The sequence below is a fragment of the Halapricum hydrolyticum genome, assembly GCF_025517535.1.
GTDB lineage: Archaea > Halobacteriota > Halobacteria > Halobacteriales > Haloarculaceae > Halapricum > Halapricum hydrolyticum.
The window spans coordinates 1-112581 of the sequence record NZ_JAOPKC010000006.1 but is presented as its reverse complement, the minus strand read 5'-3'; the positions used below and the strand labels follow the sequence as shown (position 1 = coordinate 112581).

General features: G+C 61.2%; 110 protein-coding genes, 2 tRNA genes and 1 pseudogene (1 of these 113 only partly in view). 47 read left to right on the top strand and 66 right to left on the bottom strand.

Annotated elements, in window-relative coordinates; all coding sequences use genetic code 11:
• Positions 1-545: the 3' end of a molecular chaperone DnaJ gene (gene dnaJ / locus OB916_RS07905; RefSeq protein WP_315908756.1), read on the top strand. The gene continues 598 nt to the left of window position 1, outside the view; the window shows 545 of its 1143 coding nt (coding positions 599-1143); its start codon lies off the left edge, out of view; its stop codon occupies positions 543-545.
• 5 nt (positions 546-550) lie between these two features.
• Here the strand turns inward: dnaJ and OB916_RS07900 are convergent, their stop codons facing one another.
• From OB916_RS07900 to OB916_RS07885, 4 genes and pseudogenes are all read right to left on the bottom strand, one after another.
• A complete protein-coding gene (locus OB916_RS07900) occupies positions 551-1948 on the bottom strand; it encodes a hypothetical protein (protein WP_315908755.1) in 1398 nt (465 codons plus the stop codon).
• Positions 1949-1953: 5 nt separating this feature from the next.
• Complete coding sequence (locus OB916_RS07895) at positions 1954-2694, bottom strand: ABC transporter ATP-binding protein (protein WP_315908754.1); 741 nt, start codon at positions 2692-2694, stop codon at positions 1954-1956.
• Positions 2695-2809: 115 nt separating this feature from the next.
• Positions 2810-4440: pseudogene (locus OB916_RS07890) on the bottom strand (potassium channel family protein).
• A gap of 56 nt (positions 4441-4496) precedes the next feature.
• Positions 4497-5147 (bottom strand): DUF998 domain-containing protein, encoded by a 651-nt coding sequence (locus tag OB916_RS07885; protein WP_315908753.1) that lies wholly within the window; start codon positions 5145-5147, stop codon positions 4497-4499.
• Positions 5148-5246: 99 nt separating this feature from the next.
• Here OB916_RS07885 and OB916_RS07880 point away from each other — a divergent pair, with 99 nt between their 5' ends.
• Both OB916_RS07880 and OB916_RS07875 read left to right on the top strand, forming a co-directional pair.
• Entirely contained in the window at positions 5247-6005 is a 759-nt protein-coding gene (locus OB916_RS07880; RefSeq protein ID WP_315908752.1) for a hypothetical protein, read from the top strand.
• Between the two features lie 26 nt (positions 6006-6031).
• Positions 6032-6114, top strand: a tRNA-Ser gene (locus tag OB916_RS07875).
• A gap of 352 nt (positions 6115-6466) precedes the next feature.
• On the opposite strand, the gene OB916_RS07870 is transcribed toward OB916_RS07875, so the two are convergent.
• Positions 6467-7831, bottom strand: a complete 1365-nt coding sequence (locus OB916_RS07870) for a sodium-dependent transporter (protein WP_315908751.1) — start codon at positions 7829-7831, stop codon at positions 6467-6469.
• A 144-nt stretch (positions 7832-7975) separates the two neighbouring features.
• Positions 7976-8662, bottom strand: coding sequence for a carbonic anhydrase (locus OB916_RS07865; RefSeq protein ID WP_315908750.1), 687 nt, complete (start codon positions 8660-8662; stop codon positions 7976-7978).
• A gap of 121 nt (positions 8663-8783) precedes the next feature.
• Between OB916_RS07865 and OB916_RS07860 the strand changes: the two genes are divergently transcribed.
• The gene (locus OB916_RS07860; RefSeq protein WP_315908798.1) at positions 8784-8957 is read left to right on the top strand and encodes a DUF5786 family protein; all 174 of its coding nucleotides are present in this window, start codon (positions 8784-8786) and stop codon (positions 8955-8957) included.
• A gap of 99 nt (positions 8958-9056) precedes the next feature.
• Here the strand turns inward: OB916_RS07860 and surE are convergent, their stop codons facing one another.
• The 3 genes from surE to msrB all read right to left on the bottom strand — a co-directional run bounded on the left by surE (position 9057) and on the right by msrB (position 11169).
• The gene (gene surE, locus OB916_RS07855) at positions 9057-9872 is read right to left on the bottom strand and encodes a 5'/3'-nucleotidase SurE (RefSeq protein ID WP_315908749.1); all 816 of its coding nucleotides are present in this window, start codon (positions 9870-9872) and stop codon (positions 9057-9059) included.
• A gap of 75 nt (positions 9873-9947) precedes the next feature.
• Positions 9948-10694, bottom strand: a complete 747-nt coding sequence (locus OB916_RS07850; RefSeq protein WP_315908748.1) for a hypothetical protein — start codon at positions 10692-10694, stop codon at positions 9948-9950.
• A 61-nt stretch (positions 10695-10755) separates the two neighbouring features.
• Positions 10756-11169, bottom strand: coding sequence for a peptide-methionine (R)-S-oxide reductase MsrB (gene msrB, locus OB916_RS07845; RefSeq protein WP_315908747.1), 414 nt, complete (start codon positions 11167-11169; stop codon positions 10756-10758).
• Positions 11170-11388: 219 nt separating this feature from the next.
• Here msrB and OB916_RS07840 point away from each other — a divergent pair, with 219 nt between their 5' ends.
• From OB916_RS07840 to OB916_RS07825, 4 genes are all read left to right on the top strand, one after another.
• Positions 11389-12249 (top strand): IS5 family transposase, encoded by an 861-nt coding sequence (locus tag OB916_RS07840; protein ID WP_315908746.1) that lies wholly within the window; start codon positions 11389-11391, stop codon positions 12247-12249.
• A gap of 65 nt (positions 12250-12314) precedes the next feature.
• Positions 12315-12953, top strand: a complete 639-nt coding sequence (locus OB916_RS07835; RefSeq protein WP_315908745.1) for an IS6 family transposase — start codon at positions 12315-12317, stop codon at positions 12951-12953.
• A gap of 57 nt (positions 12954-13010) precedes the next feature.
• A complete protein-coding gene (locus tag OB916_RS07830) occupies positions 13011-13412 on the top strand; it encodes a hypothetical protein (protein WP_315908744.1) in 402 nt (133 codons plus the stop codon).
• A gap of 641 nt (positions 13413-14053) precedes the next feature.
• Positions 14054-15259, top strand: a complete 1206-nt coding sequence (locus tag OB916_RS07825) for a hypothetical protein (protein WP_315908743.1) — start codon at positions 14054-14056, stop codon at positions 15257-15259.
• Positions 15260-15344: 85 nt separating this feature from the next.
• Here OB916_RS07825 and OB916_RS07820 read toward each other — a convergent pair whose 3' ends face one another.
• On the bottom strand, positions 15345-16517 hold the full coding sequence (locus OB916_RS07820; RefSeq protein WP_315908742.1) for an IS701 family transposase: 1173 nt from the start codon (positions 16515-16517) through the stop codon (positions 15345-15347).
• Positions 16518-16776: 259 nt separating this feature from the next.
• Here OB916_RS07820 and OB916_RS07815 point away from each other — a divergent pair, with 259 nt between their 5' ends.
• From OB916_RS07815 to ilvD, 3 genes are all read left to right on the top strand, one after another.
• Positions 16777-17034: a DUF7385 family protein gene (locus OB916_RS07815; protein ID WP_315908741.1), complete on the top strand. Its 258-nt coding sequence runs from the start codon at positions 16777-16779 to the stop codon at positions 17032-17034.
• Between the two features lie 63 nt (positions 17035-17097).
• Positions 17098-17517, top strand: a complete 420-nt coding sequence (locus OB916_RS07810) for a hypothetical protein (RefSeq protein WP_315908740.1) — start codon at positions 17098-17100, stop codon at positions 17515-17517.
• A gap of 79 nt (positions 17518-17596) precedes the next feature.
• On the top strand, positions 17597-19354 hold the full coding sequence (ilvD, locus tag OB916_RS07805; RefSeq protein WP_315908739.1) for a dihydroxy-acid dehydratase: 1758 nt from the start codon (positions 17597-17599) through the stop codon (positions 19352-19354).
• A gap of 21 nt (positions 19355-19375) precedes the next feature.
• Here ilvD and OB916_RS07800 read toward each other — a convergent pair whose 3' ends face one another.
• Positions 19376-19795, bottom strand: a complete 420-nt coding sequence (locus OB916_RS07800) for an OsmC family protein (protein WP_315908738.1) — start codon at positions 19793-19795, stop codon at positions 19376-19378.
• A gap of 218 nt (positions 19796-20013) precedes the next feature.
• Here OB916_RS07800 and OB916_RS07795 point away from each other — a divergent pair, with 218 nt between their 5' ends.
• A complete protein-coding gene (locus OB916_RS07795) occupies positions 20014-20322 on the top strand; it encodes a DUF7521 family protein (RefSeq protein WP_315908737.1) in 309 nt (102 codons plus the stop codon).
• A 133-nt stretch (positions 20323-20455) separates the two neighbouring features.
• On the opposite strand, the gene mobA is transcribed toward OB916_RS07795, so the two are convergent.
• From mobA to OB916_RS07775, 4 genes are all read right to left on the bottom strand, one after another.
• On the bottom strand, positions 20456-21052 hold the full coding sequence (gene mobA, locus OB916_RS07790; protein ID WP_315908736.1) for a molybdenum cofactor guanylyltransferase: 597 nt from the start codon (positions 21050-21052) through the stop codon (positions 20456-20458).
• A gap of 36 nt (positions 21053-21088) precedes the next feature.
• Positions 21089-21811: a hypothetical protein gene (locus OB916_RS07785; RefSeq protein WP_315908735.1), complete on the bottom strand. Its 723-nt coding sequence runs from the start codon at positions 21809-21811 to the stop codon at positions 21089-21091.
• Positions 21812-21945: 134 nt separating this feature from the next.
• Positions 21946-22986 (bottom strand): helix-turn-helix transcriptional regulator, encoded by a 1041-nt coding sequence (locus OB916_RS07780; protein WP_315908734.1) that lies wholly within the window; start codon positions 22984-22986, stop codon positions 21946-21948.
• 51 nt (positions 22987-23037) lie between these two features.
• Positions 23038-23481, bottom strand: a complete 444-nt coding sequence (locus OB916_RS07775; RefSeq protein WP_315908733.1) for a ferritin-like domain-containing protein — start codon at positions 23479-23481, stop codon at positions 23038-23040.
• 151 nt (positions 23482-23632) lie between these two features.
• On the opposite strand from OB916_RS07775, the gene OB916_RS07770 reads away from it, so the two are divergent.
• Genes OB916_RS07770 through OB916_RS07760 form a run of 3 tightly spaced genes read left to right on the top strand, consistent with a single transcriptional unit; the run spans position 23633 to position 26119 of the window.
• Positions 23633-24466, top strand: a complete 834-nt coding sequence (locus tag OB916_RS07770) for a phosphoenolpyruvate hydrolase family protein (protein WP_315908732.1) — start codon at positions 23633-23635, stop codon at positions 24464-24466.
• A gap of 1 nt (position 24467) precedes the next feature.
• On the top strand, positions 24468-24899 hold the full coding sequence (locus OB916_RS07765; protein WP_315908731.1) for a cupin domain-containing protein: 432 nt from the start codon (positions 24468-24470) through the stop codon (positions 24897-24899).
• Positions 24896-26119 carry a Tm-1-like ATP-binding domain-containing protein gene (locus OB916_RS07760; protein WP_315908730.1) on the top strand — a complete coding sequence of 408 codons (1224 nt, stop codon included), beginning with the start codon at positions 24896-24898 and terminating at the stop codon, positions 26117-26119. The genes OB916_RS07765 and OB916_RS07760 overlap by 4 nt, the downstream gene beginning before the upstream one ends.
• Positions 26120-26275: 156 nt before the next feature.
• On the opposite strand, the gene OB916_RS07755 is transcribed toward OB916_RS07760, so the two are convergent.
• The 3 genes from OB916_RS07755 to OB916_RS07745 all read right to left on the bottom strand — a co-directional run bounded on the left by OB916_RS07755 (position 26276) and on the right by OB916_RS07745 (position 28643).
• Positions 26276-26554: a hypothetical protein gene (locus tag OB916_RS07755; RefSeq protein ID WP_315908729.1), complete on the bottom strand. Its 279-nt coding sequence runs from the start codon at positions 26552-26554 to the stop codon at positions 26276-26278.
• A 259-nt stretch (positions 26555-26813) separates the two neighbouring features.
• Positions 26814-27788 carry an aldo/keto reductase gene (locus tag OB916_RS07750; protein WP_315908728.1) on the bottom strand — a complete coding sequence of 325 codons (975 nt, stop codon included), beginning with the start codon at positions 27786-27788 and terminating at the stop codon, positions 26814-26816.
• Positions 27789-27920: 132 nt separating this feature from the next.
• A complete protein-coding gene (locus OB916_RS07745) occupies positions 27921-28643 on the bottom strand; it encodes a DNA-directed RNA polymerase subunit epsilon (protein ID WP_315908727.1) in 723 nt (240 codons plus the stop codon).
• 118 nt (positions 28644-28761) lie between these two features.
• Here OB916_RS07745 and OB916_RS07740 point away from each other — a divergent pair, with 118 nt between their 5' ends.
• Positions 28762-28962 (top strand): dodecin, encoded by a 201-nt coding sequence (locus OB916_RS07740; RefSeq protein ID WP_315908726.1) that lies wholly within the window; start codon positions 28762-28764, stop codon positions 28960-28962.
• Between the two features lie 17 nt (positions 28963-28979).
• Here the strand turns inward: OB916_RS07740 and hisD are convergent, their stop codons facing one another.
• The 5 genes from hisD to OB916_RS07715 all read right to left on the bottom strand — a co-directional run bounded on the left by hisD (position 28980) and on the right by OB916_RS07715 (position 34083).
• Positions 28980-30251 (bottom strand): histidinol dehydrogenase, encoded by a 1272-nt coding sequence (gene hisD / locus OB916_RS07735; protein ID WP_315908725.1) that lies wholly within the window; start codon positions 30249-30251, stop codon positions 28980-28982.
• Positions 30252-30381: 130 nt separating this feature from the next.
• Complete coding sequence (locus tag OB916_RS07730; RefSeq protein ID WP_315908724.1) at positions 30382-30993, bottom strand: ArsR/SmtB family transcription factor; 612 nt, start codon at positions 30991-30993, stop codon at positions 30382-30384.
• 70 nt (positions 30994-31063) lie between these two features.
• Positions 31064-31762 (bottom strand): DnaJ domain-containing protein, encoded by a 699-nt coding sequence (locus OB916_RS07725; protein WP_315908723.1) that lies wholly within the window; start codon positions 31760-31762, stop codon positions 31064-31066.
• Positions 31763-31963: 201 nt separating this feature from the next.
• Complete coding sequence (locus OB916_RS07720) at positions 31964-33202, bottom strand: mandelate racemase/muconate lactonizing enzyme family protein (RefSeq protein ID WP_315908722.1); 1239 nt, start codon at positions 33200-33202, stop codon at positions 31964-31966.
• A 197-nt stretch (positions 33203-33399) separates the two neighbouring features.
• Positions 33400-34083, bottom strand: a complete 684-nt coding sequence (locus tag OB916_RS07715) for a metallophosphoesterase (protein ID WP_315908721.1) — start codon at positions 34081-34083, stop codon at positions 33400-33402.
• Between the two features lie 239 nt (positions 34084-34322).
• On the opposite strand from OB916_RS07715, the gene OB916_RS07710 reads away from it, so the two are divergent.
• A complete protein-coding gene (locus tag OB916_RS07710) occupies positions 34323-34490 on the top strand; it encodes a hypothetical protein (RefSeq protein WP_315908720.1) in 168 nt (55 codons plus the stop codon).
• Between the two features lie 169 nt (positions 34491-34659).
• Here OB916_RS07710 and OB916_RS07705 read toward each other — a convergent pair whose 3' ends face one another.
• On the bottom strand, positions 34660-36885 hold the full coding sequence (locus OB916_RS07705; protein WP_315908719.1) for a CDC48 family AAA ATPase: 2226 nt from the start codon (positions 36883-36885) through the stop codon (positions 34660-34662).
• Positions 36886-37110: 225 nt separating this feature from the next.
• Positions 37111-38127, bottom strand: a complete 1017-nt coding sequence (locus OB916_RS07700; protein ID WP_315908718.1) for a CapA family protein — start codon at positions 38125-38127, stop codon at positions 37111-37113.
• 231 nt (positions 38128-38358) lie between these two features.
• Here OB916_RS07700 and OB916_RS07695 point away from each other — a divergent pair, with 231 nt between their 5' ends.
• On the top strand, positions 38359-38661 hold the full coding sequence (locus tag OB916_RS07695; RefSeq protein WP_315908717.1) for a hypothetical protein: 303 nt from the start codon (positions 38359-38361) through the stop codon (positions 38659-38661).
• Positions 38662-38721: 60 nt separating this feature from the next.
• On the opposite strand, the gene OB916_RS07690 is transcribed toward OB916_RS07695, so the two are convergent.
• The gene (locus tag OB916_RS07690; protein WP_315908716.1) at positions 38722-40071 is read right to left on the bottom strand and encodes an FAD-dependent oxidoreductase; all 1350 of its coding nucleotides are present in this window, start codon (positions 40069-40071) and stop codon (positions 38722-38724) included.
• A 153-nt stretch (positions 40072-40224) separates the two neighbouring features.
• Here OB916_RS07690 and OB916_RS07685 point away from each other — a divergent pair, with 153 nt between their 5' ends.
• Both OB916_RS07685 and OB916_RS07680 read left to right on the top strand, forming a co-directional pair.
• On the top strand, positions 40225-40518 hold the full coding sequence (locus OB916_RS07685; protein WP_315908715.1) for a glutathione S-transferase N-terminal domain-containing protein: 294 nt from the start codon (positions 40225-40227) through the stop codon (positions 40516-40518).
• Positions 40519-41034, top strand: a complete 516-nt coding sequence (locus OB916_RS07680) for a redoxin domain-containing protein (RefSeq protein WP_315908714.1) — start codon at positions 40519-40521, stop codon at positions 41032-41034.
• A gap of 104 nt (positions 41035-41138) precedes the next feature.
• Here the strand turns inward: OB916_RS07680 and OB916_RS07675 are convergent, their stop codons facing one another.
• Positions 41139-41297: a DUF7559 family protein gene (locus OB916_RS07675; protein ID WP_315908713.1), complete on the bottom strand. Its 159-nt coding sequence runs from the start codon at positions 41295-41297 to the stop codon at positions 41139-41141.
• Between the two features lie 87 nt (positions 41298-41384).
• Here OB916_RS07675 and OB916_RS07670 point away from each other — a divergent pair, with 87 nt between their 5' ends.
• Positions 41385-42002, top strand: a complete 618-nt coding sequence (locus tag OB916_RS07670) for a glycosyltransferase family 2 protein (protein ID WP_315908712.1) — start codon at positions 41385-41387, stop codon at positions 42000-42002.
• A 1-nt stretch (position 42003) separates the two neighbouring features.
• Here OB916_RS07670 and OB916_RS07665 read toward each other — a convergent pair whose 3' ends face one another.
• The 4 genes from OB916_RS07665 to OB916_RS07650 form a co-directional block, all read right to left on the bottom strand.
• Positions 42004-42864: a CheF family chemotaxis protein gene (locus tag OB916_RS07665; protein WP_315908711.1), complete on the bottom strand. Its 861-nt coding sequence runs from the start codon at positions 42862-42864 to the stop codon at positions 42004-42006.
• 165 nt (positions 42865-43029) lie between these two features.
• Entirely contained in the window at positions 43030-43326 is a 297-nt protein-coding gene (locus tag OB916_RS07660; RefSeq protein WP_315908710.1) for a DUF7521 family protein, read from the bottom strand.
• Between the two features lie 179 nt (positions 43327-43505).
• Positions 43506-43799 carry a DUF7521 family protein gene (locus tag OB916_RS07655; RefSeq protein WP_315908709.1) on the bottom strand — a complete coding sequence of 98 codons (294 nt, stop codon included), beginning with the start codon at positions 43797-43799 and terminating at the stop codon, positions 43506-43508.
• Entirely contained in the window at positions 43796-44173 is a 378-nt protein-coding gene (locus tag OB916_RS07650) for a helix-turn-helix domain-containing protein (RefSeq protein ID WP_315908708.1), read from the bottom strand. The genes OB916_RS07655 and OB916_RS07650 overlap by 4 nt, the downstream gene beginning before the upstream one ends.
• A gap of 109 nt (positions 44174-44282) precedes the next feature.
• On the opposite strand from OB916_RS07650, the gene OB916_RS07645 reads away from it, so the two are divergent.
• Entirely contained in the window at positions 44283-44729 is a 447-nt protein-coding gene (locus tag OB916_RS07645) for a type IV pilin (protein WP_315908707.1), read from the top strand.
• Here the strand turns inward: OB916_RS07645 and OB916_RS07640 are convergent.
• From OB916_RS07640 to OB916_RS07625, 4 genes are all read right to left on the bottom strand, one after another.
• The gene (locus OB916_RS07640) at positions 44726-46186 is read right to left on the bottom strand and encodes an RtcB family protein (RefSeq protein WP_315908706.1); all 1461 of its coding nucleotides are present in this window, start codon (positions 46184-46186) and stop codon (positions 44726-44728) included. The genes OB916_RS07645 and OB916_RS07640 overlap by 4 nt on opposite strands.
• A gap of 55 nt (positions 46187-46241) precedes the next feature.
• Positions 46242-47375, bottom strand: a complete 1134-nt coding sequence (locus OB916_RS07635) for a DoxX family protein (RefSeq protein ID WP_315908705.1) — start codon at positions 47373-47375, stop codon at positions 46242-46244.
• Between the two features lie 71 nt (positions 47376-47446).
• Positions 47447-49624, bottom strand: a complete 2178-nt coding sequence (locus OB916_RS07630) for an LUD domain-containing protein (protein ID WP_315908704.1) — start codon at positions 49622-49624, stop codon at positions 47447-47449.
• Positions 49621-50130 carry an LUD domain-containing protein gene (locus tag OB916_RS07625; RefSeq protein WP_315908703.1) on the bottom strand — a complete coding sequence of 170 codons (510 nt, stop codon included), beginning with the start codon at positions 50128-50130 and terminating at the stop codon, positions 49621-49623. The genes OB916_RS07630 and OB916_RS07625 overlap by 4 nt, the downstream gene beginning before the upstream one ends.
• A 120-nt stretch (positions 50131-50250) precedes the next feature.
• On the opposite strand from OB916_RS07625, the gene OB916_RS07620 reads away from it, so the two are divergent.
• Positions 50251-50877 (top strand): class I SAM-dependent methyltransferase, encoded by a 627-nt coding sequence (locus tag OB916_RS07620; RefSeq protein WP_315908702.1) that lies wholly within the window; start codon positions 50251-50253, stop codon positions 50875-50877.
• A gap of 114 nt (positions 50878-50991) precedes the next feature.
• The gene (locus tag OB916_RS07615) at positions 50992-51546 is read left to right on the top strand and encodes a multiprotein bridging factor aMBF1 (RefSeq protein ID WP_315908701.1); all 555 of its coding nucleotides are present in this window, start codon (positions 50992-50994) and stop codon (positions 51544-51546) included.
• Positions 51547-51570: 24 nt separating this feature from the next.
• Here OB916_RS07615 and OB916_RS07610 read toward each other — a convergent pair whose 3' ends face one another.
• A complete protein-coding gene (locus OB916_RS07610; RefSeq protein WP_315908700.1) occupies positions 51571-52125 on the bottom strand; it encodes a response regulator in 555 nt (184 codons plus the stop codon).
• 107 nt (positions 52126-52232) lie between these two features.
• Here OB916_RS07610 and tpiA point away from each other — a divergent pair, with 107 nt between their 5' ends.
• Both tpiA and dinB read left to right on the top strand, forming a co-directional pair.
• Entirely contained in the window at positions 52233-52880 is a 648-nt protein-coding gene (gene tpiA, locus OB916_RS07605; RefSeq protein WP_315908699.1) for a triose-phosphate isomerase, read from the top strand.
• A 255-nt stretch (positions 52881-53135) separates the two neighbouring features.
• Positions 53136-54374 carry a DNA polymerase IV gene (gene dinB / locus OB916_RS07600; protein ID WP_315908698.1) on the top strand — a complete coding sequence of 413 codons (1239 nt, stop codon included), beginning with the start codon at positions 53136-53138 and terminating at the stop codon, positions 54372-54374.
• Here the strand turns inward: dinB and OB916_RS07595 are convergent, their stop codons facing one another.
• The 3 genes from OB916_RS07595 to OB916_RS07585 form a co-directional block, all read right to left on the bottom strand.
• A complete protein-coding gene (locus tag OB916_RS07595) occupies positions 54375-55496 on the bottom strand; it encodes a citrate synthase/methylcitrate synthase (protein WP_315908697.1) in 1122 nt (373 codons plus the stop codon).
• Positions 55497-55581: 85 nt separating this feature from the next.
• The gene (locus tag OB916_RS07590; RefSeq protein WP_315908696.1) at positions 55582-55932 is read right to left on the bottom strand and encodes a hypothetical protein; all 351 of its coding nucleotides are present in this window, start codon (positions 55930-55932) and stop codon (positions 55582-55584) included.
• Between the two features lie 171 nt (positions 55933-56103).
• On the bottom strand, positions 56104-56835 hold the full coding sequence (locus tag OB916_RS07585) for a hypothetical protein (RefSeq protein WP_315908695.1): 732 nt from the start codon (positions 56833-56835) through the stop codon (positions 56104-56106).
• A gap of 103 nt (positions 56836-56938) precedes the next feature.
• Here OB916_RS07585 and OB916_RS07580 point away from each other — a divergent pair, with 103 nt between their 5' ends.
• The gene (locus tag OB916_RS07580; protein ID WP_315908694.1) at positions 56939-57691 is read left to right on the top strand and encodes a DUF429 domain-containing protein; all 753 of its coding nucleotides are present in this window, start codon (positions 56939-56941) and stop codon (positions 57689-57691) included.
• A 130-nt stretch (positions 57692-57821) separates the two neighbouring features.
• Positions 57822-58547, top strand: a complete 726-nt coding sequence (locus tag OB916_RS07575) for a DUF1028 domain-containing protein (RefSeq protein ID WP_315908693.1) — start codon at positions 57822-57824, stop codon at positions 58545-58547.
• On the opposite strand, the gene OB916_RS07570 is transcribed toward OB916_RS07575, so the two are convergent.
• From OB916_RS07570 to OB916_RS07560, 3 genes are all read right to left on the bottom strand, one after another.
• Entirely contained in the window at positions 58548-59399 is an 852-nt protein-coding gene (locus tag OB916_RS07570; protein ID WP_315908692.1) for an inositol monophosphatase family protein, read from the bottom strand. It lies immediately after the preceding gene.
• Between the two features lie 216 nt (positions 59400-59615).
• Positions 59616-60824 (bottom strand): CBS domain-containing protein, encoded by a 1209-nt coding sequence (locus OB916_RS07565; protein ID WP_315908691.1) that lies wholly within the window; start codon positions 60822-60824, stop codon positions 59616-59618.
• 360 nt (positions 60825-61184) lie between these two features.
• Positions 61185-62990, bottom strand: coding sequence for a transposase (locus OB916_RS07560; protein WP_315908690.1), 1806 nt, complete (start codon positions 62988-62990; stop codon positions 61185-61187).
• A 331-nt stretch (positions 62991-63321) separates the two neighbouring features.
• Between OB916_RS07560 and OB916_RS07555 the strand changes: the two genes are divergently transcribed.
• The gene (locus tag OB916_RS07555; RefSeq protein ID WP_315908689.1) at positions 63322-63918 is read left to right on the top strand and encodes a hypothetical protein; all 597 of its coding nucleotides are present in this window, start codon (positions 63322-63324) and stop codon (positions 63916-63918) included.
• Positions 63919-63935: 17 nt separating this feature from the next.
• Here OB916_RS07555 and OB916_RS07550 read toward each other — a convergent pair whose 3' ends face one another.
• The 8 genes from OB916_RS07550 to OB916_RS07515 form a co-directional block, all read right to left on the bottom strand.
• The gene (locus OB916_RS07550; RefSeq protein ID WP_315908688.1) at positions 63936-65063 is read right to left on the bottom strand and encodes a CRISPR-associated protein Cas4; all 1128 of its coding nucleotides are present in this window, start codon (positions 65061-65063) and stop codon (positions 63936-63938) included.
• A gap of 87 nt (positions 65064-65150) precedes the next feature.
• Positions 65151-66155 carry a Cdc6/Cdc18 family protein gene (locus OB916_RS07545; protein ID WP_315908687.1) on the bottom strand — a complete coding sequence of 335 codons (1005 nt, stop codon included), beginning with the start codon at positions 66153-66155 and terminating at the stop codon, positions 65151-65153.
• A gap of 120 nt (positions 66156-66275) precedes the next feature.
• A complete protein-coding gene (locus OB916_RS07540) occupies positions 66276-68525 on the bottom strand; it encodes a DNA cytosine methyltransferase (protein ID WP_315908686.1) in 2250 nt (749 codons plus the stop codon).
• A 323-nt stretch (positions 68526-68848) separates the two neighbouring features.
• The gene (locus tag OB916_RS07535; protein ID WP_315908685.1) at positions 68849-69706 is read right to left on the bottom strand and encodes a phospholipase D-like domain-containing protein; all 858 of its coding nucleotides are present in this window, start codon (positions 69704-69706) and stop codon (positions 68849-68851) included.
• Between the two features lie 7 nt (positions 69707-69713).
• The gene (locus OB916_RS07530) at positions 69714-71531 is read right to left on the bottom strand and encodes a hypothetical protein (protein WP_315908684.1); all 1818 of its coding nucleotides are present in this window, start codon (positions 71529-71531) and stop codon (positions 69714-69716) included.
• Positions 71528-75133 (bottom strand): helicase-related protein, encoded by a 3606-nt coding sequence (locus OB916_RS07525; RefSeq protein ID WP_315908683.1) that lies wholly within the window; start codon positions 75131-75133, stop codon positions 71528-71530. Before OB916_RS07525 ends, OB916_RS07530 begins: the two co-directional genes overlap by 4 nt.
• Positions 75134-75189: 56 nt before the next feature.
• Positions 75190-79173 carry a hypothetical protein gene (locus OB916_RS07520; protein WP_315908682.1) on the bottom strand — a complete coding sequence of 1328 codons (3984 nt, stop codon included), beginning with the start codon at positions 79171-79173 and terminating at the stop codon, positions 75190-75192.
• A gap of 144 nt (positions 79174-79317) precedes the next feature.
• Entirely contained in the window at positions 79318-79683 is a 366-nt protein-coding gene (locus tag OB916_RS07515) for a hypothetical protein (RefSeq protein ID WP_315908681.1), read from the bottom strand.
• A gap of 144 nt (positions 79684-79827) precedes the next feature.
• On the opposite strand from OB916_RS07515, the gene OB916_RS07510 reads away from it, so the two are divergent.
• The 4 genes from OB916_RS07510 (at position 79828) to OB916_RS07495 (ending at position 83085) form a co-directional block, all read left to right on the top strand.
• Positions 79828-79977, top strand: a complete 150-nt coding sequence (locus OB916_RS07510) for a hypothetical protein (protein ID WP_315908680.1) — start codon at positions 79828-79830, stop codon at positions 79975-79977.
• 980 nt (positions 79978-80957) lie between these two features.
• Positions 80958-81119: a hypothetical protein gene (locus OB916_RS07505; RefSeq protein ID WP_315908679.1), complete on the top strand. Its 162-nt coding sequence runs from the start codon at positions 80958-80960 to the stop codon at positions 81117-81119.
• 521 nt (positions 81120-81640) lie between these two features.
• Entirely contained in the window at positions 81641-82051 is a 411-nt protein-coding gene (locus OB916_RS07500) for a DUF5805 domain-containing protein (protein WP_315908678.1), read from the top strand.
• Complete coding sequence (locus OB916_RS07495; protein ID WP_315908677.1) at positions 82048-83085, top strand: tyrosine-type recombinase/integrase; 1038 nt, start codon at positions 82048-82050, stop codon at positions 83083-83085. Before OB916_RS07500 ends, OB916_RS07495 begins: the two co-directional genes overlap by 4 nt.
• Positions 83086-83212: 127 nt before the next feature.
• On the opposite strand, the gene OB916_RS07490 is transcribed toward OB916_RS07495, so the two are convergent.
• Both OB916_RS07490 and OB916_RS07485 read right to left on the bottom strand, forming a co-directional pair.
• Entirely contained in the window at positions 83213-84796 is a 1584-nt protein-coding gene (locus tag OB916_RS07490) for a succinic semialdehyde dehydrogenase (RefSeq protein ID WP_315908676.1), read from the bottom strand.
• A gap of 63 nt (positions 84797-84859) precedes the next feature.
• The gene (locus tag OB916_RS07485; protein ID WP_315908675.1) at positions 84860-85795 is read right to left on the bottom strand and encodes a class 1 fructose-bisphosphatase; all 936 of its coding nucleotides are present in this window, start codon (positions 85793-85795) and stop codon (positions 84860-84862) included.
• Between the two features lie 227 nt (positions 85796-86022).
• On the opposite strand from OB916_RS07485, the gene OB916_RS07480 reads away from it, so the two are divergent.
• A complete protein-coding gene (locus tag OB916_RS07480; protein ID WP_315908674.1) occupies positions 86023-86424 on the top strand; it encodes a universal stress protein in 402 nt (133 codons plus the stop codon).
• Here OB916_RS07480 and OB916_RS07475 read toward each other — a convergent pair.
• From OB916_RS07475 to OB916_RS07465, 3 genes are all read right to left on the bottom strand, one after another.
• On the bottom strand, positions 86408-87349 hold the full coding sequence (locus OB916_RS07475) for a mechanosensitive ion channel family protein (protein WP_315908673.1): 942 nt from the start codon (positions 87347-87349) through the stop codon (positions 86408-86410). The genes OB916_RS07480 and OB916_RS07475 overlap by 17 nt on opposite strands.
• 10 nt (positions 87350-87359) lie before the next feature.
• Complete coding sequence (locus OB916_RS07470; RefSeq protein ID WP_315908672.1) at positions 87360-88214, bottom strand: translation initiation factor eIF-2B; 855 nt, start codon at positions 88212-88214, stop codon at positions 87360-87362.
• A 65-nt stretch (positions 88215-88279) separates the two neighbouring features.
• Positions 88280-88918, bottom strand: a complete 639-nt coding sequence (locus OB916_RS07465) for an MBL fold metallo-hydrolase (RefSeq protein WP_315908671.1) — start codon at positions 88916-88918, stop codon at positions 88280-88282.
• A 73-nt stretch (positions 88919-88991) separates the two neighbouring features.
• Here OB916_RS07465 and OB916_RS07460 point away from each other — a divergent pair, with 73 nt between their 5' ends.
• Positions 88992-90083, top strand: a complete 1092-nt coding sequence (locus tag OB916_RS07460) for an aminopeptidase (protein ID WP_315908670.1) — start codon at positions 88992-88994, stop codon at positions 90081-90083.
• A gap of 19 nt (positions 90084-90102) precedes the next feature.
• On the opposite strand, the gene OB916_RS07455 is transcribed toward OB916_RS07460, so the two are convergent.
• The 3 genes from OB916_RS07455 to OB916_RS07445 are packed head-to-tail and all read right to left on the bottom strand — an operon-like array spanning position 90103 to position 92556.
• Positions 90103-90906: an endonuclease III domain-containing protein gene (locus tag OB916_RS07455; protein ID WP_315908669.1), complete on the bottom strand. Its 804-nt coding sequence runs from the start codon at positions 90904-90906 to the stop codon at positions 90103-90105.
• Between the two features lie 44 nt (positions 90907-90950).
• Positions 90951-91367 carry a DUF371 domain-containing protein gene (locus OB916_RS07450; RefSeq protein ID WP_315908668.1) on the bottom strand — a complete coding sequence of 139 codons (417 nt, stop codon included), beginning with the start codon at positions 91365-91367 and terminating at the stop codon, positions 90951-90953.
• A 40-nt stretch (positions 91368-91407) separates the two neighbouring features.
• Complete coding sequence (locus OB916_RS07445; RefSeq protein ID WP_315908667.1) at positions 91408-92556, bottom strand: DUF373 family protein; 1149 nt, start codon at positions 92554-92556, stop codon at positions 91408-91410.
• A 98-nt stretch (positions 92557-92654) separates the two neighbouring features.
• On the opposite strand from OB916_RS07445, the gene OB916_RS07440 reads away from it, so the two are divergent.
• Positions 92655-93335 carry an HAD family hydrolase gene (locus OB916_RS07440; RefSeq protein ID WP_315908666.1) on the top strand — a complete coding sequence of 227 codons (681 nt, stop codon included), beginning with the start codon at positions 92655-92657 and terminating at the stop codon, positions 93333-93335.
• Between the two features lies 1 nt (position 93336).
• Here OB916_RS07440 and OB916_RS07435 read toward each other — a convergent pair whose 3' ends face one another.
• The 4 genes from OB916_RS07435 to OB916_RS07420 form a co-directional block, all read right to left on the bottom strand.
• Positions 93337-94227 carry a coiled-coil protein gene (locus OB916_RS07435; protein ID WP_315908665.1) on the bottom strand — a complete coding sequence of 297 codons (891 nt, stop codon included), beginning with the start codon at positions 94225-94227 and terminating at the stop codon, positions 93337-93339.
• A 422-nt stretch (positions 94228-94649) separates the two neighbouring features.
• The gene (gene mvaD / locus OB916_RS07430) at positions 94650-95612 is read right to left on the bottom strand and encodes a phosphomevalonate decarboxylase MvaD (RefSeq protein ID WP_315908664.1); all 963 of its coding nucleotides are present in this window, start codon (positions 95610-95612) and stop codon (positions 94650-94652) included.
• A 58-nt stretch (positions 95613-95670) separates the two neighbouring features.
• Positions 95671-96183, bottom strand: coding sequence for a DUF7122 family protein (locus OB916_RS07425; RefSeq protein ID WP_315908663.1), 513 nt, complete (start codon positions 96181-96183; stop codon positions 95671-95673).
• Entirely contained in the window at positions 96180-97088 is a 909-nt protein-coding gene (locus OB916_RS07420) for an RsmB/NOP family class I SAM-dependent RNA methyltransferase (RefSeq protein WP_315908662.1), read from the bottom strand. The genes OB916_RS07425 and OB916_RS07420 overlap by 4 nt, the downstream gene beginning before the upstream one ends.
• Positions 97089-97178: 90 nt before the next feature.
• On the opposite strand from OB916_RS07420, the gene OB916_RS07415 reads away from it, so the two are divergent.
• Together OB916_RS07415 and OB916_RS07410 are read left to right on the top strand one after the other, a co-directional pair.
• A complete protein-coding gene (locus OB916_RS07415; protein WP_315908661.1) occupies positions 97179-97901 on the top strand; it encodes a CPBP family intramembrane glutamic endopeptidase in 723 nt (240 codons plus the stop codon).
• Between the two features lie 88 nt (positions 97902-97989).
• Positions 97990-98727 carry a proteasome assembly chaperone family protein gene (locus OB916_RS07410; protein ID WP_315908660.1) on the top strand — a complete coding sequence of 246 codons (738 nt, stop codon included), beginning with the start codon at positions 97990-97992 and terminating at the stop codon, positions 98725-98727.
• A 41-nt stretch (positions 98728-98768) separates the two neighbouring features.
• Here the strand turns inward: OB916_RS07410 and hcp are convergent, their stop codons facing one another.
• Complete coding sequence (gene hcp, locus OB916_RS07405) at positions 98769-100451, bottom strand: hydroxylamine reductase (protein WP_315908659.1); 1683 nt, start codon at positions 100449-100451, stop codon at positions 98769-98771.
• 254 nt (positions 100452-100705) lie between these two features.
• Here hcp and dhaL point away from each other — a divergent pair, with 254 nt between their 5' ends.
• The 8 genes from dhaL to OB916_RS07365 all read left to right on the top strand — a co-directional run bounded on the left by dhaL (position 100706) and on the right by OB916_RS07365 (position 107847).
• A complete protein-coding gene (gene dhaL / locus OB916_RS07400; protein WP_315908658.1) occupies positions 100706-101425 on the top strand; it encodes a dihydroxyacetone kinase subunit DhaL in 720 nt (239 codons plus the stop codon).
• A gap of 1 nt (position 101426) precedes the next feature.
• Positions 101427-101819, top strand: coding sequence for a dihydroxyacetone kinase phosphoryl donor subunit DhaM (dhaM, locus tag OB916_RS07395; RefSeq protein ID WP_315908657.1), 393 nt, complete (start codon positions 101427-101429; stop codon positions 101817-101819).
• A 126-nt stretch (positions 101820-101945) separates the two neighbouring features.
• Entirely contained in the window at positions 101946-103004 is a 1059-nt protein-coding gene (amrS, locus tag OB916_RS07390) for an AmmeMemoRadiSam system radical SAM enzyme (RefSeq protein ID WP_315908656.1), read from the top strand.
• A gap of 25 nt (positions 103005-103029) precedes the next feature.
• A complete protein-coding gene (gene amrB, locus OB916_RS07385; protein WP_315908655.1) occupies positions 103030-104610 on the top strand; it encodes an AmmeMemoRadiSam system protein B in 1581 nt (526 codons plus the stop codon).
• Positions 104611-104673: 63 nt separating this feature from the next.
• Positions 104674-106113 (top strand): hypothetical protein, encoded by a 1440-nt coding sequence (locus OB916_RS07380; protein ID WP_315908654.1) that lies wholly within the window; start codon positions 104674-104676, stop codon positions 106111-106113.
• Between the two features lie 120 nt (positions 106114-106233).
• Entirely contained in the window at positions 106234-107163 is a 930-nt protein-coding gene (locus OB916_RS07375; RefSeq protein WP_315908653.1) for a class I SAM-dependent methyltransferase, read from the top strand.
• Positions 107164-107256: 93 nt separating this feature from the next.
• Positions 107257-107700, top strand: coding sequence for a PaaI family thioesterase (locus OB916_RS07370; protein WP_315908652.1), 444 nt, complete (start codon positions 107257-107259; stop codon positions 107698-107700).
• A 72-nt stretch (positions 107701-107772) separates the two neighbouring features.
• Positions 107773-107847 (top strand) — tRNA-Val (locus OB916_RS07365).
• Between the two features lie 296 nt (positions 107848-108143).
• On the opposite strand, the gene OB916_RS07360 is transcribed toward OB916_RS07365, so the two are convergent.
• Positions 108144-108614 carry a hypothetical protein gene (locus tag OB916_RS07360; protein ID WP_315908651.1) on the bottom strand — a complete coding sequence of 157 codons (471 nt, stop codon included), beginning with the start codon at positions 108612-108614 and terminating at the stop codon, positions 108144-108146.
• Between the two features lie 773 nt (positions 108615-109387).
• On the opposite strand from OB916_RS07360, the gene OB916_RS07355 reads away from it, so the two are divergent.
• Positions 109388-109804, top strand: coding sequence for a ribonuclease HI family protein (locus OB916_RS07355; RefSeq protein ID WP_315908650.1), 417 nt, complete (start codon positions 109388-109390; stop codon positions 109802-109804).
• Positions 109805-110106: 302 nt separating this feature from the next.
• Here the strand turns inward: OB916_RS07355 and OB916_RS07350 are convergent, their stop codons facing one another.
• Entirely contained in the window at positions 110107-111576 is a 1470-nt protein-coding gene (locus OB916_RS07350; protein ID WP_315908649.1) for a hypothetical protein, read from the bottom strand.
• Complete coding sequence (locus OB916_RS07345; protein ID WP_315908648.1) at positions 111569-112411, bottom strand: hypothetical protein; 843 nt, start codon at positions 112409-112411, stop codon at positions 111569-111571. Before OB916_RS07345 ends, OB916_RS07350 begins: the two co-directional genes overlap by 8 nt.
• Positions 112412-112581 lie beyond the last annotated feature (170 nt).

The window sequence follows — 112581 nt, the reverse complement described above, 5'->3', positions numbered from 1 at the left end:
GTGGCGGCGAGGGGACGCTCTACGAGGAGACCTGTTCGACCTGCGGCGGCGATGGGGTCGTCCGCAACGAGGCAACGCTCACCGTCGAGATCCCCGCCGGCATCCAGGACGGCCAGACGCTCCGGATGGAACGGGAGGGCGCCCCCGGCGAGAACGGCGGGCCGAACGGCGACCTGCTGATCGACGTGTCGATCCGCGACCACCCCGAGTTCGAACGCGACGGCGACGACCTCAACCGGCGAGAGCCGATCTCGTTCCCGCAAGCGGTCTTCGGGGACACGATCGAAGTGCCGACGCTGGACGGGGACATCGAGTTCGAGATTCCGTCCGGTACCCAGAGCGGCGAGACGTTCCGGCTCGAAGGCAAGGGGATGCCACACCTGCGTCGGCGCGGCCACGGCGATCTCTACGTGACCGTGCAGGTGTACACGCCCGAAGAACTGAACAGCGAACAGCGCGAAGCCCTGGAGGCGTTCGCCGAGGCCAGCGACGAGGAAATCAGCGTCGACGAGGGCTTCTTCGAGAAACTGAAGAACTCTATCTGACGGGCCTAGGCACGGAGTCGTTTTTCCCATCGCGGCCCGGCACGGCGAGCGAGGACGATGCCGCCCAGTCCCGAGAGTGTGGCGAGTCCGATACCGACGGCAATAGTGACTGTCGGTGCTGCCGTCGACGCCAGCGCCGCGACCAGCAGCGGTACCGCAACGACGGCCAGTCCCGCGCCGAACGCTGCAAACCGCGGCGTGTCGAACAGCAACTCCGTGGGCGAGAGTCCGGCGACGAACGCGGTCAACCCGAAGACGTAGACCGCGACGCCCGGAAAGACGACGACGGCGACGAGCAACTCCGCGAGCGGGAGCCACAGCGCCGCGACGACGATATACAGCAAGCCAGCCGGAAGGAGCAGCGCCAGGTACGCCCGTCGCTTGCTCGCGAACACCTGGCCGGTCGTCACCGGATAGCGGAGCGTCTCCCGCGGATCCTCGAACTGCGTGAGCCAGGCGTAGGTCGTGAACCCGCCTAGGCCGAGGAAGGTCCCCAGCGCGAGCCCGAAGTGCGGCTCGAGGACGGTCACGCGAGCCAGCTCCGAGAGCAACGCGACCACGACGACGACCAGTACCCCCATCGAGAAGACGACCTTCCAGACTGAGCCGCTCGATCGCGCGACCGACAGCACCGTTCGGCGGGCGATGCCCGTCTCGTCCGGGATCGCCTGCGCATACCTCGACAGGGGGCCGATCCGCTGGCGACCGTCGGTCCGCTCGACGGGTTCGAACAGGGCGACGCCCAGCACGGAGACGACCAGCGTCGGCGCGAACCCGGCCGTGGCCGTGGCGAACGTCGGATCGACGAAAGCCCCGTACGGCGTCAGGGCGACCGGATCGACGCCGATCACAAGCACGGTACCGCTCGCCAGCGCGGCGACCGCCAGCGCGAGTGCGCCGTGATGGCTCGCGAGTCCGACCAGCGTCAGACTCAACCCGACGCCGAGCGCGAAGGTTCCTGCCAGGGTCACCCACAGCGACAGGACTGCCAGAGCTCCCTCCCCCGTCGTCAGCGCCAGCGGTGCGTACGCCAGCGCGATCGGGGCCAGGAACAGTCCCGAGTAGTACAGCACGTCCTTCAGCAGGAAAGCCGCGAGCAACCGTCGCCACGACACCGGGAGCGTCCGGGAACTGAACACCAGAAGCGTCACGTCACCGAGCACGTCGCGCATCGCGTCCCGACCGACGAGCCCGATCGTCCCGACCTGGAGCCCGAAAAAGCCGACCAGAACGTGCAACCCGGCGGCGATCGTCGAGGTTTCCGTTCCGATCGCCGATAGCAGCCAGAACGCCCCGGCTGCGATCGCCGCGATACCCACCGGGAACGCTCCGAATCGACGCCCGCCGAAGAGGTCGACGTGCAGCCGCCACTCTTCGACGATCATGGCGCGCAAGATTCCCACGGCAGTCACCTCCCGATCGTCGGAACCGCCTCTGGTTTGTCACCTTCGACCGTCGAGAGGAAGTATTCGAGCAGCGACTGCTCACTTTCGAGTGTCCGCGGATCGGTCGTCCCCAGTAACTGCCCCGCCCTGAGGATACCGACCTGCGTACAGAGCTCTTCGGCGACGTCGACGAAGTGCGTCGAGAGAAAGAGCGTGTTGCCCGCCTCACAGTAGGCTTGCAGGTGGTCTTTGACTTCCTCCTGCAGGATCGGGTCGAGATTGACCAGCGGTTCGTCGATGAAGACCAGCGACGGCTCGTGGAAAAACGCCTGCGCGAGCATGACGCGCTGGCGTTCGCCCTCCGAGAGGTTGGTCGCCAGCGTGTCGAGTTTGTCCTCGAAGGACAGCTTCGCCGCCCACTCACCGATCCGATCCTGGGCGTCCTCGAGACCGCGGATCTCCGCGGCGAACTCGAGATACTCTCGCGGCGTGAGGAAACTCGGTGGATCCTCTCGCTCGGGGAGAATGCCGATCCGCGATCGCACGTCGAGCGGCCGCTCGACCGGATCGACGCCCAGCACAGTCGCGGACCCGCTCGTCGGTCGCCGCTGGCCGGTCAGGATCTCGATCGTCGTCGTCTTGCCGGAGCCGTTCGGGCCCAGCAACCCGAATAGTTCGCCGTCGTCGACGGTCAGATTCAGGTCTTCCAGCGCCGTCACGTCCCCGAACTCCATCCGGAGGTCGGTGGTGTCGATGGCAGTCATACTTCAGCTCCGAAAGCGCCACACTCCTTGCTGGTCGATACCGATATACTCTGGCCATCGGGTGAGACGCTCTTAGGCGTTCGGTCCACCGGCCGGGTGTCCGCCGCTTCCGGACCTACCGGAACTCTTCGGTGAACCGGTTCGTCCCCTCGTCGGTACCGACGACGATCAGCTCGTCGCCGCTCTGGATCCGGAAATCCGACCCGAGATCAGTGTGGACCTCCCCGTCGCGTTCGACGCCGACGACGGTACAGCCGGTTCGTGACCTGACGTCCGCCTCCTGGAGCGTTTTTCCGACCATCGCCGGGGCCGCCGTCTGAACGACCTCGATCTGGGTGTCGAACGAGATGACGTCTTCGTCTTCGAGGATGGTCGAGGCGATCATCCGACCCGTGACGGTCTCCAGCGCGAGCACGTAGTCGGCCCCGGCGCGGTACATCTTCTGGATGCTCTCGGCCTGTTCGACGCGAGCGATGATCTCCGCCTCGGGGCTGAGATCGCGGACGACGAGCGTCACGAACTCTGACGCGGTGTCGTCAGGGATCGCCAGTAGGACCGTCCTGGCGTCGTGAATCCGGGCGGCCTCGAGCGTCTCGGGATCGGTCGCGTCGCCGACCACGTCGACGCCCTCCCGGTCGATCGGATCCACGGTCGTATACGGGATCCCCTGTCCGTCGAGCAACTCTGCCACCCGCTGGCCCACCTGGCCGTACCCGACGAGCAAGACGCGCCCACCGTCGAAGCGTCGGACGGACGTGAGCGTTCGCTCTCGAAGCCGTGTGAGCTGTTCCGCGCGACCCGTCACCAGCAGGACCGTCCCCCGGTCGATCGTCGTCTCTGGGGACGGCGGACTCTCGAACTCCCCGGAGAACCACGCGCCGATGACGTTGACGCCGGTCACCTCGCGGATGTTGCTCTCGGCGAGCGTCGTCCCTGCCAGCGGACTCTTGGCCCCGACTGGAAGTTCGGCGATCTGTAGATCACGATGGCAACGGCATCGTTCAGGCTCGCCCGGACGCTCGTGGTGACCTTCGAGGCGAGACTCTCACCGAGGATCGGTCGCGGTGACAGTACTGCGTCGGCCCCGGCGAGCTCGTGGTAGCGTCGCTGGTCGGGGTCTTCGACGACGCTGACGATCTGTACGTCTTCGCTGACCTCCTGAGCAGTCAGAACGATGCTCGTATCCACGTCGTCGCTGACGTCGGCGACGATTGCGCGCGCGTCTGCGAGGTTCGCGCTTTGCAGCCCCGCGACGGACGTCGGGTCCTCGTGGATCGTGTTGTACCCGCTCTCGTAGCGGTCGGTGGCCGTCCCTCGGTCGGGTTCAACGAGGACGTGATCGACATCCCAGGAGTCGAGTTCGTCGATCAACACCTCTGCTCGCGGCGTGTCCGCGCAGACGACCACGTGGTCCGCGAGATCGTCTTCGACGCTGGTCGGCACCGTCGTCGAGAACACCTCCTCAAACAGCGGAAAGATCAGCACCGGCAGCGCCAGGAAGACCAATATGACGCCGGTCAGGTCCATTGCGATGACGAGGGCGTTCATGAGATCGGTACTCCAGGGCGCGTCTTCGCCAAAGCCCGTGGTCGTGAACGTCTGGACGACGACTTCCAGTGACTGCAGGAACGACTTGGACTCTCCTTCGAGATAGACCATCCCGTAATGATAGACGACGGCATAGAAGGCGATAATCGACACGAGGACGGCGAGCGAATAGATCGTTCGACGATACCACTTGTTCATCTGTTTCCTGGTTTGCCCCGCTGGGAGTAAACGGTTCCGTCGTCGACTTGCAGGTATCAACCTGGTTGCTGTGACTGTCTATCGGGAGATGGCATCCGGCGAGCGTGGACGAGTACCCATAGCCCGACGAAGATCGCGCCAGCGAGTTCCGGGATGGCCAGCCCCGACCGACGGAGCCCACCCGATCCGATCCACACCATCCAGACGGCGAGGTTTCCGAGCCCTGCCCCGATCGAGACGGCTCCCGATCGACGGCGGCCGACGAGCAGTTGCCCGGCACCGAATACCAGAACGGAAGCGGAAAACAGCATGTAGAATCCCGAAGCGACTGGAAAGTGTAGCGAGTGCCCCTGTGGAAAGACGCCGATCGCGGAGAGAAACGTCGAGGTCACGCCGAACAGGAACGCCCCGAGCCGGGCGAGCAGTCCGTCGACTGAAAGCGCAAGTCCGATAGCAAACACCACTCCGAGTGCCCCGCCGACGATCAGCCCGCCGTTGAATGCCACCGCCGTCGCCGCCGTCCCAGCCGGGTGGGTTCGGTCGCCGAGAGCGGACAGTGCGTTCGCCCCGAGCGCGAACGACGGCGAGAGCGCGATGGCGACCGCGAACGCGCCGAACACGACGGCGACGGCAGCTACGCCGGCCCAGCACCCGAGCCCTCCCAACGGCTGATTCGTGTGTCTTGGCCCCGGCCACGTCGTGTCCATACGTGTTGACACCGGACACAGTTGCAAATGCTTTGGCCTCGCGAGCGGGGACACGGCCGCAAGCGCGACGTTCAAGGCCGGGCCGGTCCGAGAACGGGTATGACCACACTCGTCGTGCTCGCGGACCCGCCGGTCGAGGGCGTCGTCGGCCGCCGAATCGCCGAAACCACGCCGCTCGACGCGGAGGAGGTCGTCTCGCTGTACGAGGCGATGCTGTCGGATATCGTCCAGGCAGCCGAGGCCGCCAGCGGACAGCTGCTCGTCAACTACCGGCCGCGGGAGCACCTCGACGTCGATGCCGACGTGTCTCCGAAGGGCCGACTCGAAACGGTCGTCTCCGAGGCCGTCGAGAAGCCGGACGACGTCCGATACGAGGTCCAGGTCGGGAGTTCCTTCGCGGCCCGGGTCGGCAATACCGTGACGCACTTGCTGGAGACTGAAGAGGAGGGCAGCGTCCACGTCCTCGAGCCGGCAGTCCCGCTGGTGACTCGCCAGGGGATCGACTCGACGTCGATGAAGCTCCGGCGGAGTCCCGTCGTCCTCTCGCCGGGACCGGGCGGCCGCGTCGGGTACGCGGGGTTCGGGGAGTCGATCGACTTCGACGGGGCGTACGATCCGCCCGCAGTGACGTCGCTGGTCGAAGCGGCGCGAGCGGCGGACCTGGATGTGGATTTCGTGCCGTCGCTCCAGCCGGTCGAGACGGCAGCGGATCTCGCGTCCGTCGTGTCGGTCGTCCGGGCGAGGGCACGAGCTGGACGGATCTATCCGACACAGACCTACGAGTGGGCCGAAGCGCACGGGGTGTATGCAGTCGAGGGCGCGGACGGGTTGCGCGTCGAGAAAACCGACAGCCATTAAATGGCCGGCCCGCAAGAGACGCCTGCGGTGGGGTGGCAGAGCGGCCCATTGCGCCTGCCTTGAAAGCAGGTGGCGTTAAGCCTCCTGGGTTCAAATCCCAGCCCCACCGCTTCTACGCGAACGACAGTGAGCGTTGAGCGATGCATCTGGCGATTTGAGCCCTGCCAGTCGCGCGCAACGGAGTGAGCACGTCTGGCTCCGGTTCAAATCCCAGCCCCACCGTGAGTGCGCGGCGCATTGACGCGCCGCGCCGAACAATACGCTGGATTTGAAGCCTGCAAGTCGCAGCCCGCGCAGCGGAGCGAGCAGGAACGTCTTGGTCCGGTTCAAATCCCAGCCCCACCGTTTTGCTCCGAGCAACTCCGCGAGCGACGAATACGTCACGCGGGGACTTGGATCTGAGAAGAGAACGGTCGGAGTCGGATCGAGCGAAACCGGTCACCGTACCGGAGGGGAGAAACCTACAGCGATGCCAGGAAGTCGGTGAACGCGTCGCCTGTGAGGAAGTCGACGAAGGTGTCGATACCCAGGTACAGAGAGACGATCAAGACGACGAGGACGGGGATCCGGACAGTCCACAGCCACACCTGATCGATCCCGGAGAACGATTTAATTCCCTTGCTGAGTTCGTCGATTGCTTCTTCAGGGTGGAGCCAGGAGACCAGGGTCACGAGCAGGATACCACCCAGAACCAGCAGGATTTGAGCCGCGAAGATATCGTACAGATCGACCATGACCGTGTCGATCGTGACAGGGGCACCGAGGAGGAAAATCGCGGACCCAATGAGGATCGTGGCCCGCTCTCGAGCGATCCCGAACTCGTCGATCGCGTAAGAGACGACAACCTCGATCAGACTGATCGCCGAAGAGAGGGCGGCGATGGCGACCGTCGTGAAGAAGAGGACGCCGATAATGCGCCCGAACTGGAGGTTGCCGAGTGCTTCAGCGACACTCAGGAAGATCGCGCCTGCGCCGGAGGTCTCGGGGTCGACGCCGGCCGAGAAGAGGATGGGGAAGACGATCAGACCCGTCAGGATGGAAATCCCCGTGTTGAAGATGACGATCGTCCCGCCGTCGATGCCGAGATTCTCGTCCTCGGAGAGGTAGGAGGCATAGGTGATCATCACACCCATCCCAAGCGAGAGCGTGAAAAAGCCCTGGCCGGCCGCGGCCGGAACGATGCTCTGCCAGTTTGCGAGGAGGTAATCCAGGTCGGGTGAGAGATAGTAGCTGTAGGCCTCGCCCGCACCGGGGAGCGTGAACGCGTAGACAGCGAGGAGCGCAAAGATCGCGATGATCGCCGGGACCATGATCTTCACGCCGAGTTCGATGCCTTGCTTGACTCCGAGTGCGACGATGATGACGACGAGGAGCATGAACACTGCGTGAGCAGCCAACGCGTCGAGGCCCGACGAGATCTGAACGAAGTACTCGCCAGGGCCCTGTGCGATGTATCCACCGGTTGCGCTGCCGAGGATGTATCGAAGTACCCACCCACCGACGACGCTGTAATACGAGAGGATCACGAATCCGATGAACACGAACAGTCCGCCAAGGTACTTCCACGCCCCGCCAGCGAACTCACGAATCCCGCCGACGGCGTTCAGTCCCGTCTGTCGTCCGACGACGAACTCGACCATCATCGCCGGGAAGCCGATCAGTACCACGAAGGCGAGATACATCACGATGAACGCGGCGCCGCCTTCCTGGCCGACCTGGAAGGGGAACCGCCAGATGTTGCCAAGTCCTACGGCACTGCCGACCGCCGCGAGTATGAATCCGATACGTGTCGACCACGTCTCACGCCCTGCGCTTGAATTACTCATATTTCGTCCGCGCTTGACGACGACACTCAATTAAATCATCGATATTTGCCGGAAACTGTCGAAAACCTAAACAAACGATAGATCGAGTGGTTTGTCAGGGCGGAGACGACCCGGACACCCCCGCGCCTGCTGGCAGTCACCGAGCTACGGTTCGTATTCCCAGAGACGGTCGATCCGGTCTTCGATGTCGGGATAGTCTGTCCGGAGCGCTTCGACCGACCGGGTGCCATCGATGTTGACGACGTGGACCTCTCCACGCCGACCCTCGTAGATGTCCTGGAAGTCGTAGACGACGCCGACGATCGTGACCGAGTCGGGGACGTCGTCGCTCTCGCGGAGTACCTCGACCTGCCGGTCGACGTTGTACTCGACGAGTCGATTGATCGCTTCGTCACGATCGAGTCCGTCCGGTAGTGTCTCGACGCCGTCCCGGAGATGTGGGGCGAGCAGTCCGATCGAATGTTCGATCCCCGGCGGTTCCGATAGCCCGTCTATCAAGTGATCGTAGGTCGCGGTGACCGCGCCACAGCCGGTGTGACCGACGACGATCGCGACTTCGGTGCCAGTGTGGGCGATCGGATAGAGCACGTCGCCGGAGACGACCTCGCCATCGGCAGTCTGCTGGATAACCCGGTTGCCGATGTTGGCACACGTAAAGAGTTGTCCCGGCCGCTCGTTGCCCCACATCTGGTCCTGTAGGACCCGCGAGTCCGAACAGCAGACGGTGACCGCATCCGGTCGCTGCCCGTCCTGGACGTCGTCGAAACGCGTGTCGAACGTCTCGGCGTGCTCGCGATTGCGCTCCAGGAGTTCGAAGACTGTCTGATCCATACGGAGATCGAAATGCGGGTAGACATTGAGGTTATCGGCTGTCACATTGAAAGAGATTCTCACTCACGGATACGGTGAAGCCACACTGCTTTTCCGCGTGCCGGCCCCAATGATAGATACGATGGGCTTTGGTAGTTACGACGAATCCGAGCAGGAGAACCAGCAAAGCGACGCCGACTACGACGAAGACGAAGCTATCAACGTCCACGACAACGACCACGACGGGCGCGTCAGCTTCGAATCCGAAGCGGATCAGGACGAGCTGCTGGATAAACTCGAGCAGATGAAAGACTAGACGGCCGCGACGGTGGACGATCGCCATACAGGTTCTGCCAGCGAGTCCGGCGCTTCCGAGGTCACGTCAGCCGGTTCCCACTGGCGGGTGCGTTCGTTTTCACACTGGATACGTTTCCGCTAGCGCGTCCAGCGCTTCGTGATGTTCACTCGTGTGGGGGGCAGTCAGTGGGGAGACGCTGACCTTGCCGTCGACGACGGCCCGTCGGTCAGTTCCGTCCGCGTCGGGCAGATTGCCGTCGGCCATCTGCTCCCAGATCCGATCGTAAAGCTGGACTTCTTTGCCGTCCCGGACGGCGTCCATCTGATACACTTTCGACGGTTCCGTGATCGCAAGCGGTGCGTGCTCGCCGTCGTTGAGCGGGCCGTGTTCTCCGCCAGCCATCGGCGCGTTGACGTTCAGGTAGTCGGCATACTCGAACACGCCCGCGTCGAGGGCGTGTTCCGCAAGATAGGCGGCAGCCCGCGTCGCCTCGCCGTAGGCCTCGTACTCCGCCGTGATCGTCTCGAACGTGACGTCCTCTCGAACCGGAATGTACATCGAGACGGCGATCGCGGGCACGTCGAAAAAGGCAGCCTCGACGGCCGCACTGACGGTTCCAGACCGACCAAGGACGTATGCGCCGAGGTTCGCCCCGTCGTTACAGCCGGAGACCACGAGGTCGACGTCGGGAACCAGCGCTTCCACGCCAGCGACGACGCAGTCCGCCGGCGTCCCGGCGACCGCATACCCGAGTTCGTGCTCGGTGACCGTGACCGACTCCGACAGCGCGCGCCCGACCGCACTCTGGTCGCTGTCGGGTGCGACCGCAACTACCTCTCCGACGTCCGTCAGTGCGTCGTAGAGTGCTCGAAACCCGGTAGTTTCGATCCCATCGTCGTTCGTTAGCAAGATCGTCGGCTCGCCCTCGTCCATACTCTCGTTCCGGCCGGATCCAGCAAAAGCCCACCGCTCGGCAACGTGGGGCACACTGGACGGTCTGGATCGAGGTCACCGATCGAGCAGTGCCCCGATCTGGACGTCGCGATCGCGCCAGAGCCCGATCAGATAGCTCCCGACAAGCCCGCAGAGGAGACTGTAGGCCAGCGCGAACACGACCGTCTGCCCGAGACTCGGGGCAATCAGGATCGCACCGTCCACCAGCTCGAGCCCGGCGAAGAACGTCCCAAGGATCGCCACGCCCGTATACCCGACCGAGAGTCCGATCGCCGGCAGGACGGCTTCGTGTATCGACGCGGTATCGTCGAGCGTGAGAGAAGCGAGAACGGCTCCGGCGACGACGAGCACGACGATCGGGACGAGATAGTACAGCAGTTCCGGCTTGTCCTGAGCGTACTGGAGCGGCTCTCGGAACCGGCCGAGATTGAGCGGAACGACCTGATCGGCGTTGTCACCGAGGATCGTCAGCGGCTGAGTGCTGCCCACGTCGACGATCACCGTCTCCGTTGGCCGGATCTGAGACGAATCGATCGTGAGGCCGCTGTCGATGAACGTGACGTCGTCTTTGATCGTCCGGACTTCGAGCGCTACGTTGTGAGCAGCATAGAATATTCGGCCGAGTTCCGAGAGGACCGTCCCTGGATCCGCACCCTCTGATGGTCCGTCGGGGAGGAGCGCGACGACGCTCATCACGAGATAGCCGACGATGAACGTCCAGACGCCACCGAGCACGCCGGCCAGCCAGTTGTAACTCGTTATCCGCGGGTCGAACAACGGCTCGTCCTCCGAGTCGTCCATAGACACGTCTCAAAACTCCCCGAATAGCACAAAAAGCGTTCCGGTGCTCGGGCCAGGCTCGCTATTCGTCCGGGTCGAAATCCAGCGCCGCCGAGTTGATACAGTAGCGCTTGCCGGTCGGGTCGGGGCCGTCCTCGAAGACGTGACCGAGGTGGCCGCCACAGCTCGCACAGACAACCTCCGTCCGTTGCATCCCGTGGCGCGTGTCGAGTTCTGTTTCGACGTTGCCCTCTTCGACGACGTCGTAGAAACTCGGCCAGCCGTGCCCGGAGTCGAACTTCGAATCCGCGTCGAAGAGCGGTTCGCCACAGCCAGCACACCGGAACACGCCGTCGTCGTCGACGTCGAGCAGGTCGCCGCTGAACTTCGGCTCCGTACCGCGCTCGCGCAGGATGTGATACTCTTCTTCGGTCAGCAGCTCACGCCACTCCTCGTCGGTGCCCGGCAGGTCATCGATCGAATCGGAATCGGACATGCCTGGTTGTAACACTCCGAGGCGTATATGTCCCCGGACCTCGGCAGCCCCGGCCCGATCGAGCGAGATACCGATGCGGAAGCGAGTGATAGCGACTGCGGCGCGCCTGTGCTGGATCAATCGCCCACCATCGGGCGACCGAGCCGGCGAGCCGATACAGCAGTCATCGGCCGTGTTTAGACGCTAGTAAGAGCGGCTAAATGTCTAACTTACTAGGGAGTGAAGCGGGAAGAGGAGTTTGTGTCCAGCAAACTCAGCCGCTTCACTGAACGGGTTGTCTCGCTTGCTCAAAAAGCCGTCGTCGGCGAGCCAGATCCAGCGTTCGAAGAAGGTGGAAATGGCTACGCAGACTGGGTGATCGTGGCGATTCACGGCCTCCGCGAGTACTTAGATCACACGTATCGGCGGCTGCTGGACGTGCTTCACGAAATGCATGGAATTGTCGCCAAACTCGACCTAGAGGTGGCTAATCTGCCTGATTTCACGACCGTGTGTACGCGCAAGCAGGATCTGGAAATGCGGATCTGGCGCGTCCTGCTGCGGCTGTCGGCGGAATTGCACGATCTCGGTGATGTTCAGGCAATCGACGCAACCGGCATGGATCGGGTCGCTGCCAGCCAACACTACGTAAAACGGACGAACTACACCTTCGAGGCCGTGAAAACGACGATCCTCAGCGATTGCAAGACTGGTGCGATCCTAGATATACATTGCTCGATGAAACAACCGCACGACTCCAAGATTGGCTGGCAAATGGTGAAACGGAATCTCGACAAACTGAACATTCTTACTGCTGACAAAGGCTACGACTGGTGGCTCCTTCGCCAAAGATTGCGTGCAGAAGGCGTCAAACCGGTGATAAAGCACCGCGAATTTGGCTGGCATGGCATCGCGAACAATCTCTTGCAAGATGATACGATCTACCATCAACGCTCGAACGCCGAATCCACATTTTTCGCGCTGCGCCGCAAATACGGTGAGATTGTTCGAGCTCGAACCTGGTTCGGTCAGTTCCGCGAACTCGTCCTGAAATGCGCTGTCAGAAACATCGAACTCAGCGTCAGCCACTCGCGACCGTGAATTTACGCGTCTAAACAAGCATCGTGTTAAGATAAGGGTGAGGCGGTCGGAGTTTCGAATGATCTATGCCCGAAATTGACCGCCTCGGTGGAGATAGTGACTGGATTCATTTGGAGTTTATGGAGCGAGAGCGGACACCCGAGGAGATCGTTGAAGTGGGTATTCAGTTGCATCTGGCTGGCTTATCGCTTTCGAATACCAAACAACATCTTGAGAGGTTGGGTGTCCAACGCAGTCGAACCGCCATCCATAACTGGGTGAAAAAGGCTGATCTACAGCCAACAGGAACGAGATCCTCGAATTACGTTGCGCTCGACGAGACGGTAATTCAACTCGGGACCGAGCGCTACTGGCTGTACGCCGCCGTCGATCCCAAGACCAACGAATTCCTCCACGTACGTCTGTTTCCAACGACGAACTCAGGTCTAACACTCGTGTTTCTGCGTGAACTCCGTGAGAAACACGACATCGACGATGCGGTGTTTCTCATCGACGATGCTGACCACCTCCAGGCGGCACTGTCGCGACTCGGACTCCGATTTCATATCCGTCGCCACGGAAATTGGAATAGTGTCGAACGTATCTTTCACGAGGTAAAACGGAGAACATCCTCGTTCTCAAATACGTTCAGCCACGTCGAGCCCGCGACAGCTGAGTCCTGGCTCGAAGCGTTCGCCGTCTGGTGGAACCGATGCCAAAGTTAACAAGATGCTAAACAAGGTCCCAAAAATTTATTAAGTTATATCTATTAAACCAAATCTATGGAAACAAGGCGGACGGTCCTGGCAACACTCGTAGGTGCTGGAATTGCGGGGCTCGCTGGCTGTGCCTCCTCCAGCGAGGACGAAACAACAACAGAGCGGACGACGACCTGGCCGTCCGGCGAGATTCTCGCCATCCCGATCGATCGCGACCTAAACCCCGAAGAGCCGGTCACCTACCCCAACGGCGATACGGAAAATGACTACGTGACTCAGGCTCTAGAAGCAGCTGCTACGTCGGGCGAGTCCAGCACGGTCGAGATTCAGAACGAGACGGCACTTGAACGCGTCCAGTCGGTGATTCAAGAGTACCCGAGTGCCCCCGACGACGTAGAGAGGAGTGGGACCCTTGTCTCGTACGAGGGTGACTATTACGTGCTGCAACTGGTCGATAACGATTGACAAACGGAGCCGAACGCGACAAGAAGGCCCTCCTGACGATCGGATAGATGGTGCGCCATTAAGGAACGTGAGGATATCACACCACGCACCGGTTGAAAAGGAGAAGATCCTCCCAATACTGCTATCAGGAGCACAACTGCTTGGTGATCGGTCGAGGTGACGTCGTGGCCGTCAGCAGTGTTTCGATCCTGTAGACAGTTCCGTGGTAGCGGATGAACCTATCTCTGAAATCACGGGTATAGGACTGCTTAAAGGGAGGGGAGGCCGAGTTGCCGTTCTGAAGTTCGAGCCGTTCGTACCCCCGGCGTTCATTACAAGATAGGTCTTCACCGAGGCGACCCATTTGCGAGCGTACTAATCGTATTCTGCCTACGTTCGGGCATCTAGGTGTGCCCGACGAACGATTCTTTGACGATTAGTTTCGGATGAGTGACCGGGTTGAGACTGTGACGTGCCCGCAGTCGTTCAACCACTGTGGATGGTTGGTGACAGTAGGGTCCTATCTCGAAGCGTTCGCTGTCTGGTGGAACCGATTCTCTCCCACCCAATATAATTTATTATACTTACTTTTTATATACTTACTTTTTATATACTTACTTTTTATAATAAGATATATTACGAGGCAGTTTGATATCCTCATCATGGATAGTGATAGACTATCCCACGTTGAAGAGTATAAGGGTCGAACAAATCAGCGTAGCTGGAAAAGAAAGATTTCTGGCATGGGGCGTCGAGGTTTTATCAAAGCTCTAGCTGGATTTGGGGCCAGTTCGACTGCTCTAAGCCATGTCTCACAAAGAGCATTTGCAGAAAACATCGACGATCCTCGTCGAGAGGTGCTCAGAACTGAAAGTTTAATTCATAAAGATCAAGAGGCTGTGGAAGAGGGAAAATTTCCCGAGAGGCAAGCGGAATTCGACTCCATACCAAGGAACGACTGGATTCGAATTGAGGCTCCCCATAGGCGTGCAAAAAGACTACAACAGGAATTACCCGGTGATTTTGACGTTGCAGTAGGCCACGACAATGGCTTTGATCCAAAAATCACAATCCATTGTGAGGAAGAGGATAAAGAGAGAATAATGGCAGAATCACCAGGAAGAGTTGATGCTAATATTAAATCAAAACTTGGGAAACATAGTATCAGCAATATTCCGGTAGAGGTAGAAACAAAAGAGGTTGAGGAACATGATGAGGCTCCTGACGATTATTTTGATGCAAAATACAGACCTATTCCGGGAGGATGTATGGGAGGCGGTGCATCAACAGCTACTCCGGCCGCCGTTAAGGCAACCACTGGTGACAACTGGTATAAAGGGCTTCTACTGAGCGGTCATCAAGTGAACTACAATTCGGGAACAACTGTAAACCAACACGGGGACAAGATCGGGGAAGTCAAAAGAGCCACAGCCAACGAAGGATTGAAAGACGCTGCTGCAGTAGTATTGATGGGGCCCGATTATAGATTCCAACTAGCCAAAGATGGATGTGCCTGTTATTCAAAGTACGATATTACCGGTATCCTAACCGACGAGAAGCTTAGAGACAAAGTAGCCTACGGCTATTCGATTTCAGCTCAGCTTCACGAAACTGGGAGACATAGAACCAAAGAGCTGTATGAATTCATTCATGATGACCACGGTGGTCGAAGTATAGCATTCAAAAATGACTTCTCAATTAGTGGCGATTCGGGGGGTCTCTACTGGTTTGAAAAATTCGACCCGAGCCTTCATGAAACAGCGTTAGTTGCTGGGATTAACTTCGGCGATTGGTCGGCAGGAAATGGATGGCATACTACAGGTAATACAGCCGAATTCGTCGAAGACGCATTGGATGTGAAAATATAGGATCGGTACTTGATCCGGGAACGATTCAACGCGTTAAGTTTGGCGTGAGTTGTGGTAGTAGTGTTTAGTTACTTGACTTCGCACGTTAGATGAACATCCCATCGATCTGTTGCATTAGCTCGTCGATGCTGCGGTCCGGACTGGTCAGTGCCCAGGAGAGAAGGTTCTGAACGCTTTCACGGAAGGATCGTTTGACGTCGTTTCGGAGTGAACTCGCGTGTCCAAGGATCGTTCCAAGGGCGCTGTGTGCAGCACCGAACTTGAGGAGGCTGTAGGCCAGCATCAGCAGGTGCCAGTGCCGACTGGCACCTGCGGCATGCCGTAACTCGCAGTCGCCAAAACCAAGATCCTGCTTGGTGTCCCTGAAGAACGTCTCTACTCGCCATCTCATCGCGTACAACTCGATGAGATGGCTCGCTGGCGCGTCGATTTTGTTCGACACGATATACTTCACGCTCGGTTCCTCGTCTTCGTCGCTCGATTCTTTCTCGGTGATCAGGAGCTTCACTTCCCCAAGCCGACCGACTTCACGTTTCTGTGTCCAGATGTGGTAGGTGTCTCCGTTGACGGTTCGTGGGACTGTGTCGATGCGCTCAGCCAGCGCATCGACACGGATTCGGTCACCGCCATAGCTGACGCGTGCATCGCTTTTGACGGCCGAAACCCACTCTTTCCCGTAGCCTTCGAGATGAGTGACGAACTCCTCGGTACTGTAGAACATGTCGAAGAGATAGGTGTCCGCCGGGACACCTATCTCGATGAGTTCGTCAACGAGTTCGATAGCGAGTTCAATACGGCGTTTGTCGTTTTTCTTGTAGAGGCGAAAGCCGAGTGGGTAGGTGGTTTTCTCGTCGGCGTAGAGTGCGTAGACGATGTTCTGTCCCCAGATGTAGCTGTGGATACCGTGGTCGTAGTATTTCCCCGCATGAGGGATTTTCTTGCCCGTTTTGTGCGTGAAGGTGTCGTCGATGATGACGACACCTTCACTGCTCCACCTCGTGTCATCGGCTTGTTGGAGCAGTGCGAGGCGTTCTCTGTTGAGCTGTTCTTCGTCCCAGTCGTACTCGGTGAGGAACTTGTTCAACGCACGTTCGCTCTTGGCCGGGAGAACGATATTCGAGATGCCTTGGACGGTCTTGTTGCTGGCCGCAACAAGACCTGTGACGTAGGTCTTGGCGTGGTGTTTCTGCCGTTTCGAGAAACACTCGAATTGATCGATTGGCTCAGTACACGACAGGAACGACGTTATCGGCAGCATCCACGTTTCACACGCTCTATACGCGCTCTAACGAGATAACGTGCGAAGTCAAGTAGTTAAACGTGAAGAGGGCCTTGTTTAGACGCGGTGGTGTCGGCCTCTACGGCCGTTCTCCAAACAACGCCTTCGGGTCTTGAGGCACTCAACGGCTTGTTCTGTTCGATCGATATGGACACTAACCGGCGACTTCGGGAACGTCTAAACAAGGCCGCAGTCATCATGAGGAGATATTATGTCGCCGTCCGCCCATTCCCGGGATATGCCGCAACTGGACGTGACGGACGGGTTCGACGTCCACGAGTACCGGGAGGGCTTCAAACTTCGCAAGGAGACCCGAGAGACGACACATCTCGAAAACCGGGCCGGATACGACTGTCCGGCCTGTGGGAAGCCCTTCGAGAAACTGTTCGTCTCCGAGAAGCGCATGCAGTCGTTTCAGTCCCCGCCCGGGCCGTTCTGTCTGGTGCGAACGGACGACCAGTTGCTGCTGTTCACACACGGCCAGGGCCGACCGTGACCTGGTCCACGGGTCCGGACCGCGAGATTTTAATTCGGCGGGGGCGAACTACGTGTAATCAGTATGGCCGCATCGTTCTCTGAGTTGGCCGCTACGCTTCGCTCGACGTCACTTGAGGAGTATGCCTGGTGGAAACACCACGCCGCGTTCTATTTCTCGCTCATGTTCGCTTTCACGATGCTCGTACTATATTTCGGTCTCAAGCCGGTGCTCTCTTCGCTCGGGGTAGCTTCGGTTCTCCAGGTGGCGATGAACTGGCTGCTTCGGGCAACGTTCGTCGTCGTGTTGCTCACGTCGATCACCTCCTGGCTCGGGTACTACTACGACGCGAAGTACGTCCGCTCGCTCGACGTCGACTACACCCCCAACTGGAAGCTGTACATGGTGCTTCATCTCACGCTCCCGATCGGCGGTCCGCTGTTCGCCGTGCCGCTGTATACCTTCCAGCGATTTCGCCACGTCGGCTTGCCCGTTTTCGGTTGACCCTGCCGGCAGTGCGAGACAGGCGGGAACCGAAACCTACTCCCGCCCGGACTGATTACGGCGACGACAGTAGAGCGCAATGCCTGCCGATCATCTGACCTCGGAGAAAGACGAGTCCCTCCGGAGCGCGGAAGTGACCGAAGGGGTCGACCGTGCACCCCACCGGTCGCTGTTTCGCGCCGCGGGGCTGAGCGACGAAGAGATCCACAACCCACACATCGGGATCGCCAACTCCTGGAACGAGATCGTCCCCGGTCACGTCCACCTCGACGAACTGGCCGAGTACGTCAAGGAAGGCGTCCGCGAGGCCGGCGGTACCCCGCTGGAGTTCAACACGATCGCCGTCGATGACGGGATCGCGATGGGACACGAGGGGATGCGATCCTCGTTGCCATCCAGAGAAGTGATCGCCGACTCGGTCGAGTTGATGGCCAACGCCCACCAGTTCGACGGGATCGTCGCACTGGCCTCGTGTGACAAGATCGTTCCCGGTATGTTGATGGCCATCGCCCGGCTCGACATCCCGGCGATCGTCGTCACCGGCGGACACATGGAGGCCGGCGAGTACGATGGCGAGACCGTCGACCTGGTCGACGTCTTCGAGGGCGTCAGCCAGCATGCCGAAGGCGAGATGGACGACGACGAACTCTACCAGCTCGAGTGCACCGCCTGTCCCGGCGAGGGGTCGTGTGCCGGCATGTTCACGGCGAACACCATGGCCTGCGTCACGGAGACACTTGGGCTGTCCTGGACCGAGTGTGCGACCTACGGGGCGACCGACGACCGCAAGCGCGAGATTGCACGCAAGAGCGGCCGTCGGATCCTCGATCTCGTCGAGCGGGACATCCGTCCCTCGGAGTTTCTCACCCGCGAGAGCTTCGAAAACGCCGTTGCGGTCGATCTGGCGCTCGGTGGCTCGACGAACACCATGCTGCACCTCCCGGCGATCGCTCAGGAAGCCGGGCTGGACCTGACGCTGACGGACTTCGAGGAGATCGCCGAGCGGACGCCCCACCTGGCGCACATGAGCCCGGCCGGCCCCTGGCGGATGGAACACCTGCGCGACGACGGCGGTCTCCCGGCACTGTACCACCGGATCGACGACCTGCTCCATCTCGATGCGCCGACGGTCGACGGCCGGACGATCGGCGGCCGGATGGGTGACCGCCAGCCCGGCGGGCAGGTCATCCGCGATCGGGACGACCCGGTCCACGAGGAAGGCGGGCTCGCAGTGCTCCGCGGTAATCTCGCACCCGAGGGGTCGGTCGTCAAGGCCGGCGCGATGGACGGCTCCATGCGCCAGTTCGAGGGGACCGCACGGGTCTTCGAGTCTCAGCGGGCGATGCTCGACGCCTACGACGAGGGCGAGATAGAAAAGAGAGACGTGGTCGTGATCCGCTACGAAGGGCCGAAGGGCGGTCCCGGGATGCCCGAGATGCTCGAACCCACATCGAAGATCAGCGGCTCACCCACGCTCTCGGGCGAGGTGGCATTGCTGACGGACGGGCGGTTTTCCGGCGGGACTCGCGGCGCCGCGATTGGCCATGTAAGTCCCGAAGCGGCCGCCGGCGGACCGATCGCGCTGGTCGAGGACGGCGACACGATCCGGATCGACGTCGACGCTGGTGAGCTGACACTGGACGTGTCACGGGAAGAGCTACAGCGTCGGGCAGCCGACTGGGAGCCGCCTGAGATCGACGCGACGGGCGTCATCGAGCGATTCGCCGCGCTCGCGACCAGTGCCGCGACCGGCGGCGTGCTGGAAGCGCCCGATCTGGCTGCACCGGAAATCCGACTCGAAGAGACGTCCGGCCGCGCCGCAACCGGTGACGACTAGCGACGACGCCGTTCGTTCCGATCACGCAAGCGCCGCGTCGAGCCGGATATCGACGCCGGCCAGTGCTTTCGAGACGGGGCAGCCTTCCTTGGCACCGGCGGCGATCTCCTGGAACGTCTCCTCATCGATGTCGGGAATCGACGCTTCGAGCGTGAGTTCGATCCAGTCGATTTCGCCCGCCTCGGGGTCGAGGTGGACGTCGGCGTCGGCGTGTAGCTCCTCGGGCTCGTAGCCCGCTTCGTCAAGTTCGTTCGACAGAGCCATCACGAAACAACCGGCATGAGCCGCGCCGATCAGTTCCTCGGGATTGGTCGCGTCCCCGTCTTCGAACCGGGACGCGAACGAATAGGGCCCTTCGTAGACGCCGCTGCCGAGAGCGAGGTCGCCGCTTCCGCTTTTGAGATCGCCGCGCCAGGTCGCCTCTGCGTTGCGTGTTGGCATAGCGGTCGCACAGACGACTCCTGCACAGAAAGAGGTTGGCGAAGTTGCGGGTTCTGCCGCGGTCGCTAGAGACCGTGATGGTTGCTCAGGAGTGGTTGCATGGACTGACGGGATATCGCGCGGACTGGATAGTCGCGCGTCGCGAGGGACGTTCGGTTCCCAGTCGCTGGCAAGCCGGTCGACATTATAATAGCTCACTGTCCCGAGAAACATGACAGATGGGTCCCACGCTCGAGGCGTTCGTCGTCGCGATGAATACCGTCACGCTCGTCTGTGGCGGCCTCGTGACGCTGTATGCCGTGCGCGCCTATCGTCGAACGGGAGCCCGTGCGCTCGGCTCGCTGGCGGTCGGGCTCGCGTTCGTCACGGCAGGCGCGCTGCTGGCTGGCGGACTCCACCAGCTCGTGGGACTCGATTTCGCGACAGGGGTCGGGATCCAAAGTGCGTTCACCGCCGCTGGATTCGCCGTACTCGCGCATTCACTGTATACAAGCTGGGAGAATCCTGGCGGCCAATCATCCATGTGAGCGGAGATCGCCGCGACTGTTCGCCTAGACGGGCCAGATCCGCCGGCCCAGTCACGTCTTTTCGTCCAGACGGGTCAAATCCGCCGGCGTGTTCACGTCTTTTCGTCCAGACGGGTCAAATCCGCCGGCCCAGTCACGTCTTTTCGTCCAGACGGGTCAAATCCGCCGGCGTGTTCACGTCTGCGAGGACGTGGCTTCCCCACCGCTGTTCGACGGACTCGCTCGTGATAGTGGTGTATTCGATGGCGTCAAGCGCTGCACGGAGCCGCCGTGTGCCACGCGACCGCTGTTCGGTGACCGCTGTACGGAGCGCCATCGCGTCGAAGACTGCGGGGACTGGCTGATCGATGCCGTCCGCACGGATCACGATTCCCTCGCTGGATAGCGATTCGAACAGCGAGCGGTACAGTCCAGCGGGAACCAGGGGTCGGTCGGCAGTCGTGACGGCGACGGTATCAGCTTCGAGCCCGTCGAGCGCGGCGTCCAGTCCCGCCAGCGGTCCCTCGTCGGGCGTCGGGTCGGGGCGGTAGTCGACGTCAGACAGTACGGTCTCGAACGCCGAAAGTTGCTCGCGTCGGCAGCTAACGACGACCCGTTCGACGACCGCCTGCAGCGGCTCGACGGCGTGGACGATCAACGGTCGGCCACGAAACTCGGCGAGCGTCTTGTCACGCTCGCCGAACCGACGTGCGAACCCACCGGCGAGGACGATTCCGGCACGCGTATTCACGGACGAGTGTTCGTTTCCCGTCCTGATAGACGTTCGTTATTGACCCATGTGGGGACCGGAGTCATCCGGTGGACCGGGGTCAGCAGGGCCGCCAGGTCCACTACCGGGACCACCGGTCCAGTTCCCGGGGACGCCAGCCGGTGGTCCACCGGGACTGTCGGGCATCCCCTTGCCTACGCTGGGGCCGGCGATCCCGCGTGCGATCTCGGCGACTTCACCGCCGCGCATCTCGCTGGCTTGCTCGCGGAGGCTGTCGATCTCAGAGACGTCAAGCCCCGCGGCAGCACGGGCCTGCTCTGGCAGCGCATCGGCGACGGACCGGCTCCGGTTGAGCTGGTGTTCGAGCTGCTGGGTACGGGCGGCGAGGGCGGCAGTTCTGGCCCGGTAGGTGTCACGGTCGAGCGTGCCGTTCTCGTAGGCCGTCCGGAGTTGCTCGCGTTGCTGGCGGAGTTCCTCGAGACGCGTCTCTATCGCGGGCAGCCGGTCGGCGACGACGGCTGCCTTGCGCTCGTCGCTCTCGGCAGCAGCGATCGCCTGGCCGAAAGCCCGTCCCTCAATCGCGCCGTCAAGTTCTGTCTGGCCGACGGCGACGACGCCGGCGAGTTGTGCACCGGGGGCGATCGAGTCGTCAGTTGCGGTCTGTGCTGGAGCGGACTGGGTTTGTGTCGACGCCGGGAGCGAAAGTGCCGCCGCTGGCGTCACGAACAGTGCCGCGACGACGAGCACCAGCGCCACCCGGTATCGGGACGGTGAACGCATCGTACTTCCTACTCGGCGCCACAGACACGTATAAACGCCACATCTCTATCTCCGATTAAGCGGGATTAAGCAGGTTTCAATCCGGACGCAGTCGCGCGATCTCGCGTCTGTCCCATCGTGAACGGACGAAAGAATTATAATTCGCTTTCGTCCGGATCGACGAGGACGTTCTCGCGGCCGAGGCGGAAGACTTCGACGCGTCCGTCCTCGCGGAGGGTCTTGACGACCTGGCTGGTCTTGGCGTCGGTCCAGTCGAACTCGGCTGCGACCTCTTGCTGTTTGACACGGCCGCCCTGTTCGTCGAGCAGTCGCAGGACCCGCTCTTCGTTGCTCAGCAACTCCTCGTCGGGCTCGGATTTACTTGCACCGCTGGTGTCGCCGGGCCCGGTTTCTGCGAGCGTCTCGTCTGTGGGCCCAGTCGCGTCTGCAGGTTGCTCCTTGCGAGCGCGCCACCACCACAGACCCGCGGCAACGCCGATCACGAGGACGGCAGCGACGCCGACGACAGCCAGCGTCGGGAACGACGAGGCGGGACTGGCGACGACCTGCGGTCCCTCGGGACCGAACTCGATCGGTCCCTGCCAGACAGCAGTCCGGTCGCGCCGATCGTCGGGCGTCGGCGAGACGGTGTCGGCGTCGTATCCTTCGGGCCAGGTGATCACCAGCCGACTATCTTCTTCGAGGAAGAACCCTGCGAGCGCGTCGCCGGCTCGGATCGTCTCACCGTCGACTGCCGAGAAATTCGTCCATCGGAACCGATACGTGACGGTTCCGTACTGCTGGACGCTTTCGACGTCTGTCGATACCGAGAGGTTCTCGATCGCCATCGAACGACCGGTGGCGTTCTCGGCCGTCCGCGCAGTGCGTTCCATCCGATCACGGAACGCCGCAGTGTAGGTCGTGGTGTTCTGTTCGATGTCCGCCTGGAGTTGCTCGAAGGCCCTCGTCTCGTTGTCTGTCGCCAGTTCGACCCGATAGGAGACCGACCAGATCGCGGTGCCGTCCGGTTCGAGCGTCAGATCGAGGACGACGCTGTCCGGATCGAGCTCGCTTTGCGCGAACGTCTCGGCACCGAGTTCCGCACGCGCACCATTGTCAGCGACGGCAGGGCTGGTCGTAACGCTGAGCAATAGCACAGCAGCGACGAACACAGCGCGAACAGCGGGGGAAGTCATCGATCGCGCATATGTTCCCACCCGGGAAAGAGGTAGTGGCCGCGGGAGCGTCTAGAAGGACTTCTTGATGCTGAGGAACGCTGCCTTGTGTGCCTGCTCGTCGGCGAGCAGTTCCGTCGCCAGGTCGGCAGTCACGTAGTCGTCAGCGTCTTCGGCAGCTGCGACCAGTGACTCGTAGGTCTCGATAGCATCCTCTTCGGCCTCGATGACGCCGTCGACGACAGTCTCGACGTCGGTACTGTCTGCGGGCGGCTGGAGCATGTCCTGTGTCGGCTTGATGTCCATCGACGCCGGAGGAACCTCACCGTAGTACCGGAGCCGGTACCCCAGCTCTTCGGCGTGGCCCAGTTCCTCCTGTACGTCTTCCATCAGGTCCTCGGCGACGTCTTCGCCGTCGAGCGTCTCCAGGTAGATCGCGTTCGCGAGGTAGTTCATCACCGTCTCGACTTCGTCGACGTACGCCTGTTTAAGCAAATCCACGACTTCGTCTGACATTGCAAGTGTCTGGTTGGTGGGCTGCACAATAAATTGACGGGTCGGAATCCCGACCGCTGGGAACCCGTATGATTAATATTCTGTAATCCTGTAATGCTTCAAAGTTATCAAAAATTTGATCACAGTCCCGTGTGATGGTAATACGTGACGCATGGAGTTCACACGTCAGGAGTCGCTAGACCGGCTTCAGGAAACAGTATCGAACGGCGATCCGATCATCGGCGCGGGCGCGGGGACGGGTATCTCGGCGAAGTTCGCCGAGCGCGGCGGCGTCGACCTGCTGATCATCTACAACTCCGGACGTTACCGGATGAACGGCCGGGGGTCTCTGGCCGGCCTGTTACCCTACGGTGACGCCAACGAGATCGTCGTCGAGATGGGCCACGAGGTCATCCCGGTCGTCGAGGACACGCCAGTGCTCGCCGGCGTCAACGGGACGGATCCCTTCCGCCAGATGGACGTGTTCATCGAGGACCTGAAACGACGCGGGTTCTCGGGCGTCCAGAACTTCCCGACGGTGGGCCTCATCGACGAGGACAGCGGGTTCAGACAGAACCTCGAGGAGACGGGGATGGGCTACGACAAGGAGGTCGACATGATCCAGGAGGCCGCCGAGCAGGACATGCTCACCTGCCCGTACGTCTTCACCGAGGAGCAGGCCCGCGAGATGGCCGAAGCGGGAGCGGACGTGATCGTCTCGCATATGGGCCTGACCACCTCGGGGGACATCGGCGCCGAGACCGCGCTGGACCTCGAAGCCGCCGCCGAGCGCGTCCAGGCACATCACGACGCCGCCAAGGAAGTCAACGACGACGTCATGGTGATCTGTCACGGCGGCCCGATCGCCTGGCCCGACGACGCCAGGTACGTCCTGAACAACACCGAGGGCGTCGTCGGGTTCTTCGGCGCCTCCAGCATCGAACGTCTCCCGACGGAGGAGGCCATCGAGAACCAGGCTCGCGAGTTCAAGGAGATCGATCTCTGAGATGCCCGACCACGAGTACTTCGTCGAACCCGACGACGTCGAGAGTCAGCTGTTCGACTGGGGCGTCCTGAAGTGGCTGAGCACGCCCGACGTGACGGGCGGCGAGCGCTTCAGCGCGGGGGTCGTCAAACTCGAGCCGGGGAAGGGTCACGAACGCCACACGCACCCCGACAGCGACGAGATCCTCTTCGTCATCCGGGGCGAGGGCGAACAGGAAGTCGCCGACCAGACGCGCGAGATCTCGGCCGGTGAGATGGTGTTCGTCCCCGAAGGCGTCGAGCACGGCACCGTCAACACCGGCTGGGAACCGCTGTTGTTGCTCGCGGTCTACGCGCCGCCGGGTCCCGAGGAGGTACTCCGGGACCTCCCTGAGTGTGAGATCGTCCCGCCGGGAGAACTGCCGACGCCCGAAAACGTGGAGGGGCGAGCATGAGCGTCGTCATCGTCGGCACGCTCGACACGAAAGGCGAAGAGGTCGGCTTCGCCCGGGACGTCCTCCGCTCGCAGGGCGTCGACGTGCACGTGATCGACACGGGCGTGATGGGCGAGCCCGAGATCGACCCGGACACCACCGCGAGCGAGGTCGCCGAGGCCGCCGGCACCACTCTGGAGCACCTTCGGGACGACGCCGAGCGCGGCGAGGCGATGGAGGCGATGGGCGAGGGCGCGGCCGCGATCGCCCAGCGGATGCACGACGACGGCGAACTCACGGGGGTGCTCGGACTCGGCGGCTCCGGCAACACCTCGATCGCGACTACCGCGATGCGCGCGCTCCCGGTCGGTGTCCCCAAGGTGATGGTCTCGACGATGGCCTCCGGCGACACCGAGCCGTACGTCGGCGCGAAGGACGTGATGATGCTGTACTCGGTGGCCGACATCGAGGGCCTCAACCAGCTCTCCCGGAAGGTGATCGCCAACGCGGCGCTGGCGATGGTCGGGATGGTCGAAAACGAGCCCGATGTCTCCGTCGAGGACCGGCCCACCATCGGGGTCACGATGTTCGGCGTCACGACGCCCTGCGTCCAGACGGCCCGGGCGTACCTCGAAGAGCGGGGCTACGAGACGATCGTCTTCCACGCGACCGGGACCGGCGGCCGGGCAATGGAGGACCTGGTGCGCCAGGGCGTCATCGACGGCGTGCTGGACGTGACGACGACCGAGTGGGCCGACGAACTCGTCGGGGGCGTGCTCAACGCCGGCCCCGACAGGCTCGACGCCGCCGCGGAGACGGGCACGCCACAGATCGTCTCGACGGGCGCGCTGGACATGGTCAACTTCGGGCCGCGTGACTCCGTCCCCGCGGAGTTCGAGGACAGACACTTCCACATCCACAACCCGCAGGTGACGCTGATGCGGACCACGCCCGAGGAGAACGCCGAACTCGGCGAGATCATCGCCGAGAAGCTCTCCGCGGCGACCGGCCCGACCGCGCTGTACCTGCCGCTTTCGGGCGTCTCGATGATCGACGTCGAGGGCGAGGACTTCCACGATCCCGAGGCCGACGCAGCGCTGTTCGAGGCGCTCAGAGAGAACCTGGCGGAGTCGGTCGAACTGATCGAGATGGAGACCGACATCAACGACGAGGAGTTCGCGCGAGCGATGGCCGAGAAGCTCGACGAGTACATGCAGGAGGCGGGCCTCGGACCCGAGTGACCGAGGGTGCTGTCGCAACGGGGAATCGACTGTCGAAACGATCCTCCGTTTCATAGTGATTACTGTAACGATGTACCGGTACGACCGTACTACTTCGTGCGGTCGACCCGGAACAGACGTACAGTAATCACTATCAGTCGCGAACCGCTGGGATCGTCACACGTCGGGCGGGGCTCGCGTGTCTGTCGGGATCGGCGTCTCGTCGGACGTCACGTCAGAGACGTCAGTGTCCGCAGAGACGATCCAGACGCGCTCGCCCCCGAAGATCTTGCTCTCGATAGCACCGTCGCGTTCGAGAGCGCGCAACTTCTCGGCCACCGTCTCGTACGAGTCTGAGACCACATCAGCGACGTCTTGGGTCGTCGTCATACCCCCCGCGTCGGTCATCTCTCCCGCCTTCACCGCCTCGATCAGTTCTTGTGAGGTGGTTGTCATTATGTGATAAAATACGGGCTGGAACAGGATAACTCTGCTGTCGTCTTCGTTCCGATAGCCCGCGAAACGTTCCGAGACGCTCACTCACGAGTCGATTCCGGGCCATCAACGTGTCCTGATACTGGTAGCTGTCATGTGTAACGCTCACCTGAATACACTGTTTGTGAGCCAGAGGACAGTCGAACGACTTCGTCAGGAGCTTCTTGACCCGCCTTGCGGAAGATTCGACGGCGGATCTGAACCGCTCTAAAAGACGGTATCAGTCCATTGCGGCGTCGATCCGCTCGAACTGTGCGTCTGTCAGCTCGACGTCGACCGCGCCGAGATTCTCCTCGAGTTGCTCGGGCGTGCGGGCTCCGATGATCGGCACGATTGTCAGGGCTTCGTGGTGGAGCAGCCACGCAAGCGAGATCTGGGCCGGTGAGGCGCCGGTCTCCTCGGCCACGGCACGGATCTCTTCGAGGACGTCCCAGGCGTCTTCCTTGAGATACCAGTCCTCGAAGTGCTCGTCGATGTCCCCGCGCGAGCCGTCGGGGGCCTCGATCTCGCCATCGCCGACGCGCTCGTACTTGCCCGTCAGGAAACCACCGTGCAGCGGCGAGTACGGACAGACCGCCAGGTTCTGATCCTCACAGACGTCGAGATACTCCGCGACTGGATCCCGGTAGACGGCCGAGTACTGGGGCTGAGTGACGGTGAAGGCCTCGTAGTTGTTGACGTCGGCCTTCCAGAGACCCTTGGTCAGCTTCCAGGCGTCAGCCGTCGAGAGGCCGACGTGGTGGACTTTCCCTTCGCTGATGAGATCGTCAACAGTGCGCAGGGTCTTCTCGATCGGCGTCTCGTCGTCGAAGCGATGCAGGTACAGGATGTCCAGATACCCCGTGTCGAGTTTCTCCAGCGAGCCCTCGACTTCCGCGCGGACGTTTTTCGCCGAGAGATTCTCCTGGAAGCGCGAGACGTCCGACCAGTAGCACTTCGAGGCGATCACGTAGTCCTCGCGATCCTGATCGTCGAGCCACTCACCGATCCAGCGTTCGGAATCGCCACCGCCGTAGCCGTTGGCGGTGTCGACGAAGTTCCCACCCATTTCGGCGTACGCGTCGAGCAGTTCGTGGGCTTCTTCCCGACCCGTCTCGACGATACCGGTTTCCTCGTGTTCCATCCCGAATCGCCAGGTTCCGAGCGCGATCGGTGACACTTCCAGTCCGGTCTCTCCTAATCTCACGTACTCCATAGTCGCATCCAGAAGTGGCCCTGCTATAGATCTGATGTGGTATGCCGTCACATGTGACCTCTTCCCCACCATACTCGCTCGTCGCGTAACACGACGGTGCGATCGACGTGGAACGGGATTGCTCGCTCCGTATCAGGCGTCCTCTGGTCGTTCGGCACGCTCGCGGTCGTCGGTGATCGCAGGCAGATTCGGATCGCGGAACGGTGACCGGCCCAGAACCGCCCCGTCGAGGTCCTGTTCCTCGATCTGGGTTTTGAGCACGCGCTTGAGACGGTTGACGTTCGTGGTCGTCAGCTCCTGCTGGTCGAGCAACTGCCGGTAGGTCTCGTCGTCGGTGATCGGATCGTACAGCTCGTACAGTCGTTCCATACTGTCGGCCGACAGCTCGGCCAGGCGCTCGTCGTCGTGCAGGCCGAGCTGGCGCTGGCGCTCGCGGTCGACGACGTGGCTGACGACGACGAGCGTGACCGTCGGGATGGCCCGCTGGCTCCCGAACGCCGTGAGATCGAGTTCGGCCATCAGCCCGAGCACGCGATCGCGCTCCCAGGGCGTCAGATCGAGCCGCGAGCAAACCGCGTGGGCGATCCGGATCTTGTCCAGCCGGTGCATGCGCTCGCTGTGGCCCGCCATCGCCGGGTGTCGTTCCTCGTGGAGCCGCCGCAGGCGCTCGGGGATGTCCTCGTCCGGGCTCTGTGCCCGACCGATCAACGTTGCACTCGGCGTCGCGATGTCCCACCGACGGACGCGTTCGTCTTTGACGGCCTCGGTTCGCGGGAGCGAGCCGTCGCCCGGCCCGGAACTGACCCACGGCTCGTCGTCACGCGGCTCGCGCAACCCCTGGTCCTCGTACCGCATATCTCTCACTCAGAGTTCGGTCGGCAAGACGATGACGGTCGGTAACTATATTTGTTTTCCGTGACAATTATCCGATGGCACGCGGCCCGCTCGGGAGTCGTGCCAGCAGGTGACCACAATGGTATTCAAGAAAATCAAGCTGATCGGGACGAGCACAGAGAGCTTCGAGGACGCAGTCGACGATGCCATCGAGCGCGCCGAAGCGACCCTCGAGAACATCCAGTGGGTTGAAGTCGAGGAATTAGGAGTCGAGATCGCGACGGCCGAGGACCGCGAGTACCAGGCCGAGGCCGTCGTCGCCTTCGAACTGGAAGGATAGCGCGATTGCGGATCTCGCTATTTTTCAAAGCGCACGTCGACGCTGTGGGCGTGCGCTTCGAGCCCCTCGCGATCGGCGAGCGTGGTGATCGTTTCCCGTAGCTCGGACAGTCCGTCTTCCGAGAGTCGTTGGACAGTCGCCGAACGGACGAACGTATCGACCGACAGCCCACTGGCGAGTCGCGCCTGCGCGTCGGTCGGAAGCACGTGGTTCGTCCCGCTGGCGTAGTCGCCGGCAGCGACCGGCGAGTACGGTCCGAGGAAGGCGCTGCCGTAGTTCTCGATTCGATCGAGCAGCGCGTCCTCGTCGTCGGCCTCGACGTAGATGTGTTCGGGGGCGAACTGGTCGGCGAACAGCGCCGCCTCGCTCATCGAGCGGGCGACGAACACGCCGCTGGCCTCGTTGTCCAGCGCGTCGCGAATGATCTCCTCGCGGTCGCGCTCGCCCGCCTGTGCGTCGATCTCCTCGGCGACGGCTGCAGCGAGGTCCTCGTCGTCCGTGACGGTCACGACGGCCGCGTGCGGGTCGTGCTCGGCTTGTGCGACCATTTCCGCGGCCAGGCGTTCGGGATCGGCCGTCCCGTCGGCGAGGACGAGCACCTCGCTCGGGCCGGCGAGCATGTCGATCTTCACGTCGCCGCGGACTTCGGCCTTCGCGGCCGTCACCCACCGGTTGCCGGGGCCGACAATGACGTCCACGCTGTCGATCGATTCGGTCCCGTAGGCCATCGCACTGATCGCCTGTGCGCCGCCGACCTGGTAGACGGCGTCGGCACCGCCGGCGTGGATCGCCGCGAGCGTGACCGGGTTGATCTGTTCGGCCGGGGGCGTCACGGCGACGACGTGGTCGACGCCGGCCGCTTTCGCCGGGACGATCCCCATGAGCGCGCTGGAGGGGTAGGCGGCCGTGCCGCCCGGTGCGTAGACGCCCGCGCTGTCGAGCGGGTAGAACCGACGGCCGAGTTCGCGACCCTCGGTCTCGTAGGACCAGTCCTCGCGGACCTGGCGCTGATGGAACCCCCGGATGTTGTCGGCAGCGGTCTCGATCGCCTCGCGGACGTCGTCGTCGATCGACTCGTAGGCCCGCTCGGCCTCGTCCGTGATGTCGAAGTTGCCCACCTCGACATCGTCGAACTTCCGACAGTACTCCCGGAGTGCGACATCGCCCTCTTCGCGGACGCGATGGACGATCTCCGCGACGTCGTCGCGGATCTCTTCGAGCCCCGCATCGCGTTCGAACAGGGCGCGTCGCTCCGCCGGATCGAGTTCGGAGATGGACTGTACGTCCATACACCCGACTGTTCAGACTGGAGCGTCATACCCTTTGCTATTGTGACCGGAAAAGTCACAGACGGGACGCCGTTCTATCTGTATCGAACGTGAGGAAACGCTGGCCAGGTCGAGTCAAACGACCGCAACACTATCTCGATCGGAGCAGTTGCCACCCGGCGACCATCGCGAGCACGAACGCGCCCCCCAGGAAGAACGCGAGCGCCGGGTCGATGGCGTTGACGACCTCGGCCGCGGTCTGCGGGGCGTCGGCCATAATGTCTGGTCCCGAAGGCTCGGCCGATCCGGGTTCGGGCGCGAGCCAGCGTTCGACCGCCGCACCGAACGCGAGACTGCCGCCAGCGAGCAGCCCGACGGCACCCAGCGCCCGGGCGAGCGCGCGTTCGATCCGCGACTCGCTGTCGTCGCGTCCGGCCACGAAGACGACAGCCTCGCTGGCCGGCGCGTAGACGGACATCTCGTTGCCCTTCTCGGAATAGCGCGTCCCGACCTCCCGGATCAGTCCCGCAGACTGGAGATTTTCGAGGTGATAGTGGACGTTCTGCAGCGAGGTCCCGACCTCCTCGCGTAGCTCGGTCGGAGAGGATGGCTGATCGTACAGTCTCGAAAGGATCGTCCGCGCCGTGTCGGCGGACAGCGCGTTCAACGCGTCCCGCGTATCCTCCGCGTCGAGGCTGTAGACCCGCGGATCCTCCGGCGGGGCCGGATCCAGCCGGGAGGGCAGCAACCGTTGTATCGACATGGTCGTCTCTAGTGAAGCCACCTATAATCCAGTTCCTGTAGCTCAAAGAGCCGTTTGACCGACTGTAACCCTAGGTATACACGATCGAAACGAGGTGCAGTACGGTCGCGGTGACTGCGATTCCGAGGATCCCAAACATGGCGAACAGTCCGGCGATCGCAAACTGTGGCGGGAGGCTCCGGTAGATGACCCAGCCGGTTGCCCCCGCCGATCCGAGCAGGAGGGCGTGAAACAGCAACCACCCGCCGGCCTCGCGCACGAACCGCAATACTCGCTCCCGTGCCGCTGGGCCGTGACGAGGCGTCGTCGGTTCGCCGGCCCGGGCCCAGGCCGCTGCCGGGCCGGCGTCCGTGACGTGTGCCGTCGCGCCGCCCGTCGATCGTCCCTGGGGCCCGTCGCGGTCGCGCCACCACTCGTCGTCCGTCCCGGGAGTCGCCGTCCCTTCGTTGACGGCGTCCGTTCGCTCTGTCTCTCCCGTGCCACGCGGTTCCGCCGCCCGATCCGCCCGCTCCGCTGTCAGGCCGAACAGCTCGGCCCGGGCATGCTGGCGCAGATACGCCTCGTGACCCATGCGATCGTATCTGTCCCGCTCGTCCTCGTCCAGCAGCGTATCCCGGGCCACGATGAGCCGCTTGAACTGCCTGGTCGCGTGCGGATCGTCGCTGACGTCCGGATGCTCGTCTCTGGCCCGGTCGCGATACGCCTGGCGTATCGTCTCCGGATCCGCGTCCCTCCCAACACCCAGCAACGAATACAGCGACTCTCCCATGCCCGTGTGCGACCCATCGCGTTAACACCTCTTTATCCCGTCGGGTATCTTCGCAGTCTGAAGACGGCGTCTACCGTTTTGAGCTGATGGCTATTTTTTGCTCGCGTCGAAGTCGAACAGGGCAAATCGGAGATTTGCTGGCTCGATCCGATTACACCGGATCGAACACCGAAAATCGGAGATTTTTGAGCCTGACGACCCTCACAGTTCGTCAAACAACTCCTCACCGTCGACCATATGCTCCGCGACGGCGTCCATATCGAGCGTCACGCCCAGGCCCGGCTCTTCGGGAATCGTAATGGAACCGTCCTCGATGACGTCTTCCTCGACGAGATCGCCCCACCAGTCGAGTTCGTAGCTGTGGAACTCGACCGCCAGGGCGTTCGGGATCGCCGCACCGACCTGGGCGCTTGCCATCGTCGCTACCGGGGAAGCGACGTTGTGCATCGCTACGGGGACGTAGTACTGGTTGGCGACGTCGGCGATCTTTCTGGTCTCGCGCATCCCGCCGACTTTCGGTAGATCCGGCGCGACGATGTCGACGGCCTGGTCTTCGAGGAGCCGACGATGTTCTGTCACACGATATCGGTTTTCCCCGGCCGCGATCGGCGTGGTCGTCGACCGGGTGACCTCGCGCTGAACCTCGAGGTTCTCGGGTGGAACCGGATCTTCGAGCCACCAGACGTCGTATGCCTCCAGCGCGTCGGCCAGTCGCCTGGCCGACCCGCCGGAATAGGTCCAGTGGCAGTCGAACGCGACGTCCGCCCGGTCGCCGACGCGTTCGGTCACGGCCTCGACGATCTCGACCTTGTGGTCGATCTCGGGCCGGCGGAGATGCCGATTCGCGCGGTCTTTCTCGTGGCCGCTGGGCACATCCAGATCGAACTTCAGCGCGTCGTATCCTAGCTCCTCGACGACGCGCTCGGCCTCGTCGGCGCAGGCCTCGGGATCGGCCTCCGCTTCGGTGTGACAGTCGTTGTAGACGCGCACCTCGTCGCGGTACTTTCCGCCCAGCAACTGGTAGGCGGGCAGCTCCAGAATCTTGCCCGCGAGGTCGTGCAGCGCGACCTCGATCCCGGCGATCGCGGTGACGGTGACACCTTCGACCGATCCCTCGCCGGACATCTTCTGGATCAGGTGTTCGTAGAGACGGTCGATATCCAGCGGGTTCTCCCCGACGAGAAACGGCGTCATCCGGTCGATCAGTTCGGGGACGCCGGCGCCCCAGTAGGCCTCGCCGGTGCCGACGACGCCAGCGTCGGTGTAGACTCTGACGAGCGTCCACGGGAAGTTCCCGTCGACCATCGTCGTCTGGACGTCGGTGATCTCCACGTCGCGGCCGCCGCCACGAGAGCGCGTAACGCCCATCGTCTCCGCGGAGAGGTTTCGCATCGTGTACTCGGCGTTCGGATCGCGCAAGCGGCCATACTCGCGGCTCATGGCCGGCCGTTCCGGCGCGTGCGGGAAAAGTGGTGGTGGTAATATCGCCGAGAGCGATCACTCGGAGAGCGCTTTCGGGACGAGCCAGCGCGTCACGGCTATCAGTCCGAGCAAGATCAGTACGGTCGCGATCGTGATGACGACAGCCACGTCCATGTCTGAATCTCCAACGGCGAGAAATAAAGCACTACCGCTCTCTACAGGTAATGTCGAAACGACCCAAGCTGCGGGAAGCGTAGCGTCTCCCCGGCGTGTTCGTCTCTGACGATCGGTTCGAGCGGCTCGGCCGCGACGACCAGCGGCGACTGGAAGTCCGTCGCGTCCATCCCGTTGATCGGAACGCCGGCGGTAAAACGGTTGAACGCCGGCAACACGAGTGCCTCCGCCCCATCCGGGCCACCGGGACCCTGCAGAAAGCACGGCTGTCGCTGTCCCTCGATCTCGATGACAGGGTGGTCGTGACCCAGGACGTACCGTTCAGCCTCGACGTCGGGCCGTTCGTGTCCGTGTACGACGACCGTCCGCTCGTCGATTCGATATCGGTCCGCGATCGGGCCATCCCAGACTTCCCCGAGCATCGTGTCGTGATTGCCGGCGACGACGACCAGCTCCGCGTCGGCGTCGATGACGCGCTCTTCCAGCGCCGCGAGTCGGTCGTCGACCATCGACGGGATCGTATCGAATGCGTGGAGGACGTCGCCAGCGAGAACGACCGTCCGGGGGGCTGTCGCTTCGAGGAGTTCCTCGAGCCGCCCGAGGACGTCCTGACCGTCTTCGATCGGGGCCTCGACTGCGGACGTCGCGGCGCGACCGAAGTGCAGGTCTGCGAGAACGAGCGTCCCGTCCATCAGGACCGCCCGGTCGCGAAACGTGACCGTCATCGTTCGGAACGAGTGCCCCAGCGGACAAAAACAGTGTGCAACGGGGAGTGTGCGGGGAACACCCCGGCTCGGGTCCCGAGTATTCGATCCGTGTGACCCGTTATTCGCCCCGTCTGCCTGTAGAGAACGTATTGACCACTGGCCGGATCAGAGAGGACGTCGACTGCTGGATCGGGTCCTCGAAACCTGACTCGAACCCGACACATAAAACATTGTGGACAGATAATACACCAGTCACGATGAACCTGGACGACGTCGACGTAACGGAGAGGTACGGCATCGCGTTGCTCGTCTTCTCGGTCTACGGTGCGGTGGCGGGGGTCGAGATTCTCGATAGGATCGCGCTCCTCACGAGCCTGTTCGGACTCCTCCTGTGTACGGTCGCGTTCGTTGCTCGGACTGTCTGACGTCTGTGCGCCCGTGGGTGTCCTCGGCACTGCCGTCCGGCGACTTCTGGCGTTTCGGTCACGTCACAGTCGTATTGCCGGACTGTCGAGACGGGAGTCGATCTCTCGGAGCGGTTTGGTTCTTCGTCGACTCTCGTCAGACAGAATCAGAAACTGCGGGAGGCCGTGCTTACTGGAAGCCGATCCGGCCCGAACCACGCTGGCGCTCCATCTCGCGGCCGCCGCCGCGGAACCGGTCTTCCATCTGCTCGAAGTACTCCCTGATGTCCTCGTCGATCGTCGGCCGGACGCTCTCCAGTGCCGACCGGAAGTGCTGCATCTCGACCTCTTCGGCGTCGTCGTCGTCCCGGAGCGCCTCGATAGCGGCCTCGCGGGCGATCGATTCCAGGTCCGAGCCGACGTATCCCTCCGTAATCTCTGCGAGTTCGCGCAGGCTCACGTCCGGAGCCAGCGGCGTGTCGTTGGTGTGGATCTTCAGGATCTGCTCGCGACCCTCGACGTCTGGCTCACCGATGTTGATCAACCGATCGAACCGACCCGACCGGATGAGGGCGGGATCGATCATGTCCGGGCGGTTGGTCGCGCCGATGACCATCACGTCCTCCATGTCCTCGAGGCCGTCCATCTCGGTCAGCAGCTGGTTGACCACGCGCTCGGAGACGTTCGAGCCGACGTCGCCGCCGCGTCCGGGCGCGAGACTGTCCAGTTCGTCGAAGAAGATCACCGTTGGTGCGACCTGCCGGGCCTTCCGGAAGGTCTGACGGATGGCCTTCTCGCTCTCGCCGACCCACTTGCTGAGCAGTTGCGGACCGCGCACGGAGATGAAGTTGGCGTCAGTCTCGTTGGCGACGGCCTTGGCCATCAGCGTCTTGCCCGTCCCGGGCGGCCCGTACAGCAGAACGCCGGCGGGCGGTTCGATCCCCATCCGCTCGAACTTCTCGGCCTGGTTCATCGGCCACTCGATGCTCTCTTTGACCTGCCCTTTCGCCTCTTCGAGGCCCCCGACGTCGTCCCAGGAGATCTTGGGCAACTCCACGAGGACCTCTCGCATCGCGGACGGGCTCACCTCGTTCAGGGCCCCGCGGAAGTCCTCGCGCTTGATGATCATCCGGTCGATCAGACTCGGCGGGATGTCCTCCTCGTCCAGATCGATCTCCGGCAAGTAGCGCCGCAGCGCTTTCATCGCTGCTTCCTTCGTCAGGCTCTCGATGTCCGCGCCGACGAAGCCGTGGGTCTCGGCCGCGAGCCGTGGCAGTTCGACGTCGTCCGAGAGTGGCATCCCGCGCGTGTGGATCTGCAGGATCTCCTCGCGGCCGACCTCGTCGGGGACGCCGATCTCGATTTCCCGATCGAACCGGCCGGGCCGCCGGAGAGCAGGATCGACCGAGTCGACCCGGTTCGTGGCGGCGATGACGATGACCTGCCCCCGCGATTCGAGGCCGTCCATCATCGTCAACAACTGGGCGACAACGCGCCGTTCGACTTCGCCGGTCACGTCCTCGCGCTTGGGGGCGATCGAGTCGAGTTCGTCGATGAAGATGATCGACGGCGACTCCTCGGTCGCGTCCTCGAAGATCTCCCTGAGTTGCTGTTCGGACTCTCCGTAGTACTTCGAGATTATCTCCGGCCCGGCGATAGAGAAGAAACTCGCGGAAGTCTCGTTGGCGACGGCCTTGGCCAGCAGGGTCTTGCCAGTGCCGGGCGGGCCGTGCAGCAGCACACCTTGCGGTGGCTCGATCCCGAGTTTCTTGAAGATCTGGGGGTGTTTCATCGGCAACTCGACCATCTCGCGGACCCGCTGGATCTCGTTCTGGAGGCCGCCGATGTCCTCGTAGGTGATCCCGCCGCCGGTCTTCTCGAACCCGGAGATCGGTTCCTCGCGCAGTTCGACGTCGGTATCCTCGGTGATCAGAGCGACGCCGTCCGGTTCAGTCTCGACCGCGATCAGCGGGATCGCCTGCCCGGGCGAGCGCATGAACGGGTGGTTCGTCGAGGACATCACGGGGACGATGTCCCGTTCGACGACCGGGCGCTTGAGGATCTGTCGTTTGACCATGCCCGCCGCGTCCGAGCCGAACTGGACGCTGGCCTCCTCTGGCGGGGCGAGCACGAGTTTCTCTGCCTTCTCTGCCTCTGCCTTGCGAATGGTGACACGCTCGCCGATGCCGACGTCCGCGTTCTGACGGGTGAACCCGTCGATGCGGACCGTGTCGGTGTTCCAGTCCTGGCGGTCGGCCCGCCAGACCTTCGCGGCGGTCGTGTCGCCGCCCTCGATCTCGATGATGTCACCGGGGGAGAGTTTGAGATGCAAGAGCGTGTCGGGGTCGAGGCGCGCGATGCCTCTACCCGAATCGTTCGGGTACGCTTTCGCGACCTCTAGTTGAACTTCGTTCATAGTCGAGGGTCGATGTGATAGACTGGGGCATGCCCGGAGATATGCTTTTTGCTACCGGCGGCCGGAAACGGGCTACTATCTGTGCAACGATAACCTGAAAATCAGTGTTCATCTAGGCCTTGATAGTCGCCGCCAGCGAGACCGTCACAGGGACTGCTGGATGTCGACTCCACCCCGACCGCCGAATCGGGCAGTCGATGCAGAACAGACGTACAATAATCGGTATCAGAGCGAAACTGTGAGCGGCCCCTCGTCCGAACGCTCCTGGACTGTCGTCCCGAACTGTGCCGACCGCGACTGCATCCGCTCGCGAAGCCACCGACGACCGCGCTGCCCTGCAGTCCGAACCGACTCCTCGACAACCCTGATCGGGTGGAGCCGCAGCTCCGACAGCCCCTCCTCAACCACGAGTTCGAACAGGAATGTCAGGTCGTTGCGGTGATTTTCGACGGGATAGAAGTCGGAAACAAATGTACCCGTGTCGTAAAGAATTGGACGGCCGTCGTAGACCTCGATCCCGGCGATTTCGTGAGCGCTGTGGCCGTGGACGACGTCGACGCCGCGGTCGATCAACCACCGACCGAACCGGCGGTGACGGTCGGTCTTCGGCTCGTAGTTCGGTCCCCAGTGTAGCGACGCCACGACGAGGTCGACCGACTCGGGGACCCGCGCGAGACTGTGCTCGATCCGGCTGCGGACCGCCGAATCGCGCGGATCCGTACTCAAAAAGGCCGTCCCGGCGGTGTCCAGTCCTGCGGTGAACGGACGGAATCGGTCGGTGTAGCTCACCATCGCGACAGTCAACTCCCCTGCCTCCAGGGTCGTCGGTGCGAACGCCGCTGACCGATCGTGCCCGGCGCCCGCATGGGCGATCCCTGCCGCGTCGAGCGTAGCTGTCGTGTCTCGAACCGAGGCGGGACCGTAGTCCATCACGTGATTGTTGGCGAGGCTAACTGCCCCGACGTTGCCGGTTTCAAGGACGGTCGTCGCCCACGCCGGGTCGCCCCGGAATCGCCACTGCTTGTCCGGCCAGGGGTCGCCCCGCGTGGTGAGCGTACACTCGAGGTTCCCGACGACGGTGTCCAGCGCACCGAGTCGGGTGCTCATCCCGTCCCACACCGCTCCAGGCATCGACCGGTGGGTCTCCTGGACGCGCCGAGCAAGCAGGAGATCCCCGACGAATCCGAGCCGTGCCGCCCCGTCGACGCTGTGGCGCAGCTCGAATTGGCTGTCCGGTTTCACACCCGGTACCGAACACCCTCCGAGCGCGACCCCGCAGCTGATCAGTGCTGTTCGGCGGCTGATCGGCATCGTGTTTCCGTTCGTCTGGCTGTCAGAAAAGCCACGCGGTGAACGGGTTCGTGACAGAACGCCTGGTAGCGGACGTCGATCACGCCTGGGAACCCGCTCCCCGTGGCTTCTCTCCCGGGCGTTTCGATACGTTTTGGTGTCGGTCGCTCCTATCGACAGGCGATGTACGTCTCCCCGGCGGTCCGGTCGATCGTCGACGACCCGCTCGAAGGCGAATCCGTCACGCTTCTGGTCGAGGTCGAGGACGGTTACGAACCGGGCGTCGACGCCGTCGCCGAGCGGATCGAAGACCTCGGCGGGAGCATCGAGGATCGGCGTCGCTTCGGAACGCTGGTCGTCTCGATTTCTCAGTCGGATGTCGAACAGCTCTGTGACCTCGACGGGCTGGCGATCGTCGAGACCGACAACGCGGTGACGATCGATCCCGACGGTGCGGGCGAGGACGTCGAGTACGACGTCGAGTGATCGATTTTCGACCGCGTACCGGTCACCATTCCGATCCCGGCGTTCTGCACCCGCGAGCGTTCACTCTAGCTTCCCGTTCAGCACCTTCGCCGTCGTCAACACCGGATCCCAAGTGGGGCTAAAGGGCGGGGCGTAGGCCAGATCGAGGTACTCGACCTCTTCGACGGTCATCCCCTCGTGCAGCGCCGTCGCGACGGTGTCGATCCGCTTTGCGACGCCGTCCCGACCGACGATGCTCGCGCCCAGTACCTGCTCGGTCTCGCGGTCGGCGACCATCGTCAACTCGAGTTTGTCGCCACCAGGGTAGTAGTGGGCTCGCGAGGGCGCGTTGATCGTCACGGAGACGGGATCGAAGCCGGCCTTTCTGGCCTCCGCTTCGTCGGTGATCCCCGTTCGCGCGGCTGCGAGATCGAACGCCTTGACGACGGCCGTCCCGGCGATCTCGCCGACCGGCGTTTCCGTGCCGGTGACCGTCTGGCCGATCGCTCGCCCGGCGCGGTTGGCGGTCAGCGCCAGCGGGACGTGATCCGGCTTGCCGGTCACCGTGTGCGTCATCTCCGCCACGTCGCCCGCGGCGTAGACGTCCTCGACGTTCGTCCGGCCGTACTCGTCGGTCGCGATGGCTCCCGTCTCGCCCAGTTCGATCCCCGCCTGTTCGGCCAGTTCCGCGTTCGGGACGACGCCCGCGCCGACGAGCGCCGCGTCGACCGGGACCGTGCCGTCGTCCGTCTCGACGGCCTCGATCGCCCCGTCGCCGGCGAGTCGCTCGACGCGCGTCGAGAGGCGGACGTCGACGCCCTGCTCGCGCAGGTGATCGCCCACGGCCTCGCCGACGCTCTCGCCGAAGGTCGCCAGGACCTGTGGCAGCATCTCGAACACCGTCACGTCGAGTCCGTGGGCGTCGAAGGCCTCGGCCATCTCGATGCCGACGTAGCCGCCGCCGATGACCGCCACGCGGTCGAGGTCCTCGCTTTCGACGCACGCTTTGATCTCCGCGCCGGCGTCCATGCTGTGCAGGGTGAACACGCCCTCCAGATCGAGGCCGTCGATCGGCGGCTCCAGCGCCCGCGCGCCGGTCGCGATCAGCAGGTCGCCGTAGGACTGCTCGTAGGTCTCCTCGTCGCTCCGGACGGTGACCGTCCTGGCGTCGGTGTCGATCGCGATCCCCTCGTGGCCCATCCGCAGGTCGATGTCCCGCTCCTCGATGAACCGTTCGGGCGGTACCGCGACCAGATCCTCCAGTGACTCGATCTCGCCTTTGACGTAGTAGGGGAGCCCGCAGGCACCATACGAGACCCAGTCACCGCGCTCGAGGACGATTATCTCGCGATCTGGGGCCGCTCGCCTGGCCTTGCTCGCCGCGCTCATCCCCGCCGCGTCGCCGCCGACGATCAGGAACGGTTCGGACATACTCCCACGTTCACTCCGCCGACGCTAAAGTATTGTGTTGCTCACGCAATTCTACCCGACCTGCGGCGGGCAAGTGTCGGCCGGCCCAGTCCAACCTGTGAAAACGGCCGCCAACACAGCGCTTAGGCGTCCCCGCACGAATAGAGTACATCCATGAGTGAAACCGCGACTACCGGCGGTCCGTCGACCGCTGATGATCCGTCGATCACGTTGTACCGGCTCCAGGCCTGTCCGTTCTGCGAGCGCGTCGTTCGAAAGCTCCACGAGTACGACCTCCCCTTTCGCTCGCGCTTCGTGGAGCCGATGCACTCCGAGCGCGACGTGGTCAAGCGAATCAGCGGTCAGCGCGCCGTCCCGGCCATCATCGACGCGAACACCGGCGTGACGATGTCCGAGAGCGCCAATATCGTCGAATATCTCGACCGGACCTACGGGGAGGCGGCGTGAATGGATCTCGAGTTCGACGTCGTCGATCTCGGCGACGCGGGGCATCCACAGGTCGGAGAGCAGGCCCCGGAGTTCGTTCGCCCGCTCGTGAACGACGAGTACTGGGAAGACGTCGCGCTGTCGGAGTTGACCGCGGAGGGACCGGTGCTGCTCGTGTTCTATCCGATGGACGGGAGCTTCCCGGCGACGTACGTCTGGAACGAACTCCGGGACCGCGCGTGGGACGAGACGTACGACGTGACGATCGTCGGGCTGTCGATCTCCTCGCCGTACGAGCACAAAACGCTCATCGAGGATCGCGAGATCCCGTATCGCCTGTTCAGCGATCCGCAGAACGGTGTCGCCGAGTCCTACGGGATCGTCCACGACCTCGATGGCATGGCCGGCGTCAGTGAGCCACGACCCGCCGTGTTCCTCCTGGAGGAGGACCGGACGGTGCAGTACGCGTGGGTGGCCCGGGAGTGGCCTGATCTGCCTGACTACGACGCCATCGAAGACGCGCTGGCCGAACACTGATAGCGGTCGGACGGTCACCTGAGCGACCCTCATACGGATTATTGTACCGATTTACTGTTTCGACCGCCCGCGGTCGATGCGGACGGGACGTACAATAATTCACGTCAGAGTTCGATCGCCCGGAGCGAATCCGTTCGACCGCAATACGGACACTGGAAGTCGGAAACGCCGACGTCGTCGGGCATCTCGTAGGTGTAGTGCAACTCGAACATGTCCAGCTCACAGTCGTTGCTCTCACACACGACTTCGAGAGTTGCGGGCATACCCGTGCCTAGTGATGCAGTGGGATAAAACCGCCACTACGGGACGAAACCGCCACTACCAGGACGGAGCAGCGAGTACACCCACCCATGCAAGACGTGACAGTGGTCGTGCCCGCCTACAACGAAGCGGGGCGGATCGGACCGGTCGTCGACGAACTGACCGGGGAGTATCGCGTGCTGGTCGTCGACGACGGCTCGACCGACAGGACCGCAGCCGAGGCCCGCGAGGCGGGTGCGGCGGTCGTCGTACAGCCGACCAACCGGGGATATATCGCGGCGCTGAAACGCGGCTTCCGGGAAGCCGAGACCGAGATCGTGGTGACCTACGACGCCGACGGCGAGCACCGTCCGGAGGACGTCCGGCGAGTCGCCGAACCGATCGAGACACACGATCTGGACCTCGTGTTGGGCGCGCGCTCACACATCCCACGCCCGTCCGAGCGGCTTCTCAACCGTCTCACGCGGCTGAAAGTACCCGTCAGTGACTCCGGGACGGGATTGCGGGCACTCCGGCGTGACCTGGCTATGGAACTCGAACTCGACACGGTCTGTACGTGCGGGACGCTCGTCCTGGAAGCGACTGCGAAGGGGGCGCGGATCGGCGAAGTCTCCATCGAGACTCGCGAGATCGAGAAGCCGCGGTCGATCGCGTGGGGCCACGGCCGGCAACTGCTGCACGTCCTGCGATATCTCCGACGCGTATGACTCACCGGTCGCCGATCGTCTCGCCGGCGACCTGCCGACCCTCGGGCGTCAGCGCGACCTCGGTCCGCTCGCGCTCGACCTCGATGACGTCGTATTCGAGCAGTCGGTCGAAGATCTCTTCGACGCGTTCGACGTCTCGGTCCACGAATTCCGGGATGTCGAACGGCGAGACGCCCGAGTGCAGTGCCATGATGACCTGCTTTTCGACGCCGTCCAGGTCGAGGTTCGCGCGGTGGCGCTCGACACCTTCCTCGAGGAGCGCGCCGATAACTGCCGTGTGGTGAGGTTCACCGGTTAGATGCGTCTCGACGCTCCGGCCGTCTTCGGTGTGTTCGACCTCGTAGACGGTGCGGTCCCGGTCGTCGATCGTTCGCTCGTCGGTCCCGACGTCGCCGATGTCGTCCCGATCGATCGTCACTTTCTGCCCGTCGGCCATCGCGAGTCGGATCGCCTCTTCGGAGATCTTGACCTTCGCTTTCGTCCACTCGACGTTCTGGACGACCCCGCCCTCGACAGCCGGGTGCTGGACGAGCAGAATGCCGTTGTTGAGCGAAGCTTTGTACAGTGCCGTCTCGAACGTGCTCTGATCAGGCGCCGAGACGAGAAAGACCGTGCCGTCGGTCCGAAGTGCCGTGTAACTCCCTTCCACCGCTGCGGCCTGGTTGACGTCGAAGCGGTCGTTGACCTGCTCGAGGGCGTCGATGTCGATCGAGCGCTTCTCGTCGCCGATCAACACGACTCGGTCGGTCGTCAGGACGACTCGACAGGCGTTCCAGCCGGCGTCGCGGATCTCCCGGCCGTCCTTGACGGCCTGCATGAACTGCCCGCGCTCGTCGTAGAGTTTGTGTTCGCCCTCGCTCATGGCAAGACAGTCGATCGCGTCAGATCGACCCGCGTGCGTATTAGTTAGTGCACGCCGGATTAGGGTTTTCGGCCGTCACTCGACACAGATCACTCGCGGACGGCTCTGGTCTGCAGACGCAGCGATCGGCGAGGCAAACGCCAGGCGTTTCCGAACGCACGGTAGTCAGGCCGACAGCGAAGACGGACTGTCGGCGTACATCGAGTAGGTGACGATCACGAACCCGGCCGCGACGAGCGCCGCACTCGCGCTGGCGGCGTGGACGGTCTTCCCGACGCCCAGCGCGATGAGCACGCCACCCAGCAGGGCGCCGAGTGTGACGAGCGTAAGTCCACCGAATAGCGCTCCGAGCGAACGCGACTGTCGCCGCTGGTAGGCCCGGTACGACAACGTGGCGAGTACCCCACTACAGACGAAAATGACCGTCTCAGCCGCAACGAAAAGCGACGTGCTTCCGTACATATACCAGTCGGCTCGACGTAGGATTCGAGTGACAATATATACTGATCGTATTACCACGAAACGAGAATACCACACCTCGAAACACCGCCGTCCTGGACGGAGTGATCGCTGTCAGTCGACGCCGAATTGACTGCCACGGAGAAACGGTCGCACCTGTATACAGTTACGACGGCCAACTATTACCCCTGGGTATACAGCGAATAGACGATGACAGCGAATCCAGCCGCCGTGAGACCGCTTTCGATGGCCAGACTCACGCCGATCGAGATGTCGTGAAGGAGGACGTTCGTCACACCCGCCAGTAACGACCCCATCGTCACGAGTCCGAAGCCGATCGCCAGTGCCCGCAGTGCCGGGGAACCGGTTCGCCTGTACGCACGATACGACAGATACGTGATGAGGCCGCCGAGAAGCAGCGTCAGCGTCTTGAAAGCGATGGCGCTGGGCGGGAGTGTGAACGTGTGTGGGCTCATGTTTCTTTGCGCACCTCCGACCAGAGGTTTTCCAGGCGCTCGTCGGCCGTCCGCGCACGACGGGCGATCGAGACGTCGAACTCGAGATTGTCCGTAACGCCGATGATAACTTCCTTGAAATCGAGTTCGTACGTGCTCGCGTGCTGGCCGTCCGGGCGGATCTCGACACCTTCGCTCAGCAGGGACGCTTCGGTCAGCAACTCCAGTTTCCGGTAGGTCGTCGATAGCGGAATGTCACTCGCGTCGGAGATCTCGCTGGCAGTCATCGGTTCGTCGAGTTCACTGATGATCGCCCTGCATTCGGGGTCGTCGAGTGCATCGAGCACGTCCTGAAGGTCGGGAGCGTCCTCGTCCGCGAACGGGTCACGGACCATTTCACCCGATCATACAACACTCATCGGTTTAACGGCACCGACATCCGGTGCACGGAACTCCCGCCACATCAGGGCGGCTCTTATATGCCGTGACTTCGAAAGCGTGAGTATGCGAAACGCAGGCCCGGGCCCGGACCGCGGTGTTTCTGAGCTCACCAGCGCCCTCACCCTGGTCGGGATCGCTCTCGTGATCGTCGTCGCTATCGGGTCGAGCGTTCTTTTCCTCGGAGAGAGCCAGTCCGGTCCAGAAGCGCAATTCGGCTTCGATTACAGGGACGAGAGTCAGCGCCTGCTGGTGGCCTACGAGGGTGGCGATACGTTCACAGCCGGGAACGTGTCCATACAGGGGCCGAACGACGCGTCGGCGCGCTGGTCGGAGCTTACCGGCACCGATCCGTCAGCGACCATCCAGCAGGGGCTTCCGGCCCCAGTCACCGAAGGCGGTGCGTACGGACGGCCAGTCAACCCGGACGACTCGATCCGCGTCGTCTACATCAATCCTGAAACCGGGGAAGCGACCGTCCTCGATACGTGGAACGGGACGGATCCGTTCTAGCCTTTGATATTGCAGACCGGATACGTCCGGGCGACCTTATCCCCGATCCCGAGCGCGTCCGAGACGTTCACGACCTCGTCGACGTCCTTGTAGACGCCGGGTGCTTCCTCGGCGACCGTCGCGCCGCTGTTTGCCTTGACGTAGACGTGTTGCTGATCTCTGAGTTCGTCCTGAACGTCCTCGCCCCAGTAGGTGTTTTTCGCCTCCGTGCGAGACATCAGTCGCCCCGCGCCGTGGGCGGTCGAGCCGAACGTCTCCGCGAGCGACTGCTCGCCCCCGCGAAGCACGTAGCTGCCCGCGCCCATACTCCCGGGAATGAGGATCGGCTGGCCGACGTCGGCGTAGGCCGGCGGTAGTTCCGGGCGACCGGCCGGGAACGCCCGCGTCGCGCCCTTGCGGTGGACGTACAGTTCCTGATCCTCGCCATTGATCTCGTGGACCTCTTTTTTCGCGATGTTGTGTGCCACGTCGTAGAGCAGCTCCATCTCCATTTCTTCCCAGGATCGATCGAAGACGTCCTCGAAGACTTCGCGGGTTCGGTGCATGATCAACTGCCGGTTGACCCACGCGAAGTTGATCGCCGCACACATCGCCCCGTAGTACTCCTCAGCCAGTTGCGAGCCGGCGGGCGCGGCAGCCAGTTCCTTGTCCGGCAAACGATTGAGCAGCCCCTGGTGAGTCTGTTCGATCTCCCGGAGGTAGTCCGTACAGACCTGATGGCCCAGTCCGCGCGAGCCACAGTGGATCAGTACGACGATCTGGTCCTCCCGGAGTCCGAACTCCGCGGCGACGTCCTCCCGGAAGATGTCTGTCACCCGCTGGACCTCCAGGAAGTGGTTCCCCGATCCGAGCGAGCCGACCTGTTCTTTCCCGCGGTCTTTGGCCTTCTGCGAGACCGCACCCGCGTCGGCCTCGGGCCGCTTGCCCTCGTCCTCGCAGTGTTCGAGATCGTCGGGCACGGCGTACCCCTGCTCCAGCGCCCACTCCATCCCGTCTTCGAGGATCGCCTCGATGTCGCCTCTCGTCCCCTCGAAGACCCCGCCGCCGCCCAGTCCCGACGGGATCGCGTCGAACAGCGCGTCGACGAGCTCCTCCTCGCGGCCCCGAACGTCCTCGTATCGCAGATTTGTCTTTAATAGCCTTACTCCGCAATTTATATCGTAACCAACTGCGCCAGGGGAGATGCAGCCGTTCTCTGAGTCGATGCCGGCGACGCCGCCGACCGGGAAGCCGTAGCCCTGGTGGCCGTCGGGCATGCAGACGGCGTACTTCTGGATCCCGGGGAGGTGCGTCGTGTTCTTCAACTGTTCGAGCGTCTTGTCGTCGCTGATCTCTTCGAGCAGCGATTCGCTGGCCAGCACCCGCGCGGGGACGTTCATCTCGCCCTCGCGGGGGATCTCCCAGACGTACTCTCGGACCCGCTGCAGGGTGATGTTTCCGGCCTCGTAGGTCTTCATACGCGACTATCGGCGCGCCAGCACAAAGAAAGGTACCCGGTTTCCAGGATCGCGGCTATCCGGAGCGCCTCTCCGCTTTGCCGCTCGGCGTGGTCTTCCGTTCGGGCTCGACGGACGATTCGAGCCAGCTGTCGACCGACAGCGGTCCGCCGCCCAGCGTGAACACCGCGGAGGCGAGCCCGAACATCGTGATGTGTGCGAGCACGGGATCGTCGGGCAGGGCGAACAGCGTGATCGTGAAGAGGACGAACGCTCCCGCCGCGGTCGCGCGAGTCAACAGCCCGAGGAGCAGCGCGATCCCGAAGGCGATCTCGGCCAGACCCGCGCCGACGACCCACACGCCGGGATCGACCGGAACAACCGCCGTAAGATTGTACTTGTCGACGACCGCCAGCCCCGGTCCGGGCCGGAGCAGTTTCTCGCCGAGCCCGAGCAACACGAACGTCGCCCCGAGGCCGATCCGGAGGACCGTGGGAACGTACGCGGTGTAGGGGTCGAATCGCCGTCGGAACTGCCCGGCCCACCGATGAACCGGATCGATTCGACTGTAGTACGTTCCCGGGGAACTGGCGACGCGCTCGAGCAGGTGATCGGCGCTCGGCCGACCGCCGCCGAGCAGCGCAATCGCGATAAAGCCCGGCACGTATTCGAGCGCGAGGACCGCCGTCGGGAACGCGATCACCGAGCCGGCGTACGTCGCCAGCCCGATCAGCGCGACCGCCCGCGTCGCCAGGCCGAACAGCAGGAAGAAACCGATTCCGATCAGCAGCACGCGAGCCTCGGCCTGCAGGGCCGGCCCGAGCAGATCGGCCGTCCGCACGCTCGGGCTAAAGAGATAGCCGATAAAACCCGCACCGACCAGCGGGAGACCGAGGCTCAGCCGGAGCATCCATGGGACGTACGTGAGATACTCCTGCAGTGCCGACTGAAGCACCTCGAAGTCGGGAATCGTCGGCCGGACCCACAGATACGCGCCGACGCCAGCGACGGCGAGCAACCCCGTCGTGCCGAACAGGAGTGCGTTCACCGGATCGGTCAGCACCTCGATGGTGAACTCAAGGCCGTCGTCCGGGTAGTCTTCGGTGACGTATCTGACGTGGGCTGTGGCCGGGCGAATGGCCGTCCACAGCAGCACGACGGCCGCAAACGCCAGTCCGGACCGTCGAACTGCCTTTCGAATCTTGATCATAGTGAGCGGTATATGGATTGCGTAGACTTAAGCGCGCGTTCGTCGGAAGTGGGAGACGCGCGCCCGGGAGGTCACGGTGCCACGAGTTCGATCGGATGCGGTACGTCCTGTTTCATCAGATCCGTCAGCTGGTCGTGACAGGACGTGCCGCTGGCGACGATCGTCCGGCCCTCGGCTTCGGGCGTCGAGAACTGCTCGCGCAACTCCTCGCCGACCGCCATGCTCACGTCGTAATATTGCTGTTTGAAACCGAACGAACCGGCCATGCCACAGCACTCGACGTCCGACGTGACGAGGTCGTAGCCGAGTTCCTCCAGGACGGCTTCGGTGTGGGCCGCCAGCCCCAGCGTCCGCTGCTGACAGTGGCCGTGGTAGGCAATCTCCGTTCCGTTTCCGTCTCTCAGGGCGTCGGCGTCGGCTCCGTTCTCCAGCAGGCCGTAGACGTACTCGAGAATCTCGTAGCTGTTCTCCGAGAGCTGTTCGTACGTCTCCGCGTCGAGCAGCCGTCCGTAGTCGTCCCGGAGCATCGCCAGGTCGCTCGGCTCGACGATCACGACGTCCCGGCCGTCCTCGACGTGCGGGAGCAACTCATCGGCGACGCGCTCGCCGTGGCGCGTCGCGGTCGCGACCATGCCCTGTGAGAGCGCGGCACGGCCGCTCTCGGTCACGTCGGCGACCTCGACGTCGACGTTCAGGGCTTCCAGCGCCCGGATCGCAGCCTTCCCGCGCTCGACGTGCATGTAATTGGTGTACGTATCCGCCATGAAGACGACCTCGCGGTCGGGATCGGCCGGCCCGTCCCGCTCGCTGGCCCACTTCTTGAGCGTTTCGCGGCTGAACTGTGGCATGTCGCGGCGCTGATCGACGCCCAGGAGCCGCTCGGCGATCCAGCGATTGGGGCCGAAGCTGGCCAGCCTGTTCGAGACCGGCGCGAAGAGGCTACCGAGCTTCGCGACGGTGACGAAATTCCCGAAGAACCGCTTCTGGAGACTCATACCACCTTCCTCGGCGTCAGGCGTCAGCCCATCGACCAGGAAGTCGTAGGAGTGATCCTCAGCACCGCGGTTGATCCGATCCCGGACCACCGTGTTGATCCAGGGGATGTCGATCCCGACCGGGCAGGCCTCGACGCAGCGCGAACAGCCGGTACAGAGGTCGACGAACTCCTCGCTGCTATCCAGGCCGTGGACGCCGGTCTCCCAGCCGCCGGCGATCCCGCCGGTGTAGGTCTCGCCGCCGAACTCGTGGCCGCCGACCTGCTGGAAGTTCGCACACGTGTTGGCACATGCCGAGCACCGGATGCAGTACAGCGTTTCGCGCAGCTGTTCGTCCTCGCGCATGGCCATGCGGCCGTTGTCGATCAACACGAGGTGGAAGTCGCGGTCGTCACTACCCTCGAGTTCGTCCTCGCCGAAGGTCGCCGTTTCGACCGGTGGCGTGAGCAGCGATATGTAGGCGGTGATGTCCTGGCCGGTGCCCGAACGGCCGATCAATTCGACAAACGGCTGGAGATCCTCGACGCTGGGGACGATCTTCTCGACGCCGGCGACCGCGACGTGCCGGTCCGTGGCGGTGACAGTCTTGCGGGCGTTGCCCTCGCTGGTGACGAGCATCATCGACCCACTGTCGGCGGTGAGGAAATTCGCCCCAGTCATGCCCACGTCGGCGTTCTCGAAGGCATCGGCCAGGTACTCGCTGGCGAATGCAGTGAGGTCCTCCGGCGTGTCGAGCGGTCGGTCGGGGTCGAACTGTTCGCGGAACAGCTCGGCGATCGACTCGCGGGACTTGTGGATCGCCGGCGCGACGAGGTGGCTCGGTGCCTCGTCGGCGACCTGCAGGACCCACTCCCCGAGGTCGGTCTCGACGACGTTCGCACCCTCTGCTTCGAGGTGCTCGTTGACCTCAATCTCCTCGGTGGTCATCGACTTGCTCTTGACGACCGTCTCGTCGGATTCGACCAGCGACGCGATGTACTCGTTCGCGTCGGCCTCGTCCTCGGCGAGATAGACCGTCCCGCCGTTTGCTTCGATGGTTTCGGTGAGCTGATCGATCAGTTCCGGAAGCCGTTCGATGGCGTCTTCCTTGATCCGGCGTGCCTCGTCTTTCAGCTCCTCGTAGTTCTCGAGATCCGCAACGGTGTCGTATCGTCCCTGGTTGAAGCCCCGCGTGTTCTCCCGGACGGAGGCACCTTCGGCGGCCATCGTCTCCCGGATCTGTGCGGCTTTCGCCCGCTTGGACTTGCGACTCATTTGACGATCACCACGTGTACGTCACTCGGTCCGTGGACGCCGCGGACCAGCGCGCCCATGTCGGCGGTAGCGCTCGGTCCGGTCGCGATGATCGCGTTCCCACCAGTCTCGCGCAGCCGGGGTCCGAGTTCGGCGAACGCGTCGCTCATGGAGTCGACGATGTCCTCCAGCCGGACGACAGCGACGTGGGTGTCGGCGTAGAGACTCACGGGCTCGGTCTCGGGAGGTTTCGATTCGACCACGACGCTCCCGTACTCCACGATCCCGAGCGTCGCCGCCGTGACGCCGGTACTGGCTGCTTTGACCCCGTCAGATCGCTCCGCACGTGGGATCGACTCGGGAAGAGAGACGTCCTCGAAGGGGAACGGAACGCCGACGATAGGTTCGGGGAACCGTTCTAGCTCCCCGGGAAGTTCGTCAGTAGTCGTCAGCGTCCAGCCGACGTCGAGTTCCTCGAGCGCCGCCGTGAACTGGTTCACAGTCGCGTCGCCAGCAGTCGTTGCCATTGAGCGCGGTTTCGGCTCAGTCAGTCTATGCGTGTTGAAACGGGCAAGACTCTCCGAGACATCGGACGGACACGTCGAGGGGCCAAATCCTCGTATACTCGCCTGCCCTAACACACGCAAATGCCCAACGCAGCACCGTTCGAGGAACACACCGACCGGTACGAGGCGTGGTTCGACGAATACGAGGCGGTCTACGAGTCCGAACTGAACGCGCTCGATCGGCTGCTCGACGACGGGCGGGCGCTCGAAGTCGGCGTCGGTAGCGGCCGGTTCGCGGCACCGCTCGGGATCGACATCGGTGTCGACCCCACCATCGGGATGCTTCAGCGCGCGCGTCGACGAGAGATAGATGTCGTCCGTGGCGTCGCCGAGCAGCTGCCCTTTGCCGAGGAGACGTTCGAGACTGTGCTGCTGGTGACGACGATCTGTTTCGTCGAGGACGTCCCGGCGACGCTCGCGGAGGCCAGACGGGTGCTCGCCCCGGACGGCGATCTCGTGCTCGGCTACGTCGATAGACACAGCCCCGTCGGCGAAATATACGAGCAACACAAAGAGGAGAGCCCCTTCTACAGAGACGCGACGTTCGTCTCGACCGATCAGCTCCGCGGCGCGCTGCTCGATGCGGGGTTCACTGACTTCGAGATCGTCCAGACCGTCTTCCGGTGGATCGACGAGGTCGACGAGCCCGAGCCGGTCGAACCGGGGTACGGAGACGGCTCGTTCGTCGTGATCAAGGCGCGTCGATAGCACAAACGACGGCGGTAGGTGGAGCGTCGACAGTGCAGTCGGCGGCGTGGGTGGCGCGTCGATAGCACAATCGACGGCGTACGTTTTATGCCACGGCACGAGTTATAGGGCAACATGGTCCAGTGTGAGATGTGCGGGAAGGAGACGAATTCACCGAACACCGTCAAGATCGAAGGCGCGGAGCTCCAGGTCTGCGACGAGTGTGCGGAGTTCGGGACCGAAGTGAAGACACAGCAGTCGAGCACGAGCACGAAATACTCGACCGGCTCGTCCGGATCGAGCAGTTCCAGCGGATCGACGTCCGGCTCGACCGGCGGAGCGAGCGGCTCGAGTTCGTCGAGGAGTTCAGGCGGTGGCGGGCGTCGCCGCGATATGTTCGACGAGATGGACGAGGTGGCACAGGATTACGACAACCGTATCCGATCGGCTCGCGAATCGGCCGGACTCAGCCAGGAAGACCTCGCGAAAAAACTCAACGAGAAAGCGAGCCTGATCCGCAAGCTCGAACACGGTGAGGTCCTTCCCAGCGACGACGTACAGCGAAAGCTCGAACGCGAACTCGGGATCGATCTCTCGGCAGGGTCGACGCCTGACGAAGACACCGAATGGGAAGGCGGCTCCGCGAGCGGCGAGTACACGCTCGGTGACGTCGTCGAACGCAAAGACTAGTACCGTCGGACGTTCCGGCGGCCGCTACCTGATCAGGTCGTCCTCGGAAAGGTCTTCGGAGAGTTTGTCTAACTTCGATTCGAGGCGCTCGATCTCGGCTTCGAGTTCGGCGTAGCGATCGCTCTCGCGCAGTGCTGACTGCGGTTTTTCGACCTGGAGGACGTTACGCTTGAGCTTCTTCGAGGTCAGCTCCTGTAAGCGCTCGCTGTACTCGGTGATCGTCAACAGCCGGTCGACGACATCCAGCAGCGCGTTTTTGCTGACGGGCTTGACCAGATAGTCGTCGACGCCGAGATCGATGATATCGAAGTCCGGATCGACGGCAGTGACCATCGCAACCCGGCAATCGTAGCCGTCCTCTTCGATCGCCGCGAGGACTTCGTTACCGGAGACGACCGGCATCCGACGGTCGAGCAAGACGACGTCGATATCCTCGGCGAGCATCTCGATCGCTTCCCGACCGCTGTAAGCCGTCCGAACGTCGTACCTGTCGCTCAGATAATCCGTATAGAGGTCGGCAAGGTGCTGTTCGTCTTCGACGACGAGTACCGTCCCTCGGTCCACAGGCGCAGTGCTCACAGGTCCACCGTACGGCAAGTCGTTGTGCCCTCTTCTTAACCTTTCCTTCGCAGTTCGAGAGAAAACTCGAAATCTATTTTCCACAGGCCTGAGAAGGTTCATTTGGAATGTTCGTTCTTGTCAACCTGAAGACGTATCCGTGCGATCCGATCGAAGTGGCGCAAGCGGCCGCCGATGTCGCCGACGACAGCGGCGTCCGGGTCGGTGTCGCACCCCAGGCGGCGCATCTCGAAGCCGTCGCCGAGACCGGCGTCGAGACCTGGGCTCAGCACGTAGATCCCATCGACTACGGCAGCAACACCGGCCACACGCTCGCCGAAACTGTCGCCGAGGCCGGCGCAGACGGAACGTTGGTCAACCACTCCGAACACCGGCTGAAACTCGCTGACATCGACGGATCGGTCCAGGCCGCCGAGCGCGCTGGCCTAGAGACGGTCGTCTGCGCCAACAACCCCGAGCAGATCGGCGCAGTGACGGCACTCGGCCCTGACGCGGTCGCCGTCGAACCGCCGGAACTGATCGGCGGGGACGTTTCCGTCGCGACGGCCGACCCGGACATCGTCACCGACGCTGTCGACGCAGCCGCCAACGTCGACGAAGACGTCGAAGTCTTCTGTGGTGCCGGCATCTCCAGCGGCGACGACGTCGACGCAGCAGGCGACCTCGGTGCCAGCGGCGTCCTGCTGGCGAGCGGTGTCGCCAAAGCCGACGATCCCCGCGCCGTCCTCGAAGACCTCGTCGATCCGCTGGTCTGATAGACGTCTCTGTCGTCCGTTTTCCGTTTTTTCGGGCCGTGCAAGTTCGCCGGTAGAATTAAGTATGTGTGACACTCACACACATTTGGAACCTCGTTCCGTGGGGTTCCCGACGGGAACCACCGTCGTGAACGTCCGGAATTGGCATCGTCGACGAACCGCGCGGCCCCGGCGGCGGACTGGCCACCACGCCGCCGGGCTTCGCCGATCCGCTTCTACGGTAATCCCTATAACGGCCGAGCCATAGCCTCAGGTATGCCTGACCGAGGCCGCCTGCCCGGGACCGATCGCCGCCCCGAGCAAGTGGTCTGTCACGTGGACATGGACTGCTTTTACGCGGCCTGCGAGCGGCTGCGCGAGCCCGAACTCCGCGGCGAGCCGCTCGTGGTCGGGATGGGATACGAGGACGGCGACGACCACGGCGCGGTCGCCACGGCGAGTTACGAGGCTCGGGAGTTCGGCGTCGAGAGCGCGATGGCCATCTCGGAGGCACTGGAGTTGCTACCCAGGAAGGCCGTCGCTGCCGACGATCCGGAGATAGATCCCGCGGAGGCGGGCTACTACCGGCCGGTCGACATGGACTACTACGAGTCGATCGCCGAGGACGTCAAGGCGATCTTGCACGACAGCGCCGATGTCGTCCGGGAGGTCAGCATCGACGAGGCCTATCTCGACGTGACCGATCGCACCGACTGGGACAGCGTCGATGGATTCGCCCGCGAGCTGAAAGACCGGATCGAATCCGAGGTGGGCGTCGTCGCCAGCGTCGGCGCGGCACCGACGATGAGCGCCGCCAAGATCGCCAGCGACGCCGACAAACCCGACGGGCTGGTCGTCGTCGAGCCCGGCGAAGTGCGGGGCTTCCTGGGACCGCTAGACGTCGAAGCTGTCCACAACGTCGGCCCCGTCACCGCTCGCGAGCTTCGCGAGATGGAGATCGAAACCGCGGGAGATCTGGCCGCAGCCGATCCCGACCGGCTGGCGGGTCACTTCGGCGAGCGTGGACGGGAGATCTACCGGTTCGCCCGCGGCGAGGACGCCCGCGAAGTCACCCCCCGGGACGATCCGAAGAGCTTCTCGCGGGAATCGGCGTTCTCCGGACCCGTTGAGGACGCCGACCGAATCCGCGAGCGCGTGCGGACTCTCGCCGCTGCAGTGGCCGACCGCGCCCGCCGCGAGGACGCACTCTATCAGACGATCGGGATCAAGGTCGTGACGCCGCCGTACGACGTGCACACGCGCGCCCGATCGCTCTCCGGCCCCGTGGACGATCCCGAACTGGTCGAGGCGATCGCGACGGACCTGCTCGCGGAGTTCGGCGACGCACGCGTCCGCAAGGTCGGCGTCCGCGTCTCGAAGCTCTCTTTCACCGATCGCGAACAGGTCAGTCTCGACGGGTTTGGCGACGGAAGCGAAACGGAGAACGATCGATCCCACCACACCCCGGAGAACACGCGTGACAGCGGTCAGTTGACTCTGGCGGACTTCCGCTGATCAGCGCTCCGCAAGTGGCGTCCACGAGCGGTTGGTTTCGCCGACGTACTCCGATTCAGGACGGATCAGCCGGTTGTTTTCGAGCTGTTCGAGCGCGTGGGCCATCCAGCCGCCGACCCTGGAGACACCGAACGTCGCGGGGAACAGCTCCTGTGGAACCCCGACGCCGTACAACAGTGCCGCCGTGTAGAACTCGACGTTTGTCGCCAGTTCCCTGTCGGGCTTGTATTCGGAGAGGAGGTCGACGACGACGTCCTCGAAGTCGTCGATGGTCTCGAAGAAATCGTCGTCCCCGTCGTAGAACTGCTCGGCAGCCGAAGAGAGCACCGACGCACGCGGGTCGCGTACCCGATAGATCCGGTGACCGAAGCCCATCAGCCGTTCGCCAGCGTCCAGTTTCTCTCGAACGTAGGCTTCGGGATCGCCCGACTCGTGAACGTCCTTGAGCATGTCCAGCACGGGGCCGGGAGCGCCTCCGTGGAGCGGTCCCTTCAGCGTCCCGACCGCGGCCGTCGCCGCCGAGACGACGTCGGATTCGGTCGAGACGACCACTCGCGCCGTGAACGTCGAGGCGTTGAGTCCGTGATCGACGACAGCGTTGAGATACGTTTCGAGCCCACGAACCGCGCTCTCGTCCGGTCGCTCGCCGGTCAACATGTAGAGATAGTTCGCCGCGTGGCCGAGATCGGGGTCTGGGGCGATCGGGTCGTTGCCCTCGCGATACCGCCAGTACGCCGCGACAATCGTCGGGAACGTGGCGACGACCCGCAGCGCGTCGGATTCGGGGTCGCCGTCCTCAGTGCCGAGATTCGCCGCCGCAGCCCCCACCCGGAGCGCGTCCATCCCCGGTTTCTCCTCGTCCGCGGCCCGCTGTAGGACCGCCAGCACTTCCTCGCTGACCTCCCGTCGTGCGGCCAGATCCGCACGGAACTCGGACAGTTCTTCGGCGTCCGGAAGCCGATCGTAAAAGAGCAGATGCAGCGTCTCCTCGAACGTGGCGTTGTCGGCCAGTTCCTCGACGGGAAACCCCCCAATCGTCAGTTCGCCGGCCTCGCCGTCCATCATGCTCAGGCGTGTTTCTGCGACGGCAACGCCGTCGAGTCCCCGATTAACTCCAGTCATGCTACGTTGTTTCAGGGCCGGCGATAAATGTGTCTCGGGTTCGATTCGGTTTCTGTGCTATCTCCCCGCCCCGGCCGCTCTCCCGCTAGTCCAGCCCGTTTTCGAGGTTTTCGAGCAGTTTGCCGACGAACAATCCCATCCGCGGCGCGATCGCGTTGGGATCGTCAGATGGCGTCTCGGCCGGGTGGGCGGCCAGCGTCTCCACGAACCGCTCGCCGTGCGTCATCGTCTGGAGCATGTCTACCACGTCCACGATCAGCCCTTCGTCTGAGGTGTCCATTTCGGGGTGACGTCGCTTCTCGGCGTCCGTATACTGGATCGTCCAGGCCGGCCCGCCGACGATATCCACGATGTCCTCGGCCGGACCGATCTCCAGTCGCTCCTCGTAGCCGACGTACACGATTCCGTCTTCGACGAATGTCTCGTAGCGTGTCATTGGTCGCGAGCGGAGCGCGTCACTCTCAACCCGACGACGTCCCGCTCTATTTTTCGGGTACGTGCTAGTTCGTCGGCAACAAACAAAGTATTTGACCTGCTGATCAGGTCGTCACCACTCTATCTGGCCTGCTGACAGGGAGTTGTCGCGCTAACGCTGGTCAGGTAGTCGTCACTCCTCCCCGCGGTGCTCTGCAAGGGCCTCCTCGATGGAGAGTTCGCCAACGGCAACTCGACGAGCGAGCGCCTCGTCGATCGCCCGGTTCGTCTCGCTCTCCTCCCGCGAGCGATCCTTGATCCGCTGGATTTCTCCCGCTGTGGGCTCGACGTCCCGGGAATCGACGGGTTCGCCCTCCATGCGGGCGATGTTTGCCGCCGCCAGCACGTCCCCCATCCCGCGCGCGCCGGCCCCGAGATACGGAGTCGTACCGGTCTCGTCGACCAGCTCGATCGGCGCATCGATGTCGTCGATGATCCGCGCGCCGACCAGCCGCGCGCCGTCGCCGATCCGCACCACCGGATCGATCGCGTCTTCGACCTCGCGAGCGACGACCTCGGCGGCCTCCTGAGCAGGCACCTGGAAGGCTGCGACGACGACGCCGCCCGTGAGGACGGCGATCCCGGGCCTCTCGCCGGGATCGATACCGACGATCGTCCGGCCGTCGCCACTCCGGAGCCGGGCGAGGGCGTCCTCAACTGCTCGACGCGGCGTCTCCGGGTCGGCCGTCACGATCGGCACGTCCGCGGGTGCGTCGACCGACTCTTCGGGGCCGACGATGGCCAGCGACGTCCGATCCGGCAGCGGATCGTCGGCCTCGATGGTCGTGAACTCGACGTTGCGGTCACGCAACGCCTGGACGACCCCGTGATAGACTTCGAAATCGGCTGTAGCGACGACTATCACACCGTTCCCTCGTCTCTAGACACGACGCGTCCGAAGTAAAACCCACCGACAGAGCGTCACCGCGACGCCGGGATTTACCGTTCTAGACGTCCAATGAAAGAACATGGCCCGATACGTCGGCGTCGACTGGGCGTCGCGCGGCTGGTTGACCGTCGCCACGGACGGCGACGACTGGACGGCGAGCATGCACCCGTCGATGCACAGCGTCTGGCTCACCTACCGCGACGCGGCGGCGATTCTGGTCGACGTGCCGATCGGGCTCCCCGAAACCCGGCGCAGGGAGTGTGATCGAGCAGCGAAAGCGTTCCTCGGAGATCGGTCAAGTAGCGTCTTCTGGACGCCGTGTCGCGCGGCCGTCGAAGCCCCGACCTACGAGCAGGCCAGACGGGCCAACGAGGACTGTCGTGGGGATGGTCTCTCGAGCCAGGCGTGGGGACTGATCCCGCGCATTCAGGAAGTCGATCGGCTCCTCCGTGACGAGGTCGACGCGGAGACGACGATCCTCGAATCCCACCCGGAAGTCTGTTTCACCGCGTTGCACGGGGGGGAGTCACTCCCGTCGAAACACGACGAAGACGGTATCGAGGCGCGGCGCACGGTTCTCGAAGCCGTCGACGATTCGATCGCGGGCGTCTACGAGCGATTCGAAGCGACACTCATCGACGGGCAACCGCCCTGGGCGCGGCGCATCGGCGAGTCGAACCGGGACGACCTCCTCGACGCGATGGTGCTGACACTGACTGCAAAGTACGGTGCCGGCGGCTTTCGGAGGTTCCCTGAAGACCCACCCCTCGACGCGGAAGGATTGCCGATGCAGATCGTCTACACCGATCGGAGGGCCGTCTCTCGTCGCTGATCTGATGGACGCTGTCGCCACTTCCCTGTCAGATCGTATCGTGAATGACGATTCATACGTGGCATTTCGAGTGACGTACCGCGCGATCACAGTCGACAGTATAACGTCGTCACCGTTCGATCGTCGAATCATGACGTTTAGCATCTGTGTTCGCGAGCGTTATCGCGACCAGGACGGCACCGAACAGACCCGGTTCGGCGTCGCGGTCACGACCCGGTTGCCCGGCGTCGGCACGCTCTGTCCGTTCGCCAGCGGGAACGGGGCGGTCGCCACTCAGAGTCTCGTCAACGTCGAACTCGGCCGCAAGGGGATCGAGTATCTGGACGACGGACTGGCCGTCGAGGACGCCCTCGAAGCGCTACTCAACGCCGACGACGGGCGCGAACAGCGCCAGCTCCACGGCGTCGGGGCGGACGGAGAATTCGTCTTCTCGGGCGAGGAGTGCAAGCCCTGGTACGGACACCGCGTCGGCGACAACTACACCGTCGCGGGCAATCTCCTGACCGGCGAATCAGTCATCGAAGCGACTGCGACGGCCTACGAGATTACGGCACCCGACGATCCGTCTACCGACCCGGATCGCCCGCTCGCAGCGCGGCTGATCGACGCGCTCGAAGCCGGCCACGCCGAAGGTGGCGACAAGCGTGAGGAACTCCCGGTCCAGAGTGCCGCTTTGGTCGTTCGATCGACAGAAGAGCGGGTGATCGACCCGTATTACGACGACCTGCGAGTCGACGCGACGGAAACGCCGATCGCCGATCTCCGCGAGACGTACGAACAAGCCAAACGCGGCTTCGAGATGGCCCTGGAACGATACGAAAGTGATTACGAAGAGGACGAACTCGACGCCGAGTAGTCAGGTTTCGACGGCTGCCAAGAGTTCCTCGTGTGCTTCATCGTTCGACGCAACGAGTCCGTCGCTGCCGATCGTCCAGTGATCGCCGTGGAGGTCGGTCACGACGCCACCGGCAGACCGGACGAGTTTCACCCCCGCGAGCGTGTCCCACGCCGTCGTCGGTTCGGTCGTGACGGCCGCTTCGAGTTCCCCGCTGGCGACGAACCCGAGTGTCCCCTGTAACGTGCCGTATCTGCGGCTGTCACCGAACCGCTGGTTGATCGTGCGCGCGAGGCCACCGAAGCGCTCGCTACGGTCGGCCGACCCGGCAGCGACCAGCGCGACAGCGAACGTCTCCGGGTCCGTGCGATCGCTGACCACGAGCCGCTGTCCGTTTCGGGTCGCGCTATCCGGCCCGGCCGTGTAGATGTCCTGAACGACGGGCAGATACGTCGCCGCCGCGACCGTCTCCCCGTCGACGACGGCCGCGACGCTGCTCGCCCACAGGACGCTCCCTCTCGCGAAGTTGGCAGTCCCGTCGATCGGATCCACGACCCAGCACGGTCCCGTGTCCGGAACCGCCTCAACCATTGGTCCAGTTCGCTGGCTGGGAGGGGAATTCGAGCCGTTCTCCGCTGCCTCGGCTGCCTCCGTATCGGGTTCCTCTTCGCAGACGAACGGTTCGTCGGGGAACTCTTCGGCGATCGTGTGCACGATCTGGCGCTGTGTCTCGCGGTCGGCGTCAGTCACGAGATCGTTCTTGTCCGCTTTCGTATCGACCGTGAGCGGCCCCCTGAACGCGTCCCGGGCGACAGCTCCACCGGCGCGTGCTGCCCGTTCGACGAGTGCGGTCCGCTGTCGGACGTCCTGCATGTGTGGCTGTCCGGGGTCCACAGTGATAGCCACTGTGTTTGTTCCCGGATCGGCAGGTCCTGGCTGGTCACGACGTTGTGGTCCCGTGCTCGGAGTCCGCCCAAGTAGAGCAGCGATCTCGATCACTCAGAAGCGGCACGCTGTTCTGACGCCCCGACTGGAAGGAGGTACCCGACAGGGAGGGAAGCTATCGGTAGCGAGCTGGGCGTCGAGACCTCACCCACCGAGCCACCACCCGTAAAGTCGTGCCTGCTCGTCGGAATCCGTGTGTTTCTTCGATTGGCCGTAGGTTTTCCCCTTGAGGAGCTGTCGTTCGACCGCATTCGCAGCGAGCCGAAGGGCGTGGGAGGCACCGTACCCCTCCCCATCGGCAGTGAAGTAGCCGCGGTCGGTGACCAGCCGGATCCGTGCCAGCACCAGCGGCACACCCCGGCTCTGTTCTTTGTGTTCCTGCAGTTCGATGCTGGCCTTGATCACGGTCATCTCACCGTACTTCGAGGTCATGTCCTCGATCAGCGCGGAGACGTTGTCGTAGTCCATCCCCTCCAGCAGGTCGAGCCCGAACACCTGCACGGCGTTGCGGTCGTCACGCTCCCAGGTGAGCGCCTCGATAACGTCCGTTTTCGTGATGATACCGATCGGCTTACCGGTGTCGTCGGCCGTGACGACGAGCGAGGAAATCTCTCGCTCGAACATCGTCTCGACGACCTCGTCAAGCGGTGCGCTTCGCTCGACCGTCGCGACTGCGTCGGACGTCAGGTTCCGTACCGGCAGGTCGAGCATCCGGTCGGCATCGCCCTCGCGCGCGCCGAACCCGCCACGGTTCTGTGCCCCGCCACTGCGGCCACCGAAGCCACTCGAGGACCCGTCTTGGCTCTTGGTGCCACCCCGCGTCGTGAACTCGATGACGTCGTACAGGCTCAACATCCCCACGAGGTCGTCCTCATCGACGACCGGAAGATGGGCGATCCCGGCTTCCCGAAGCGTATTGAGCGCTTTCCCGATCGTGGTTTCGGGGGCCGCACTGATCAACTCCGACGTGTAGGCGTCGTCGACGGTCACCGCGTCGAGAAACGGACGCACAGCCTCGAGAACGGCATCGCCGGTCACCACACCGACGACACGATCGTCATCGAGCACGGGAAGGGTTTTGGCGTCGCTACCGATCATGAGCCGCGCGACCTCGCGGACGTCTTCGGTGCGATCGACTGTCGGGACGTGCTGTACCTGTGAGCCGACCTTCGCAGACGGCTGGTTGGACGAGGAAGCCAACTGTCGGCGACTCACGACGCCGCGATACTCGTCGCCGTCCGTGACGACGACGGCATCGAGTTCCTGGTTCTCGAACGCCCCGGCGACCTTCGAGAGCGGTGCGCCGATGTCGAACTCCGTGAATTTGCTCGAGAGAATCTCTGAGATATCCATGTGTTACTCTCTACTAGGAGGGCCGCTGGACGGTTATACTTGTTCCCCCATTGATATTTGAATAGCGGTCTGCAGAGTACCTAACTGGGTCATGAGGTGGGTTTCCGAGACGGACTAGCGATGCATTGAGAGTCCGGATCTCAACTTCCAGAGGTTGACTGTTTGGTGCGTTTGTCAAGTGAAAACCGGTGAAACGGACGCCTATCGAAGCTGAAAGAACCTAGCCGATACCAACCCCCGTGACACTCGGGATCGCGTCGTGCTAATTCGGAATTACACGGTTTCCAAACCGGAAACCACAGTGAAAATGAGAACGCCGCCGCTGACGAGTTTACGCAAACAACGAGAATGAGGTGCGCGTCAGCCGCCAGGGTCGAACAAGCAGAACGCGACCAGTTCGACAATCTCGCCAGCACGCAGCGGCGGTTTCTCGCCTAAGTTCACATCGACTTCATCGCGGAGGAAGAAGTTCGTTAACCGCCACACGTTGTGCATCAACACGCCGATCGTGAAGTACAGGAACCGGACGCGGTAATCCTTCGACGCTGACGTTGGCAGGAAGTGTTTGCGAATGGATTTGTACTGGTTCTCAATCGTCCACCTGTCACGGTACTGTCCCGTGAGCGCTTGCGCACGGTCAGGTTCAACCCGGTAATTGGTCGTGAAAATCGCGTACTCATCCCCATCATCGGCGTCTTCTTCATTCTCGATTGCTGCGTCCTTCGGGACGTACATGATGCTCAAGTCGTGAGTATCCCCGTCAACGGTGAGCGAGGCATACTCGACCCGCACATCAATCATCGGGTCTTCTTCGACCTCTTCGAGGTTTTCCTTATCCGCAGTCGCTTGCTTTCGCTTCCCGATTACGTAGTACAGTTCGCGTTTGTCAATCACGTGCCGGACTTCGTGAGTATCGAATTCACGATCGGCGAACACCTTGTTAATGTCCACGTGCCGTTGTGCCTGTTCTAATAGCCTGTCCACGATGTCTGCACGCGATGTTCGGTGAACACCGCCTGTGTCTTCCCAGGCGCGGACGTCACGGACTGGTTCGATCGCCAGGACGATCGGCGTGTTCTCAGCGACGATAGTGAGCGTGGCGAACTTGTACCCGCGTTCGTGGCTCTCTTTAAACCCGGACGCCATCACTGGGTACTCATCCTTGAGGTACTTTGTCCGGGTGCGCCCGGAGCTGGTCGTGTATGTGACTGGCTGCTCACCAGGGTCGGCGTCTACCCGCTTCTTGAACGGTGACGGCCAGAAGTTCCACGTCACAATGTCCAGCGCCGCGTTGACCGGCTCTCGAATCCCAGTCTCCCCGTGCTCATCTGACTGGATCTCATCCAGAATACGCTCCACACCGGTGTGGAACGCATCAAGCGTTTCATCGCGGATGCGTTCCCAGTCAGGGATTCGACCGCAGTCTACGAACTCGTCGAACGTGAGTTGGGAGTCCGGGTCTGCGATTTTCTTCATCGTCCGGTTATGCGAAGACCCGTGCGGCACTTCCTCCCGGTCGCTCAGCCGGGCGAACCGACGCCGCGGCGTGGTTGCAGCGGCGTTCGACATGTTCAGGTACGCTTGCCGTTCGAGATAGCACTCTAACGCGTACTTGGCGTTGCTCGCTCGGTCAGCAGTGAACCCAGAGAACCCGAGAGTAGACGCTCGTTCAACAGCGTCCATGATATGTTCCTCTTCGAGGTCGGTGCCTGCGATGTCTTCAGGCTCCAGTGCTGGTTCGACCGAGTCGTCCGTCTTAACGAGGTCGTGTTCGACACACTGGTCGTGAATGAGTTCACCGGCGTCTTTCAGCGTCTTCCGCTCCTGCAACGAGAAGCGCCGTCGCTTGTTGTAATTGATTGCTTGTTTCGAGGGCGGGATAGGGAAGTCGAACTTAACGTAAATGAACGCTGCGCCGGACAGTCGGCGTGCTGTTTCAGCTTCGTTGAACCCTCTGGCATGCATGTAGAGGAAGGTCTTGATCATCCCGTCCCGGTTGAACTTCGCTCTCTCGGGATCGTCGTAGTCGGAGAACCAGCGATCCTTGATTTCGAGGTTCGCAATAATGCGAGTGATGTGGTCATGGATGTGGCAGAGATCCTTGACCTGTTCCTCGATGGTGTCCAAGATCTCTTGTCTCGGTGGTGCTGGGTCTGTTGGCGACATGGTCGTTCAACTCGGGTTCTGGCTACGCGAGACATCGGTGACTACCGGGTTATTCTCGCGCGTGTCATTTCCGAAAACCCACCGAGGGACGGTATATCGGTGTACTTGGCGGGACTGACGGTTTGCGGAACCGCAGGATAGCAGAGTTGTTCCAAGGCGGAGTTTCCGTTTAGCGGAGGCTCCGCTTTACGGAAACTTTGGGAAACTGATTATAAACCCCGGTTCTCAACACTTCAAGGTAAGCCGGAGACTCCTGACTAGGGAAACTCCGGACACCAGAGACTCCCTAAAGCGGAGAGTCCGTCATAGGGGGTTTCCGTACCACCTCACCATGAGCGATCCCAACGAAGACCTCCCAGTGGCCGATGTCTTTGACGACTGGCACGCGATCGGTCTCATCGCCCGGCTTGACAGAGATGACGGGAACATCAAGGCTGAAATCGAGGAGAAGGTCGATCTCACCGGGAAACCGTTGAAGACACTACTTGACAACGCAATTGACGCCGAGTTAATCGAAGAAACCCAGATCCAGGCAGGCGACCACCCCCGATCAGACCGGTATCAGTTGACGGAGCGAGGAAAGGCAGTTCAGTCACTGCTACGAAGCAGAGGGATCGATGAGTTGCAGCAGTCCTACCTCACCGCGAAAACTGCGTTGCAGCGTGCGGCCGACGAGGCACAGGAAATCATCGAAGCCGAACATCTACACAAGAAGTACCCGCAGCGAGACTACTGGGTTCGAACCGGTTCAGACCAACCCGAGATCGACACGGAGCAGTTACTCGCGGAAGTGCAAGAGGAGCACGAGGATTTGTTCAACGCAGACATCCGGGGTGAATGGCCCATGGACGTGCGGGATGAGGAAACGGGTTCCCGCGAGCCAGTCGAAACCTGGGGAAGCACCCCAGATGAAGAAGAAGAAGATTAAGAGGAGTAACTATCGGTTCACGTTGTGGTCAACTGTTCGTTGGGTTCCGGGCCACTCAGCGTTACGAGATCGCCTGAGTCAGCACACACTGGGCAGAACGGGAGTGACTCCGTATCCCCGTCCCACTCAACATCATCCCACCCGTACGACGCACTGCACCTCGAACAACTCCAGTCGTAGGCTCCGTACTCAGCGGCGAGGTCCGGGAACTGGTGGGCTAGTGTCGGCGTGAGACGCGCGTCACGGTCCGCGTGACCGTCCAAGTACTCTTGCAGGTTCTGCCGGCCGTACCCGTCGAACACGGGGAGCAGCCCGTTTCTGTCGGTGTCAGTGTACGGTGTGTCGGCTTGCCCGCAGCGGTGCTTGAACGAGCAATAGTTACACTCCCAGTCGCGCTCCGGATCAGCCGGTGGCAATTCACTTTCCTGTTCGTAGGCGGCCTGGTCAGCCATCCACGCCACAACGTCGTCCCAGAAGGCCGCATCGAATTCAACGCTGAACGCTTTGATATCCAGCGTTTCCCGCGACCCGTACACGATCAAGCCAGTCGTCACATCATGCTCGTATTCCTTATTGAGCGCGTGCAGGTACGCATGTAGTTGCGCGCGGTGATGTGGTTTCGGCGCGGAGAGGTGGTCGAGTGACGTGGTAGTCTTGATTTCGGTGACAAGCAGCGGGTCGGCGTCTGCCGTGACAATGGCTGGGTCAGTAGACCCACGCACATGGAGGGATTTCCCGTCACGAATGGTTTCCGTCTCAATCCAGACCGAGTTCGTGACGTACGTGCCCGGTGTAGTAACGGACTGGAGAAACGGAACAATAACTTGTTCCTCGAACTCGGTGCCGAACCAGAACAGGCCCTTTGGCTGCGTGCCTTCCCGCGGGGCGTTCTGCCGGGCGTAGCTGGCTTTCCTGTGACACTGTAGGAGTTTACTCGGGGTGTGCTGCTCTGGATCTTTGGGTGGGGAAGGACCATTGAAGTAAGCCTTCCCTTCGAGAATGTTGTTTTGGAATTGCTGTTCGCTGTACCACTCGTTGAATGTTCGGTTCGTGATCCGGTCACGGATCACTGCATGGTCGTCGGATTCAGAACGGGCCGGTGTAGAATCCTCCCCGAATGGTTTGTCTCTGGATGGACCGGTCATCACATCCGAGGTGAGAATACGGGGGCCAATAGGGAGCCGTGTGTCGTTTCCGAATAATCCGTTGTATGAATGGGCGCAAACGTGGAGTCACGCTCGTGTCCGGTAGATTCGTGCCTTCGTGTTCCCTTCAGCGGTAATGAGATTGTAGTGCTCCAGTTTGGACAGGTAGTTTCGAACCATCCGTTTCGTCTTCGGGTCCTCCGCTCTGTTGCAGTATGCGCTGTAGAGTTGTTGCGGGGCTATTTTACCGGTCTCAGTGATGATGTTGTACAGGATTTTCTGGTGGGGTGTGAGGCGATCTACGGTTCGTTGCTTGATTTCCGATTTCGCTTCCGGAGTCTCTTCATGAATGATGTCCGCCGTGATTTTGTCAACAGGTTCTCCCTTTGCTTTCCGTGCAGCCCGGCGAAGGATTCCGATTGCAATTCGGGCGTCACCGCCAGCGTTCGCCGCGATCAACTCCAAACAAGACGTGTCGATGCTACCGTCGGTGAGTCCCCATCTGACGCGGTCACTGAGAATAGCAACGAGTTCGCTTTCGTGGTAGGAACGGAATCGAATGCGTTCACAGTCGGTGAGGCGGCTATTGAGTCGGTCATCCATTGAGACGAAGAGCCCGTCTTCGTCGTTGCAGATGAGGATCATCGTGAGGTGCGGGATTCGGTACAGATCGTACAATAGTGACTTGTCCTCCAATTGGTCCACTTCGTCCAAAATCACGACGTACGGCGTGTTCTCGCTCTCCCTGAGGCGTTCGAGAAGGACATCTTTCGGTGTTGATTGCCGGTGGACATCGACAGTCTGACCGATCCCGTCAAGCAGTCTGTACAGGGCTTTGAAGCGGCTGTGGTCCTCCCAGCAGTTCACGTACTGGTAATTCAGATCAACCACTTCTCCACGTAACTGTTCGACCAGGAACTGTGCGATACAGGTTTTCCCTGCTCCAGACGGGCCGTGTAGGAGTGCTGGGTCAGCTCGCTGACCGTGGGTGATTGGATCGAGAACGCTGGAGAGGTAGTTGACCTCGGCATCCCGGTGTTGCACCTCCCGTGGGATGAACTCAGACTGGAGTACTCGGGCGTCGGTGATCATGGGTTTGCGTCGACGCAGACTGCCAGCATAATAATTGGAAGGGTGTGATTTCCGAATTTCCGAAACCACGAACTGCGCTGCTTGATTCCGTCTATCAACCGGGGAATAACAGAACGGCAGTTAGTCGTCGGTACTCGCCTGTTGTGGGGAGTGACAGGAGAACACAGCTGCCAGTTCCGAATTGAGTTGTTGCTGAAGAACATCAGCAATTCGCTCCCCCATCAACGGTGGGACTGCGTTCCCTATCTGGCGGAACCAGTGAGTGAAGGGACCCAAGAAGACGTAATCGTCTGGGAAAGACTGGAGACGTGCCGCTTCACGGGGCGTCACGCCTCGATTCCGCCGATTGTCCGGTTCTCCGGTCACATTTGGTGCATACTCGTAGTAATCTGGGAGGACGAAATTGTTCGCGTCCTTGGCGAGATGCGCGACAACTGTTGGTGCTGGCTTCGTCCACTCTAGCATCCGGTACTTATCCTTGAATCGAGGATTCTCTTCAGTCCCAACGTCATACTCAATCAACTCTGCATATTCACCGTCCTTCGCGTATTTTACGTCCCATCCCGTATCACCCGGCTCTAATGCCTCGTCGAACAGCGTCCGGTCTTTCTCCATCGGGTGCTCCCGGGCTTGATGATTATAACACAACTCGGCCCCCGTATTCAGTTCGTGTTCTTCGATATACTCACTCCGTGTACCACGGACGCTCTTGGGACTTACCCGCCCACCCTCTCCTCGACGGAGTTTCGGCAAACCGGACAACGCCTGTTTCACCGTAACTTCGTCAGTCGGCCCAGCCTCTGAAAGCTGCTCAAATAACGTCTCAACGACGGTACCGTCATTCTCTACCACGAGATCATCCCGTACTCCGAAAATGAAGATACGTTCCCGGTGCTGTGGAATTCCATACTCCGAACAGTCCAAGAGTTCGTAATCGCAGGTATAACCGTGCCCATCTGCACCAATGGAGTTGAGTGCGTTCACTACGAGATCGGCGACACGGACTCCAGTATCGCCAATCTCGTTCGCCATCCCCTCCACGTTCTCCATTACCAGTGCTTTGGGGCGTAATCGCTCAACAGCAGTTACGTACTCTTCGTAGAGCTCGGTCCGATCATCCTCTAGGATATTATACTCGCTATCGTCCGCCAGTCTTGCCCGATACCCTGCTTGTGAAAGTGACTGGCACGGTGGCCCACCGGCGATGACATCGGGTTCTTGGTCAATCCGTTCGAGCAGCCCATTCTCAAGCTCTGTTCGAATATCCCCACACACGATCTTCTCGTGAGGAATCTCAGGATGATTGAGACGATAGGTGTCTACAGCATCTCTATCGTTATCAATCGCTAATTCAACGGTCCAGTTGTTACGCCCAAATCCGAGTGATAAGCCTCCTGCCCCAGCAAAGAGATCCACTACGACCGGTCCCGACTGCTCTTGATTTTGTTTCCGGAGACGATGTGTGAGCAGGAATTTCCGGATTTCACAGTCGTCGCTACACGAGTCAACTCCCCCTTTGACTGCATGGCCTGCGACTGCCCGGTGCAGTTGTGGAATCTGACGACGGGTAAGTTCCTCTTCAAGTTCCTCCCGTCGTTCAACGTCATCTCGTAACTCATTTGGCGACAGAATTCCCAGAGAGCATAGAAGTTGGTCAACGAATGGGTCACTTGGCCAAACGGGCTTATCGAACGCGACAAGCATCAACCACCATGCATCCGACTTAGAAACACCAGGGAGTTCAGCGAGTCGATTTGCGAAACTAGAATAGCGTAATCCACCGAGATCTCGCAGGCTTACACCATCAGTGTAATCGTCTTCGGATACTGCGTCTACAAGTTCTTGGAGGCGTGTAATGCGAGTTTCGCTAATACTGGGTCTATTTGTTGCCTCAAGTAGAGCCGCCTCTAGTGCGGCCTCGTCAAGTGCAGCGATATCCTCCCACGACCCAATCTGGTCTCGTAGGTCAGCAACTATCCGCCGATATTCACGGTCAAAATACCGCTTTGACGGCGGCTGACCGTCCGGCGCAATAGCAACCGCTGCAACGGAATCTAATGGGTCATCACTTCCGGTGAGTGCATCGTCACAGGTACAGGTTCCTGCTGACGTACTTTCACCGAGAGACTCATAGCGACAGGGAAATTGCTCGTCGGATTCTCGCTTCCGACATTGGATTTCCGGGGTCGCTGTTGGACACCCAGCTGGATGGAGCCAGTTCTGCTGGTACTGTTCTGCAGTAAGCACATCGATGAGAAAGTCCACATGGCGCAAGACGAACTCCTGGTGTAACGAGAACTCAGTATCTGAAGAATTCAGCAGACATGAAGGGATTTCCGGCGTATCTATATCCGCCCACGAGTCGGCCATTACCTGGACATTATCACTCAGCAATAAAAAGGCCAGGATTCCTGAGAGGGTGTGGCCCGATAACCCGTGGAATAACACCTGTTTTCGAGGAGTTCTTGCTATCGTAACTGGAACCGACCCGCCAATTACACCGGTGCTTATGGAATACGCGACTAGATGAGGGCATAATCCATGGGAATAGATCTCCCCTACGGGAAACCGAAATAACAGCCGAAGAGTACGAGGCCCTAGTTGACGCCGAGAAAATTGCCGGTCACCTTGCAGTGCCCGTTACACTCGTGTTGTCTCTTCGTTGAATCTCAATTACGGCGACTAGAGGAGGTTCAGGGACGAACTGGTCCCTCAGAGTACTCGTGCGTGTTCGCGGAACGGCGAACCGCCTCAAAGAAGTCAGTTACCTCGTCAACAACTGGTCCACGGACAATCAACCCAATCTCAATCGCCTCTTTAAGGCTATAATTCGTAAGATTAGCACTTCCAACATATGCTACCTCGGCGTCTGCGATTAGGGTCTTGGCGTGCAGGCGACCGTGAGGTGAATCGTACTGATAGACATGGAAATTAGATGTGTCTCCACTGCTTCGGACTGTTTCCCGAATCCGTTCCACGTGGTCTGCGTTTTCCCCATCATCAGTTACATCTCTGGTGAGGAGTGTAACGTCAACACCTTGGTCAGTTGCAGATGCAAGATGGTCAACGAAAACATCCACGCCAAACCGGGTGAAGAAGGGAGTGACAAGCAGCAACTCCCGATCGGCATTCCGAACTAATCGAATAAGACGCGCCATGAGCTCTGCTGATCGCTCATCAAATTCATCCGGTACAGCGATACTTAGTTCGACATCGTGTACTGCGTCATTTGCGAGTAACTCAGCTTCGGAGGCCGTCAGGTGGTCATCAAATATGTTTAGAAATTGAATGAATTCGATCGTCGTATTGCGGTTCACCTTGACCCGATTAGTCGTCTGAGATGTGAAACCAACGAGACCAAACTCAGATGCGAGATCATGAAGATGATTCGCGGCCTCTCGATGGATGTCAAACTCCTCTGCCGTCTGTGAAGGGTCAATAGTTCCTTCACCAGAGGCAGCAGTATGGAGGAGATGCGTACAGAAGACTACTGGCTCAATCTCGTGTGCTCGAACCGCCTGTACGAATTGGGCTGGTGTTGCTAGCGTCATTTCTGTGTCAGGTACTTTTCCCGCCAAGTCCACCGGTCAATTTCCAGAATCCAGCTGGCACCCCAGATGCGATCCGATTCCCGTAGAGAACGATTCGTGAGAGGTTCTTGTTGAAGTGCTGGCAACCGATTTCTGACATATGGAGACAGGAGTGACACGCACCGCCCCGAATGTCAGCACACGTAGAGTCATACATGCAACTTTCCCCCTCTGTCAGTGTGCTAAGCAACCAGTCATCGAGGTTCCGGTCAATCAAGGTGAAGAGCCCACCTGCCGTGTAGTTCTGCGTGTTATTCGCGTAGATGGCAGTTGCGAGGCCCTCTGTGAATAGATATTCAGCGAATGAGGTCTCGTCGATCCCAGAATGGACAGCAGCACGCTGAATGAGCAGGTGGGAAATCGTATGCAGAAGGCAGTGGACAGCAAGTGTGATTTCGTTATACTGACTGCCGTCATTCACATCAGTTGAGTACGGTTCTATTGCCTCCATTTCCGCGTATAGCGTCGCTCGTGCCTCCGAAAGCTCCATATTCAGCGTGTCCTCGATGGGGTATCCACTCTCGGCGAGCCAGTGACCAACTTGGCGAGGGTCTAACTGGACGATCGCAGCCTCCGTCTTTGACCGGGTTGTGTAAATCGGTGTGCGCCATTCCCCATCTTCAACTTGGACTGGTGGGAACATCCGGGCAGCAGGGGTTGAACCACCGTCTTCCTCGTCATCATAGGTGCGGTGATAGCCGTATACTGCTTTGAGGAGTGGGAACTCAGATGTGACACCGATATCAAGAACCCCCATCTGATCCATAAGCTGTGTCTCTCTAGGCGTAGCGGTTTCTCGCGCGCTTTCCTGTTCCATTATCTCCCGCAATTGGATGTACCGCCGCATGTTGTCAGACGGCTCAACATCCCCAGCTTTCGCCTGGACCATCTCACGAACCAACTCAGGATCTTGATCCCCGCCAATTTGGCCAAGAGCTTGCTTGGTCTGTTCAATCACCTCAGGGTTGTCGGTATCAAGTTCGTCAAAGTCGATTTGTGATACCCCTTCTTTGTCCACCATCTCCTTTAGACTCGTCTCAGGATGATCGAACTCGCCAAGATAGGCCCCGATGACAATTGGGTCAATCTCTTCCTCTGAGCGTATGCTGCTCTGGTAGATATTCCGGTCACCGAGATCAACGCGAGTGACGTCGTGAATATTCATTGCCTTTGACGACGAATGGACGGTTACGTCCATCCGCTCGCCACATTCACAGAACGTCTGGAAATCATCGCGGATGACCTTCCCGTTACAGGCACCACACCGCCACTTGAAATCTTGATACCGGTCTGCACGGTCATCCAGCATTACGTATGAGTACCCGTGCTTGTCACAACCCGGAACGAAAACCGATCTAATATCTGAACAGGAGGGGCACACACCAACATGGTGAATCTGGTTGAGGGCTCCATCGCACCCCGGTCGTTGGCAACTCAATCCGCTCTGTTCAAGCCCTCTGATGCGCTCGTCACTGTAGTCGTGAACCTTCCCGCAGTCCCTGCAATCAAAGACACGCGGGAAGATTTCCGCGTACACATCCGATGGATCGATAATTGCCCACCGATCGGGTGTCGGCGGTGATAATGCTCCCTCAACACCGCCACTCCAGTTGTCAAGACTGGCATGAACGTGATCGATCATCTCCTGTTCACTGGCGATCTCCATCTGCTCGCCGGACATCCTTGCTGCCTGCTCGATGAGATTGTGTTTCGGGTTCGAGAACGTCGCTCCGGGCGGGAAGTTGTACATCACCTGCATCTTCCCGCGACGCATATTATCAGTCATCGCGTGTCCACCCCCACAGCCTCGAACGCATCTTCATGGCTGTAACTCGGTTTGATGTCTATCGGATCATCCACGTCACGAAGACTCAACATCACCCGTCCAGCGAGACACCCCTCAATGTCCTCTGCAGTACCGCTCTGGATGTTGTTGAACGAGATCTGAACGAGTTCTTCAATCCGGTCCGTGAACGGGCACTGACCGGTCTCCCAGTCTTCCCCGTAAATCTCGATGAGGTCCTCAATGATCTGGTCTTGGTCGATTACACCGGCCTGTTCGGCCTTTCGCGCCATCCGTGGGTGGGCTCTGTTTTTGAAATACCCGAGGTGCTCACTCAATTCATCGAAGTACCGAATGTACAGGAGCGACATGAAGATCCCCGGGAAGGTTCGCTCCACACTGAATTTCGCCCATCGGTTAATCGCTACTGGTTCAACGAGCCGGTCGAGGTACTCGTGGTACTTGTGGAAGTAATGATAGTGCGACCGGTCACGCTCTCCTAACGGGTCGAAAACGTCCAACACGATTCCCGGGTGCTTGCGGCCAACACGCGAGGATGCCTGAATATACTCGGACATCCGTGGTGGTGCATTGAAGAATACCATGTACCCGAGAGAGTCAATGTCCACACCGTGACTGATTGAACTGGTCGCAGTGATCAGGCCTTCAATATCCTCGTAGGTTGTACCATCGTCTTCACCGACCTGCTCGAATCGGTTGAGCATGTCGGCCATCGCATCTGGGTCGGTGTTCCCCTGCATATCGAATTTCTGCACGGCGTCGTATCCATCGTCGGTCAGGTTATCGTTCACCTGGGTTTCAGTGGACTTGTAGACACGACCGCCCTCGAATTTGGAGATGACGTAGGTTACCAGTGTGTAGTAATGGTTCAGGATGTTTTCGAACGTTTCCGGATCGGACACCTCCTCGAAGTCGAACTCCTGCAGCGATGTTTCGGGTTCGTCAAGCCAGTCCTGAATCCGGCGCTGGTGCATCTCCAAGAGCCGGATGATGCTGTTAATCTGGCTGCGGTTCCAAGGAACAACACCGACGTAGTGCCGTTGAACCCGGTCTTCGTCAGTCGTTGTGTAGGCGGATTCTCGATAATCCGGTCCGGGTGCAGGGAACCGGATTGTATTCTTCCCGCCGTACAGATGCTTGACCTGATTGTCCGATTCTTCGATCGTTGCTGTCGCTGCTATCTTCTTGGGTTCGGAGTAGTCGATTCCTTGCTTTTCAGCGGCCCATTCGAGGTGCTTCTCGAAGGCGGCGTAGTAGTGGCTCTCAAAGGTCCCGAGATCCTCGTTGACGAGGTGCAACTCGTCCTGTAAACAGAGCGTTGGGACCGGGTCATGAACATCAACGCGCTCTAAATCACCGTAGTCCGTCTCGAAGTCCTGTTTGTCTCGGCCACAGAACCGCGACATCATGCACTCGTCGCCTTGGTGTGTATACCCGTGTTCTGGGCAACGATGGGTGATATACCCGGCAAGTGTTCGGAAGCGGTAATTGTACCCAAGAGCTGCAAGTTTGTCTTGGGTTCCGACAACGATCGTTGGAACAGCACGATAGAGATCGATGTCCGTCACGTGAACGTGCAGCTTTTCCCGACGACAGGATGCTGACGAACAGTGATGTTCGACTCGATCAGTCGTTGTACTGAATACGAGATCAACGTCACTGCCGCAGAGCGGGCATTTTTCGACCGCACGGTAATCCTCACGACTGACCTGTTCGAGGTCGTGCCCATCTTCTTGGTTCCAGCGCTTCTTGAACTCACGTAGTTTCCCGCGGTTCTCCTCTAACGCCTCCCCGTCCTGCGGATAACTGGGGTACCAACCATTGAACTCGGATTTCAGCAAATTCCCGAGGCTGTTCTCTGTGTTTCCGGTGAAGAATCCGGCGCTGAGCGGCTCCCCACCATACTCTTCCTCTTTCCGGACCTCATCTGCGTGGACGAGGATTTCAACGACTCGCTGGAACTGTTGCAGCGACAGCAACCGGAGTGGGAAACGCATCATCGCTGACAGACCGAACTCTTTCCCACGTCGCCTGTCGAACAACGCCGTGAAGGCAAGCAAGGCGAGGTAGGCCTCCGTTTTCCCACCTCCAGTCGGGAAGTACAGGAGGTCTGCCTTGTCACGATCGTGGGTCTCCGGGTCGAAGTCCCGTTCTTCGTGGACGATGTCCGGTAGTAGGGACACGATGAAGACAACCTGGAACGGTCGCCAGCCGGGATATTCAAGTTCCGCATCCTCATCCCAGGGGTCGCCTTCCCGGACCTTGCGAAGGAATACGCGGTTCACTTGCTTGAAGAGCTCCCGCGCCATTTGATCCTCTTCAAGAAGCTTGACACCACGATCAAATCGTTCAATCTCCCGTTCAAACCGCTGTATGTCTGATTTGATTGTCTCTACTGTCGGATTCGACTCAGGGTCTGTGGCAGCCGTTTTCGCCTCGTCAAGACGGTCCTGCCAGTCGTCCCTTTTGTACTGTTTCAATTTCTGGCGAACTGCCCGCAGTACCGGGAGCGGGTCTGTGGCCAGTGTGTCGAACTGTGGTGCTGCTTCACCGGAGTACTGCCGGTGACCGAAGTACGCCTGCTTGTGAACAGGAATGGTTTCCGATTTGATGCCCGTTTCCCCCTCTGTCCAGATAGCAGTGCAGTTCTGGCCTTGCCCAGGAACCGAGGAGTCATAGCGGAATCCTTCAGGGACATCTTCGAAGCTCATCGGCTGGAATTCAGTTTCGTTTTTTCCTCGCAACTCTAGCTGTGTTTCATATGTTGCGAGGTCGAGGTCTCCGAAGTCTGGTTCCTCGTCGCTTTTGTTAGTCACGTCAACACGGACAACAGCAGACCCTGGCGTATCTGCTGTGGCTGTCGTTTCATCAAGCGCTTCAAGAAGACGAACAGTCACGTCCATTCTCGGGGTCGGAGCATACTCCGTGTCTCCGCCGACAGGTGCATCAGAGAGGTTCTCCAGGTAGTCGTCGTCAGCCAAGTTATCATTGTTCGACACGAAGTTCTTCACGGCCCCGAGATCACTGTCGAACAGGTCCGGTGCAGACTCGATATGCTTCTTGGTAGCCGCCCGGATCTTCCTGTTCAACTCTCGTTCAACTTTGTCCGATGCTTCACTGAGGAGACCGGTGTTTTCTGCAGTGGCATCGAATGAAACAGTTGTACTCACACCGATGTCCGCGTCGTCGTCACCGGGCTCTCGAAGCACATACTTCCGGTACACCGTCGGTGCGTCTTCGTCTGCCTCAGCAGCCTCTGCCGGTGTCGGGATGACGCGATAGTACAGAGCAAAGGATAACCGGACGCTCAGGGTGATTGTGTCACCGCCATCAGTGGTCGTCACGCGGCCAATTAGCCCCAGTGTTGATGGCGACTGCCGTGATTGGATTTCTTTATCGATTTTCGTGTCCTGTTCTTCAGGCGTGAGCGCTCCGGAGAAAAAGTTCGTTCGCGGTGTCAATCCAGGCGGGGTACGTTCACCCTCGTCAATATGCGCCCCTCGGATTCGGTCAACAGTATCCCCGACGAGTTCTGAAGCAAAGGTTTCGATGTCGTCGCGGGATGCACCATCGATGTCTGCCATTCGTTACTTCGGCATAAGGGGGTGCCAGGGATAAATATAAGCCCAGGCCCCCGACATTATCCACGGTCACATTTACTGCACCGAACCACGACCTCCCGACTGACCCCCGGCTTATCGAACAAGTCTCCACTACAGGCACGGTCGGCAAGCCATTCCCAAAATACACTCCCGCGCTGACGGTGTGTCGCGCGGATCGTTTTGATACGAGTGAAGACTTGCTCCCAGTTTTCTGCCATCCGTTCCGATCCGTACTCGCTTGCGATTACTTCAACACCCTCAGCGTGTCGGGGACCGATGCGAAGCCCACTCCGGAATACGAGGTCGGACGGTGAGTCAGCTGCTAAGACTCCGCGTGCCCAGTCCCGTACTGCGTCGGCATTCACGGATACGTCCTGTTCAATTTCGCTTGCGAACCCGCTGACGCCATCGCTCGGATCATCAGTCGGTGAATGTTTCTCAAGTCCACGAAGAACAGCGTCGTACCACAGCTGAACAGCGTCTAGGAATGCAGCGTCGGTGTCACCCTCGGCTTCACCCTCCCAGTCTTCACGCAGGAAGTCTTCCCAGAGGTCTGCCTGAACGTCGTCGTTAATGAGCACGATTTCATCACCAGCACTGATCCGTGCAAGAGAGCGAAGGGAGTACTCCCCCGCTGAAACAAGGTGCTCCTCTGATCGAATTATCACAGGATGTGCATCCGAGAGCGTCACTGGAGAGGCATCTTCGAACCCAACACGGTAGCGAGAAATCGTGCCTGCCGAGCCCCTTCCTCCAGCATTATCATCTTCACGTGATTGGGATGCAACAGAGAGGTACGTCTTGTAGAGGCTGTCAGTCAGCGTTCGTTCAGTGTCTTCCTCCACCGTGCTTCCATGAGTGGTTACGTCTAATTGCGGAAGATCAGTACCGGTTTGTGGCGGAAGATACGGCCGGCGTTTCTGATCTACACCGTGTACACGTGAGGCCAGAGTGTTGTCGTCATGTCCGAGTACAATGGTTTTCGGGACAGCCGGATGGTGATAGTAGATCGAGGTTTGTGGTGGAAGTGCGTCGAACGTCACCAAGATATCCATCTGTCCGGGCTCGACGTCTCGCACAGTGTCTTCATCAAGTAACAAGAGGTCATCCCCGAGCACCCAATCGCTCGCCCGCTCCCGGAGGAAGATGTCGAGCATCTCCTTGTACGTTTTCTTCGTACAGAGTACGCCGACGGATTTCTCCCGCGACGCTGCTTCATCGAGTACGTCCAATAACTTCTCACCTAGGGGGTTCCGCTCAGCAAGCCTGTCGAGGAGCGTATCAACAGTTGTAAGGGCCAGATCAAGTATCTCTGCGTCGATAACAGCCTCTTCGTGCAGCTCTTCAATTTCGTTGCGCCGACCATGGAGCCTTCGAGGAACCCACCGGTTACCTTGGTCGAGTTGATTCTGCACCCAATGGTCGTGAAGGTCAACCGTAACTGGAAGGCTACTGAACGTATACCGAAGTCGTCGAACTGCACCTGCAGCGGTTGAATCCCCAATTTTGTCGCTGAACTCGTCTAAACGGCCAAGTAAATCCCCGATCTCAGAATCACTCTCAACCGAATACACATGGACCGAGGATGGTCCCTCAGTCAACGATTCTGCTGCAGATTCCTGAGGGGACATCGGGTTGCTGTTACTGGTCTCTTGGTCCGGCTGCAGTAACACGGGATGGGCGAGGTCAGTTGGTGGGCCGACGTGTTGCCGTCTATCTGCACCGTATTGTTCTGCGAATACCCCGTGTACCTCAATGTGAACGGGATGCTCAGAATAGGATTCAGTCAGTGACGGCAAGTCTTGATCGTCAATTTGGGTAAGGTGACGTAGTGAAACGGAATCAGCAACTCCGCGCGTTTCACCCGATGTTTGCCCGTTCACCTGTCTACTTCCGGGTGTGTATGATTGCGGTGTTCCGTTAATGAGGGTACCTCTCCACGTCTGTATTTGGGCAGCGTCTCCGGCGTCGATCCCCGATACCCAGTTGTAGAGGACGACATCTGCAGGTGCATCAGTGAGGGAATCAATGTCCCGGACCAAGGTGAGATACGGAGGATTCTCTTGGATAGTCGTTCCGGAGGTCTCGACGTGAATTCCGTCTGTTACACGTGCGGTGGGGATGAGATCGAGGATTGGCGTGACAGTTGCGGCCGTATCCTCTGACTGCACAATCCCGTATTGCGAGAGACTTTCCCGAATGTCCTTTTTTGTACCCCACCCGCCAGTCGCCGGTGTATGTACCGCAACCCGAATGTCTGGGCGTATGAGCTGGGCAATCGCGGTTCCCAGAATGGCTAACTCAAACCATTCTGAATCATGGGACGGTGTAAGGAACTGAATCGATGGATCTACATCATCAAAATCTTCCTCGCTGCCCAGTATATTCTGGAGTGTATCCGTGAGTTCATCGCCCGCCGACTCGCTTTGAGATGCCGCTAACGCGATTTCTGCGGTGTTGTTAATCACGGAGAGTTCGGCGGCACCCAGTTGAGGGGGGCTCCACGTAACCGGCCCGGTCCGCTTTACAAGCGAGTAGTCGTGTGAGAATTCTCCAATCCCGGAAACATCTCCAGGGGCGAGCTCTGGATTGGACTGCTGGAATTGGCGGCGTAGAGATGCAACTACGTCCTTCGTAGTTGAGTCTATTCGGCTATCAGTTGACCCGTATAAGTCGAATAGTTCCGGTGGCGGGGGGTACACCTCAAGTGCTTGCAGAATCTTGCCTACGTCCCTCACTTCACGAGCAGTGTCTACTCGTTCGAGATCGCGGACGAGAGGCCCGATTGCGGGAAGAATGTCGCCTGGACAGGCGTTCCCAGCAGATGCAATTGCTTCACAAATCCCAGTTCGGGACCGACTTGAACAGTCACGTGCAACCGAAACCAGTCGGTCGATAGAGTCTACAATTAACTCAGGCCACGAACTTGCGGCAACACGCAGTACCGGTACCCACAACTTCGACTCTTCTGGAAGCCCCTTCTGAATTGCTTTCCTCGGGTATACCTCTCGAACAGCGGCGAGATTATTAGATTGAATCGCCGAAAACACCGTGGCTAACAACTCACCCGTATCTCGGCCCCTCCCCTGTCCAGTTCGTACTTCCTCGACGAACGGGGGAATGAATTCGTTCCAGTAGTTCGGATAGATGTCAGCATTGAGTGCTGCCTGAATGAGTTCGGCCAGTTTTCGCTGTGAATTGGGATCGTCAACTTCGATGTATGTCCGGCAGAGCCGTTCAGTTATCCGGCCCGAATGAAAGTCTGATAGAACCGACTTCCCTTCCAGTTCGTCGGTGAGTGCCTCCACGACCTCGGTGTTAATGTGATCGCTTGACTTCGCCGCCAGCAGTCGAAGTGATCTCCACGGATGGTCTTGAAGAATTTCTGTAACCAAGTGGTGGGAGGCGGATCCCGGATGTTCGATTGCTGTGTCGAGACTCTGGGTTGCGTATCCTTTGAAGTATCCGCCGACTGGATACGCTTCACCACCGACCTCAACTTTCCCGTCAAAGAGTTCGGTTACTCGCCTCAACAAACTGTAAGCATCCATGGACGGAGGAAGGCGTGACACGACACGATACGCCTCCATGCGAGTGTTATAGGAGAGTTCTTCCAGAGATTCAAAATTGATTGACTCGGTCAGCGTAAAGTCGTCTCTTGGGAAAATCGATGAGAGGTGTGCAAGAACCAGTCCGGTGTCTACTCGTCTGTTATCGAGTAAGTAGACCAGTTGCGGGTGATCAACCGGAGGGGAGGCATCGTTGAGGATGAGCTCGATGCACTGGTCAGCGGTCAACGCGTCGTACCCGGTCGATCGTGCTTGGTCAACCAACAGTGGGAGTTGATCTGTTGCTGATGCTGGTGATGGTGTCTCGTCGTTTTGTAACCAGTCAAGCAATTTGACGGGTTCATCACCGGCTGGAGGACTCTGTTCCGGTTCTTGATTGGTTTGGGCACGACTGCTGGATTGTCCTCCACCGAAGTCGGAGATCGAATGCTGGGTTGTGTCCTTGTCCGTCACTGACTACCTTGGACTAGTTACCCTGCAAGCATAAACGATATGCATAGAATCACTTCCGGTTGGCCTGTCCTTCGGGTGGCCTCTATCCTACAGAGAACAAAAGGGAGGACAAATAGAATCTGAATACAGGAGAATGATTTCGACTTAAGCGTCCAAATTATGTGACTTCATGAGTTCCTTCGCAATCTCAGCCTGTATGTGGTCATCTTGCTCATCTGCAGTCCGGCTCTCGATTTTGTGGTCGAAAGTGTAGCCCTCGTATTCTTCATCCCAAGTGTAGGCCTGCAGTCCTACGCTGGCATCTTGGGACAAATCGTAAATCACCTCGAACTCGGTGTCTTCCGATCGGGTACCGGTTTCCCATGTCCGCCAGATACGGCACATGATGTTCCCGCCGGTGTTGACAACTGCTCCACCGTTCCACTCCTCCGGAATGTCCACCGGTGACTTATCGAACGGCTCCTCGTAACCTAACTCGCGGAGGAACTCTTTCCGGCTTGTGCGTGACATACTACGGTGTACTCACCCACGATAATGAATACTAGCATACCCTGTCATCACGAATATGTACATCTACGGGGGTCGGTACTGAGTCTCCTCACAATCATCGTGGGGCTGGCTACAGCTGGCAACGTCGATGCAGCGGTGAACGCAGTGATTGACTTCTACATCATGCGGCTTGTTCCGTGGCCGCTTGATCAAGTACTCCTCGCCGAAACGCTCGCTGAGTTGTTCGTCTCTCACGCAATCACCATCGGTGTCGGGCTGTTATTCGCCACCTCGAATTGGAGGAAGAACGTGTAGTCGTCTTCATATTAGGTCGCGCTTCCAAACCAAGCGCAACTCCAGCCACTCGCGGACTGCTGTTCTCTGCATATATTGCAGGTTAGACTGTTCCCACACTCCTGCTCAGACACATAAGCAATCTAGTGGTTTGTCAGAATCTAAACTGCCAACCTCTGAACTTCTCCGTTACCGATTTACATATAGCGATATATGATTTATGAGTTTGAGATCAGACGAAGATCGGGTACGAATCGGCGTATGAAAATATCATATTACACGCACATATGGCTCTGAGAACCGGGCAAGCAGCTGTCTTCGGGTCTCAAACCGCTGTCTCCACAGAGGGACTGAAACGACCGTGGATACCGTAGTCGGCGAAGACGTGCGTATCCCAACGGATGGCCGCGGTTCGGCTGCCCCTACGCTCGGATGAGTCTGTACAGGCTGGCAGTACCGTCCGACAGGAAGGCGACTCGTACTGTTGGCTGTAAGGTTTCGAAACGATTTGCTACCCAGGAATGGCGACCACCTATGGAACGTGCAGCCGGCAGTATCACCCATCTGCGAGCATACTGGCGGAAGCAATGAAGGACGTTCACCGGAACACAGTGAACTCAGCCGATGTCCGCCGGTATAGCAGCGGATACAGCGCTCGGCCGCGTCGGGACCGCGGTGATTTTGCCGTCTCACCTTGTGTGGAGGTTCGATTGAGGTCCGTGATGATCGCTGCTCCGCTCTAACGCTGGGATCGACGGTCACTTGACCCGCCGAATTGATGTGTGGTCTTTTCAGGAGATGGCCGCTCGCCCCCACAACCAGTCTCACTGCCGGAGTCGAGGCCCGGGCCACAGAACGAGATTGCCTACCGGATACCGGCGTACGCCGCTTCGGACGACCAGTGGCGCGGGTCGGGTACCGAAGCGGAACCGTTCGCACAGGTCCATAGAGGCTGCTATAACTCAATGACTTATCGACCGCCCACGTCAGGCGACCGTCCCATGACACCCTCGCGAGAGGAGCGCGAGACGCGCCTTGCAGTCGCATCGAACCTGGCGGAGAGCACAGCGACCCGTGAGCGGACCCGCGAGCAGCGAGACGCGGCCGCAGAGACCGTTCGAAAAGCGAGCGGCGACAGGGAGCAGCGAGGACGATCGAAGTGAGTCCTCGAAACTAGCGAGCGTGACGAAAGAGCAGTGAACTTGGAGGACTGGTCCTCCGGTGGACTGATCGCACTGGCCCCCGAGCAGACCGAAGTCGAATTCGAACCGCACGTCGTACACGATGTCAGGATCGCTCGCGCTCCGAGCCAGAGAGTGGGACCACCGTAAAAACATCAGATTATCTATACAGGTATTCGACCCTCGAACCCTGGGGTAGCGGGCGGAAAACACCGATCTAGCTGAGCCCGACTCTCGGCGGATTCATCTCGCTGGCGACGTGTGTTGCGTCCCCGTCGACAGATCTGATTCCCCAAGAGCAGTTCCGAATCACTATGGAAGTCCTTACCACATCTGTCCCGGAATATTTATCCTCAATTGTGGTACTACAGATCCGATTTATTCAGTAAGTTATCCCTACATTGTCACTTTTGGGGACATATAGGGTGTCAGAATCACAAATAAGGCCATTTATCCTCGGCTATAGGGATACATTGATGTGAGAGGGGGTTCACGGCACGCGTATGTCTGAGCAGACGGAGACGTCGCGCGTTGCGGTCAAGACGTACGTGCCAGCGTATCAAAAAGACGAGTGGCGCGAGCACGCCGACGAACTCGACATGACTCAAAGCGAGTTCGTCCGGACGATGGTTCAGGCGGGTCGGCGCGGGTTCCTTGAAGACGAAGAAAGCGACGAACAGAACACGGAGGAGCCATCGTCGACAGAGACGACGGCCGGCGAGACGGGCGACGCGCTGGCAGAACGCGTCGAATCGGCCCTGACGGCTGGTGAATATTACAGCTGGGACGAACTGCTGGCAGCGATCACAGACAACATCGAAGACCGGCTCGAAGAGACGCTCGCAGATCTACAGGATCGAAACGTCGTCCGCTACAGCGGTCGCAACGGCGGTTACACGCTCGTCGAGACATGAGCCAGGCCGACGATCCCCAGCAGGACCCGATCGCGTACTTCCTGCAGGACATCGCCTATCAGGGGAAAAGTGAGCGCACACAGGCCGCTTACGAGCGCGTGCTCCGCGATTTCGAGAAGTTCCTGGAGGACGGCACGGACCGCACGACGACGGCACAGACGCTCGATTCGGCGTCCCATCGGGACTGTATGGCCTACATCCACGGTCTCCGTGGGGCCGTCGCGGAAAGTACCGTCGCGACCTACGCCTCGTATCTCCACCGGTTTTACGGGTATATGACACAGGTCGGGACCTTCGAGTCGAACCCGATGGCACTCGTCGTGGAAGAGATCGACGAATCGATCGACACGGACCCACAGCGGCGCGATATTTCGGTTCCGGGGATGCGGTCGTTCGTCGACCGGCTCGCCCATCCACTCGATCGAGCGATCGTGGTGACGCTGCTGAAGACCGGCATCCGGGCCGGCGAACTCTGTAATCTGGATCAACGCGATCTCAATCTCACAGACGACCCTCGAGACGGTATGACAGTCCGTCCGCAACTGGACGGACGACCTGACTCACTGTACGTTTCGGCGACGCCCTCGCGCGGTTCGCAGACGAACGGCGAACATCGCCGCGCCTCCAACAAGCGCCAGCGCGATACGGTCATCCCGGTCGACCCCGAGCTACGCGACGTCCTCGTCAAGTGGCTCGCCGTCCGGCCCGACCCGGTCTCCGAGGCGAAACCGCTCTTTACCGGCACGAGCGACAACTGGGGGCGACGGATCACGACCGATATGGTCCATCACACCGTCGAAGCCCACGCTCGCGACGTCGGCTGGTATCACGACGGTGCTGGTGCGGCGGACAACGTCACGCCACACTACTTCCGGCACTTCTTCACGACACACCTGCGCGATAGAACCGGCGATCGGGGGATCGTCAAGTACCTCAGGGGTGACGTCGCTCAGGATATCATCGATACGTACACCCACGACTGGGGATCTCGCGTCCGTGACGTGTACGAACAGCACATCTATCAGCTGCTGTGAGTGATCTCCTGGGATGGATTCACCGCGATACTATTCTTATAGTGATATTTTATGTCCGAAGCGTTGTTCTGTTCCAGACTCATAAATCTCATGTCGCTATATCAATTCGCGGGTCCGGATGGCGTCACTAGAACCACCCGACGAGCCGCCGCTGGAGACGCGTCACTGCCGTCATAGCGCGGGCGTACCACTTCGTCGGAAGGTGGGGTGAGTCTCCGAGCGGCCCGATCTTCGAAGTCGCGATCGTTCGGACTTCGACGTACCGTCGCAGCCCTTCGGGACCGTGTCGGCGGCCGACGCCCGAGTCACCGAATCCACCCATCGGTGCGTCGACTGCCGCCCAGCCGACCGCGTATGGATCGTTAACACAGACAGTCCCGCAGTCGATCTCGCGGGCGACGGATCGACCGCGAGCCAGATCGGTTGTCCAGACGCTCGCATTGAGGCCGTACGACGAACTGTTGGCCCTCTCGATCGCTTCTTCGGCGTCTGAAACCGGCTCGACAGACACCACCGGACCGAACGTCTCCTCGGTGGCGATCGCCGAATCGGGATCGACGTCTGTCAGGATCGTCGGCTCGTAACAGAACGGACCGACGTCCGGACGACTGCGGCCACCGGCACACACTGACGCACCGTCTGCGCGGGCGTCCTCGACGTAGCTCTGGACGCGTTCGAGATGATCGCTGTCGATCAGTGATCCGACGTCGGGACGGTATCCGAACTCGAGTCCGAGCGACAGCCGTCGAGTGGCGTCGACGAACGCGTCAAGGAAGTCCTCGTAGCGGCTGTCTACCACGTAAATCCCCTCCGGTGCCAGACAGAGCTGTCCCGCGTTCGTGAACGCCCCCTCGACTGCCCCACGAGCGGCGGTTTCCACGTCAGCGTCACCGAGCACAAGCATCGGATTCTTCCCGCCGAGTTCGAGCGAGCTACCGATCAGATTCCGGCCGGTCCGCTCGGCGACAGCCCGTCCCGTTTCAGTGCCGCCGGTGAACGTAACGTGATCGACGCGATCGATCAGTGCGGGCCCGACAGTTGGTCCGTCTCCAGTAACGACCTCGAACACGCCACTCGGGAGGCCAGCTTCCTCGAAGAGTTCAGCCAGGGCGAGCGCGACGTACGGCGTCCGCTCGTCCGGTTTACAGACGACGGCGTTCCCAGCGAGAAGCGCTGGAATGACGTCGGTTATCGCGAGTGTCAGTGGGTAGTTCCACGGGGAGATGACGCCGGCGACGCCGACCGGATCGGTCGTTACGTGCGCATCTATCAGGCCGGGAACCGCCCCAGTGCGCTTCGATTCCGCGAGGATCGACGGCCCATTCGAGCCGTAGTACGAGCACGTGAGCGGGACGTCGAGGATTTCTTCGAGCGCGTCGACGCGGGCCTTGCCTGTCTCGAGTTGCACGATGTCGAGCAACCACTCGCGGCGCTCGAGGACGAGGTCGCCGAAGCGCCGGAGGACATCGCCGCGATCCTCGATCGATCTGTTTTCCCATTCGGACTGTGCGACTCGCGCACGATCGACGGCGGCCGCGACGTCTTCGGCCGTTGCGGCAGGGACCGCGCCGATCGGTTCGTCCTTGATCGGCGTTCTGACGTCGAGTTCGGGCCGCTCGTCCGTGGTGTCGACACGGTCGGCGAGCGATGCGAGGCGGTTCGTGGAGACGACAGTGGCGTCGAGCAGCGACGACTGCTTCGTCTGTGACATATCCGGTCCACGGGTCAGCGACACCTCTAGCTTGCGCCTGGCTCTGCGGGCGCGAGGCCGCAACTACTCCCAGGGCGAGTCTCGGGTCGTGACCGTGGGATTGGTGGCCGCTCCGCCCAGCGTTTCGATCAGTTCGGCGAGCGGTTCTGGGCTGCCGACAAACAGCGGCGTCCGCTGGTGGAGTCGTTCGGGTTCGGTATCGAGAACAGAGCAGTCCCCCTGATAGGACAGGCCGCCCGCCTGCTCGACGATGAACGCGATAGGGTTGGCCTCGAACTGGAGCCGGAGTTTTCCGGACGGTCGAGTTTCCAGGCTCGGATAGGCAAACACGCCGCCGTGGCTGAGTACCTGGTTGACGTCGGCCACGAGCGCACCGCCGTATCGCCGCTTCAACCGTCGCTGGACCGACATCGCGTACCGCCGGAACGCGCTCGACCACTCGGGAACTGGCCCACCGAACCCGTATACGGTACCCGTGTCCGGGAGCGAGACTGACGGGGTTAACACCTTGCGCTGGCCTTGGGTCAGGAGGTACTCCGTGACGCCGTCGTCGGTAGCGACCATCGCCGTCGTGGTCGGACCGTACAGCACGTACATCGCACCCACGAGGTCGCGCCCACTGGCGGGGAGTTCGCTGTCGTAGACGCCGACGATCGTCCCGACGCCGTTGTTCGACCCCAGGTTGCTCGAGCCATCGAGCGGATCGACCGCGACAGACAGCCCGGTACCCACCTGGGTGGGATCGGCCCGCTCCTCGCTCGCGTAGGTGCCGACACAGGCGAGTTTTCCCAGCCGCGATTCGAGCAGCTCGTCGGCGTATACGTCGGCTGCGAGCATTTCCTCACCGCTGGGGTTGTCTTCACCTTCGTAGCTGCGATGGGTCTCGAACGCCGTGCGCAACTTCGGAATCGCTTTCGCGACCGTTTGGGCGATAGTAGTAATACAGGCCGGTTCGTCCGCCACTTCGGGATCGTTCGACCGGGGGCCGGAAGTGCCCATCTCGTATCGTCGTTTCTGAACAACACATAATATTCTTCTGTATGATGTGTTTAATCTCGATTCCAGATTATACAGCCCTAGAGGCCCTTACGTTGTGGTAATACTCTTATCACCGAGGAAGAATTACGTCACGTCTCGACAGTATGTAATCGTCTAGTGGAGACACACAGGCCCTTTGTGGGTCTCGGATAGAAACATACAGGCATCCCGGTGACGAACTGATGGCAATGACTCGCGTCGTCGTCCCGATACGGTATCCTCTCAGCGAACACTCGAGAGCCACGCTCTCGAAAGCGATCCGGATCGCAAACGATGAAGACGCGTCGCTCTCTATCCTGCACGTTAACCTCTATCAGGAGAACGGTCGCGTGACCCGGACGGATCTCAAGGACGCGGTCGAGAACTCGTTCGGATACCTGCCCGGAACGCGATACGTCGTCCGGTCGGGGTTTCTCGTCGAGGAGACGATTCTCGACGAAATTATCAGCGAAGGCGCTGACGTCGTCGTGATCGGGCAGAAACAGACGAGCAGATGGCGAGAGATGATCCGACGGTTGCTAGACGATCCGGACCTCGAACGATACCTCGATAACGAACTCGACTGTCGGATCGTCACTGTCTCCGGGTAGCCTCTTCGGGACGCATCGAGACGGGGAGTTCGCCGCTCGTCTCGTCGAACACCAGGTGCGAGTGTGGATACGCGATTTCGACGTCGGCGTCGTCCAATCGGTCCCAGATCTCCGTCTGGATCTCGGACCGGACGGCGACGAGTCGGTACGGTTCTTCGACCCAGTAGCGAAGCTGCAGGTGTACCCCGTGATCGCCGTATGCAGTGATGTAGCAGGTCGGGCTGGCGGGATATCGTGCCGAGCCGATCCGAATACTTGGTCCGCCTCCGATGACGCCCTCGACCGACCGGGCGGCGCTCTCGATCAGCCGCCGCGCCTGGGCGAGATCGCTCTCGTACGTGACGACGAGTTCGAGCGACTGTCGGGTTCGCGTGTCTTCGGCGGAGTAGTTGATGACGTCCCGATCTCGCATCGTCCCGTTGGGGACGACGACGAACGTATTGTCCAGCGTGAAGACCTTGGTATACCGAAGCGTGATGTCCTCGACGAAGCCACGCTGACCCGTGTCGGCGATCTCGATCATGTCGCCGATCTCGTAGGGCTGGTCGGCCAGCAGGAAGATACCGCTGATAAAGCTGCCGACGATCGGCGCGAGTATGACACCGAGCACGGCCGTGAAGACCGTCACCGTGAGCGCGATCTGGCTGAGGCGAAACCCGTAGATTCGAAGGACCGAGAACAGCGCGATCAGATAGATAGTTGCCTTTGCGCCACGGATCGTCGTCCGGGCGAGACTCGGCCGCTCGAACCGCTGGGAGATGCGTCGTCCGAACAGTCGCACGAAAAGTTGCGCGAGGACGTACGCGATCGCAAATACGGCGACGACTTGCAGGAGTTCCCACACGCCCGAAGTGACGTACTCGCGGACGGTCGCGATCCCTTTTTCGATCGCCGAGACGACGAGCAGGCCAGCAGGTAGAAGCATCTCGTGATCGTCAGTCGTACCGGCGGATGTCTTCGTCAGTGACGATCGAATCGAGCAACTCGACGGGTGTGGCGTCGTAGTTGGGGTTCTCGATAGCGAACCCTTCAGCCGGTTCGCGCATGACCTCACTGACCGATCGGAACTCGTTTTCGAACTGGAACCCACCCTCCGGTATCTTCGCACTCGCACCGACCGCGGTGACGGGAACGCCGACGTCCGTGGCCGTCGCCGTGATCGGGTACGTCCCGATACGGTTGTGCAGGAACCCGTCGACGACACTGTCCATGCCGACGATAACGCGGTCGCACTCCGGCAGGAAGTGACCGCATGCGTTGTCGACGATCAGGTGCGTATCGACGCCCTCGAATTCCGAAAGCGTCCGGGCGGTCTTGCGGCCGAGATACCGCGGTCGCCCCTCGGTGATGTAGACCGTCAGCTCATAGCCCTTCTCGAGAGCCAGTTCCAGCGTGCGCAGCACCGTCGTCGAGTAGTCGTGCGTGAGAAGCGTCGCCCCATCGTCGATGAGTTCGACGGCCCGCTTGGCGGCTTCTTCCTTGGCGGATTCGACCGTCTCGATCACCTCGTCGATGACTTCTTCGGTGAGTTCCTGGGCCGCTTCGACCGTGTCGAGATCGGCCTCCGAGACGGTCGAGACGATCTGTCGCTGGGTCTTGTACAGCGACGCGTGCGAGGGTTTCGCACGTCGGAGCGCACTGCTGTTGCGGTCGAGTGCGCGGACGTACTCCTCGACCGTCGGGAAGTCGTCGTCGGTCAGCGACCGGAGCGCTTCGGCCGCCTTGACCGCTACGATCGAGGAACTGTGCGTCTGCATCTCCTCGATCTCTTCGATTGTCTGGTCGATCATACACCCACAATCGGCGCTTCCGTCCAAAGGCTTTCTGATCGTGACTGCTGTAATGAGGATACTCGCTATCGTTCGAGATCCGTCAGCAGGGTCTCGACCGCTGCTTTCGCGTCACCCAGAACGTGCGAGCCGTGTGAGACGAGTATGGTGCCGACCCGGACGTCCGCGAGCCGGTGGACGCTTTCCCGAGCGCGAGCGTCGTCGTGATTGAACCGGGACTCGATGACCGCCAGCGGGCCGCTCCAGTCGTCGTCCGCCGCGAACGCGGAGTCGCTTCCGACGACCGTGTCCCCGGCGAACAACACGTCTCCGGCCTGATACGCCATGTTTCCGGGCGTGTGCCCGGGCGTCGCGATCGGTTCGATCCCCCAGCGAGCGCCGCCGTCGCGCAAGGCCACGTCGACGTCGATCCCGGCCTGGGCCAGCGCGGAGCGATCGCGTGCCGGGGCAGCGACGGTGACGTCCAGCTCGTCTCGAAGCGCCGGCACCGCTCCGTAGTGGTCGACGTGTGCGTGCTCGACGACGACGGCTTCGACGTCGTACTCGCGCGCGAACGTGACGACGTCCGAAGCGATCGACTCCTCTCCGCCGCCGATCAGAACCGCCGTCTCCGCAGGCCGGGCGACGTGGACTGAAAGCGGCTCTTCGTAGTCGCCGTAGGACCACTCGATGGCGCGCGTCCAGACGCGGGGCGCGATCTCCATACGTCGGGGTCGTCGCCGGCGACCAAGGGCGTTTCGTCGTAGCGGTTTTGCCAGCGCTGCTCGAAGGGGAGCTATGGACGATCGGATTCACGACCACGCCGAGACGCTAGTCGACTGGAGCGCACGGATCGAACGCGGCGACGACGTGGTGCTGGCGGTCGCCGAAGGTGCTCACGATCTCGCTGTTGCGACTGCCCGCGTGTTGGGCGAGCGAGGTGCAAACCTCATATCACTATATCAATCCAGCGAGATCGCACGGGAATACCTCCGGGCACACGACGGCGAGTTCGAAGACGATCCCGGGTACCAGCTCGCGCTGTACGAACAGGCCGACAGCGTCCTCTATCTCGGCGGCAGCCACAATACCGCCGCGACGGCCGACGTGCCCGGCGACCGCCAGAACGCCTACAGCCGCGCCCGTCAGGCGATCCAGGAGGCGCGGATGGACACCGACTGGGTCTCGACGGTGCATCCGACCCGATCGCTGGCCCAGCAGGCAAGTATGAGCCTCCCCGCCTACGAGGACTTCGTGTACGACGCCGTGCTCCGTGACTGGGAGGCACTGGCCGCCGAGATGGCCGACCTGAAGGAGATTCTCGACGCGGGCAGCGAGGTCAGACTCGTCGGCGAGGGGACCGATCTGACGATGTCGGTCGAGGATCGAACGGCAGTCAACAGCGCTGCCTCGGTCGCCTACGACTCGCATAACCTCCCCAGCGGCGAGGTCTTTACTGCCCCCGAATCGCCCGAGGGACACGTGACCTTCGACGTACCGATGACGATCCGCGGCAAGCGCGTTCGGGACGTGCGCCTGACGTTCGAGGACGGGGTCGTGACCGACTACAGCGCAGCCGTCAACGAAGCGGTCATCGGGGAGGTACTCGAGACCGACGAAGGGGCGCGCCGCCTCGGCGAGCTGGGAATCGGGATGAACCGCGGGATCGATCGACCGACAGATTCGATCCTCTTCGACGAGAAGATGGCCGAGACGGTCCATCTGGCGCTGGGTCGGGCCTACGACGCCTGTCTGCCCGACGGCAAGAGCGGCAACGACAGCGCCGTCCACGTCGACCTTATCACGAACATGGACGAGGGGTCGCGGCTCGAAGTCGACGGTGAGGTGATCCAGCGCGACGGGAAGTTCCGCTGGGAAGACGGCTTTTGAGAGTGAGCGGAGGCATGAATTACTTTGCGCTCTCGGCGGGATCGACGACCGCCCCGTCGACCGTGTCGACGCCGACCTGATCGCAGCGGTCAGCCATCGGGCAGGCCTCGGGGTCGTCCAGACACGCCGGCTTGCGAGCCGTGCAGTACTCGCGCCCGAACTGGATCATCGCGGTGTGGCCGAAGCCGCACTTCTCGCCGGGGACGTCCCGTTCCAGGTGTTCGCGGACGGTTTCGTGGTCGGCATCGGGCGGGGCGACGCCGAGCCGGCGAGCGATCCGGTGGACGTGTGTATCGACGGGGAACACGCCGTCTTGCCCACCCGAGAACAGAAGCACACAGTCGGCAGTCTTGGGGCCGACGCCGTTGTATTCCAGCAGTGACTCGCGGACCTCGTCGACATCGCCCTCGCGGATGAACGCGTCGAAGGCCGCTTCGCTCCCGTAGGTCTCGCGTATTCGCTGGGCGATGGCGACGATCCGCTCGGACTTCTGATTGTACAGACCGGCTGAGGAGATCGTCTCCGCGAGCCGTTGCTGGTCGGCCTCGGCCAGGTTTGCCACCAGATCCCCCGATCCGTAGCGTTCCATCAGACTGTCGTGGGCGGGCTGGCTGGCCTTGTCGGAGGTGTTCTGGCTGAGGATCGTCCGGACCAGCGACTCGAAGGCGTCCTGGCCGCCGTATGTCTTCTGCCAGTACAACTCGCCGAGGCGATCGACGACGGCCTCGGCGCGGGTCTCCGCTTTTCCGGTCTCGAAGATCGTGGCCTGTCCGCCGCCCGCGTCGCCGCCGCTGATGTTCTCGGCTGGCTCGTCGTCGGGCATGCGATCTACTGGGGGCCGGAACCGAAAAAGCGCCGCGGTCACTCTCAGGCGTCGACCGAGAGCGTCAAGGTCAACTCGACGCCGTCGGCCAGCGCCTCGATCAGGTCGCGGTCGAGATCCGCCGCGGCGGCCTCGGCGTCGACCATGATCGTCCGGTCGTCGACGTACTCGCTCGTGCGGGCGACCATCGACCGCTCGTTCTCGAAGGACAGATCCCGATGCCCGCGGCCCGCCACGGTCACTGCGTGGCCGTCGGCTTCGAGCGTGGCGGTGATCGTCGCGTCCTCGGACTGGCACGCGGCGACGAACGCGTCGTCGAACTCGGCGGGCACGCGGTCAGCTTCGATGCCGAGGATGCAGTCGCCCGCCGGCGTGAGGTAGTCGTCGCTGGTCAACTCGAAAGTGCTCTCGTGGGCGGCTGTGACGTTCTCGTGGCCGACCGCACGAATTGTTTCGTCCATACGGCGAGGTCGGTGCCCCAGCGTTCATAGGGGTTGTCCTCTAGTCCGGCGAGTTCCGCTCGCCTGCCGCGTCCGTCTCCTCGGCGGTCGTCGTGTTCAAATGGGTCGCGAATCGAACGCCGAGGAGACTCACGAGAACGCCGGCAGTCAGGTAGAGCGCAAGCCCGATGCCGGGTTCCAGGACCGTCTCGGCGACTCTGAGCGGCCCGAATTCGATCGCCGGAACCGTGGCCGGGTCCATCGTCTCGCTGCGCGTCAGGAAGTACGCGGCGATCCCCCGAACCACGAGTCCGACAGCGACCGCGCCAAACGGCAGGTTCAGGTACGCGCTGTGGACCTTCTCGTCCCGGATGAACTCGTCGACGAGCCGGCCGGTGCTTGCCGCCAGTGCTGCCCCCGTCACCCACGGGATCGCGTCGTAGACGAACCGCATACCGACCAGCAACGGTGCGTCGGTCGATATCGTCGAGACGCCCAGCAAACCGGCGAAGGCTCCGATCAGTGCCAGCCCGGCTGCGACGACGTAGGTGACGAGCGCGACCTGACCGGAGTACAGCGCGCGCTGGATCTGTGCCGTGGCAGTCTCCAGCAACTCGTCGATTCCGAGTCCCTTGTAGAGGAGAAACGCGCCGAACACGGCCGCGATCGCGCCGAACGCGACGGCGACACTGCCGACGAGCAGCAAGACCGGGAAGACGATCAGCGCCGCCCCGACCGGAACGAACACCGTCTCCCGGAGTTCCTCGTCGCCGAGCAGTTGCTTGAGCAGGTAGTAGGTCGATTCGATGTCCCGGGCCTGCCGGACGACCACCCGATCGACGGCGTCGACGGTGATCCGGCTTTCGACGATCGGGACGAGCCGTTCGTCTTCCGCACTGTCGACGACGACGACGGCCGAGTCCGGATCGTACTCCCCGACGAGCTGGTCGGTCTGCCGGGCGACGGCGCGGTCGATGCTCACCGGATCGCCGACGCCCGAGAGCACCGCAACGATCGACTCGTCACCGCTGTCTTCGAGATCGCGGGCAACACGGAGCGATTCGAGCAGGCAGTTCACCTGGCTGTCTTCCGGATCTTCGACGCCGAAGTCAGTAACCAGCGACTCGACGGCCTCCCACCCGACGACAGGGGCGTCCGCGTCGCCCGTGACCGCACCACCCCGATCGATGCAGACGACCAGCGTTGTCACAGGCGAGAGCAGACGCGCAGCGTATAAAAATCCTCGACACTCCGTGGCGGCACTGCAAGCCCAGCATATTTCCAGGCCGCCCTCGTCCGGCAACGTGTATGTTCCTCCTCTGGGACTTCGACGGGACGCTCGCGACGCGCCCTGGAGGGTGGATCGACGCACTCCTCAGCGCAGCCCACGATCACGGCTTCGGCTCGGTCACGGCCGCGGAGATCCGACCGCACCTGGCCTCGGGGTTCCCCTGGCACACGCCCGGTGACCCGCACACCGACATCTCGACGGCCGAGGAGTGGTGGGGGATGCTCCGGCCAGTCTTCACAGGGGCCTACCGGGCGGCCGGTCTCGATGACGAGGCGCCCTCCGAGATCGCGGCTGCTGTCCGGGATACCTACCTCGATCCTGATGCCTGGGAGAGCTACGACGAGGCGGCCGAGACCCTGGCCGGCCTCGCTGACCGGGGCTGGGAGCACGCGATCCTCTCGAATCACGTTCCCGAGTTGCCCGGCCTCGTCAGGGACCTGCGTCTCGACGACCACTTCGAGGCGATTTATACGTCCGGGACGATCGGCTACGAAAAGCCACACCCGGCCATCTTCGAACACGCGCTTGATCGCCTCGGCGACGGGCCGGTCAGGATGATCGGCGACAGCGTGAGTGCCGACGTCGAGGGTGCTCGGCGGGTCGGTATCCCGGCCGTCCTGGTCCACAGCGAGGACGAGTCTGTCCAGTACCGGTGTGAGCGTCTCGCAGAAATACCGTCGGAACTACAGCGAATCTAGATTACAGCAGCCCCGTCTTCTGGAGCTTCATGAGATCCTCGGTTTCGAGGGTCTCGCCGTCTTTGAATTTCTGGTAGATCTCCTCGGCCTCCTCGCGGGCGGCTTCCTGCTTCTGCTCGCGCTCCTGGCGCTCTTCCTCTTCCTCTTTCTTGTCCAGCTCGCGCAGACGCTTCTGGACGCGCACGAAGTCCTCGTGGTGCTGGTCGGCCGCTTCCTGGGCCTCGACGAACTTCTCGTGCATCTCGTCGGCCTCGTCACGGATCTCGTCGGCCTCGCGATAGGCCTCGATCATCTTGTTGTGGTGCTTCTGGGCCTCGTCGGCCAGTTCCGTGACCTTCTGGTGATGTCGGGACGCCTCCGAGCGGATCTCTTCGGCTTCCTCTTTGAGCTCGTCGATGTCGTCAGTCTGCTCGAGCTTCTCCTTTCGTTCCTGGAGCTTCTCGCGCTTCTGCTCGATCTTCTCGATCAGCTCGCGCTCTTCTTCGGTGCCCAGGACTTCGGTCTGCTGTTTGAACTCGAGGTCCTCGATCTCCTCTTCGAGCTGCTCGATGCTTTTGCCCTCGTTCAGTTCGAGCTCGTTTTTCTTCTGCTCGACCTTCTCGAACAGCTCGTTTGCTTCCGCGTTGAGCTCGTTTCGCTTCTCCTTGTGTTCCTGGACCTGCTCGTTGAGCTCGTCGCGCTTCTCGCGGTGTTCCTGTGCCTCGTCGACTTTCTCGCGAGTCTTCGCGTTCAGTTCGTCGCGGTCCGAGGCACGTTCAGAAGCGAGTTGGTTGAGGTCGTTGCGTCGATCCCGAAGTTTGCCAGCGAGCTTGATGAGCTCGCCTTTGGACTTCGTTTCGAGTTCTTCATCTGTTACCGATACGTTCTTGGATTCGTCTATCGAGTCTGCCATAGTTTGAAACCCTCCGATGCCATGCTGCTCCCGTGTGTGACAGAGTCTCCGCTAAAAGTCGGCTGGCGCCTGATAACGAGATTCCCTGTCATGTTGGGCGTCGCACGATGCTGCCGAACGCCAGGAGCGTTCTGGTACCTACTTCTACAGTTTTCTGCTATTAAAGTATTCCGGTCGAGGGGGTCATTGTTTCTCTATGGCATACAAACAGACCACCAGACGGCAGAACTTTCACGGTCATTTCTGTCGTTCGGATAGAGGGGGAGAGGACTGTTCGTTCATGATGTCACCAGAAGTCCTGTGAAGACGTCTGGCCGGACGGCGACGCCGAATCAGGTACAGCAGCCACCGCCATGGAGACCATCGGAAGTCGATTCCCGATCGACCGCCGTACAACGGGCGATCATACCAGAGGCTCGCTCTCAGAACAGCGCCTCGTCGTCGAGGATTTCGGCCGGCCCGCCGACCGTCCAGTGGCGCGTCTCGATCCCGAGATCCGAGATCGCCTCGCGGACGTCTTCGACGTGTTGCTCGGTCGTGTTGACGTAGATGCTCGCACCGGTGTCGCCCGAGAAGTAGGCTTCGACACCCTCCGAGCGGAGCTGTCGGACGGCGTTGAAGATCTCGATCGTCTGTGGCTGCCAGTAGACCCACGCCGACGGACCGGTCATGGTCGTCGCAGCCAGCGAGAGCGTGTCGCGCTCGGCCAGTTCGAACGCCCGCCCGAAGTCCGCTGCCCGGAGCGCGTCGCGCATCTCGTCCATCTGTTCGTGGATGTGGGCCATCCGGGCGTCGAACATGTGGCTCTCGGTCGCTTCGGCGTGGGCGGCCTCGGTTTCCTTGTAGGTCGGGACGAGCGCGGTGACGACGTGCAGTTCGTCGTCGAGATCCGTCTCGATCCGCTCGGCGCGACAGTCGTCGTCGTTCTTGCCGGAGTAGAGAACGGAGAAGCCGCCGGTGACCGCCCGCGCCGCCGAGGCCGAACCGCGTCGGGCGATCGTCGAGACCTCGGGGCGAGTCAGATCGAGGCCCGCAGCTTCGGCGGCGGCCATCGCCAGCGCGGCAAAACCCGACGACGACGACCCGAAACCGACGTTCGTCGGGAAGGAGTTCTCGCTCTCGACGCGGGCCGGGCGGTCGATGTCGGCGAGGTCACGAACGTGATCGAGCACGGATTCGATCCGCTCGGCCCCGCGGCCAGTCACCGTCTCACCGTCGACGACGTACGTCTCTTCGTCGGCCTCGAAAGAGACGGTCGTCTTCGTGTGACTCGGCGCCGTACAGACGCTGATGCTGTCGTGATACGGGTAGCGCAGCTCTGCGTCGCGCATCCCGTGATACTTGACCAGCCCCTGGATCGGATGGGCCTTCGCAGTCGCGTGCATACCCGTGGGTCCGTCCCGGCGCACTTATCGGTGCCGTCTCAATCGCGATAAACCGGCGTTATTCGCCGCTGAAATCCCTGCGCCGCCCCTTCGGGATCTGCGAGCGCAACTCGCCGTGGACGTACAGTCCGACGCCGATCGGCTCGGGCCCACCGGCGATGTCGTGGGTGACGACCAGATAGCCCCAGTCGCCGTCCCACTCCAGTTGTTGATCCTCGCCGGCCAGGAACCGTTCAGCCGCCTCGCGATCGAGGTGGATGACGTTCCGATCCGCCCGGGGTCCGAACCGCTGGACGGCTTCGGTCGTCGGCTTCCAGTGTTCCTGACGCGTGCGCATGAAGGACATTCCCAGCGCCTCGATGTCGACCGGCGTCTCCAGGTCGCCCGTGAACGCCCAGATCTTGCCGTTGCCTCGTTCCCAGAAGGTGTACGCCGCGAACGTCTCGGGATCGATCCCGAACCGCTCGGCCCAGAACGTGAGGACCGCCTCGCGGGTCGGTCGCCCCTCGACGTCTCGCTCCGCTTCCGTCGCCGGGAGTCGGTCGAAGCGATGACTGACGTTCTCGCTCATCCCGTCACCTCCAGTTTCGCGACGAAAAACCCGCCCGTGTCGTTGTGGTGTGGGTAGATCCGCTTGGCGCGTTCGACTTGCGAGTCGAAGGTCTCGTCTTGCCATTCGATCACGCCGTCCTGGTACTCCAGGGGCAACTCGAACTCGACGAGCCGACAGTTCTCGGTGTCGAGGACGTGGTCGAGAACGCCTTCGTTCTCCTCGGGCGCGAACGTGCAGGTCGAATAGACGACAGTTCCGTCCTCTCGGGTGGCCTGGATCGCACGCGAGAGGATGCCTTTCTGGACGCCAGCGATCCCCTCGACGTGGCCCAGCGACCACTCCTCGAGCGTGTCGGGGTTCTTGCGGATCGTCCCTTCACAGGAGCAAGGGACGTCCACCAGTGCCCTGTCGTAGTCTTCACCACCGAACGGTTTCAGCGAGTGGTTGCGCGCGTCCTCGTTGGTGACGGCGACGTTCGTCACGCCGAGCCGTTCGGTGTTCGAGCGCAGCGCCGACAGCCGACCCATGTTGTTGTCGGTCGCAACGAGGAGCCCGCGATCGTCCATCAGCGCCGCCAGTTGCGTGGTCTTGCTTCCCGGGGCGGCAGTCGCGTCCCAGACCCGTTCGCCGGGCTGAGGATCGAGTACCGTCGCCGGGACGGCCGAGACCTCCTCCTGGCCGTGGATCCAGCCGTGCGTGTACGGCCAGTTCGCACCGGGCTGGTCCTCGGGCAACCGGAAGAGCCCGGGATGCCACTCCACCGGGTCGAGTTCGATACCGGCCGCTTCGAGCCCTCGTCTGGCCCGCTCGATCGTCGTCTTGATCGTGTTGACCCGGACGACCGGTGGAAGCGGTCGCTCACAGGCCGAAAGAAAGGCTTCGAAGTCGTCGACGATCGGCTCGTAGCGCGACAGCGCGTCCATCGACTATCGGTTCGCGGGGTCGAGGCTTGTGGGTTTCGAAGGGGCGTCGCTTCCGGTATTTTTATTTCACCTTCGAATGCGGGAGGAGATATGGGACGGTCGGACTTGCCACAGAAGGGGGCCGTGAAGTCGATCGTCGTCGGCGCGGGATTGACCGTGTTTGGGGTCGTCGGGACGTTCGTCGGTGGTATCGTCGCCGGTATCCTCCTCGTTCTCGGTGGGGACTCGCTCCCGACACCGGTTGCGGGTGCGTTCGTCCTCAGCGTCGTCGAGGCGACGTACCTCGTGATCGGCGTCGCGTACGTCAGCCGGACGCGGATAACCGTTCCCTGGGAGCGCCCCTCGGCTGACGAAATCCGGTGGGCTGCGTGGGGATCTCTGGGGGCAGTGGCGATCGCCATCGTCGTGTTTCTGGGGATCGACGCCGCGGGACTGTCGCTACAGACGCGACTCGAAGCGGAGGCGGGTAATATCTCTGTTCTCCAGTTCCTGTCGATCCTCGCCGCGTTCGTCGCCGTCGCGGTCAGCGAGGAGTACCTGTTCCGCGGCGCTATCCAGCGACGGCTCGAACTGGGACTGGGCGATTGGGGTGGTCTCGCGGTCGCGAGTTTGCTGTTCGGGAGTATCCACGTGTTCAATTACAATGGCGAAGCCGTTGCTCTCTTGCTGGCTGTGCTCGCGCTGTCGCTCGTGGGTGCCGTCATGGGCTACGCCTACCAGCGGACGGAAAACCTGGCTGTCCCCGTCATCGTGCACTACAGCTACAACGTGACCGTCTTCGTGCTGGCGACGCTGGGATTCCAGCTGGTTTGATCGCACAATCGACGCGTTCCAGTGCCAGCCGTCGAAGCACTCGTCGACCGGGCCAAACGGTATGCCGGTGCCCGCCGTTGTATAACGTATGGCGCACATCAGCGTTCACCGCGAGGACATCACGCTCGACGAGCCGGTGCTAGTCGAAGGATTGCCCGGTCTCGGTCTCGTGGGCAAGATCGGGGCCGACCACCTCGTCGATACCTACGACATGGACCACTACGCGTCCATCCATTGTGAGGGGTTACCGGAGGTAGCCATCTACGACGCGGACGGTCACGGCGTCGAACCACCGGTACGGATCCACGCCGACGAGGAGCGGAACCTGCTGGTCCTGCAGAGCGACATCCCGATCTCGCCGTCGGCCGCGAAGGAGTTCGCCACCTGCGTGACGGGGTGGCTCGACGAGCAGAGCGTACTCCCGCTTTACGTCACCGGAACGCAACGATCCGGCGAGCAGACGACAGATATCTTCGGGCTCTCGACGGCCGGTGCGGGCGAGCAACTGGACGCGCTCGAGGTCTCGACGCCCGGTGAGCGCGGCGTCGTCAGCGGCCCGACCGGTGCACTCGTCTATCACGCCGAGCGAGCGGGACTGGACGCGCTCGGGTTCGTCGTCGAGGCGTCGCCGCAGTTCCCGGACCCGGCGGCGGCCAAAGCCCTGCTCGATACTGTCGTCGAGCCGATCGCGGACGTCGAGATCGAAACGGAGACGCTGGTCGAGAAAGCACAGGAGATCAGCGAAGCCAAAGAGCGCCTCGCCCAGCGGATGCAACAGGCCGAAGACGAGAGTTCCCAGGCCCAGCCGGTTGGGATGTACCAGTGAAAGAAATCCCGGAAGGACAGTAGCGCTGTTCGACGTCGCGTTCACGCCGGCGGCGTCGGCACGAGCGGGCTGGATTCGAGTTCCTCGAGTATCGCCTCACGGTCGGCCTCGACGGAGTCGACCGGCTTGATGTCGAACTCCTCGACGAGCACCTCGACGACGGTATCGGAGAGGAACGCGGGCAGGGTCGGGCCGAGTCGAATCCCTTCGACGCCCTGGCTGAGCAGCGCCAGCAGCACGGTCACGGCCTTCTGCTCGTACCACGCGATGTCGTAGGCGATCGGCAGGTCGTTGATGTCCTCGACGCCCAGCGCTTCCTGTAGCTCCATCGCGATCTTCAGAAGCGAGTACGAATCGTTGCACTGCCCGGCGTCGAGCACGCGCGGGATCCCGCCGATATCACCCAGATCGAGCTTGTTGTAGCGGTATTTCGCACAGCCGGCAGTCAGGATGATGACGTCGTCGGGCAGGGACTTGGCCATCTCGGTGTAGTACTCTCGTTCGGGGTGGCGGCCGTCACAGCCGCCCATGACGACGAACCCGCGGATGTCACCGGCCTGGATGGCTTCGATGACGTCCTCGGCCCGGTCGAGGACGGCGTTGTGGGCGAACCCGTTGGGGACCGTGCCGGTCTCGATCTCCTCGGGCGGTTCGGTCTCCTTGGCGTGTTCGATGAGCCGCGAGAAGTCCTTTGGCTCGCCGTCCTCGCGGTCCTCGACGTGAGGAAGGCCGGGGAACCGGACGACTCCGGTCGTGTAGGTTCGGTCGGCATAGGAGTCGTTGGGCGGGACCAGGCAGTTCGTCGTCATCAGGACCGGCCCGTTGAACGCCTCGAACTCGTCGTGTTGCTGCCACCAGGCGTTGCCGTAGTTGCCGACGAAGTGGTCGTACTCTTCGAAGGCGGGGTAGGCGTGGGCGGGCAGCATCTCGCCGTGGGTGTAGACGTCGACACCCTCGCCCTCGGTCTGTTCGAGGAGCTCTTCGAGGTCTTTCAGGTCGTGACCGCTGACGAGGATGGCCGGCCGGTCGCGGACACCGATGTCGACCTCGGTCGGTTCGGGATGGCCGTAGGTGCTGGTGTGAGCGGAATCGAGTATCTCCATGACCTCGACGCCGACTTCGCCGGATTCGAGCACCAGGCCGATCAGCTCGTCAACGCTCTTGGTGTCGTCGAGCGTCGCGGCGAGCCCGCGCTGGACGAACGCGAAGACCTCGTCTTTCTGCTCGCCGAGGACGTAGGCGTGGTCGGCGTACGCAGCGATACCCTTGATCCCGTAGGTCAGCAGCTCCCGGAGCGACCGGACGTCTTCGTTCTCCGTCGAGAGAACGCCGACCTCGGCCGCCTTCTCGTAGAGGGCTGCACTCTCGTCGGCTTCCCAGGTCGCAGCTTCCGGCAGGTCGGCGTCTTCGATCGGTCCGACCTCGTTCTCGTAGCGTTCGCGAAGCTGTCGACGGAGCTCGAACCCTTCGCGGATCTGCTCTTCGAACCACTCGGGATCGAAGTTGACGTTCGTGATCGTCGAGAACAGCCCCTCGACGATGAACACGCGAACGTCCTGGTCGACGATACCGTCCGCACGTGCCTCCTCGGCGAGATACGCGAGGCCTTTCAGTTCCCAGACGAACAGATCCTGGAGATTCGCCGTCTGCGCGTCTTTCCCGCAGACGCCGGTTACCGTACACGCCTCGTTGTCGATCGTCTCCTGACATTGATCACAGTACATACTCATGGGAAATCACCCGGTTGCGAGGACTCCTGACTCGACTGCCAGCGCGATGGGGTCGTTGTGTCGGCCACATGTCCTCGTGACGTGTGTACCGATGGTCGGTATCCATACGTATCTCTCCCCGAACTTGTTCGGTTCTCGACATTTCTTCCGTATTATTCGTTATGGTATTCGCCAATGGTCAAGTGTTATGATATTTATTTCGACATATCTCCGGAACAGTTTACTCACCGTGGGTTCATTTACCCCCCATGGGTGACGAGACCAGACAGCGGGAAGCACTGCTCGAAGCGATCGAAAACATCGCAGATCGAATCGACAACGAAAAGAAACATCTGACAGACCTGGACTCGGCAATCGGTGACGCCGACCACGGGGCGAACCTGAATCGCGGGTTCAAGGCCGTCATGGAGAAAATCAAGGATATGGACGACGACGCCGACGTTCAGGAGATCACCAAGACGGTAGGCATGACGCTCGTCTCCGAGGTCGGCGGGGCAGCGGGACCGCTGTACGGCGGCTCGACCATGACCGCCAGCACCGAACTGGCAGACGGGATCACGGCCGAGTCGTCTGTCGCGTTCGCCGAGGCGTTCCTCGAAAAGCTACAGGATCGCGGGGACGCCCGCGTCGGCGACAAGACGATGATCGACGCGATCACGCCGGCAGTCCACACCTACAAGAAGTCCATCGAACAGGACGACCTGCCGCCGCTGGAGGCGCTGGCGAAGGCCGTCGACGCTGCCGAGCGCGGCGTCGAGTTCACGGTGCCGATCCGGGCGAGCAAAGGTCGGGCGTCGTTCCTCGGCTGGCGCTCGACCGGCCACCAGGATCCCGGTGCGACCAGCACCCTGTTCATCCTCGAGGAGATCCTGAAGACCGCCGAGCAGTACCTCGAAGGAGACACCGACGTCGACGCCACGTCGCCGACGATCCCCGACGAGGAGCCCGACGAACTCGAGGAGGAGTGAGATGATCGGACTGCTGATCGTCTCCCACAGTGGGCAGGCTGCCGCCGGAATCAGAGAGATCGCCATGGAGATGGGCGGCGACGAGGAGACTATCGCCGCGGTCGGCGGCGACCCGGACGGCGGGATCGGCACCTCGATCGACGACATCCAGGCAGCGCTTTCGGATCTGCTGGAGGCGACCGACGGCGTCGTCGTGCTCGTCGATCTGGGCAGCGCGGTGATGAACGCCGAGACGGCGATCGAGATGCTCGAAGGCGACGAGGAGGTCGTTATCGCCGACGCACCGGTCGTCGAGGGTGCACTCAACGCCGCAGCCAGCGCGACCAGCCCGAAAGCGACCGTCGAGTCGGTCCGGGAATCCGCCGAAGAGGCTCGCGACATCTCGAAGCTGTAGGACGGCGATTCCTTCGTCGGCGCGACAGCGCCGCATCCCGGAGCGTGTCGACGCGACGGCACCGTTTTCACCGCGTGGGAGTGCGAGCGGCGTTCATGTCGCTGCTCCACGTAGTTACAGTCAGCCATGACCGCCGACGCACCACCGCGGGAAACAGCGCACTACGAGACGGTCGAGGGCGGGGCCGTCCGGTGTCTGGTCTGTCCGCGGACCTGCGTGATCCCCGAGGGCGAGCGTGGCGTCTGCGGCGTCCGTCAGAACCGCGACGGTCGCCTGTACCTGACGACCTACGGACGGGCCGTCTCAACGTCGATCGATCCGATCGAGAAGAAGCCGCTCTTTCACGTCGCGCCCGGTGCAGACGTCCTCTCGGTCGCCACGAAGGGCTGTAACCTGCAGTGTGACTTCTGTCAGAACTATCGGATCGCCATCGAGTACGAGGGCGTCACCGAGTACGATCGTCCGCCCGAAGAACTGGCCGACCGGATCGAGGCCGGCGAGGCCGACGGGATGGCCTACACCTACACGGAACCGACGATCTTCATGGAGTACGCGCTGGACACAATGGCAGCGTCGCCCGACGATGCGCTGCAGGTGTTCGTCTCGAACGGTTACATGCGTCCCGAGACTGTCGACACGCTCGCGCCTCACCTCGACGCGATCAACGTCGACATCAAGGGCGATCGGCAGTTCTATCGCGAACACGCCGGCGTTCCGGACCCCGAGCCGATCTTCGAAACCGTCGAACGGTTCGCCGAGAAAGGCGTCCACGTCGAGGTGACGAACCTCATCATCCCCGGCGAGAACGACGACGAAGCGAGTCTCCGCGAGCGGATGGAGTGGATCGCCGACGAGGTCGGGACCGAGACGCCGGTGCACGTCTCGCGGTTCCACCCGGATTACAAGCTCACCGACGTCCCGTCCACGCCGATCGAGACGATCGAACGTGCGATGGAGATCGCCCGCGAGGCCGGCCTATCGTACGTCTACAGCGGGAACGTCCCCGGCCACGAGAGCGAGTCGACCTACTGTCCGGACTGTGGTCGGCTGTTGATCGAGCGGGAAGGCTTTGCCGTCCGGGAGATCGATCTCGACGACGGAGCCTGTCCGAGTTGCGGCCGGGAAATCCCGATCCGGGGGACGCCCCGCGGGCCGTCGAACGGTCGTCGCCGTCGCGTGTTCTGAACGACACTCGAATTCGCCGATACGCATGTCACGAACGGAATCAGCCACCGCGGAACTCGACCTCGAAGCAGGTCGAACGCTGGTATCGCGCGCCAGACAGGCCGTCGAAGCGGCCGCCCGCAGTAACGGCGAGCCGACGCCGTCGCTCGCCCCATCGAGTGACGATCTCCGGGTCGTCAGAGGTGCGTTCGTCACGATCAAGCGCGCCGAGCGACTGCGCGGCTGTATCGGACAGCCGGATCCGGACGGCCCGCTCGGCGAGGTAGTCGTCGACGCCGCGATCGACGCCGCGTTGCACGACCCGCGAGTCGAGCCGGTCGAACCCGGCGAAATCGACGCCGTGACGGTCTCCGTGTCGGTGCTCTCGAAGCCGGAACCGCTCCCGGCGTCGGATCCGTCGCGCTATCCAGAGTACGTCGAGGCAGGCAGGCACGGATTGATAGTCGAGCGTGATCGTGCCTTCGGATTGCTCCTGCCACAGGTCGCTGTCGATCGCGGGTGGGACGCCGAGGCGTTCCTCGATGCGACCTGTCAGAAGGCGGGGCTGCCGGGCCGTGCCTGGCGCGAGGACGGAGTCGAAATCAGGCGGTTCTCGGGCCGGGTGTTCGCCGAGACGCAGCCGATGGGAGACGTGATCGAACGTCCCCTCGGCCGCCCAGGCGAAGCGAGCGACGGGCTGGAAGCGGGTTCCGACGAACGCGACGATATCCGAACCGACGGCGGCAAGGTTCGGACTGACGAGGAGATAGTCGAGACCGACGGCGGGGGTGTCAGAGAGCCAGCGGTCGCCGGGGAGTTCTACGCCGGCGACGCCGACGCGCTCGTCGAGCAGCTCAGGGGGAGCTTCACCCACGCGATTGGACCCGGATCGCTGCCCGAGCACGACGCCGACCCGCGACGGCCACTCGGGTTGATCGCCCCGCACGCCGGCTATCCCTACTCCGGGCCCGTCGCCGCCCACGCCTACGCCACGCTGGCGCGTCCGGACACGCCAGAGACGGTGGTCGTCTTCGGACCGAACCACCGGCGCGTGGGAGAGGCCGTCGCCGTTGCACCGCACGACCGCTGGCGGACACCCTTGGGAGAGGTCTCGATCGACCGGGGACTGGCGGACGCCGTCGTCGATCTGCACGGAGCGGCGACGTTCGATCCGGTCGCCCACGAGGGCGAACACTCCATCGAGGTCCAGGTTCCGTTCCTCCAGCACGTACTCTCTGATGTGTCGATCCTGCCGATCTGTCTCGGGGGACTCGACCACGACCGGGCCGAGCAACTCGGCGTGGCGGTCGCGGAGGCCATCGATCGGACCGGCCGGGACGCCGTCATCGTGAGTTCGACCGATCTGACCCATTACCAGCCCCACGAGGGGGCCGTCGAGGCCGACCGGCCCGTCCGTGAGACGATCGAGCGCCTGGACACCGGCGAGATCGCCCGCCTTTCGGCAGGCGGCCACTCGATGTGCGGTCCGTGGTCGACGGTCGCAACCCTGAGCGCTGCGCGCGAACTCGGCAGCGAGTCAGGCGAGGTACTCGCGTACGCGACCAGCGGCGACACGGCCGGATCGCGGGCCCGCGTCGTCGGCTACTGTGCCGCGGCGATTCGGTGAGCGCGGACGATCCGAACCACCGGGCCAGCCAAGTTATTTCACGACAGACAAGCAACCACCGGCATGGACGAGTCCGACTTCTCCTCGGAACTGCAGGACCGGCTTGATGACCGTCGGGCCGGGAGCTCGAAGGGGACGCTCGCGCTGAGCGAACAGGAGGGATACGTCGGCGACGAACTGACGCTTTTGGGCCGGAACTTGTCCGCAGACGAACAGTACGACCTCGTCTGGCACACGAGCGACGGGAGGTGGGCAGTCATCGAAGCCAACAGGGTCGTCGGGCCACAGTACAGCCCGCGGACCGAACCCATCGCGACAGTCCGGACCGACGAGTCCGGAGAGTTCGACGAGACGTGGACGATCCCGGAGGACTACGGTGGCTCTCACAAGATCACTGTCGAAAACGACGAGGGCGTCGCTGCCAGGGCCGAGTTCGAAGTCAGACCGTGGTTCGAACTCGATCGAACACAGACAGAGCTGGGCGAGGCGTTCGTCGTCAGGGGATACGGGATCGGTCCGTCGCTCGAATCGAACAACTTCCAGATCGCCTGGGACAACCAGTTCGTCGGATTCATTACCGGTGTGATAAATCGTGGAACGGCAACTGCACGGATCCGGGCGGTCGGTCCGCCGGGCGAGCACGTCATCCAGGTCTGGCGCAACTACCGCGGCGTCCCGTTCGTCGCGAACAACACCCAGTCGCCGCTGGGGTCGGTCGGTGGCGACCGCGCGAACGCCTGGACGGTTGAGGTGACTGAGCCGGACAGCTCACCGCCGACGATGTGGGTCGACGAGCTCTTCGAGGAACAGCCCTTCGAGGCACACTATCCCGAGCTGGACGCCGATACCGAGGCCGAACTGGAGATCGCACCGCAGTGTGGCCCGGCCGGGACGCAGGCGATCATCACCGGGCGGAACTTCCCGCCGAACGCGGCGGTCGACCTCAAGTGGTACCAGCACGTCGGCGAGGGGATCCGGGGGCTGGAAGTCACGCCGACGGTGCGTCCTGGAATCTTGCCGACCGTGACGGCCGACGCGGACGGTCGGTTCCAGGTCGAGTTCGAAATCCCGCCGGCAGAGGGATCGACACGGCCGATCCTCGCGGAGGTCGACGGACGGTCGGTCGCGGCGACGGGCTTCATGATGCAGCCCTCGATCGAGACGTTCGAACCGACCAGCGGACCGGTCGGCACCGAGATCGAGATCGAGCTCTCGGGGATCGGCTGGACCGCCTACGAGAGTGCGCCGTTCTTCGTCTACGACAACGCACCGCTGGGCTACGCCTGCGGTACCAGCGAGGACCTCCGGAGCCCGACCGTCAGGACGGTGCTGCAGGCGACCGGTGAGCCCGGGTATCACTTTATCGACGTCTATCCCTCTATCTTCGAGATGGAAGACGACGAACCCGAGTTCGAGATCCGGCCGCACCTCTCGTATCTCGACAACCACCCCGTGCGTCCGCTTCCGGCCTGTCACATGGTCTTCGAAGTGACCGAGGAATGATCGTCGACGTCGTCGAAGTCACTGACAAGTTATCGTCGCTGTCACCGACGAGCGATCGCCGTGCGGCGGTCACGGTCCGGTCGACACAATCTTTTTTGACAGCCCATCTGAACGATGGCTATGGGTTCAAACGCGATCTACGACCGCCATCACGAGGTATTCCTGCTGTGGGCATGTCGTGAGACGGGTGTGTTCGACGCGCTCTTCGCGGGGAAGCGACGATCCGACGTGATCGCCGAGCACGCGGGGATTACGGATCGGGCGAGCGAGATCGTCCTCGAAGCGCTGGTCGATTCGGGATACGTTCGGGAGACAGAGGACGGCTACGAGCCCACCGAGGAGTTGCGAGGGTTCGATCCGGAGACGCCGCCGCTGGAGCGAGGCATTCTGCCCCATCGCGTCGACTCGCTGGAGAACTACATCCGGCTGCCGGAGACGATGCGGAGCGGCGAATCTCCGGAGCCGACAGCGGACGGGTTCAAAAACTACATGGGAGCGATGGCCTCGATCAGGACGGGGACGCTCCGGGCGATCGTCACGGCGGCCGAGCACGCCCACCCGCGGCCCGAGCGGGTGCTCGACGTGGGTGGCGGACCGGGTCGGTTCGGGGCTGAATTCGCCCGCCGCGGTGCGGACGTGACGCTGCTCGACCAGCGCGAGGTGCTGGATCTGCTGGACGATCACCACGCGAAACTCGGTCTCGACACCGTGGAGGGGGACGCCCGCGAGTCGCTGCCGGAGGGGTTCGATCTCGTGTTCAGCGCCCGGATGACGGTCTCGCTTTCGCTGTCGGGGATCAGCGAGTACTTCGGGAACGTCTTCGAGGCGCTCGAACCCGGCGGCACGTTCGTCGCCGCGGAGTGGGTGCAGGGCCGTGCCGAGGTCGCCGAGCGGTTCGGCGTCCACATGTTGAGCATGTCCGACGTCGGCAACACCTACACAGAAGACGAGTACCTGTCGGCACTCGAATCGGCGGGTTTCGCCGACCCGGAGATCCGCGACGTGCCCGACACCCGCTTTCAGCTCGTCGTCGGTCGGAAACCTGAGTAGCCGTCCTGGCTTGAGTAGCCGCCCCGACCCGGGTTGGACGCCGACCCCGCCGTAATCCGAGCCTACAAACACCTCGGGGACCCAGAGACCACCATGGCCGAGTTTACGGACGACGTCAAGGATCTGATCCAGTATCATATCGAGGAGGAGCACGGTTATCTCTCGTGGCTCGGGGTCTCGGTCGAGGAGTTTACCGAGGAGACGATCACGATGACCGTCCCCTACGACGAGAAGCTCACGAACACGACCAGTCCGCCGACGATGCACGGTGGGGTCGCCGCGACGCTGGCGGATACCGCCGGCGGGATCGCGCTGCGGCCGTCACTCGCCGATCCGGTGAACGGCGGGGTCGCGACGATCAATCTCAACGTCAACTATCTGCAGCGCGCCTCTGGCGATCTCACGGCACGTGCAGAGGTGGTCCGGGCGGGCAACAGCGTCGGCGTCTCGGAGATCTACGTCGAATCGGAGACGCCCGACGGGGCTGTCGAGCCGGTCGCCGTCGTGACGGGGGCCTACCGGCTGTTCCAGGACTAGACGCGAGAGGGGTTCGACAGGGCTGTCGAAAAGCAATTCTTAAGTCGGGCACTCCGGTAGCCAGTAGTACGCGGGTCGGTGATCTAGTCCGGTTATGATACCTCCTTCACACGGAGGAAGTCGGCGGTTCAAATCCGCCCCGACCCATCAGATCTCTTATCTGTAGTGAGTGACCGTGAGACCGTCGTACCGTCGATGAGGGGCAGATTCTGGCGTTTATTGCCCAGTTGCCTGATATGGGATTTGACCAAGTTGCTGCACAGTGGCGTTCCCGTACCGTGGTATACCGTGATTGATCGCGCAGGATAATTATTCCACTGGTCGGTTCGACAATGCAGTGTTGGCTTCAATTCGAGCGTGGGGAGAAGCAGGGCAAGTTAGGACAGGGATCTACAGCAGGAGAACACGCGGGGGGAGGTGAAAGCTAATTCTGAGAAAAAATCCTACCACTTAATCACAAATAACGGAGTTAGATTGTCGACAAACTCGTTTAACCAGGTTCCAAAGCGAGCGGTCAGTCCTGACGCTTTTTCTCGTTCAACCGCCTCTGTAATTGCTCGGTCAATATTTCGATAACAATCCCCCTTACAGTCGTAAATTCGTTGTTTCTGTTCAGACGTGAGCGTAGAGAGTCCACGAAAATCATCCCCCATCTGAATCCGCTGGAGAGCCTTATCATCGTTCCCGAGGTAATCTGAATGAGGAAATCGATTTCTGAGATCCGTGAAGTCCCTGATCAGGTTCGATTCCTCCTGCTTCAGTCGTTCCTTACTGAGTCCGGACAGTTCCTCGTAAGCGAATTTCTCACGGAGTTCCGGCAGACGGAGATCCAGGTACTCCCGGTTTCCGATATCTATAGGACCGGTCGTCAGGTGTGGGTCGGACGAGGTAGTTTCTCGGTTGTCCGAACTCATAACAAAGTATTGGGTGACAAGATAAATAAGTTCTTGGCACGCCAATCCATTCGAATTCTGACAATCTACCATCAGGAGTCAGGGAAGGTCACGCACCACGAGGTATCTGTGGGGGTGGCCCGACATGGAGCAGACCAGCGTTCTGTGTCGGTCTCCACCGACGCCACTCGTTGAATGCTCTCCAACGAGTGTGCGACATACACCCCGTCGGTGGTGCCCGCCTCAAAGTCTCATTGTAGAGTACCACGGAACACTGGTCGCTTCCTCCCTCGGATGTCCCCGACAATGGTTGATCGAATACGACACAACGCGACAATCAATCCGAATCGGAACCGATCCGGGCGCTTCCCCAGATCCGGTGTCGTGTCTAGCCAGCCTGGGCTTCCGTCGGGACAAACCACGTCCTGACTCCAGCAAACACGCAGGTTCGTGTTGCCACTGGACGTCAGAGTGTCGTACCCTACAAACCTACGCTGTCTCTGACGTAGGCCCCAAGGACCTGAACCGGCTTACCCGTAGACACCGATCCTTCGCAGGTCCAGTCCCTGACTGGAGGAGAGGGTAAAACGTGAACCCTGAGGTCTCTCAACTACCTGTCGTGCTGTCAGGCATGCTCTCTTTTATTCACGCCGGCTATTGCGACCGACGTGCTCGGATTCGATTTCGACGCGTGTGACAGCCCTGGTTGTATGGAATTAACCGCAGGAAAACACGGTGGTTGGGTGTATAGCTCTCCCCCACCAGATTCTTACACTACCCCGCTCCGAGGTACGATGGATCCCACGATGACTGCTGATTCAGATGTTGCGACGCTCGAATTCGACGGCTCTTCGAAAGGTAACCCTGGTCGCGGTGGATACGGATTCCTGCTCAAGTCCGGAGAAGAGGAAATCACAGACAGCGGTTTCATCGGAGACGATGTCACAAACAATCAAGCAGAGTATACAGCTCTACTCCGGGGGCTCAAGAAAGCAGATAATGCAGGAGTATCTCGAGTCCGGGTCAGGGGAGATTCTGAGCTCGTCATCAAGCAGATGACTGGAGAGTACGGCGTGAACAGTGATAACATCGTAGATCTGTACGAAGAGGCGTGTGAAGTTGTAGACCAATTCGAAAACGTGGACTTCGAGCACATCGATCGAGGATCAAATTTGATCGCTGACGACCTAGCGCAGGAGGCTGCAGAATAGTAACGAAGAGAATGTAGGTCGATCCGGATCTATTCTTTCGACGAATCCATCTCACGGCCACTCAGAGGGATTAGCAGAGCAACCCGTAGTTTTGCAACAGATCTACTCAGAGACTATCAGAAACGGCCTGTGGAATACACAGCGCATAGGCTGCAGAAAGTTACAGGAACTGATACGGACCCATGAGTGCTGTTAAGCTCGCTGTCCTAAACACTTGGGAGGCAGCGATATTAACCACACACTATCGGATTGTTTCAGCTCCCCCTGGATATTTCGAATTTTCCTATATTCTTTAATCACATCTATGCTAATAGATATCCTTCTAAGATGTGCTCAATCCGTCCCTTTGTGTCTATGGTGTTCTTGAAGTGGGCATCAACCATATCCCCAGTTACAACGATCAGCTGTTCTCTTTCAACATACTTCTGTGCGTACTCGTCCCGTAGATGATCTGGATAGTGCGAATCCAGATCAAAGCGAGTCCGTCTTCTGTCGTCAGTCGTGAGGTCTTCGTAGAATCGATCTCTACTGAAGAAGGTCCGGATAACATCTGTGAATGCTCCCTCCGCCAGTTCCAGTTCGTTCGCTGTGATTGCTGAGAAATACGCTGCTATGATATAGGCTAGGGCTTCTGCAGTGAGGACGACCATTACCGTATCAGCATCGTAGTATTGGCGCATCCCGTCGTGGAACTCAATTTCTTGATGGCCGTCTACATCGAAGACAACGAAGGTGTGTGCAACGGTATGATCACGAAGAGATGGCTGACGTTGAACGCGTTCAATGTACCCCTTGTGTTTCTGTTCGATTAACTCCTTAGCAAAGTTGGCGTCCGTCCCGGACTTGGTATCAACCAAGGCTAGAATCGGATCGTAGCTCTTCGCCTCGTCTTCTGGAATACGGAAGATATTGTCTGGAAGGGATTCTCCGGAGTTATCTTCTCCTCCCACACTTGGTAGAATAGTAGCGATGTGAGAGAAAGCAGCTGAACAAATCTCTTCTAACCGAGATCCATCAGCCACCGACAATTCTCCGTTCTCCCGTAGCAACCTCATATACGCCAATTCCGTAGCAATATATAGAGGATTTTTATCCCCTTTCTTCAGGAAGCTATCTGCCTCAATATCTCTCTGCTGTTCGATTTGGTGGGTGAGATCACGGCTTCGTTTAGTGTTGTTGACCGACTGCTTGATCGATCCAGGACTTTCTAGATTCTCGAAGGGGACAGGGCATACCAGAGGACCGACTGCAAAGACCTCGGTAATCTCGAAAATTTCCTTGACCGAAGAACGAGGAGTCAAAAGAAGCGTTACTTGTTCCCGCCGAATAGCCCGATCAAAAATCTCCTTTATTGTCTTCTCATAACGGTTCTCTGTATGTATCAGGCAGATATCGATGGCCTCTGCTGTGTGGCCGATAATGTATCTCGGGAGTGTACTTCTGGATTCAAGCCCTGAAAATTCCCACTCAAACGCTTCACAAATACAGTTGAAGACGGTCTCATAACGGAGTTCGTACCGTATCCGTTCTTTACGGGGAATCCGCTCTACATGCTCCCGTCGCTTCTTACACTTAGTAATAAAAGTACCATCACTATCTTCTGGCCGTCCGATGATTTTGATCGGTCCATCGCATTTCGGACACTGATTTGGATCAGAGATCACCTCCGTGACGAACTCAGTATTTCTAAGCGGAGCTGGAACCTCCTCCTGTTTTAATCGGAACCCCTTCTTGAGGAACTGATTTACTCCCCTTATTTGTTTTTCATTCATCTCTTAGTGTATCGAAGAAGAGACGGAGAGTGTCTAAGTTCTCCGTGCTCATTTTCCCGTAGAGTGGCGACCACGTGTCTCCCTGAATCCTTACTTTCTCATCCTCGATCTCAACTACCACTTGGACATTTTCGTCATCAGCTTCCTTTACGTACGCTTCTAGACCCTCGTCCATACTGTCAACCGAGTCTAAGAAACCTGAAAAATTATCCGAGACAAGGCGGAAGTCGTCTGTCTGGGTATTTTGATCGTCTGAAATAATGAATCCAGCTAGACGAACCGTTTCAAGTCGCTCTTCTGTCTCTGCAACTTCGTTCTCTTCTAAACTCTCATCTTCTCGAAGTTTCTCAACTAGTTCCTCTCTTCGGGAACCAAGGCTTTCCTCTACCTGCTCAACTGCATCTTCATCGTTTTCGGCAGCTTCCTTCGCAACTGAACGGATTTCACTAGCGACTTCAGATTTTCTTCTCTCTAACCGGTTGAAGACATCTGTAATCGAGAACGTCCCTTGAAAGAACTCCTCTAAACGAGTCTTCCAACCATCAAGCGGATCTTTTGAGAACACCACTTCAACACCCTCGGGAATTTCTCGCAACTCCAATTGTATGGTTTTGAGCGGATACGACGGCTTATACTCGACTTCTGGGTCACTCGGAGGGGTTTCAGTTCCGTCTTCTCTGAAGCTGAAACTGACGTAGGGCTTTCGACCGTATTCAGAGAATAACTTGATTTGAACTCCAGATTCCTTGGGGTGTACTCGCGCACCCAAGGCGTGCCGGTGATGATTGTTCGTCTCAGAAAGGTGGCTCTGGATATCTTCTTCTACGTCTTTCAAGTCAATGTTTTCCTCCAGAATATAGACCTCTTGGCTCTTTTCCGCAAAGATACTAGAGTGAGCAATTAGAGTACTCAGCTTTGCACGTTAGCGTCAGCTGTTGAATGAACGAACAGGTGATCGATTTCTTCCATCAGGTCATCGACGCCACGATCATTATTGTCCCGAAC

What these genes read in the sequence shown, in the direction of transcription:
- OB916_RS07895 (WP_315908754.1), bottom strand. Translation starts at nt 2,694, where the DNA reads ATGACTGCCATCGACACCACCGACCTCCGGATGGAGTTCGGGGACGTG.
- OB916_RS07885 (WP_315908753.1), bottom strand. Translation starts at nt 5,147, where the DNA reads ATGGACACGACGTGGCCGGGGCCAAGACACACGAATCAGCCGTTGGGA.
- OB916_RS07880 (WP_315908752.1), top strand. Translation starts at nt 5,247, where the DNA reads ATGACCACACTCGTCGTGCTCGCGGACCCGCCGGTCGAGGGCGTCGTC.
- OB916_RS07870 (WP_315908751.1), bottom strand. Translation starts at nt 7,831, where the DNA reads ATGAGTAATTCAAGCGCAGGGCGTGAGACGTGGTCGACACGTATCGGA.
- OB916_RS07865 (WP_315908750.1), bottom strand. Translation starts at nt 8,662, where the DNA reads ATGGATCAGACAGTCTTCGAACTCCTGGAGCGCAATCGCGAGCACGCC.
- OB916_RS07860 (WP_315908798.1), top strand. Translation starts at nt 8,784, where the DNA reads ATGGGCTTTGGTAGTTACGACGAATCCGAGCAGGAGAACCAGCAAAGC.
- surE (WP_315908749.1), bottom strand. Translation starts at nt 9,872, where the DNA reads ATGGACGAGGGCGAGCCGACGATCTTGCTAACGAACGACGATGGGATC.
- OB916_RS07850 (WP_315908748.1), bottom strand. Translation starts at nt 10,694, where the DNA reads ATGGACGACTCGGAGGACGAGCCGTTGTTCGACCCGCGGATAACGAGT.
- msrB (WP_315908747.1), bottom strand. Translation starts at nt 11,169, where the DNA reads ATGTCCGATTCCGATTCGATCGATGACCTGCCGGGCACCGACGAGGAG.
- OB916_RS07835 (WP_315908745.1), top strand. Translation starts at nt 12,315, where the DNA reads ATGCCCGAAATTGACCGCCTCGGTGGAGATAGTGACTGGATTCATTTG.
- OB916_RS07830 (WP_315908744.1), top strand. Translation starts at nt 13,011, where the DNA reads ATGGAAACAAGGCGGACGGTCCTGGCAACACTCGTAGGTGCTGGAATT.
- OB916_RS07825 (WP_315908743.1), top strand. Translation starts at nt 14,054, where the DNA reads ATGGATAGTGATAGACTATCCCACGTTGAAGAGTATAAGGGTCGAACA.
- OB916_RS07820 (WP_315908742.1), bottom strand. Translation starts at nt 16,517, where the DNA reads ATGCTGCCGATAACGTCGTTCCTGTCGTGTACTGAGCCAATCGATCAA.
- OB916_RS07815 (WP_315908741.1), top strand. Translation starts at nt 16,777, where the DNA reads ATGCCGCAACTGGACGTGACGGACGGGTTCGACGTCCACGAGTACCGG.
- OB916_RS07810 (WP_315908740.1), top strand. Translation starts at nt 17,098, where the DNA reads ATGGCCGCATCGTTCTCTGAGTTGGCCGCTACGCTTCGCTCGACGTCA.
- ilvD (WP_315908739.1), top strand. Translation starts at nt 17,597, where the DNA reads ATGCCTGCCGATCATCTGACCTCGGAGAAAGACGAGTCCCTCCGGAGC.
- OB916_RS07800 (WP_315908738.1), bottom strand. Translation starts at nt 19,795, where the DNA reads ATGCCAACACGCAACGCAGAGGCGACCTGGCGCGGCGATCTCAAAAGC.
- OB916_RS07795 (WP_315908737.1), top strand. Translation starts at nt 20,014, where the DNA reads ATGGGTCCCACGCTCGAGGCGTTCGTCGTCGCGATGAATACCGTCACG.
- OB916_RS07785 (WP_315908735.1), bottom strand. Translation starts at nt 21,811, where the DNA reads ATGCGTTCACCGTCCCGATACCGGGTGGCGCTGGTGCTCGTCGTCGCG.
- OB916_RS07780 (WP_315908734.1), bottom strand. Translation starts at nt 22,986, where the DNA reads ATGACTTCCCCCGCTGTTCGCGCTGTGTTCGTCGCTGCTGTGCTATTG.
- OB916_RS07775 (WP_315908733.1), bottom strand. Translation starts at nt 23,481, where the DNA reads ATGTCAGACGAAGTCGTGGATTTGCTTAAACAGGCGTACGTCGACGAA.
- OB916_RS07770 (WP_315908732.1), top strand. Translation starts at nt 23,633, where the DNA reads ATGGAGTTCACACGTCAGGAGTCGCTAGACCGGCTTCAGGAAACAGTA.
- OB916_RS07765 (WP_315908731.1), top strand. Translation starts at nt 24,468, where the DNA reads ATGCCCGACCACGAGTACTTCGTCGAACCCGACGACGTCGAGAGTCAG.
- OB916_RS07760 (WP_315908730.1), top strand. Translation starts at nt 24,896, where the DNA reads ATGAGCGTCGTCATCGTCGGCACGCTCGACACGAAAGGCGAAGAGGTC.
- OB916_RS07755 (WP_315908729.1), bottom strand. Translation starts at nt 26,554, where the DNA reads ATGACAACCACCTCACAAGAACTGATCGAGGCGGTGAAGGCGGGAGAG.
- OB916_RS07750 (WP_315908728.1), bottom strand. Translation starts at nt 27,788, where the DNA reads ATGGAGTACGTGAGATTAGGAGAGACCGGACTGGAAGTGTCACCGATC.
- OB916_RS07745 (WP_315908727.1), bottom strand. Translation starts at nt 28,643, where the DNA reads ATGCGGTACGAGGACCAGGGGTTGCGCGAGCCGCGTGACGACGAGCCG.
- OB916_RS07740 (WP_315908726.1), top strand. Translation starts at nt 28,762, where the DNA reads ATGGTATTCAAGAAAATCAAGCTGATCGGGACGAGCACAGAGAGCTTC.
- hisD (WP_315908725.1), bottom strand. Translation starts at nt 30,251, where the DNA reads ATGGACGTACAGTCCATCTCCGAACTCGATCCGGCGGAGCGACGCGCC.
- OB916_RS07730 (WP_315908724.1), bottom strand. Translation starts at nt 30,993, where the DNA reads ATGTCGATACAACGGTTGCTGCCCTCCCGGCTGGATCCGGCCCCGCCG.
- OB916_RS07725 (WP_315908723.1), bottom strand. Translation starts at nt 31,762, where the DNA reads ATGGGAGAGTCGCTGTATTCGTTGCTGGGTGTTGGGAGGGACGCGGAT.
- OB916_RS07720 (WP_315908722.1), bottom strand. Translation starts at nt 33,202, where the DNA reads ATGAGCCGCGAGTATGGCCGCTTGCGCGATCCGAACGCCGAGTACACG.
- OB916_RS07715 (WP_315908721.1), bottom strand. Translation starts at nt 34,083, where the DNA reads ATGACGGTCACGTTTCGCGACCGGGCGGTCCTGATGGACGGGACGCTC.
- OB916_RS07710 (WP_315908720.1), top strand. Translation starts at nt 34,323, where the DNA reads ATGAACCTGGACGACGTCGACGTAACGGAGAGGTACGGCATCGCGTTG.
- OB916_RS07705 (WP_315908719.1), bottom strand. Translation starts at nt 36,885, where the DNA reads ATGAACGAAGTTCAACTAGAGGTCGCGAAAGCGTACCCGAACGATTCG.
- OB916_RS07695 (WP_315908717.1), top strand. Translation starts at nt 38,359, where the DNA reads ATGTACGTCTCCCCGGCGGTCCGGTCGATCGTCGACGACCCGCTCGAA.
- OB916_RS07690 (WP_315908716.1), bottom strand. Translation starts at nt 40,071, where the DNA reads ATGTCCGAACCGTTCCTGATCGTCGGCGGCGACGCGGCGGGGATGAGC.
- OB916_RS07685 (WP_315908715.1), top strand. Translation starts at nt 40,225, where the DNA reads ATGAGTGAAACCGCGACTACCGGCGGTCCGTCGACCGCTGATGATCCG.
- OB916_RS07680 (WP_315908714.1), top strand. Translation starts at nt 40,519, where the DNA reads ATGGATCTCGAGTTCGACGTCGTCGATCTCGGCGACGCGGGGCATCCA.
- OB916_RS07675 (WP_315908713.1), bottom strand. Translation starts at nt 41,297, where the DNA reads ATGCCCGCAACTCTCGAAGTCGTGTGTGAGAGCAACGACTGTGAGCTG.
- OB916_RS07670 (WP_315908712.1), top strand. Translation starts at nt 41,385, where the DNA reads ATGCAAGACGTGACAGTGGTCGTGCCCGCCTACAACGAAGCGGGGCGG.
- OB916_RS07665 (WP_315908711.1), bottom strand. Translation starts at nt 42,864, where the DNA reads ATGAGCGAGGGCGAACACAAACTCTACGACGAGCGCGGGCAGTTCATG.
- OB916_RS07660 (WP_315908710.1), bottom strand. Translation starts at nt 43,326, where the DNA reads ATGTACGGAAGCACGTCGCTTTTCGTTGCGGCTGAGACGGTCATTTTC.
- OB916_RS07655 (WP_315908709.1), bottom strand. Translation starts at nt 43,799, where the DNA reads ATGAGCCCACACACGTTCACACTCCCGCCCAGCGCCATCGCTTTCAAG.
- OB916_RS07650 (WP_315908708.1), bottom strand. Translation starts at nt 44,173, where the DNA reads ATGGTCCGTGACCCGTTCGCGGACGAGGACGCTCCCGACCTTCAGGAC.
- OB916_RS07645 (WP_315908707.1), top strand. Translation starts at nt 44,283, where the DNA reads ATGCGAAACGCAGGCCCGGGCCCGGACCGCGGTGTTTCTGAGCTCACC.
- OB916_RS07640 (WP_315908706.1), bottom strand. Translation starts at nt 46,186, where the DNA reads ATGAAGACCTACGAGGCCGGAAACATCACCCTGCAGCGGGTCCGAGAG.
- OB916_RS07635 (WP_315908705.1), bottom strand. Translation starts at nt 47,375, where the DNA reads ATGATCAAGATTCGAAAGGCAGTTCGACGGTCCGGACTGGCGTTTGCG.
- OB916_RS07630 (WP_315908704.1), bottom strand. Translation starts at nt 49,624, where the DNA reads ATGAGTCGCAAGTCCAAGCGGGCGAAAGCCGCACAGATCCGGGAGACG.
- OB916_RS07625 (WP_315908703.1), bottom strand. Translation starts at nt 50,130, where the DNA reads ATGGCAACGACTGCTGGCGACGCGACTGTGAACCAGTTCACGGCGGCG.
- OB916_RS07620 (WP_315908702.1), top strand. Translation starts at nt 50,251, where the DNA reads ATGCCCAACGCAGCACCGTTCGAGGAACACACCGACCGGTACGAGGCG.
- OB916_RS07615 (WP_315908701.1), top strand. Translation starts at nt 50,992, where the DNA reads ATGGTCCAGTGTGAGATGTGCGGGAAGGAGACGAATTCACCGAACACC.
- tpiA (WP_315908699.1), top strand. Translation starts at nt 52,233, where the DNA reads ATGTTCGTTCTTGTCAACCTGAAGACGTATCCGTGCGATCCGATCGAA.
- dinB (WP_315908698.1), top strand. Translation starts at nt 53,136, where the DNA reads ATGCCTGACCGAGGCCGCCTGCCCGGGACCGATCGCCGCCCCGAGCAA.
- OB916_RS07595 (WP_315908697.1), bottom strand. Translation starts at nt 55,496, where the DNA reads ATGACTGGAGTTAATCGGGGACTCGACGGCGTTGCCGTCGCAGAAACA.
- OB916_RS07590 (WP_315908696.1), bottom strand. Translation starts at nt 55,932, where the DNA reads ATGACACGCTACGAGACATTCGTCGAAGACGGAATCGTGTACGTCGGC.
- OB916_RS07580 (WP_315908694.1), top strand. Translation starts at nt 56,939, where the DNA reads ATGGCCCGATACGTCGGCGTCGACTGGGCGTCGCGCGGCTGGTTGACC.
- OB916_RS07575 (WP_315908693.1), top strand. Translation starts at nt 57,822, where the DNA reads ATGACGTTTAGCATCTGTGTTCGCGAGCGTTATCGCGACCAGGACGGC.
- OB916_RS07570 (WP_315908692.1), bottom strand. Translation starts at nt 59,399, where the DNA reads ATGCAGGACGTCCGACAGCGGACCGCACTCGTCGAACGGGCAGCACGC.
- OB916_RS07565 (WP_315908691.1), bottom strand. Translation starts at nt 60,824, where the DNA reads ATGGATATCTCAGAGATTCTCTCGAGCAAATTCACGGAGTTCGACATC.
- OB916_RS07560 (WP_315908690.1), bottom strand. Translation starts at nt 62,990, where the DNA reads ATGTCGCCAACAGACCCAGCACCACCGAGACAAGAGATCTTGGACACC.
- OB916_RS07555 (WP_315908689.1), top strand. Translation starts at nt 63,322, where the DNA reads ATGAGCGATCCCAACGAAGACCTCCCAGTGGCCGATGTCTTTGACGAC.
- OB916_RS07550 (WP_315908688.1), bottom strand. Translation starts at nt 65,063, where the DNA reads ATGACCGGTCCATCCAGAGACAAACCATTCGGGGAGGATTCTACACCG.
- OB916_RS07545 (WP_315908687.1), bottom strand. Translation starts at nt 66,155, where the DNA reads ATGATCACCGACGCCCGAGTACTCCAGTCTGAGTTCATCCCACGGGAG.
- OB916_RS07540 (WP_315908686.1), bottom strand. Translation starts at nt 68,525, where the DNA reads ATGGCCGACTCGTGGGCGGATATAGATACGCCGGAAATCCCTTCATGT.
- OB916_RS07535 (WP_315908685.1), bottom strand. Translation starts at nt 69,706, where the DNA reads ATGACGCTAGCAACACCAGCCCAATTCGTACAGGCGGTTCGAGCACAC.
- OB916_RS07530 (WP_315908684.1), bottom strand. Translation starts at nt 71,531, where the DNA reads ATGACTGATAATATGCGTCGCGGGAAGATGCAGGTGATGTACAACTTC.
- OB916_RS07525 (WP_315908683.1), bottom strand. Translation starts at nt 75,133, where the DNA reads ATGGCAGACATCGATGGTGCATCCCGCGACGACATCGAAACCTTTGCT.
- OB916_RS07515 (WP_315908681.1), bottom strand. Translation starts at nt 79,683, where the DNA reads ATGTCACGCACAAGCCGGAAAGAGTTCCTCCGCGAGTTAGGTTACGAG.
- OB916_RS07505 (WP_315908679.1), top strand. Translation starts at nt 80,958, where the DNA reads ATGACACCCTCGCGAGAGGAGCGCGAGACGCGCCTTGCAGTCGCATCG.
- OB916_RS07500 (WP_315908678.1), top strand. Translation starts at nt 81,641, where the DNA reads ATGTCTGAGCAGACGGAGACGTCGCGCGTTGCGGTCAAGACGTACGTG.
- OB916_RS07495 (WP_315908677.1), top strand. Translation starts at nt 82,048, where the DNA reads ATGAGCCAGGCCGACGATCCCCAGCAGGACCCGATCGCGTACTTCCTG.
- OB916_RS07490 (WP_315908676.1), bottom strand. Translation starts at nt 84,796, where the DNA reads ATGTCACAGACGAAGCAGTCGTCGCTGCTCGACGCCACTGTCGTCTCC.
- OB916_RS07485 (WP_315908675.1), bottom strand. Translation starts at nt 85,795, where the DNA reads ATGGGCACTTCCGGCCCCCGGTCGAACGATCCCGAAGTGGCGGACGAA.
- OB916_RS07480 (WP_315908674.1), top strand. Translation starts at nt 86,023, where the DNA reads ATGACTCGCGTCGTCGTCCCGATACGGTATCCTCTCAGCGAACACTCG.
- OB916_RS07475 (WP_315908673.1), bottom strand. Translation starts at nt 87,349, where the DNA reads ATGCTTCTACCTGCTGGCCTGCTCGTCGTCTCGGCGATCGAAAAAGGG.
- OB916_RS07470 (WP_315908672.1), bottom strand. Translation starts at nt 88,214, where the DNA reads ATGATCGACCAGACAATCGAAGAGATCGAGGAGATGCAGACGCACAGT.
- OB916_RS07465 (WP_315908671.1), bottom strand. Translation starts at nt 88,918, where the DNA reads ATGGAGATCGCGCCCCGCGTCTGGACGCGCGCCATCGAGTGGTCCTAC.
- OB916_RS07460 (WP_315908670.1), top strand. Translation starts at nt 88,992, where the DNA reads ATGGACGATCGGATTCACGACCACGCCGAGACGCTAGTCGACTGGAGC.
- OB916_RS07455 (WP_315908669.1), bottom strand. Translation starts at nt 90,906, where the DNA reads ATGCCCGACGACGAGCCAGCCGAGAACATCAGCGGCGGCGACGCGGGC.
- OB916_RS07450 (WP_315908668.1), bottom strand. Translation starts at nt 91,367, where the DNA reads ATGGACGAAACAATTCGTGCGGTCGGCCACGAGAACGTCACAGCCGCC.
- OB916_RS07440 (WP_315908666.1), top strand. Translation starts at nt 92,655, where the DNA reads ATGTTCCTCCTCTGGGACTTCGACGGGACGCTCGCGACGCGCCCTGGA.
- OB916_RS07435 (WP_315908665.1), bottom strand. Translation starts at nt 94,227, where the DNA reads ATGGCAGACTCGATAGACGAATCCAAGAACGTATCGGTAACAGATGAA.
- mvaD (WP_315908664.1), bottom strand. Translation starts at nt 95,612, where the DNA reads ATGCACGCGACTGCGAAGGCCCATCCGATCCAGGGGCTGGTCAAGTAT.
- OB916_RS07425 (WP_315908663.1), bottom strand. Translation starts at nt 96,183, where the DNA reads ATGAGCGAGAACGTCAGTCATCGCTTCGACCGACTCCCGGCGACGGAA.
- OB916_RS07420 (WP_315908662.1), bottom strand. Translation starts at nt 97,088, where the DNA reads ATGGACGCGCTGTCGCGCTACGAGCCGATCGTCGACGACTTCGAAGCC.
- OB916_RS07415 (WP_315908661.1), top strand. Translation starts at nt 97,179, where the DNA reads ATGGGACGGTCGGACTTGCCACAGAAGGGGGCCGTGAAGTCGATCGTC.
- OB916_RS07410 (WP_315908660.1), top strand. Translation starts at nt 97,990, where the DNA reads ATGGCGCACATCAGCGTTCACCGCGAGGACATCACGCTCGACGAGCCG.
- hcp (WP_315908659.1), bottom strand. Translation starts at nt 100,451, where the DNA reads ATGTACTGTGATCAATGTCAGGAGACGATCGACAACGAGGCGTGTACG.
- dhaL (WP_315908658.1), top strand. Translation starts at nt 100,706, where the DNA reads ATGGGTGACGAGACCAGACAGCGGGAAGCACTGCTCGAAGCGATCGAA.
- dhaM (WP_315908657.1), top strand. Translation starts at nt 101,427, where the DNA reads ATGATCGGACTGCTGATCGTCTCCCACAGTGGGCAGGCTGCCGCCGGA.
- amrS (WP_315908656.1), top strand. Translation starts at nt 101,946, where the DNA reads ATGACCGCCGACGCACCACCGCGGGAAACAGCGCACTACGAGACGGTC.
- amrB (WP_315908655.1), top strand. Translation starts at nt 103,030, where the DNA reads ATGTCACGAACGGAATCAGCCACCGCGGAACTCGACCTCGAAGCAGGT.
- OB916_RS07380 (WP_315908654.1), top strand. Translation starts at nt 104,674, where the DNA reads ATGGACGAGTCCGACTTCTCCTCGGAACTGCAGGACCGGCTTGATGAC.
- OB916_RS07375 (WP_315908653.1), top strand. Translation starts at nt 106,234, where the DNA reads ATGGGTTCAAACGCGATCTACGACCGCCATCACGAGGTATTCCTGCTG.
- OB916_RS07370 (WP_315908652.1), top strand. Translation starts at nt 107,257, where the DNA reads ATGGCCGAGTTTACGGACGACGTCAAGGATCTGATCCAGTATCATATC.
- OB916_RS07360 (WP_315908651.1), bottom strand. Translation starts at nt 108,614, where the DNA reads ATGAGTTCGGACAACCGAGAAACTACCTCGTCCGACCCACACCTGACG.
- OB916_RS07355 (WP_315908650.1), top strand. Translation starts at nt 109,388, where the DNA reads ATGGATCCCACGATGACTGCTGATTCAGATGTTGCGACGCTCGAATTC.
- OB916_RS07350 (WP_315908649.1), bottom strand. Translation starts at nt 111,576, where the DNA reads ATGAATGAAAAACAAATAAGGGGAGTAAATCAGTTCCTCAAGAAGGGG.